The 115,343-nt window shown below is 53.1% G+C and carries 106 protein-coding genes, 1 tRNA gene and 1 pseudogene (1 of these 108 cut by a window edge); 40 read left to right on the plus strand and 68 right to left on the minus strand.

What is annotated here, in order from left to right; genetic code table 11:
- Positions 1 to 41: 41 nt before the first annotated feature.
- The 18 genes from ACQE3E_RS19860 to ACQE3E_RS19945 all read right to left on the minus strand — a co-directional run bounded on the left by ACQE3E_RS19860 (position 42) and on the right by ACQE3E_RS19945 (position 20,101).
- Positions 42 to 1,121 (minus strand): nucleotidyltransferase domain-containing protein, encoded by a 1,080-nt coding sequence (locus tag ACQE3E_RS19860; RefSeq protein WP_313730566.1) that lies wholly within the window; start codon positions 1,119 to 1,121, stop codon positions 42 to 44.
- The gene (locus ACQE3E_RS19865; RefSeq protein ID WP_313730565.1) at positions 1,118 to 1,972 is read right to left on the minus strand and encodes an HprK-related kinase A; all 855 of its coding nucleotides are present in this window, start codon (positions 1,970 to 1,972) and stop codon (positions 1,118 to 1,120) included. The genes ACQE3E_RS19860 and ACQE3E_RS19865 overlap by 4 nt, the downstream gene beginning before the upstream one ends.
- 53 nt (positions 1,973 to 2,025) lie before the next feature.
- A complete protein-coding gene (locus tag ACQE3E_RS19870; protein ID WP_064024887.1) occupies positions 2,026 to 2,298 on the minus strand; it encodes a hypothetical protein in 273 nt (90 codons plus the stop codon).
- Positions 2,299 to 2,318: 20 nt separating this feature from the next.
- Positions 2,319 to 3,155, minus strand: coding sequence for a hypothetical protein (locus ACQE3E_RS19875; protein ID WP_313730564.1), 837 nt, complete (start codon positions 3,153 to 3,155; stop codon positions 2,319 to 2,321).
- Between the two features lie 93 nt (positions 3,156 to 3,248).
- Positions 3,249 to 5,138, minus strand: a complete 1,890-nt coding sequence (locus ACQE3E_RS19880; protein ID WP_427500990.1) for an XrtA/PEP-CTERM system amidotransferase — start codon at positions 5,136 to 5,138, stop codon at positions 3,249 to 3,251.
- A gap of 21 nt (positions 5,139 to 5,159) precedes the next feature.
- Positions 5,160 to 6,293 (minus strand): TIGR03088 family PEP-CTERM/XrtA system glycosyltransferase, encoded by a 1,134-nt coding sequence (locus ACQE3E_RS19885; protein WP_313730562.1) that lies wholly within the window; start codon positions 6,291 to 6,293, stop codon positions 5,160 to 5,162.
- An 8-nt stretch (positions 6,294 to 6,301) separates the two neighbouring features.
- Positions 6,302 to 7,492, minus strand: a complete 1,191-nt coding sequence (locus ACQE3E_RS19890) for a TIGR03087 family PEP-CTERM/XrtA system glycosyltransferase (RefSeq protein WP_313730561.1) — start codon at positions 7,490 to 7,492, stop codon at positions 6,302 to 6,304.
- A 3-nt stretch (positions 7,493 to 7,495) separates the two neighbouring features.
- The gene (locus tag ACQE3E_RS19895; RefSeq protein ID WP_313730560.1) at positions 7,496 to 8,572 is read right to left on the minus strand and encodes a FemAB family XrtA/PEP-CTERM system-associated protein; all 1,077 of its coding nucleotides are present in this window, start codon (positions 8,570 to 8,572) and stop codon (positions 7,496 to 7,498) included.
- Positions 8,512 to 9,381 carry an XrtA system polysaccharide deacetylase gene (locus ACQE3E_RS19900; RefSeq protein WP_313730559.1) on the minus strand — a complete coding sequence of 290 codons (870 nt, stop codon included), beginning with the start codon at positions 9,379 to 9,381 and terminating at the stop codon, positions 8,512 to 8,514. The genes ACQE3E_RS19895 and ACQE3E_RS19900 overlap by 61 nt, the downstream gene beginning before the upstream one ends.
- A gap of 8 nt (positions 9,382 to 9,389) precedes the next feature.
- On the minus strand, positions 9,390 to 10,508 hold the full coding sequence (wecB, locus tag ACQE3E_RS19905; protein ID WP_313730558.1) for a non-hydrolyzing UDP-N-acetylglucosamine 2-epimerase: 1,119 nt from the start codon (positions 10,506 to 10,508) through the stop codon (positions 9,390 to 9,392).
- A 3-nt stretch (positions 10,509 to 10,511) separates the two neighbouring features.
- A complete protein-coding gene (locus tag ACQE3E_RS19910; RefSeq protein WP_313730557.1) occupies positions 10,512 to 11,546 on the minus strand; it encodes an XrtA/PEP-CTERM system-associated ATPase in 1,035 nt (344 codons plus the stop codon).
- Between the two features lie 14 nt (positions 11,547 to 11,560).
- Positions 11,561 to 13,213: a TIGR03016 family PEP-CTERM system-associated outer membrane protein gene (locus tag ACQE3E_RS19915; protein ID WP_313730556.1), complete on the minus strand. Its 1,653-nt coding sequence runs from the start codon at positions 13,211 to 13,213 to the stop codon at positions 11,561 to 11,563.
- On the minus strand, positions 13,200 to 14,093 hold the full coding sequence (locus ACQE3E_RS19920) for an XrtA-associated tyrosine autokinase (RefSeq protein WP_168032894.1): 894 nt from the start codon (positions 14,091 to 14,093) through the stop codon (positions 13,200 to 13,202). Before ACQE3E_RS19920 ends, ACQE3E_RS19915 begins: the two co-directional genes overlap by 14 nt.
- A gap of 24 nt (positions 14,094 to 14,117) precedes the next feature.
- A complete protein-coding gene (locus ACQE3E_RS19925; RefSeq protein ID WP_427500991.1) occupies positions 14,118 to 15,659 on the minus strand; it encodes an XrtA system polysaccharide chain length determinant in 1,542 nt (513 codons plus the stop codon).
- A 47-nt stretch (positions 15,660 to 15,706) separates the two neighbouring features.
- Positions 15,707 to 16,375: a polysaccharide biosynthesis/export family protein gene (locus tag ACQE3E_RS19930; RefSeq protein ID WP_064023853.1), complete on the minus strand. Its 669-nt coding sequence runs from the start codon at positions 16,373 to 16,375 to the stop codon at positions 15,707 to 15,709.
- Positions 16,376 to 16,396: 21 nt separating this feature from the next.
- Positions 16,397 to 18,766 (minus strand): tetratricopeptide repeat protein, encoded by a 2,370-nt coding sequence (locus ACQE3E_RS19935; RefSeq protein WP_313730555.1) that lies wholly within the window; start codon positions 18,764 to 18,766, stop codon positions 16,397 to 16,399.
- Between the two features lie 88 nt (positions 18,767 to 18,854).
- A complete protein-coding gene (locus ACQE3E_RS19940) occupies positions 18,855 to 19,595 on the minus strand; it encodes a PEP-CTERM/exosortase system-associated acyltransferase (RefSeq protein ID WP_254786680.1) in 741 nt (246 codons plus the stop codon).
- Between the two features lie 32 nt (positions 19,596 to 19,627).
- Complete coding sequence (locus ACQE3E_RS19945) at positions 19,628 to 20,101, minus strand: Crp/Fnr family transcriptional regulator (protein WP_071155761.1); 474 nt, start codon at positions 20,099 to 20,101, stop codon at positions 19,628 to 19,630.
- 95 nt (positions 20,102 to 20,196) lie between these two features.
- On the opposite strand from ACQE3E_RS19945, the gene prsK reads away from it, so the two are divergent.
- Both prsK and prsR read left to right on the plus strand, forming a co-directional pair.
- Positions 20,197 to 22,287 carry an XrtA/PEP-CTERM system histidine kinase PrsK gene (prsK, locus tag ACQE3E_RS19950; protein WP_313730553.1) on the plus strand — a complete coding sequence of 697 codons (2,091 nt, stop codon included), beginning with the start codon at positions 20,197 to 20,199 and terminating at the stop codon, positions 22,285 to 22,287.
- Positions 22,280 to 23,647 carry a PEP-CTERM-box response regulator transcription factor gene (gene prsR, locus ACQE3E_RS19955; RefSeq protein WP_064026795.1) on the plus strand — a complete coding sequence of 456 codons (1,368 nt, stop codon included), beginning with the start codon at positions 22,280 to 22,282 and terminating at the stop codon, positions 23,645 to 23,647. The genes prsK and prsR overlap by 8 nt, the downstream gene beginning before the upstream one ends.
- A gap of 60 nt (positions 23,648 to 23,707) precedes the next feature.
- On the opposite strand, the gene fae is transcribed toward prsR, so the two are convergent.
- From fae to ACQE3E_RS19980, 5 genes are all read right to left on the minus strand, one after another.
- Complete coding sequence (gene fae, locus ACQE3E_RS19960; protein ID WP_064026793.1) at positions 23,708 to 24,259, minus strand: formaldehyde-activating enzyme; 552 nt, start codon at positions 24,257 to 24,259, stop codon at positions 23,708 to 23,710.
- A gap of 88 nt (positions 24,260 to 24,347) precedes the next feature.
- On the minus strand, positions 24,348 to 24,788 hold the full coding sequence (locus ACQE3E_RS19965; protein ID WP_313730552.1) for an ankyrin repeat domain-containing protein: 441 nt from the start codon (positions 24,786 to 24,788) through the stop codon (positions 24,348 to 24,350).
- Positions 24,789 to 24,799: 11 nt separating this feature from the next.
- The gene (locus tag ACQE3E_RS19970; RefSeq protein ID WP_168032886.1) at positions 24,800 to 25,477 is read right to left on the minus strand and encodes a hypothetical protein; all 678 of its coding nucleotides are present in this window, start codon (positions 25,475 to 25,477) and stop codon (positions 24,800 to 24,802) included.
- Complete coding sequence (locus tag ACQE3E_RS19975; RefSeq protein WP_071155769.1) at positions 25,467 to 26,246, minus strand: 4Fe4S-binding leucine-rich repeat protein; 780 nt, start codon at positions 26,244 to 26,246, stop codon at positions 25,467 to 25,469. Before ACQE3E_RS19975 ends, ACQE3E_RS19970 begins: the two co-directional genes overlap by 11 nt.
- 3 nt (positions 26,247 to 26,249) lie before the next feature.
- Positions 26,250 to 26,804, minus strand: a complete 555-nt coding sequence (locus tag ACQE3E_RS19980; RefSeq protein ID WP_064026785.1) for a flavodoxin — start codon at positions 26,802 to 26,804, stop codon at positions 26,250 to 26,252.
- A 338-nt stretch (positions 26,805 to 27,142) separates the two neighbouring features.
- Between ACQE3E_RS19980 and ACQE3E_RS19985 the strand changes: the two genes are divergently transcribed.
- A complete protein-coding gene (locus ACQE3E_RS19985) occupies positions 27,143 to 28,132 on the plus strand; it encodes a hypothetical protein (protein WP_313730548.1) in 990 nt (329 codons plus the stop codon).
- A 2-nt stretch (positions 28,133 to 28,134) separates the two neighbouring features.
- On the opposite strand, the gene ACQE3E_RS19990 is transcribed toward ACQE3E_RS19985, so the two are convergent.
- From ACQE3E_RS19990 to ACQE3E_RS20020, 7 genes are all read right to left on the minus strand, one after another.
- The gene (locus tag ACQE3E_RS19990) at positions 28,135 to 30,024 is read right to left on the minus strand and encodes a cytochrome c peroxidase (RefSeq protein ID WP_313730547.1); all 1,890 of its coding nucleotides are present in this window, start codon (positions 30,022 to 30,024) and stop codon (positions 28,135 to 28,137) included.
- Positions 30,025 to 30,163: 139 nt separating this feature from the next.
- Positions 30,164 to 31,477, minus strand: coding sequence for a selenium-binding protein SBP56-related protein (locus tag ACQE3E_RS19995; protein ID WP_313730546.1), 1,314 nt, complete (start codon positions 31,475 to 31,477; stop codon positions 30,164 to 30,166).
- Positions 31,478 to 31,663: 186 nt separating this feature from the next.
- On the minus strand, positions 31,664 to 31,936 hold the full coding sequence (locus tag ACQE3E_RS20000; RefSeq protein WP_064027354.1) for a DUF4242 domain-containing protein: 273 nt from the start codon (positions 31,934 to 31,936) through the stop codon (positions 31,664 to 31,666).
- Between the two features lie 203 nt (positions 31,937 to 32,139).
- Positions 32,140 to 32,673 carry a DUF4145 domain-containing protein gene (locus ACQE3E_RS20005; protein ID WP_313730545.1) on the minus strand — a complete coding sequence of 178 codons (534 nt, stop codon included), beginning with the start codon at positions 32,671 to 32,673 and terminating at the stop codon, positions 32,140 to 32,142.
- Between the two features lie 184 nt (positions 32,674 to 32,857).
- Positions 32,858 to 33,148 (minus strand): type II toxin-antitoxin system RelE/ParE family toxin, encoded by a 291-nt coding sequence (locus ACQE3E_RS20010; protein ID WP_071155776.1) that lies wholly within the window; start codon positions 33,146 to 33,148, stop codon positions 32,858 to 32,860.
- Positions 33,145 to 33,369 (minus strand): addiction module protein, encoded by a 225-nt coding sequence (locus ACQE3E_RS20015; RefSeq protein WP_313730544.1) that lies wholly within the window; start codon positions 33,367 to 33,369, stop codon positions 33,145 to 33,147. The genes ACQE3E_RS20010 and ACQE3E_RS20015 overlap by 4 nt, the downstream gene beginning before the upstream one ends.
- A 47-nt stretch (positions 33,370 to 33,416) precedes the next feature.
- On the minus strand, positions 33,417 to 34,013 hold the full coding sequence (locus ACQE3E_RS20020) for a TetR/AcrR family transcriptional regulator (RefSeq protein ID WP_071155780.1): 597 nt from the start codon (positions 34,011 to 34,013) through the stop codon (positions 33,417 to 33,419).
- A gap of 169 nt (positions 34,014 to 34,182) precedes the next feature.
- Between ACQE3E_RS20020 and dcd the strand changes: the two genes are divergently transcribed.
- The 4 genes from dcd (at position 34,183) to ACQE3E_RS20040 (ending at position 41,705) form a co-directional block, all read left to right on the plus strand.
- On the plus strand, positions 34,183 to 34,749 hold the full coding sequence (dcd, locus tag ACQE3E_RS20025) for a dCTP deaminase (RefSeq protein WP_064031738.1): 567 nt from the start codon (positions 34,183 to 34,185) through the stop codon (positions 34,747 to 34,749).
- Between the two features lie 36 nt (positions 34,750 to 34,785).
- The gene (locus ACQE3E_RS20030; protein ID WP_313730541.1) at positions 34,786 to 37,983 is read left to right on the plus strand and encodes a glycoside hydrolase family 15 protein; all 3,198 of its coding nucleotides are present in this window, start codon (positions 34,786 to 34,788) and stop codon (positions 37,981 to 37,983) included.
- An 8-nt stretch (positions 37,984 to 37,991) separates the two neighbouring features.
- A complete protein-coding gene (gene glk, locus ACQE3E_RS20035) occupies positions 37,992 to 38,987 on the plus strand; it encodes a glucokinase (protein ID WP_064031700.1) in 996 nt (331 codons plus the stop codon).
- A 306-nt stretch (positions 38,988 to 39,293) separates the two neighbouring features.
- Entirely contained in the window at positions 39,294 to 41,705 is a 2,412-nt protein-coding gene (locus ACQE3E_RS20040) for a sensor domain-containing protein (RefSeq protein ID WP_313730540.1), read from the plus strand.
- 67 nt (positions 41,706 to 41,772) lie between these two features.
- Here the strand turns inward: ACQE3E_RS20040 and ACQE3E_RS20045 are convergent, their stop codons facing one another.
- Both ACQE3E_RS20045 and ACQE3E_RS20050 read right to left on the minus strand, forming a co-directional pair.
- Positions 41,773 to 42,153, minus strand: coding sequence for a hypothetical protein (locus tag ACQE3E_RS20045; RefSeq protein WP_064031702.1), 381 nt, complete (start codon positions 42,151 to 42,153; stop codon positions 41,773 to 41,775).
- A 553-nt stretch (positions 42,154 to 42,706) separates the two neighbouring features.
- Positions 42,707 to 43,528 (minus strand): lytic transglycosylase domain-containing protein, encoded by an 822-nt coding sequence (locus ACQE3E_RS20050; RefSeq protein ID WP_313730538.1) that lies wholly within the window; start codon positions 43,526 to 43,528, stop codon positions 42,707 to 42,709.
- A gap of 694 nt (positions 43,529 to 44,222) precedes the next feature.
- On the opposite strand from ACQE3E_RS20050, the gene ACQE3E_RS20055 reads away from it, so the two are divergent.
- Positions 44,223 to 44,441, plus strand: coding sequence for a hypothetical protein (locus tag ACQE3E_RS20055; RefSeq protein WP_139306125.1), 219 nt, complete (start codon positions 44,223 to 44,225; stop codon positions 44,439 to 44,441).
- Between the two features lie 22 nt (positions 44,442 to 44,463).
- Here ACQE3E_RS20055 and ACQE3E_RS20060 read toward each other — a convergent pair whose 3' ends face one another.
- The 4 genes from ACQE3E_RS20060 to ACQE3E_RS20075 form a co-directional block, all read right to left on the minus strand.
- Positions 44,464 to 44,772: a hypothetical protein gene (locus ACQE3E_RS20060; RefSeq protein WP_313730537.1), complete on the minus strand. Its 309-nt coding sequence runs from the start codon at positions 44,770 to 44,772 to the stop codon at positions 44,464 to 44,466.
- A gap of 76 nt (positions 44,773 to 44,848) precedes the next feature.
- Positions 44,849 to 45,742, minus strand: a complete 894-nt coding sequence (locus ACQE3E_RS20065; RefSeq protein WP_313730536.1) for a CPBP family intramembrane glutamic endopeptidase — start codon at positions 45,740 to 45,742, stop codon at positions 44,849 to 44,851.
- Positions 45,742 to 46,470 (minus strand): 16S rRNA (uracil(1498)-N(3))-methyltransferase, encoded by a 729-nt coding sequence (locus ACQE3E_RS20070; RefSeq protein WP_313730535.1) that lies wholly within the window; start codon positions 46,468 to 46,470, stop codon positions 45,742 to 45,744. Before ACQE3E_RS20070 ends, ACQE3E_RS20065 begins: the two co-directional genes overlap by 1 nt.
- Complete coding sequence (locus ACQE3E_RS20075) at positions 46,470 to 47,774, minus strand: adenosylmethionine--8-amino-7-oxononanoate transaminase (protein WP_409521126.1); 1,305 nt, start codon at positions 47,772 to 47,774, stop codon at positions 46,470 to 46,472. Before ACQE3E_RS20075 ends, ACQE3E_RS20070 begins: the two co-directional genes overlap by 1 nt.
- A 374-nt stretch (positions 47,775 to 48,148) precedes the next feature.
- Between ACQE3E_RS20075 and ACQE3E_RS20080 the strand changes: the two genes are divergently transcribed.
- On the plus strand, positions 48,149 to 50,134 hold the full coding sequence (locus ACQE3E_RS20080; protein ID WP_313730533.1) for a TonB-dependent receptor plug domain-containing protein: 1,986 nt from the start codon (positions 48,149 to 48,151) through the stop codon (positions 50,132 to 50,134).
- Between the two features lie 80 nt (positions 50,135 to 50,214).
- Here ACQE3E_RS20080 and ahcY read toward each other — a convergent pair whose 3' ends face one another.
- The 7 genes from ahcY to rpsU all read right to left on the minus strand — a co-directional run bounded on the left by ahcY (position 50,215) and on the right by rpsU (position 57,218).
- Entirely contained in the window at positions 50,215 to 51,507 is a 1,293-nt protein-coding gene (gene ahcY, locus ACQE3E_RS20085; protein WP_313730532.1) for an adenosylhomocysteinase, read from the minus strand.
- A 14-nt stretch (positions 51,508 to 51,521) separates the two neighbouring features.
- Positions 51,522 to 52,715, minus strand: a complete 1,194-nt coding sequence (metK, locus tag ACQE3E_RS20090; protein WP_427500992.1) for a methionine adenosyltransferase — start codon at positions 52,713 to 52,715, stop codon at positions 51,522 to 51,524.
- Between the two features lie 33 nt (positions 52,716 to 52,748).
- A tRNA-Ile gene (locus ACQE3E_RS20095) sits at positions 52,749 to 52,825 on the minus strand.
- Positions 52,826 to 52,830: 5 nt separating this feature from the next.
- On the minus strand, positions 52,831 to 54,642 hold the full coding sequence (rpoD, locus tag ACQE3E_RS20100; protein WP_168032863.1) for an RNA polymerase sigma factor RpoD: 1,812 nt from the start codon (positions 54,640 to 54,642) through the stop codon (positions 52,831 to 52,833).
- A 148-nt stretch (positions 54,643 to 54,790) separates the two neighbouring features.
- Positions 54,791 to 56,509 (minus strand): DNA primase, encoded by a 1,719-nt coding sequence (dnaG, locus tag ACQE3E_RS20105; protein ID WP_313730529.1) that lies wholly within the window; start codon positions 56,507 to 56,509, stop codon positions 54,791 to 54,793.
- 17 nt (positions 56,510 to 56,526) lie between these two features.
- Positions 56,527 to 56,976, minus strand: a complete 450-nt coding sequence (locus tag ACQE3E_RS20110) for a GatB/YqeY domain-containing protein (RefSeq protein ID WP_313730527.1) — start codon at positions 56,974 to 56,976, stop codon at positions 56,527 to 56,529.
- 8 nt (positions 56,977 to 56,984) lie between these two features.
- On the minus strand, positions 56,985 to 57,218 hold the full coding sequence (rpsU, locus tag ACQE3E_RS20115; protein ID WP_020483611.1) for a 30S ribosomal protein S21: 234 nt from the start codon (positions 57,216 to 57,218) through the stop codon (positions 56,985 to 56,987).
- Between the two features lie 102 nt (positions 57,219 to 57,320).
- On the opposite strand from rpsU, the gene tsaD reads away from it, so the two are divergent.
- Complete coding sequence (tsaD, locus tag ACQE3E_RS20120; RefSeq protein WP_313730526.1) at positions 57,321 to 58,331, plus strand: tRNA (adenosine(37)-N6)-threonylcarbamoyltransferase complex transferase subunit TsaD; 1,011 nt, start codon at positions 57,321 to 57,323, stop codon at positions 58,329 to 58,331.
- 10 nt (positions 58,332 to 58,341) lie between these two features.
- Here tsaD and plsY read toward each other — a convergent pair whose 3' ends face one another.
- Positions 58,342 to 58,914 carry a glycerol-3-phosphate 1-O-acyltransferase PlsY gene (gene plsY, locus ACQE3E_RS20125; RefSeq protein ID WP_313730524.1) on the minus strand — a complete coding sequence of 191 codons (573 nt, stop codon included), beginning with the start codon at positions 58,912 to 58,914 and terminating at the stop codon, positions 58,342 to 58,344.
- Positions 58,915 to 59,003: 89 nt separating this feature from the next.
- Between plsY and folB the strand changes: the two genes are divergently transcribed.
- Positions 59,004 to 59,357, plus strand: coding sequence for a dihydroneopterin aldolase (gene folB / locus ACQE3E_RS20130; protein WP_064031714.1), 354 nt, complete (start codon positions 59,004 to 59,006; stop codon positions 59,355 to 59,357).
- Between the two features lie 3 nt (positions 59,358 to 59,360).
- Entirely contained in the window at positions 59,361 to 59,852 is a 492-nt protein-coding gene (gene folK / locus ACQE3E_RS20135; RefSeq protein ID WP_313730523.1) for a 2-amino-4-hydroxy-6-hydroxymethyldihydropteridine diphosphokinase, read from the plus strand.
- 2 nt (positions 59,853 to 59,854) lie between these two features.
- Here folK and ACQE3E_RS20140 read toward each other — a convergent pair whose 3' ends face one another.
- The gene (locus tag ACQE3E_RS20140) at positions 59,855 to 60,580 is read right to left on the minus strand and encodes a pteridine reductase (RefSeq protein ID WP_313730522.1); all 726 of its coding nucleotides are present in this window, start codon (positions 60,578 to 60,580) and stop codon (positions 59,855 to 59,857) included.
- 8 nt (positions 60,581 to 60,588) lie between these two features.
- Complete coding sequence (locus ACQE3E_RS20145) at positions 60,589 to 60,876, minus strand: hypothetical protein (RefSeq protein ID WP_313730521.1); 288 nt, start codon at positions 60,874 to 60,876, stop codon at positions 60,589 to 60,591.
- A 178-nt stretch (positions 60,877 to 61,054) separates the two neighbouring features.
- Here ACQE3E_RS20145 and ACQE3E_RS20150 point away from each other — a divergent pair, with 178 nt between their 5' ends.
- A complete protein-coding gene (locus tag ACQE3E_RS20150; protein WP_064031718.1) occupies positions 61,055 to 61,471 on the plus strand; it encodes a hypothetical protein in 417 nt (138 codons plus the stop codon).
- A 59-nt stretch (positions 61,472 to 61,530) separates the two neighbouring features.
- Here the strand turns inward: ACQE3E_RS20150 and ACQE3E_RS20155 are convergent, their stop codons facing one another.
- Positions 61,531 to 61,875, minus strand: a complete 345-nt coding sequence (locus ACQE3E_RS20155; RefSeq protein ID WP_064031719.1) for a DUF2782 domain-containing protein — start codon at positions 61,873 to 61,875, stop codon at positions 61,531 to 61,533.
- Between the two features lie 484 nt (positions 61,876 to 62,359).
- Between ACQE3E_RS20155 and ACQE3E_RS20160 the strand changes: the two genes are divergently transcribed.
- The 14 genes from ACQE3E_RS20160 (at position 62,360) to ACQE3E_RS20225 (ending at position 80,010) form a co-directional block, all read left to right on the plus strand.
- A complete protein-coding gene (locus ACQE3E_RS20160) occupies positions 62,360 to 63,478 on the plus strand; it encodes a calcium-binding protein (protein WP_313730519.1) in 1,119 nt (372 codons plus the stop codon).
- Positions 63,479 to 63,615: 137 nt separating this feature from the next.
- Entirely contained in the window at positions 63,616 to 66,285 is a 2,670-nt protein-coding gene (locus tag ACQE3E_RS20165; protein ID WP_427500993.1) for a glycosyltransferase family 2 protein, read from the plus strand.
- A gap of 10 nt (positions 66,286 to 66,295) precedes the next feature.
- The gene (locus ACQE3E_RS20170) at positions 66,296 to 68,605 is read left to right on the plus strand and encodes a glycosyltransferase family 2 protein (protein ID WP_427500994.1); all 2,310 of its coding nucleotides are present in this window, start codon (positions 66,296 to 66,298) and stop codon (positions 68,603 to 68,605) included.
- Between the two features lie 18 nt (positions 68,606 to 68,623).
- A complete protein-coding gene (locus ACQE3E_RS20175) occupies positions 68,624 to 69,844 on the plus strand; it encodes a glycosyltransferase (protein WP_427500995.1) in 1,221 nt (406 codons plus the stop codon).
- Between the two features lie 203 nt (positions 69,845 to 70,047).
- Positions 70,048 to 70,806 (plus strand): phytanoyl-CoA dioxygenase family protein, encoded by a 759-nt coding sequence (locus ACQE3E_RS20180; RefSeq protein WP_168032843.1) that lies wholly within the window; start codon positions 70,048 to 70,050, stop codon positions 70,804 to 70,806.
- A gap of 37 nt (positions 70,807 to 70,843) precedes the next feature.
- Complete coding sequence (locus tag ACQE3E_RS20185; protein ID WP_313730513.1) at positions 70,844 to 72,706, plus strand: glycosyltransferase family 61 protein; 1,863 nt, start codon at positions 70,844 to 70,846, stop codon at positions 72,704 to 72,706.
- 60 nt (positions 72,707 to 72,766) lie between these two features.
- Positions 72,767 to 73,693, plus strand: a complete 927-nt coding sequence (locus ACQE3E_RS20190; protein ID WP_313730512.1) for a sulfotransferase family protein — start codon at positions 72,767 to 72,769, stop codon at positions 73,691 to 73,693.
- A gap of 55 nt (positions 73,694 to 73,748) precedes the next feature.
- Positions 73,749 to 75,116, plus strand: coding sequence for a hypothetical protein (locus tag ACQE3E_RS20195; protein ID WP_427500996.1), 1,368 nt, complete (start codon positions 73,749 to 73,751; stop codon positions 75,114 to 75,116).
- Between the two features lie 36 nt (positions 75,117 to 75,152).
- Positions 75,153 to 75,902 carry a hypothetical protein gene (locus ACQE3E_RS20200; RefSeq protein WP_064031728.1) on the plus strand — a complete coding sequence of 250 codons (750 nt, stop codon included), beginning with the start codon at positions 75,153 to 75,155 and terminating at the stop codon, positions 75,900 to 75,902.
- A gap of 21 nt (positions 75,903 to 75,923) precedes the next feature.
- Positions 75,924 to 76,598: an acetyltransferase gene (locus ACQE3E_RS20205; protein WP_313730510.1), complete on the plus strand. Its 675-nt coding sequence runs from the start codon at positions 75,924 to 75,926 to the stop codon at positions 76,596 to 76,598.
- On the plus strand, positions 76,595 to 77,527 hold the full coding sequence (locus tag ACQE3E_RS20210) for a hypothetical protein (RefSeq protein WP_313730509.1): 933 nt from the start codon (positions 76,595 to 76,597) through the stop codon (positions 77,525 to 77,527). The genes ACQE3E_RS20205 and ACQE3E_RS20210 overlap by 4 nt, the downstream gene beginning before the upstream one ends.
- A complete protein-coding gene (locus ACQE3E_RS20215; RefSeq protein WP_313730508.1) occupies positions 77,524 to 78,501 on the plus strand; it encodes a GNAT family N-acetyltransferase in 978 nt (325 codons plus the stop codon). Before ACQE3E_RS20210 ends, ACQE3E_RS20215 begins: the two co-directional genes overlap by 4 nt.
- A complete protein-coding gene (locus ACQE3E_RS20220; RefSeq protein ID WP_064031731.1) occupies positions 78,491 to 78,907 on the plus strand; it encodes a sugar 3,4-ketoisomerase in 417 nt (138 codons plus the stop codon). Before ACQE3E_RS20215 ends, ACQE3E_RS20220 begins: the two co-directional genes overlap by 11 nt.
- On the plus strand, positions 78,904 to 80,010 hold the full coding sequence (locus ACQE3E_RS20225; protein ID WP_313730507.1) for a DegT/DnrJ/EryC1/StrS family aminotransferase: 1,107 nt from the start codon (positions 78,904 to 78,906) through the stop codon (positions 80,008 to 80,010). Before ACQE3E_RS20220 ends, ACQE3E_RS20225 begins: the two co-directional genes overlap by 4 nt.
- Positions 80,011 to 80,102: 92 nt before the next feature.
- Here ACQE3E_RS20225 and ACQE3E_RS20230 read toward each other — a convergent pair whose 3' ends face one another.
- From ACQE3E_RS20230 to pip, 9 genes are all read right to left on the minus strand, one after another.
- Positions 80,103 to 81,440: a TolC family outer membrane protein gene (locus ACQE3E_RS20230; protein WP_313730506.1), complete on the minus strand. Its 1,338-nt coding sequence runs from the start codon at positions 81,438 to 81,440 to the stop codon at positions 80,103 to 80,105.
- 3 nt (positions 81,441 to 81,443) lie between these two features.
- Complete coding sequence (locus ACQE3E_RS20235) at positions 81,444 to 82,733, minus strand: HlyD family type I secretion periplasmic adaptor subunit (RefSeq protein ID WP_313730505.1); 1,290 nt, start codon at positions 82,731 to 82,733, stop codon at positions 81,444 to 81,446.
- Positions 82,734 to 82,803: 70 nt separating this feature from the next.
- Positions 82,804 to 84,501 (minus strand): type I secretion system permease/ATPase, encoded by a 1,698-nt coding sequence (locus tag ACQE3E_RS20240; protein WP_313730504.1) that lies wholly within the window; start codon positions 84,499 to 84,501, stop codon positions 82,804 to 82,806.
- 195 nt (positions 84,502 to 84,696) lie between these two features.
- The gene (locus tag ACQE3E_RS20245) at positions 84,697 to 86,034 is read right to left on the minus strand and encodes a hypothetical protein (RefSeq protein WP_313730503.1); all 1,338 of its coding nucleotides are present in this window, start codon (positions 86,032 to 86,034) and stop codon (positions 84,697 to 84,699) included.
- Between the two features lie 111 nt (positions 86,035 to 86,145).
- Positions 86,146 to 86,424, minus strand: coding sequence for a hypothetical protein (locus ACQE3E_RS20250; RefSeq protein WP_064031736.1), 279 nt, complete (start codon positions 86,422 to 86,424; stop codon positions 86,146 to 86,148).
- A 72-nt stretch (positions 86,425 to 86,496) separates the two neighbouring features.
- Positions 86,497 to 88,509, minus strand: a complete 2,013-nt coding sequence (tkt, locus tag ACQE3E_RS20255; protein ID WP_313730502.1) for a transketolase — start codon at positions 88,507 to 88,509, stop codon at positions 86,497 to 86,499.
- A 151-nt stretch (positions 88,510 to 88,660) separates the two neighbouring features.
- Positions 88,661 to 89,308, minus strand: a complete 648-nt coding sequence (gene hxlA / locus ACQE3E_RS20260) for a 3-hexulose-6-phosphate synthase (protein ID WP_064024493.1) — start codon at positions 89,306 to 89,308, stop codon at positions 88,661 to 88,663.
- 220 nt (positions 89,309 to 89,528) lie between these two features.
- Complete coding sequence (locus tag ACQE3E_RS20265) at positions 89,529 to 90,113, minus strand: UbiX family flavin prenyltransferase (protein ID WP_313730501.1); 585 nt, start codon at positions 90,111 to 90,113, stop codon at positions 89,529 to 89,531.
- 3 nt (positions 90,114 to 90,116) lie between these two features.
- Positions 90,117 to 91,061 (minus strand): prolyl aminopeptidase, encoded by a 945-nt coding sequence (pip, locus tag ACQE3E_RS20270; protein WP_409521132.1) that lies wholly within the window; start codon positions 91,059 to 91,061, stop codon positions 90,117 to 90,119.
- Positions 91,062 to 91,381: 320 nt separating this feature from the next.
- On the opposite strand from pip, the gene ACQE3E_RS20275 reads away from it, so the two are divergent.
- Positions 91,382 to 92,104 (plus strand): glutathione S-transferase family protein, encoded by a 723-nt coding sequence (locus ACQE3E_RS20275; protein WP_313730499.1) that lies wholly within the window; start codon positions 91,382 to 91,384, stop codon positions 92,102 to 92,104.
- Here ACQE3E_RS20275 and ACQE3E_RS20280 read toward each other — a convergent pair.
- The gene (locus tag ACQE3E_RS20280; RefSeq protein WP_313730498.1) at positions 92,101 to 93,021 is read right to left on the minus strand and encodes a LysR family transcriptional regulator; all 921 of its coding nucleotides are present in this window, start codon (positions 93,019 to 93,021) and stop codon (positions 92,101 to 92,103) included. The genes ACQE3E_RS20275 and ACQE3E_RS20280 overlap by 4 nt on opposite strands.
- Before the next feature lie 284 nt (positions 93,022 to 93,305).
- Here ACQE3E_RS20280 and ACQE3E_RS20285 point away from each other — a divergent pair, with 284 nt between their 5' ends.
- Entirely contained in the window at positions 93,306 to 93,788 is a 483-nt protein-coding gene (locus ACQE3E_RS20285) for a tautomerase family protein (RefSeq protein WP_313730497.1), read from the plus strand.
- A 217-nt stretch (positions 93,789 to 94,005) separates the two neighbouring features.
- Positions 94,006 to 94,521: pseudogene (locus ACQE3E_RS20290) on the plus strand (aldehyde dehydrogenase family protein).
- 67 nt (positions 94,522 to 94,588) lie between these two features.
- Here ACQE3E_RS20290 and ACQE3E_RS20295 read toward each other — a convergent pair.
- On the minus strand, positions 94,589 to 95,467 hold the full coding sequence (locus tag ACQE3E_RS20295; protein ID WP_064024507.1) for a hypothetical protein: 879 nt from the start codon (positions 95,465 to 95,467) through the stop codon (positions 94,589 to 94,591).
- 311 nt (positions 95,468 to 95,778) lie between these two features.
- Here ACQE3E_RS20295 and thiO point away from each other — a divergent pair, with 311 nt between their 5' ends.
- Together thiO and ACQE3E_RS20305 are read left to right on the plus strand one after the other, a co-directional pair.
- On the plus strand, positions 95,779 to 96,882 hold the full coding sequence (gene thiO / locus ACQE3E_RS20300; RefSeq protein ID WP_313730496.1) for a glycine oxidase ThiO: 1,104 nt from the start codon (positions 95,779 to 95,781) through the stop codon (positions 96,880 to 96,882).
- Entirely contained in the window at positions 96,879 to 97,892 is a 1,014-nt protein-coding gene (locus ACQE3E_RS20305) for a quinone-dependent dihydroorotate dehydrogenase (protein WP_313730495.1), read from the plus strand. The genes thiO and ACQE3E_RS20305 overlap by 4 nt, the downstream gene beginning before the upstream one ends.
- Positions 97,893 to 98,009: 117 nt before the next feature.
- Here ACQE3E_RS20305 and ACQE3E_RS20310 read toward each other — a convergent pair whose 3' ends face one another.
- From ACQE3E_RS20310 to ACQE3E_RS20325, 4 genes are all read right to left on the minus strand, one after another.
- A complete protein-coding gene (locus ACQE3E_RS20310) occupies positions 98,010 to 99,473 on the minus strand; it encodes a TolC family protein (protein ID WP_313730494.1) in 1,464 nt (487 codons plus the stop codon).
- An 80-nt stretch (positions 99,474 to 99,553) separates the two neighbouring features.
- Positions 99,554 to 102,679 (minus strand): efflux RND transporter permease subunit, encoded by a 3,126-nt coding sequence (locus ACQE3E_RS20315; RefSeq protein WP_427500997.1) that lies wholly within the window; start codon positions 102,677 to 102,679, stop codon positions 99,554 to 99,556.
- On the minus strand, positions 102,676 to 103,815 hold the full coding sequence (locus ACQE3E_RS20320; RefSeq protein WP_427500998.1) for an efflux RND transporter periplasmic adaptor subunit: 1,140 nt from the start codon (positions 103,813 to 103,815) through the stop codon (positions 102,676 to 102,678). The genes ACQE3E_RS20315 and ACQE3E_RS20320 overlap by 4 nt, the downstream gene beginning before the upstream one ends.
- Positions 103,816 to 103,858: 43 nt before the next feature.
- Positions 103,859 to 104,674 carry an oxidoreductase gene (locus ACQE3E_RS20325; RefSeq protein ID WP_313730491.1) on the minus strand — a complete coding sequence of 272 codons (816 nt, stop codon included), beginning with the start codon at positions 104,672 to 104,674 and terminating at the stop codon, positions 103,859 to 103,861.
- 101 nt (positions 104,675 to 104,775) lie between these two features.
- Here ACQE3E_RS20325 and ACQE3E_RS20330 point away from each other — a divergent pair, with 101 nt between their 5' ends.
- Positions 104,776 to 105,219, plus strand: coding sequence for a winged helix-turn-helix transcriptional regulator (locus ACQE3E_RS20330; RefSeq protein WP_064024519.1), 444 nt, complete (start codon positions 104,776 to 104,778; stop codon positions 105,217 to 105,219).
- Between the two features lie 643 nt (positions 105,220 to 105,862).
- Here the strand turns inward: ACQE3E_RS20330 and pmbA are convergent.
- The 6 genes from pmbA to ACQE3E_RS20360 are packed head-to-tail and all read right to left on the minus strand — an operon-like array spanning position 105,863 to position 111,711.
- Complete coding sequence (pmbA, locus tag ACQE3E_RS20335; protein ID WP_427500999.1) at positions 105,863 to 107,194, minus strand: metalloprotease PmbA; 1,332 nt, start codon at positions 107,192 to 107,194, stop codon at positions 105,863 to 105,865.
- Between the two features lie 51 nt (positions 107,195 to 107,245).
- Positions 107,246 to 108,685: a metalloprotease TldD gene (gene tldD, locus ACQE3E_RS20340; RefSeq protein ID WP_071158753.1), complete on the minus strand. Its 1,440-nt coding sequence runs from the start codon at positions 108,683 to 108,685 to the stop codon at positions 107,246 to 107,248.
- A 39-nt stretch (positions 108,686 to 108,724) separates the two neighbouring features.
- Positions 108,725 to 109,189, minus strand: a complete 465-nt coding sequence (locus ACQE3E_RS20345) for a hypothetical protein (protein ID WP_064031489.1) — start codon at positions 109,187 to 109,189, stop codon at positions 108,725 to 108,727.
- Between the two features lie 4 nt (positions 109,190 to 109,193).
- Positions 109,194 to 110,060, minus strand: coding sequence for a 23S rRNA (adenine(2030)-N(6))-methyltransferase RlmJ (locus ACQE3E_RS20350; RefSeq protein ID WP_064031488.1), 867 nt, complete (start codon positions 110,058 to 110,060; stop codon positions 109,194 to 109,196).
- A gap of 53 nt (positions 110,061 to 110,113) precedes the next feature.
- Positions 110,114 to 110,464 (minus strand): DMT family protein, encoded by a 351-nt coding sequence (locus ACQE3E_RS20355; protein ID WP_071158755.1) that lies wholly within the window; start codon positions 110,462 to 110,464, stop codon positions 110,114 to 110,116.
- A complete protein-coding gene (locus tag ACQE3E_RS20360; RefSeq protein WP_427501000.1) occupies positions 110,461 to 111,711 on the minus strand; it encodes a multifunctional CCA addition/repair protein in 1,251 nt (416 codons plus the stop codon). Before ACQE3E_RS20360 ends, ACQE3E_RS20355 begins: the two co-directional genes overlap by 4 nt.
- Before the next feature lie 242 nt (positions 111,712 to 111,953).
- On the opposite strand from ACQE3E_RS20360, the gene pqqA reads away from it, so the two are divergent.
- The 7 genes from pqqA to pqqE form a co-directional block, all read left to right on the plus strand.
- Positions 111,954 to 112,028 carry a pyrroloquinoline quinone precursor peptide PqqA gene (gene pqqA, locus ACQE3E_RS20365; protein WP_054760176.1) on the plus strand — a complete coding sequence of 25 codons (75 nt, stop codon included), beginning with the start codon at positions 111,954 to 111,956 and terminating at the stop codon, positions 112,026 to 112,028.
- A 106-nt stretch (positions 112,029 to 112,134) separates the two neighbouring features.
- Positions 112,135 to 113,046 (plus strand): pyrroloquinoline quinone biosynthesis protein PqqB, encoded by a 912-nt coding sequence (gene pqqB, locus ACQE3E_RS20370; protein ID WP_427501001.1) that lies wholly within the window; start codon positions 112,135 to 112,137, stop codon positions 113,044 to 113,046.
- A gap of 13 nt (positions 113,047 to 113,059) precedes the next feature.
- Entirely contained in the window at positions 113,060 to 113,788 is a 729-nt protein-coding gene (gene pqqC / locus ACQE3E_RS20375; RefSeq protein ID WP_071158761.1) for a pyrroloquinoline-quinone synthase PqqC, read from the plus strand.
- On the plus strand, positions 113,788 to 114,345 hold the full coding sequence (locus ACQE3E_RS20380; RefSeq protein ID WP_427501002.1) for a Uma2 family endonuclease: 558 nt from the start codon (positions 113,788 to 113,790) through the stop codon (positions 114,343 to 114,345). Before pqqC ends, ACQE3E_RS20380 begins: the two co-directional genes overlap by 1 nt.
- Before the next feature lie 9 nt (positions 114,346 to 114,354).
- Positions 114,355 to 114,831: a Uma2 family endonuclease gene (locus ACQE3E_RS20385; RefSeq protein WP_427501003.1), complete on the plus strand. Its 477-nt coding sequence runs from the start codon at positions 114,355 to 114,357 to the stop codon at positions 114,829 to 114,831.
- A 9-nt stretch (positions 114,832 to 114,840) separates the two neighbouring features.
- Entirely contained in the window at positions 114,841 to 115,113 is a 273-nt protein-coding gene (gene pqqD, locus ACQE3E_RS20390) for a pyrroloquinoline quinone biosynthesis peptide chaperone PqqD (protein ID WP_426992260.1), read from the plus strand.
- On the plus strand, positions 115,091 to 115,343 hold the beginning of the coding sequence (gene pqqE / locus ACQE3E_RS20395; RefSeq protein WP_426992259.1) for a pyrroloquinoline quinone biosynthesis protein PqqE. 878 nt of this gene lie beyond the right edge of the window; only the first 253 of its 1,131 coding nucleotides appear in the window; it begins with the start codon at positions 115,091 to 115,093; its stop codon lies beyond the right edge, outside the window. The genes pqqD and pqqE overlap by 23 nt, the downstream gene beginning before the upstream one ends.

Raw genomic sequence — 115,343 nt, forward strand, 5'->3', positions numbered from 1 at the left:
AAGACTGTCAAGTCGGCTCGCCATGAAGTGAGCACCCGGAATTAGTGCTTCTCTTTGCCGGTCAGACGCATCCAGGCCTTGATAGTCAGATGGGGCAATAGCAAATACCACGGCATTTTTAACCAATGCGCCCGCAAAAATAATACGTTACGGGCCAAACCTGTCCAGCGGTCGGTGCAACTTGGATGGACCGGCATCAGCGCGCGAATGAACAAAAAATCCATCACCGCGAGAATTGCCTTGGCGGGCGTCACTTGTTGAAGTTGCCGGGCCAATTCGTCCGACAGCGGTGTACCGAGTATTGTAGTCGAGTAACGCAATGCGTAAAGGACTGGCCTTGCCAGACCCAATTCGGATGAACGTGAAATCAATCTGACCTGCTGTTCGCCCAAACCGCGAATCAGCGCATCTAAATCGACCAAGTCCCGCAAGCCGTGCTCCAATTCACCGTCGTAAAACAAATGAACCGCGCTGTGTATCACTTGATCGACAGGAGATAATACCGCTAGTCCATCGAATTTATCCAATGCGCGCGCATCGGCTAGTAGTAATCCGGCATCGGGACAATCCTTACACGTTATCGGCAGGATGTTATGGTGTAGATCGATGACGCTGCCCCTGGACAGGTGTCTGATTGGTGGAATTTCATGCATCCAGCGCCGGTAATAACGTTCGTTGTAAACGCCGTTTTGCCCGCCCATCCAACCATGAATCATCAAACGCTTCTCGGCGGAGCCTATTTTTTCGCGGGGAACCAGTAAATCAATATCTGAAAAGACCCTACCTCTCGCGGCGAGGTGTTCAGTCACTGCATACGCCGCGCCCTTCAACAAGACAAAAGGAAACTCTAACTGTCGAGCCACTTTTTGCAACTGGCGAATTTCCCAAAATAGGTCGTTGCTTTGTTTTTCGGAAAAACATTTTGCGGAGATTAAATGCCGACGCGCGGCTTCCGGAATACCATCTAGCCCGCCACGGCTTTCCACCTGATGAACCAACTTCGCCAGTAACATCGATGCACGCGCCTGCCTGACTAATAATCCCCATTCGGGTAAGGACAACTCGGCATGAGACACCTGATCGTTGATCACCTTGACCAACAAGGGCCATTCAAAACTCATTCGGCGCTCTTAAGTTGGTCGAAAATTTGAACGGCATCGTCTAGGCAGCTGTAACGCAACTGGTAACAGCTTGCCCGGTCCAATACATTACGCAAGGCGTAAAATCCCGCGTAGCCTAACCGACTAAAATTAAACGCGTTATCCGCTACATCAATAAACGTTAACGATTTTGCCTTTGGCGCAAACTCGGTCGCGGAGCCAGCTTCATATTTTGGAAATATGACCCAAGCAATCGGACAAGACTCGCTCTGCCGACTGACGCTGGTTTCGGGTGGCTTAAGATGGCAAACAGTGCCCTTCGATGTATCCGTTGACAATGGCCCGAACACAAGGCCAGGATAGCGCTTGGCGACGATGTCAATGGATTGATTCTTCAAGCTGACGGGACGGGGAAAGGGGTGTACTCGGAATGTCACTGGATCAACCAGAGTCAATTCGTCCGATAGTAATCGCCAACCTTCTTGAATCAACGTGGCGGTCAAAGTACTTTTTCCGGATCCCGGCGGCGCCGGTAACACAGCCGCCCAGCCATTTTTCTCTATGACAGCAGCATGGATTATCAAAAAAGTATTAATTTGACTAGATACACACCAATTCATCCCCCATTCGATCAAAGCCGGGGCATGTTGTAGCGGTAAAGGATTGAAGGGCGCGTAGCCATCAAAACGAAATTCAGCGCTTTTACTTATCGAGCTGAACCAATTATGTCCAGAAGCAACCGATACGGGGAAATCGACGAACACACTACTATCAAAAACTTCAAAATCGGCATACAAAATCGAAAGACTCTGCGCCACTGAAGCCAATTTAGTCGTGATAGCAAAGCAAAACTGACCAAGTTGCAAATTCAAACCGCTATTTCGCAGTCGGCTATTAACCTCCTGGAAAGGCAAATGCTGTAATCTCAATTTACCGGCTCAATTAATTCTTTTTGCAACAAAACCTGTATCAGACTTTCTAAATACCCAGCTTTGTCGCGCGATTTATCCGATAAGTCGAAATTTCCGATGATGTCTTCAAGCATCGTTTGATCAAATGGCGTAGGCTGAAAACATCGCTGAATCAGCTCTAACGGCATCGCCTCAAACAAAAACGTAGTACCGGAGTTGCGATGATAAATCACGACCCCATCACCCCAATCCACGCAATAGACTTCTCCAACTACTCGCCAGAGCATAAAACCAGAAGACTGTTGTCTTACGCCGTGCAACCGTCAGCGATCAAGTGATGGCAAAAGTCAATAATATCCTGGGCTGAACAATCTACTGCACCAACTTTATACTTACCTCCGGTCTTTACCGCCTGAAAACAAGCTTGGACATCCGACAGCGAGCTTCCAACCACATGTTTGCCATCACAAGCGTTAACAAACAACCAAGCCATACAGTTATCCAACCCTATATCAGTCCCTTGATCCAGCTCTTTTATACAATCGTTTAACGTTTTGTTGGCATTGGTGGTAGGCCCTAACGCAGTATCACTGAAGATATAATATCCGTAGGTGGCCTCGTTACGCTTAAGAGTCGCATAGTCATTCTGGCCGTTGGATCGCAATTCACTCTTCGTTTTCGGCGCTTGAGTGCTTTTAGTCCACACCGCATTTAAGTTCCATTGCCCCTTTTGAGTGTCGTTCCGGTTTGAGGTCCAAGAGTTTGGCGCCGTTCTATCTCGTCGACACCCAGATCCCCCTTCCAAAGTTCCACCCGTGTCGTGTTTACTCGAGTGAGGCTTACATTTGCTTAAAGGCCACTGACTCGGGTTGTCGCAATAATGCTTCGGGGGACGCGGCCCCGGATTAGTCACAATATTACCGGAGTACGCAGTTCTATTCGGACCTATTGAATGAAACCCAGAAATGGTACATTCGTCAACGCCACCAGTACCCCCTCCCCATGCAGGACGATTAGCCAAAGTTAGGATGACAGGAACCGCAACGCCAGCTTTAGCAAACTTTCTTCTGGATTTATCAATGACTTGCTTGCCCTCTTGCAGTTGACCGTTCTCGATCAGGCTATCATCTTCTTCGAATCGCATATTACACCGCCACTTAGAAAAACTTGAATTGGTTCACACTCTAGCAAATCAATTAATTAATGTCTATTGCCCGCTCGTACAAGTTAACCAGCGTCAAAACCCGGCATTTCTAAGAAACGCCTCGAACATTAACAGCGACCAAATTGCAGCGCTGTAATCTCGCAAACCTGCCTGGTGTTGGGTGACCATATGCTCCAAGTAAGTGCGATTAAACCAACCCGTTTGACCAAGCGTATTACCCAACAAGGCCTCCCGTACGCGTTCTTTCAAAGGCCCTCGGAACCAACTGCTCAAAGGCACGGCAAACCCCATTTTAGGTCGATACAGAATATCGTTCGGAAGATAAGACTCCAGTGACTTTTTAAACAAATATTTGCCTTCACGACCATTGAGCTTATAAGACGGCGGCAATGTCGCCATCCATTCCACCAGTTTGTAGTCCAACAACGGAACCCTGACTTCCAAGGCGTGAGCCATGCTTGCCCTGTCGACTTTAGTCAGGATGTCACCAGCTAAGTAAGTCTTCAGATCCAGATATTGAACCATAGACAGAGGATCGCTCGGTGCTTTTTCCCGATATCGATGAAATACCTCGATTGCGCCGTAACCTTGCAATTCCGCCCTTAGCTGCTCGCTAAATAATTGCTGACGCATGCCATTAGACAGCACCGACACGCTATGAAAATAGCCCGCCATAGAATCTCGGCCTATCGACTCCAACGTGGTTTTTGCTCTAAATACCTTCGGTGCCCAGTCGAGTTTTGGGTAGACCCGACCTAAGGTCGAAAACAAAGGCATCCGCAAACCGTCCGGCAATAAAGAACGCATTCTCTCCTCGTAGGTATGCCAGCGATAGCGCCGATAACCCGCTAAATTTTCGTCGCCGCCATCCCCGGACAACACCACGGTCACTTGTTTTTTGGCTAACTCGCAAACTCGATAAGTGGGTAATGCGGAACTGTCGGCATAGGGTTCGTCATACAAACCGGATAAGCAATCAATCAGACTGAAATCATCGGGATCGACTTGTTCGACCCGATGAGCAGTGTGATATCGACCGGCAACTTGAGCCGCGAATTGCGATTCGTTGAATTTTGGATCGCCGAACGAAATCGAGCAAGTATTAACCGGATCGTCGGACAAACCGGCCATTAAAGCCACGACCGCGCTGGAATCAACGCCGCCCGACAGGAAGGCTCCCAAAGGCACGTCAGCCATCATCCGGATTTTAACAGCCTCCCGTAAGCGTTCGATCAACTCTTCACCGACAGCATCCATGCTGGAGAAATTACCGGGGTCGAAAGTCACATCCCAATATTGACGAGGCTTAATCCGTTCGCCTCCGCGCCGAATCGCCAAACAATGCCCCGGCTCCAGCTTATAGACATCCCGATAAATTGTTTTAGGGTCTGGCACGTAACCGAAACCGAAATAGTCCTCGACCGCCGTCGGATCAATCCGAGTTGGCAGCAGCGGATGCTGCTTAAGCGCCTTCAACTCGGAACCGAATATGAAATGTCCGTTAGCCAATAGTGAGTAGTACAACGGCTTGACACCCAATCGATCACGCGCGAGGAACAAGGTTTGTTGTGGTCTGTCCCACAACGCAAACGCAAACATACCCCGTAGTCGCTCCACGCAAGCTTCTCCCCACGCTTGCCAAGCGTAGAGTATTACCTCGGTATCGCAGTGAGTTCTGAAGCTGTAGCCCAAGGCTTCCAACTCGCCGCGCAACTCGGGAAAGTTGTATACCTCGCCATTGTAGGTTAGGACGACATTTCTATCCGCGCTGTGCATCGGTTGCTGACCGCTAGACAAGTCGATGATCGACAAACGACGATGCCCAAAGCCCAAGCCGGGCTCGCTATGCAGACCGCCCTCGTCCGGTCCACGATGAAACTGGGATTCGTTCATTTTCGACAACAATTCGCGGTCAATTTCCCCGCTGCCTTGCATATCGAATATCCCCACGATGCCACACATATTATTATTCTCCGGCGCTATTTATCGCTCGTCATAAACCTGTTGGTAGCGAGACACCATATTATCGATCGAAAACTCCTGGCGGATGCGCTCCAATCCGGCCGCCCCAAAACGGCGACGCTTGTCGGAATCGGCAACCCACTCCGCTAGCACCCTTGCCATAGCCTCCGGATTTTCCTTTTCGACCAGCATCCCTGTCTCTCCGTCCAAGATCAGCTCGGGATTGCCTCCAACCCTCGTCGCCAACACTGGAAGCCCCGTTGCCATCGCTTCCAGTATAGTATTGGATATACCTTCGGCCTTGGATGGCAACACAAAAATATCCAGGCAACGCAAAATATCGGGGATGTCGTCACGATCACCAGACATCCAAGCTTGGTCTAACAATCCGGCATCCGTCAGTAGGCCCGCACTCTCTGCACGCAAAGGCCCGTCCCCTATCAACCAAAGTCGAGCCACTCCAGCAAAGCCCGGATACATTTGGCAAGCATGAATGTATGCCCTAACCAGTGTCAATTGATCCTTTACTCCATGCATACGACCCACCGTGCCTATGACGACTTTCCCGGACAAAGGCATATCGCAATGCATTGGAGCCGCCCGATCGCAATCGCGAGGATAAAACCGGTTTGTGTCAACACCGTTACAAATGCGAGTGATTTTAGCTGCCGGAATTTTGACCTTTTCCTGCAAATAATCCTGCAAATGTTTGGACAATGGAATGAATCGATGAATGATTAGCCCCAACGCTCGACGCAAGCGCTGATACTTTAGGTTATTGCCGTCAGGATCAAACACGTCCCAGCCGTGTTCCCCGTGAACCCGGTAGGGTATTCGAGCCAACCACGCGCAAACCTGATATTCGATAGCCCCTAGATTTCGGGTATGCACAACCGCAGGCTTCCAAGCCTTAAACAACTTATAAACCTTATAAAACGACGCCCAGTCCTGCCCCGGTTTCTTATGCAACTGGTGGACGACGACATCGGACCGGTCGATACGCTGGGTAAAATCTGTCGCATCGGCCAAACAAATGATGGCATGCCGATAACGTTCTTTCGGCATTTTGTTAATGATATTAACTAAGCCATTTTCCAAACCGCCGATGCCGAGGCGGTAAATGATATGCACAACCAAAGGCACCGCTTCGTCCATCGTCGACCTTAACCTCCGAGCAAAGTCAAAAGCTTATCGGCATTCGCGGACCAGCCAAACGCACGTTCGACAAACCGACGGTTGTCTTCGGCGTAAACAGTAGGTTGTTGCAGGTAAGACACAACCCTTTCGGCAAACTCATTTGGTTCATCGGCGAGGGCGACCTGCAACTCTTGACCAGCAGATATCCCTTCCATCGCCGCCGACGTTGCGACCACGGGCTTAGCCATCGCCATAGCTTCCAAAACCTTGTTCTGTATGCCTCGAGCAATACGTAACGGTGCCACGATCAAACGGGCGTGAACAATATACGGTCGCACATCGTCGACTTTGCCGGTAACGATCACCGCCGAGTCGTTTTCCGATAACTGCAGCACTTCCTTGGCAGGCTTGGAACCGACTATGTAAAACTTAGCATGCGGGCATTGTCGCTTGATCTCCGGGAACACAGTCTCGGCAAACCACTTGACCGCATCGACGTTTGCCCAATAATCCATGGCACCTGTAAATACGATGGGGGATTGTCCGCTCGGAAACGGCGAATCATCAGCCACTTTAGGATCAAAACGATCAGTATCGACACCGTTATTTACGAAATCAATCTTGTCTTTCGCGATCGGCGCCAGGGTCTTAAACAACGCGGATTCCTGTTCCGAAACAAATATCGTCTTCGCCGCCCGACTGGCAATTTGTGTCTCATAACGTAACAAAGTCCGAGCTTCGCGCCGATAGATCCAAGCGGCCGGCCAGCTTTTACTGCGAGCATATTGACTCCACTTATCGGAGTCGACATCGACGAAATCCGCGACGACCCTTAACTCGGGGTAACGCTCGACGTACTGAGCCATAGGCGACGAGAAAATCAGCGCGCGGTCTATACCCTCGGTACTTATGACCTGATCAACCCAACGAAGCAATGTAATATTTCGATAATACAGCAGACTCAACGCCTCGCCGCTGAATAGGCCGCGCGCGCTTTTAAGCTTATTGAGGCCGGGCGACAATTCCACACAACATACATCCCTGCAATAAGGCTTGAGCGCTTCAATATATTGGCGGTCTTCAGGATCATCCACAAAAGTGCCGAGGAATATCTCGTACCGTTTGGCTAGCGCTCGCAGAAAATGAAACGAGCGAATTTTGTCACCCTTGTTGGGGGGAAACGGAATCCGATGAACCAGGTATAGCAGCTTAGGCACGAATTATCCCAAATCCTTGGCCAGCCATGGTCCCACAACCTGACTGACTGGCAGCGGCAGCCTCTTCCAGGCTGCAATAAATAATCGATACTTGGGATTCAACGGATTGATGTCCGGAATCTGCTTCGCCTTCACCAAATCGATTTCGTAGTACAGCGGCTCGGGCTCAAAGCCCCAGTGCTTCTTGAAGCGATAAGAGCCAGTATCGATCTTGCTGCGCCCGTAATCAAACAAGCGACAGCCTCTATCCACCGCCCGCCGCATGACCTCCCAATACATGAAATCGTTAGCTTTTAAGTCTCGAGCAGCCTCGGTGCCGCCGCCGTAATAAGGCAAAACTTCATCCTTGAAATAAAAATTCATCACGCTAGCCACTAAACGACCTTCGTGCTCGATCGATAATATCTCGCAATCGTTACCGAAAGCCTCTTTTAGTACTTTAAAATAATGCCTCGGAAACACGGGAGTCCCCAAGTTTCTGACGCTTTCGGAATACGCTTGAAACAATCGATCCACATCATTATCTACTACACCGACCAAACCCGCTTTGATGCCCGCTCTCACCATCGCTCGCTGTTTTCTGGGAATCGCGTTCAGGTTTTTTTCGTGGTCGGAATCGAGCGTTTTGCGAAATGTTACGTACAACGCTTTATGCGGCCAATCGCGATGCGTTTGAACGCGATTTCTCATTTCAAGGCAATCAACGTTCAAAGTTCTGGCCAATTGTTTGCCTTGCGCCTGTAACGCACGGAACGCCTCGTCGTTACTGGCAACAATGCCGCCGTATACGCAAAAGGCATTCGAAACCAGCGTGTTTCCAAACAGTAAACTGTTGATGTGCGTCAGCGGTAGAATGCCGGTAATTTCGCCGTCCTGCTCGGCATAATAGTAATAAGTATCGTGACCGAAGGCAGCGGCAATAACGCGTTGCCACGCGGACAAGTGGAAAAAGGTGGAGTCGGCCGCAGCCATCACGTAAGCATCCCAACGCGGGGCTTGCGATGGTTCGAGTAATTTGATCATGGCGGTGTTGTGGATTTCACGGATTCCGATAAAAATACCTTTTGCATGGTATTCCATTCAAAGTCGCTCAACAGCCTTTCCAAGCGGCCAGCGACTTTATCAAGATTCAAATAGTGGCGAAACCGAGCTTTCGCAGGCAGATTGGCCTGCCGAGGCTGCTCCGGATCGATTTCCCAAGGATGGAAATAAAAAACTCCCGACTGCATTTCGATATCGTTGAGACGCTGATAGGCCCATTTCGACACAGCATAGGGGTACAAGCGGAAAAAGCCGCCGCCACCGCAGGGCCAATTACGGTCGAATATGCGCAATGTGGTTATCGGTATTTCCAACAAGCCTGGTGCATTGTCGGGCCGATAGGCAAATCGCGGCGCACCGGGCATTCCATACAAATCGTGCTTGACTGGATAAATACTGGAACTGTAAATAAAACCTTCAGCCTCCAATATTTCCAAGGCCCAAAGATTATTTGCGCCTATCGAATAACTCGCCGCCCGATAACCGATGACCGCTTGTCCGGCTAAGTCTTCCAGAATTTGCTTGCTAACCCGAATGTCTTCCCGAAATTGCTCCGGAGACTGCTGGGTGACTCTAATGTGTCGATAGCCGTGACAAGCCAGTTCGTGACCATCCTGCACAACGCGGCGTATTAAATTGGGATAGCGTTCCGCGACCCATCCCAATGTAAAAAAGGTAGCTTTTACTTTATACGCATCGAATAAATCCAGAATCCGTTGGGTATTGGCTTCGACCCGATGCGGCAGATCATCCCAATCGGAACTAGAAATATAGGGTTCAAACGCGGATACTTGGAAGTAATCTTCCACATCCACCGTCATGGCGTTAACGATGCGTTGAGGCTTCATATACCCACTTAGAAATAACGCTGCAACAAACGCTCGACAATCCGTGTCGCCGCGTTACCATCCCAATACTCTGGAATCCGCCCCCTTTTACCGCCGCTGTCTAATATCTCGTGGACGCAGGCCTTAATTTTTTCCGCATCGGTACCGACAATCGTATTTGTACCGTCGGTAACCGTTATCGGCCTCTCTGTATTTTCTCGCAACGTGACGCACGGAACCCCCAGGGCGGTAGTTTCCTCCTGTAGCCCCCCCGAATCTGTCAGAACCACTCGCGCTGCTCGCATCAGTCCCAGCATTTCCAAATAGCTAACTGGCGGCAATAGAGAAACACGTTCAGTTGAGAATTCGTCGAGCAAACCCTCGTGGGCAATTTTTTGCTGTGTCCTAGGGTGCACAGGGAAAATTACGGGAAGCCTCTTACTAATTTCACCGACGGTTTTGATCAAACGCACCAGTGTATCAGGATCGTCAACATTGGACGGACGGTGCAAGGTAAGCAACGCGTAGCCTTCTTCCTTTATCGCTAGAGAACTCCCATAGGTCGCTAGCGTCAGATCGGGCGTCACAGCTTGCTGACAATTCGCTAACAGCGTATCGATCATCACGTTGCCAACAAAGCACACCCGCCCTTCATCGATACCTTCTCGCTCCAAGTTATGGAGAGCGCCGCGCTCGGTCGTAAACAGCAGATCTGAAATTTGATCAGTTAAAACTCGGTTGATTTCTTCCGGCATATCCCGATCGAAACTTCTCAGCCCGGCCTCAACATGTATCAAAGGGATGCTTTTCTTAACCGCAACCAGCCCACATGCGATTGTCGAGTTGACGTCGCCGACCACCAATACCGCGAAAGGCGACACCTCATCCAACACCGGCTCGAATCGCAGCATCGTGTTAGCGGTTTGAACAGCATGACTGCCAGATCCAACCCCAAGATCTCGATCAGGCTCCGGGATCCCTAATTGTTGGAAAAACGTGTCTTTCATCGCTTGATCGTAGTGCTGCCCGGTGTGCACCAGATAGGGAACTATCGGCTGACCTACCGCTTTCAAAGCTTTAATAATTGGCGCCATCTTCATAAAGTTTGGGCGCGCGCCGACGACGCAAACAAGCACATTCGATTTCATGAACTATTCCGAACTAGAGGTGTCGTCGTAGACCGGATCCATGTCCAGTTGTAGCAAAATCGCTTTCCTAAGTAGCGCTCTTTCCTTATTGATGGTGCTGCGAAGATTAGTAACCAAATCTTCCAACCGCCCTATTCGCGTTTCCAAATCCATATCTTCACTGTTACGAGAATGGGCCGAGTGTAACGGCAAATCCTCTGGACGCGATTCATCTCCGCCTTCCAATAACATTTCTTCCTTAACCTCAACGATAACCCGGTTAACCGACTGCTCATCAATAAGACCGAGTTCTTCCAAATAACCGAAAAGCATCAATCGATCACACAAAGTGTTAATCCGACGCGGAATACCTCCGGTAAATTGGTGGATAGCCTCGAAAACACCGACGCCGAACTCTGGCTTGCCTTGCCAACCAGCGGTTTGTAATCTAAACAAAATATATTCTCTAGTTTCCTCGACATCTAAGGGATCAAGTTGAAACGTAGAAACAATGCGCTGCTTAAGTTGCTCCATATCGGCCGAATATATGGTGCGCTTCAACTCAGTTTGGCCTATCAAAAACACCTGAAAAACAGGGTGACCATTCACATCTAAATTTGTCAACATCCTAAGCTCTTCAAGGGACTGCTTAGGCAAATTCTGCGCCTCATCAACGATCAACAAAAGACGTCGACCTTCACGCGCCTTTTCGACGATAAAACGTTCAAAACCAGTCAATAAACTAGCTTTATCACTTAACGTAAATTTAAATCCAAACGTGGATGCGGCCATCCGCAAGGTATCTTCAGGCCCAACCTGAGAGGTCATCATTACCCCAATGAGCAATTTGTCCTTGTTCAGATTCTTAATTAAACTTTTAACCAGCATTGTCTTGCCAGTACCAGGCGATCCAATCACTAGAACAAAACCCTCTCCCTGAGTTAGCCCGTAGTGCATGTATGCCAAAGCCCGCTTATGAACTGTACTTTGAAAAAAGAAGTCCGGATCCGCGCTTAATTGAAAAGGCTTTTGGTTAAGGTTATAAAATCCGTCGTACATATCGAGTAGGCAAATTAAAATCGCACAGCAAAATTGGCGGTTGCCCTATTTTCGGTATAATCGAATCCGAAAGAGCTATCTGAATTCTGTTCTATGTGCCTAAACTCCAACTTTGTGTTCATCAATAATGGCCGCCCCAAATTTATGGGAACGGAGCGAGTTAAACCCAATGCTACATCGTAACGTGTATTACTTGCTGCGGAACCAACCGAATGTTGCCAGGAGGGCTGAAGATAAAAACTTAATCGAGGCACAAAACTCCATTGCCACCCCCCGGAGATTCCATAAGCCGAATCTTCTCCCACTCTCAGCTCATAGCTTCTTCTTTCATTAAAAGCAGTGGCATTGAAGCGGCTTTTACCGGTCTGATACGCCAAATTTACGCTAGCACGCTTTCTAACAATTACGTCATCAACCAAATCAAAAGGATTTAATACTAATTGAGAGTTATTATAATTAGGACCTTTTATTACGTTACCCGACCCATCCAACGCTAAAAAACCCTGACTAATAAGGTCTTGAAGATCCGCCACATCCGTCAAATTGCCAGAAGCATCTCGCAAGAAGAAGCCTTGCTCTACTAGAAGCTGTTGAAGAGTGGTCGTATCTTGAGAATAACTAAAACCCAAGCTAAATCTCTGCACTCGATAGTTTAAATTAGCATCCCACGAGCTTCCTGTATTTAGCCCGATATCCTTATTACGGTAAGTAATTGCCGAACCAAAATTAGAAGACGGATTAAAAGTCATAGTGACATGCTTATTGTTACCGACTCCGACTTCCAATGAATACCATAAACTCGGACTCCACCGCCCGCCAATGGTATAAAAAAAACCATTGTTAATACTGTTCGCCGCTAGAGTTCGGTAGCTATTATCCGAAAAGCCTGCCTGACCAAACACATTAAACTTCCGGTTAAAATAATACCGAGCATTACCACTATACTCCTCAAATCGAACATCTTGTCCAGAATTTCTATTTTGCTCGCGCGAAGAATAGTTCATTCCCCAAGTAACCGAGCTGAACTCGCTACCACTGGTCAATCTCGCTTCTTTAAAAAAACTATCGGAATCTGATATCAGATTTTGAACGAGCGGAGAAACCAATGCCGAGTCACCATTATCGAATGAAGAACGACTGTAACCGACTTTAAATAAACCGTTGGCAAATCGCCCGAACCGTGGTGTCCAATATGGGGAAATATTGAAATTTTTTGCCTCGGTTCGACTACCGTTACCTGAGATATTATCAGTCGCAACAAAAGCATTACTAATATTTTGCTGACTGATAGAACTGCTGGTTTCAACAAACAATCTGTTTCTAATAATCTGATAACGAGAACTCATCTGTAACTGATGATTAAAGTCTACGCTATCCGAACCTTGAGCATTATACAAACCCTGCAACCGGTAGTTCAGATTAAAACTGCTGAGCGCGGAAGACCCAAATAGCGATATTCCAGGACTAATATCGGTAACAAAACCACTTTTCTTTGCATTTTCAGACAAATTCAAATTATCTGAAAATATTTCGCTGACCGACATGCTAGGTGTAGCACGCCACTCCAAAGCGACCACATAGCGCGAGTGAAATATACTGATACAAACCAAAAACGCAATGTACCGAAGCCTTAACCTATTAAAACAATGGGCTTTACTGCTGTCCATACTTACCGTAACTGTAATTATGGCCGTATATATCTATCTCACGCCTAGTCTTATTCAGAAGAGTCATTACAACATCACAATTACTCAGCTTTGAAACCGCTTCGTTAACGACACTTTGTGGGGTAATTTCGGCAGCAATCACCAAAACAACCTGTCCCACCAGCTCAGCCAAAATCTGAGCTTGCGTAGCCACTAGCAAGGGCGGGGAATCGAAAATCACAATCCTGTCTTTATATCTACGACTGATTTCCTCCGCAAAAAGATACATCCTTTGACTTGACAGTAGCTCCGTAGAGTATTTATGGCGTTTGCCAGCAGTAATCAAGCTAAGATTTGGCAGATCTGTTTTTAACAGAATATCAGAAAATGTTATTCTATCGTCCTCCAAGTATTCAATCAGCCCCAATGGGCTTTGAACACCCAATTCCTTGGCAATACTGGGCTTTTCCACATCAGCATCAATCAACAGAACCTTTTTATCTCGTTCATTCGCCAAACTAAGAGCCAGATTAATTGATATAAAAGTCTTTCCCTCACTCGGTAAACTACTACATATGAGAATCAAATTTGGACGACTAATGCCGTTACCATCTCCTCCTTGTACATTATTTACCAAAGGACGTTTAATAACACGAAACTCCTCGGCCAATTGTGACTTAGCATCATTATTATCAATATAACCTTTCTCCGCCAATCCCTTCCAATCAAGATTAACCTGCCGCTCGGAAAATTGACCACTGACTGACTCGGCCAATGCTAATTCTTCGGAGTTTATTACAATAGCAGGGCTGGAAGCACTCCCTTTTGGCAAAACTTGATCATCATCTAAAACCAAGCCCTGCTTTCCGGCTTTCTTGAGCGCATTTTCGATAATGCTCATAAAGTTACCTATAAATTATTCGCACTATTTTAATAGCTCGAATATCATTATTCCAAGATAGCTTGAAATAAAAATCAAAAACGTAGCAATCAACACCCAGTCGACGTTATTGGACTGATTTATACCTTGAGAAGTTAAGGAAACACTCCCCAAAGAAGGCAACCCCGTCACCAAACGAACCTGTCTGGCTGACATAAATACCGGCCGAATAAAATATATCAAAAAGGCCACTCCGAAGCCCACCACCACAGACACTACTAAAACCAAAGAGTAAAACAATTTCCTATTAGGGAAGCTAGGCTTGTCAGGCTTGCTAGGAGGATTGGCGATTTTAAATTTGAGCCTAGAAGTCTGATCATCAACACGCTCTGTAATATGAGCTTGCTCACGCCGCTCTAATAACTCGGAGTACTTATGACTGATAGTCTCATAATCACGATTCAAATTTTTCATTTCAGTTTCAATTGTAAGACGCTCATTTAGACCCTCTTGCAACTTATTAATTCTAGACTGAATCGAGTCTACAAGCGACTGGTTGGAAGCAACCTCGGCAGCTGCGTTATCCAAACCCATTTTTAAAGCTTGAACATAGGGGTTTGCCATCTTATCAGCCCCTAAAGCAACTCCTCCCACCGCCGGTTCCTCAACTGGAGCTTTTGCTGCCTTTGCCTCTTCCTCCTGTTTCTTAAGTTGTTCAACTAGCTTATCGATTTCAAGTATCTCTGGATGCCTTTCAGTGTATTTCAGGAGCAGTTCTGTTCGTTTATCTTTTAAGGATTCGATTCTCGCATTATCAGCGGAAACCTCTTGACTAGCCGTAGGCATACCCCAATCCTCATCCGAGTCTTGAACATCAACCACCTGTTCCGCTAGTACGCTTTTTCGTGAAAGCGCCTGTTGTAAAGCCGTATTCGCTTCTTGCAATTGCTCCTTCAACTTTTGCAGCATTTGGAATTGATCGGACTCATTTAGCAAATCTAAATTTACTCTCTTGAATTCCTCCTTAGCCTTTTCAGCGTCTTGCAACCGTATTTCGTAATCACGAATTTGTTGTTCAATAAACCGCTGAGCATCACTTGCATCAGCCATCGCCTTACCTTCAGTTTGCTCTGAAAAGACGGTCAAAACAGCCTGAACGACACTTTTAGCAACCTCGGGATCCTGAGAAGTGTATGCGATATCGAAGATATCCCCTCGCCCACCAGTTATCGTTATATCTTTTTTAAGATTTTCAATGAGCTCGGTAGCAGCTGCAGATTCGTTTTCAGAGCGCGACAATTGAGACAACTCTATGATTTTCTCTAAATTTGGCCGAGTAAACATAAGTTGCTGAATAATGCGAATTAACGCCGAGATGTCCGGCTCTACCACCATCCCTCGCATTAAAGGGCGAATTACCGTAGCCGAATCGATATGGACTTTCGCCTTTGACTCGAATTTATCCGGCATAAAAAAAACGTATGCCCAAGCGACTAAAGAAACAAACAAAGCAAGTATGATTGCCAGACGCTTATACTTCAATGTCCCTTTCAAATAAAAATATACTTCTGAAAGTTCTTGTTGCATATCAAACAGCCATGACTAAGTAATAAAAATCAAACGTTTCTAGGGACTTAAAAATAAGCATCCGGGATTATTAATATGTCACCAGGCATCATCAAAACATTAGCGGATAAATCTGCATCATCAATCAAGTCGTCAATTCTAACCCCGTAAGATTTCAACTCTCCATTGAAGTTACGAATGACAGTAGATCTATTGCCATCGGCATATTGGTTAAGTCCGATTTGGATAACAACATCCAGTAAACTCATTCCTCGCTCATAGGGAATTGTTTTCCCTTGGTATCGCCCAATACCCCCACCTGTTCCGCCGCCCCCTCCACCAGATCCACTGCCGCCAGAAGAACCTCCACCGATTCTGCCGATCACTCGAATTTGTTGGGTATTGACTCCCTTAAAACCCGAAACCATGACGACTACTTGCGGGCTTTTCACATAGGTCGCTAGAACTTTCTCAATTTCTCTTGCAAGTTCGAACGGAGTTTTACCGTTAGCCAACAACTCCTCAACTAAAGGAACTGTGATTTTACCATCTGGCCTGACAACCGCAGAAGTCGACAACTCAGGGTTACCCCAAACAAAAATATTAACGCTATCCCCAGGTCCAACTTGATATGTATAATCAGACGCTTGCTGAACGTCCTCCAACATTGGCTGAGAACATCCAGCATTGAGAAATAGCAAAACAGCAAATCCAACAGTATTGAAAAACCTATTCATTTCAGCGCCCGATAATTTCCATTATTTATGTTCTAGTTCACTCAAAATCTTTCTCGCGTCGCTTTGCCCAGCAAACTCACGCCCTAATTTCTCGGACAGAGCAATAGCTTGCTTCAATTCGGATATTGCTGTCGCTTTGTTTCCAACTTTTGCGTGAGCAACCCCTAGATGATATCTTAGCTCTGGCATCTTGGGTTCCTTCAACACCAATTGTCCGAGCAGTTGCAATCCGAGATCGGTTTTTCCGATTTTAACCAAAGACCACGCGTACGTATCTTTAAAATAAGTATTTTCAACATCTTTTAACCTTTCAGCGAGTTGAGCCCCCTTATCCACTTCCTCAGAGTTAGGTGATTCAATCAGAAGAGCCGCCAGATTATTCACTACCATCATAGAATCGGGAAATTTCTCCAATAACTTACTATAAAGTCGCTTAGCGCTTGCAAAATCCCTGAGCTGCTCATAAACAGCCCCTAGCGACATCGACAACTGAATGCTATCCGGATTGGCTTCCAACCCTCTTAAGAGAATATCTTTGGCAATTGCAATGTCCTTGTGTAACGAGGCTTCGATTCTTGCCAAGGATTGATACAATGGCACAGCATTCGGAAATCGCTTCAGTTGTTCGTTTATAAAATTTTTAGCTTTAGCCGAGTCGTTGTTCGCAACATAAAAGTCAGACAAAACACTCGCAATAGCAATATTACCTAAATGTTTCGAATAGTGATCCTCTAAAAAATCTTGCGCTTTTCTAGGTTCGTTTATTGCAGCATAGACCTTAACCAAGTTTATCATCGAGTTGAGATGATCGGGAGACTCAATCAACACAGACTTATATAACTCAGCCGCGGATTGAAATTGTTTTTTCCCCTGCATTACCGTTGCCTGTAAATAGAGCGGAATTGCTTTATTTTTAGAAAGCAGTGCAACACGCTGAACGACCTCTTGCGCTTCGTCTAATCGCCCTTCCGACACATCTGCTTCTACCATGGCAATCAGAAATAGGATTTGGTTTGGTTTGGCTTTAATCGCTTTTTCTAAATAGTGCCTAGCAGTATCTCTCTGCCCCGCTTTCATATAGTCTTCATACACCGGAAAAAATGCTGCAGCATTGGCTGGATTAATATCAAGAGCCAATTTTAAATTCCGATCCGCCTGCTTTCGATCATTTTTCATCGCGTATGCTTGACCAAGCAATTGATACGCGGAGTCAGCATCCTTTTTTTCCCAAACCAATTTATTTAAAAACTCCAAGGCATCATCAACTTTATTTTCAGAAAGCAATAACCTACCGCGTAATAACTTCGCTTCGTAGAAATCTGGTTTTACGGTTAATACTTCGGTCAAGGCTTTATCTACCTCGTCATAGCGCTTATCTCCTAGCGCCATCTCAGCTATCACAGTTTTTGCAGCTAACCCTAGATCGCTATTTTTTTCCACTGACAGCACGTCTTTCAATCCATTTACACCGGCGTCCCTAAACCCGGAAGCGATCATCCATTTGGATAACTCAAAGACTGTGTTTTGGTCGTTTTTTGCTGCGCTGGACAATGCAGAGTATTCGGAAACAACTCTGTCTTTTGCTTTTGCATTTAAAAATTCTAGCAAAACGACTTTAGGTTCTATTTTATCTTTAGAAGCCTCAACAATCTGCCTAAGAACATTTTCAGCCTTATCAAGCTTTCCTGTCATAGAATACATTGATGCCAGGGTTACCTTGAAATTATCGACATCTGGGTACAACGTCACTAAGGACTCATATTCGGCAACCACTTTCTCAATATCATTGCGAGCGGAGTAAGCTTTAATTCGTAACAACCTGAGCGGCAAATTTTCAGGCTTTATGGCTAGGGCTTTTTCAATTAATGACAATACTGAATCAACTTCCCCTCGTTCGAATGCTAGGGCAGCGCTCAGGGAGATTGCCTCCGGATTTTCCGGCGCGGATTTTAATACAGAGTCGACAATATCGCTTGCTTCCTTATATTTCCCCTCGCGGATGAACGAAGAGGCAAGCAAAATCTGCCCATCAATCTCTGCCGGCTCTTTTTGTAATACATAATTCGCTTGCTCTCTCGCCTTATCCACCTCACCAAATATTAAACTTATTTTCCCAAGCTTTAATCTCGCTGGAATCATATCCGGAGCCAGCTCAATAGCTTTGGACAAATTTTGCCTCATCGATTTTAAGTTATTTTTCTTTTCATCTACGAGAGCCATATAATAATAAGTATCAGCATTACCTGCCTGACTCTGATTAGCGCTTTTAAACTCTAAGAAAGCGGTGTCTATCTCTCCTTTATCAAACAACTCCTTGCCTTTTTGAAAATGCTCTTTCGCGGCTTCTTCCGGGGATTGACACCCTACTGAAACTAAAATGAGAGTGGCCAAACATAACGATCTAATTGTTAGCACTCTTGCCGACGGAAAACCCACTTTTATCTCCAAAAATTTCAACATTATCTAGAAGATTAAAAAATCACTTGTAAATATTTGCTCTTATCCATTGGTACAGCTCCTTTAATTCGGGATGCATATTTTCCAACGCTGACTGAGTCGTTATAAAATAAGGAGCGCGAATACCGTGATAGTCAATGTCTTTGCCGACTCTTTGAAAATGAATACCGGACTTCCCCATCATTCTTGGCAAGAACGGCTCCATCATCGCGAATACGTTGGTCTTTTCGACCATCTCAGTCAATACCGTGGCGGCAAAAAAACACGCCACCGCAATTGAGGAAAATGTTCGTTGTTCCTGCGGCGAAAACTGGAAGCCATTTATTTCACCAAATCGTGTCAAGGTTTCACCACTCCGACGTCTGAACGCGCCATCTACAGCCAATCTTGAAATTTCGCAGACAGAGTGTCGATCTAACTTCATAGCGTCAATCATTTCAACATTGAGGCTTTCACTACAATAGCGTTCGAACGGCAACGGAGACGTCATTCTATCGCCATCCGCAGGCACCAACCTTACACATCCGGCCGGCATGCCGCTCTCCTTGTGAGTAATTAGACAATGTAACGAAGACTTATCGTAATCGTCCATTTCCATCTGATCCGGGAAATGATCAGTCGATTCATATTTGAACTCTTCACAATAAACACGATATCTAATTCTGTAGACCAAATCCTTTTGCTCTGCCTGATCCGCAAGCGCAACCGAAAAAAATCGACTGAAACTTTCTGCAACAGATACCTTGTTTCCAGGCTCCATCATTTCCTCTCGTTTAAAAGCGCGATCCGTCACGCTTAAAGATACTTGTCGATGTCATGCGCCTTAATTCCCCATACCAAAAGATGTTCTATTCTTTCATTTGCTAAGGTTAAACGATTGGACATACTTTGAAACAATGCCTTGAGAAAAAGGTACCCCTGAACAGGGTGGTCATCCAAATAGACGCTTAGCATATCGCTACGCACTTCCAGCAAGGAAATATCGGTCAACGCGACGACCGATGCCGTGCGCTCCCTCGGCCCATACAAACAAACATCCCCGAAAACCGCGCCTTCAGGCAAATCGCACAAACCAGGCGAAATGCGGCGATTTTCGTCAAGCTCCGCCCCGCCTAGCACTCGAACTGTCCCACTCTCGAGATAAAAAAGGGAGTTACCCTCGTCACCTTTTCGAATGATCGTTTCACCGGCTTTCTCGTCAAACCTACGCCAAGCGATGCCTTCTTGAAATTTGGAATCCGCTAGCAAGTCGTGGATTATTTGTTTCATGTCGCCGTCTGTCTAAGCCTAGCTACCTATGCACAAGCATAAGACCCATTCAATGCAAAACATACCACCAAAATATCGACGTATAATCATATAATATGGAAAACTACATCTATGTCAGCTACCTGAGCGCCACCGTCGCTTACGCACTACTGCTCGGCTACTCTATTCTGAGGAAACCAAAGCACCTTCCCTTTATGTTTGCGGCACTTTCATCCTTATTATGGTGCGCACGAACCACTATAACAACATCGAATAGCTATTATTTTTATGCCGATACCCTTAGCTATGAAACGGTCCGCAATTTCGCGTGGTTCGTCCTCTTAGGTTCTCTACTATTCCAACAACGACACCAACGCACCTTATCTCTATTGAGGTCTAAAACAGCGCGGCTTGCGTCGCTTTTGACCCTCTTCATCCTTAGTATAGAGAGTTTTCCAGATTACCAGGACTTCCTGAGAGAGTCTTTCGATTTCGATCCCAGATTTGTAGCGCATGTAGTGTTCGCGGTATTCGGTCTGATCCTAGTGGAGCAACTGTATCGTAGCACACCGCTGAAGCAACGCTGGAACATAAAGTTCTTGTGTGTCAGCTTAGGTGCATTGTTTGCGGTTGACCTCCTTCTTTTTAGCAAATCATTGCTGTTCAAGCAGTTAGATTTTTCACTTTGGCAGTCCAGAGGCATCATTAACGCGATTTTGACGCCCTTCTTAGCCATTACGTTGCCTCGTCTTCAATTTCCGGACTCGAACACCGAGCTTACCGTTCCCAGAAAATCGGTTTTTCACTCCACCATTCTGTTTGGATGCGGTATCTACCTGATTTTAATGTCATTTGCTGGATTTTATATTAAGCACGCCAACGAAAAATGGGGAGAAACCGCTCAAACACTGTTCATTTTTCTTGCCATTATTCTTCTGATTATTCCATTTACTTCAGGAAAAATGCGCGCGCTGTTCAAGATCTACTTCAGCAAGCATTTTTTTCACTACAGCTACGACTATCGTGAAGAATGGTTGAAAATTTCCAAATCCCTGGCGAAACTGGAATCCATAGAGGAACTAAAGCTTTTTATTATCAACACCTTAACCGACCTTGTTGAAAGCGCTGGCGGCGGGTTGTGGCTAAAAAACGACCAAGGCCAATTTTTTCTTGCTGCGGAACAAAATTTGAAGCTAACGCCACAGGAATTGGAATATTTGCACCATTTGGAAGATCTGCCCGAGTACCTTACCAACAAACAATGGGTCATTGATTTTTTTGAACTGGCTCACGCCCCTGAAGTATACGATGATATCGATCTGTCGCCCTGGTGCTACGAGGACAGTCAGGTCTGGCTGATCGTTCCGCTGTTTCACATGAACAAATTGGAGGCATTCGCGGTTTTAACGCAAGCCCGCGTGCCAAGAAAGCTCGATTGGGAAGACCATGACCTACTGAAGACCGTTGGCATGCAACTAGCCAACGCTCTGGCGTTGAGTCGCGCTAGCGAAGAGCTGGTTAGCAGTCGCCAATTTGAAACCTATCACCGTTTGTCGGCTTATCTAGTTCACGATCTTAAGAATGTCGGCGCTCAGATTGGTTTGATTGTAAAAAATGCAGCCAAACACAAACATAATCCGGCGTTTTTTGACGACACTATCGACACCCTCAACAATGTTTCCGACAAAATTCAGCACATCGTCGAGCAACTTAAACAAGGCGAAAACCAAGTCAGCTCAGTCGTTTTGGTAGATTTGGTCGACGTTATTCGCCGGATAATCGCCAGTAACATAAACCCAATTCCGGTGATTCTAAGTACGACTCTGACCGAGTGCCTGGTAAAAACCGACCAAATCAAGGTCTCTAACGTGTTAGCGAATCTGATTCAAAATGCTCAAGATGCTTCTAACGGCAAGGGCGACAAAGTAGAGCTTGAATTAACCAAAGACCCTGACTATGCTGTGATAAAAATTATTGATAACGGTAGCGGAATGGATCAGCGATTTATCGCTGAACGACTCTTCAAACCATTCGACACCACCAAAGGGAATGCCGGCATGGGCATTGGGGCGTACGAAGCGCGCGATTATGTTTTAAAAAGCGGAGGCCAGCTTCAAGTTGACAGCACGCCCGGAGTCGGCACCACGTTTACGATTTACCTACCATTAGCAAAGCGGGTTTCCGCTCAACCAGGGCATAATGACTGAATCCAAACTTCTACTGATCGTCGAAGACGATCCAGGCCTGCAAAAACAACTGAAATGGAGTCTAGAACAGTACGAAATAGTACTGGCAAGCAACCGCGACGAAGCGATCGCGGCTTTGCGCCGCCATACCCCTAGCGTCGTTACTCTAGACCTTGGTTTGCCACCAGACCCCACCAATGCGAGCGAAGGCATCGCCACGCTACAGGAAATGTTGGCACTAGCGCCCTCGACCAAAATCATCGTCGTGACCGGAAACGACGATCGAAACAACGCGATTCAAGCCGTTGCGTTAGGCGCTTACGATTTTTATCAAAAACCGATAGACCCCGACGTGCTCGGACTGATAATCGAACGAGCTTTTCAACTAGACGCGCTGGAGCGCGGTTATCAGGAACTGAAACAACAAAAACCACTGCACGGAATCATCGCCACTAGCCCGCAAATGCAATCGGTGTTGCGGATGGTGGAAAAAGTGGCACCGACGCAAGCAACCGTACTCTTGCTGGGCGAAAGCGGCACCGGTAAGGAAGTCTTGGCGAGGACGGTGCATAGACTCAGCGCGCGCGCCGACCAACCGTTCGTCGCAGTGAATTGTGCCGCGATTCCGGAAACGCTGTTGGAAAGCGAATTGTTCGGGTACGAAAAAGGCGCATTCACCGGCGCGGTCGCTCAAACCAAGGGTAAAATTGAATACGCACAGGGCGGGACTTTTTTTCTCGACGAAATCGGCGACCTGCCGTTCGCTTTGCAGGCCAAACTTTTGCGGTTCATACAGGAGCGGGTCATTGAACGACTCGGCGGCCGGAAGGAAATCCCGGTAGACGTCCGCATTATCTGCGCCACCCACCGTCATCTACCCGATTTAATCGAACAAGGTCAGTTCCGTAGCGATTTGTATTACCGCCTTAGCGAAATTGCAGTCGACATTCCGCCGTTGCGTAAGCGAGAAGGCGACATCATCGCTATCGCCACCGCCTTGCTGCAACGCTACTGTCGCGAAAACAGCCGGAAGGAAAAGCATTTCTCGCAGGACGCGGCACAAGCGCTCGAAGCCTACCTTTGGCCGGGAAATATTCGGGAGATGGAAAACAAAATCAAACGCGCGGTGATTTTGTCGGACAGCAATTTCGTCACCGCCGAGGAACTACAACTCGGATCGACAACCGACAAGTCCATGCCCCTAAATCTGAAAGCGGTCAGAGAGGCGGCTGAAACCGTCGCGATCAACCGTGCACTGTCCTATACCGACCATAACGTTTCCGAGGCAGCCAAACTGTTGGGCGTCACTCGGCCCACGCTGTACGGATTGTTCGAAAAATACGGAATTCCTATCTCGGCCCGCAACCAGAGCGACGACTAGCCGCCTCAGGCAAGCGATTCCGAGCAGCATTTTGCGGCGCGGAATCATTCTATAGATCCATTACCACTGCGATTCGCCGGTCTCCGGATCGTACATTTCATGAAACACCTTATGCCGGTTAGCTATCAGCTCATCAATGCTGGGAGAATTACTCATCGCGCGCTGAATAGCCAATTTCATCGCCTCGTAATTCGTACGGTACAAATCCTTACGGTCCAGATTGGGGTTGGTTGCGCAAGAGGGATCTATCCAAATCATCGCGACGATACACAGTTCATTGGCTTGTAACCGAGGAATGACGCCATCCGCGACACTATCGATCACAGCGTCGGCCACTGCGGACTGCACCGGTCCGCCAAATAAATTAACGTAAGCGGAAGACTTGATCGTCACCTTAGGTACCATAATCGTCGCCGGCCGCACTTGCTGGTTTGTCGCCCTGATGGCGAACATCCGGGTATGGCCTTCGGTCTGGCCCATCAAATTGGCGAAAGCATGGCCGGCCGGACCTTTGACGTCGCCGAGCAGTATTTCCGGCATTGCGTCGGTACCTTGGCCTTCGCTCGAAAATACGGTGGCTTCGCCGGTTCTAAACCAATATGAATCTGACATGGTGAGTCCTTGATCGTAATTGCGAAAGCCGGCATTCTATGCCGCTCGCAACCACCCGGCAATAGCCGACAGCAAGGAATCAGGAGTCCTAGCGCTTACGTAACAATTGCAGACACTGACGGTTGGCCGCCAAATCCAATGCGCTAAAGTCGTCGTCGGTGGTCAGACGCGGATTGGCGCCGGCGTCGAGCAATTGAGCAACCACGGCGTGTTTGCCGGCCGATGCCGCGTAAATCAATGCGCTGGAACCGCTAGGATTTTGATAATCGATGGCGATACCGGCTTGCAACAGCAACGCAATACACTCCGCCGATTCAGCAAAACAGGCAGCCCACAACGCGTTATTGCCGTAGGCATCCAAAACAGTCAAATCAGCGCCGCTTTCAAGCAAATACACCAACACATCCGCTCGACCGTGTCGAGCCGCCAAGATCAAAGCCTGTTCTCCCCGCCCGTTAACCGGTGCGGCAGGCGGAATCGCAAAGCCGTTTTGAGCCAGCCATTCAGTGATTTCGGTATTCGGACTCATCCTAACCCCACTTATACCAATGACGGCCTGGACAACAGCGACACATGCCCAACCCCATGTTGGCGCAAGGCCTCCAACAATTCCAAACGTGCAGCCTCGCCCTTGCCGCGCAGATAGCGTAACTCCGCGACCGTTAGCAATGTAATCGCCACTAGCGCCACCGGTCCTCCCGGCAACATGGCCACGGCATCAAGGCCAGCCGGTAGCGACAACAGCGCCCCAACGCGACCGCGACCGTCCTTGATGTGTTCGATATTAAACTCGATCGACAAAGGCTCGCCCGCCAATAATTTCTCGCAAAGTACCGGGTAGCCGGCCAGGGTATGGCTGACCTCGGCAGTCAACGGAAACAGCCAGGTATCCGCCAACGCAGTGAGCGGGCGATCCTCGGTGAGTCCGGCATCCGGACTTTCGATAAAGACCTCCAGACCCAAGCCGGTTTCCGGTCGATCGCGTTCGACCCAAGGGTCGGACAGACCGTCGGAAATGACACAGGCGTTAGCGCCATGCCGAGCCGCCAACCAAGCGGCGCCGGCCGGCCATTCCGGCCCATCGCTCATAGGCCCCATCAACGACGTCAACGACGCAACTTCCGATTCGAACACGCGACCGATCAAAGCCTGCCGCGCCTCGCTCGCCAACCGCAAACGGTCGGCATAGGTTAAACCTACGACAAATTCAGCGCTCATTCGCTACCTGCTCGGCGCACCGCGCCTGCCATCGTTCCCGGGCCATCAGCGCGACTTCCTCGTCGGGGTCTTCCATCATCCGCTGCAATAATTCGCCATCGGCCCGCAAGACCACCTCGTAACGCACGGTCCAGTCCGGATCGTCGGCCATCATCACCAAATCGTCGATCTCCATACGCTGCGCCACGATGCGGCGAATACCCACTTCATGGTCTTCAGCCATTAAACCCAGACTGACGGCGGGAATGCGCTCGGCAACGGTACGCCGAACCTCGGTGTCGGCATCGGCCACCAAGCGAAACAGCCGCCCCTCGGGCAGGCGTTTGGCAACATAAGCTCGCACCAGATAATCGGTGTCGCCCGCCATCAACTCCAACTGCGCCTCCGGCAAACGGTCGGCAACCGTCACTCGCACCTCTCGATCGCTGTCGTTGATTAGTTCCAGCAACCACTCCAGCGGGACTCGGTAGGCCAATACCCGTCGCACCGCTTCGTCGGGATCGGCCAACAGCGGCCGCAACAAATTCGTCGGCAGATAGCGGGCGGCTATCGCCCGTCGTTCCCAAAATGCATCTTGCATGTACTCGCGAGCCAAAGCGGGATGCAGCTTGAAAAACCGGTCTATTTGCCGACCGCTCTCCGCCATGATGCAAATATCGCCGGGCTTACAAGCCCCCTGCGCCAACAAACTGCTCCGATACGCGCAAGCGTTACAGTCGGCCAACGGCGTCAGATCAGGTTCCCGAACTTCCGGTGATTGGGCGGCCATCGCTTAAGCCGCCTCGGCCCTGACGGGCAACAGTTCCGGCGTTACTTGCGATAGCCAAACCCGTATACGCTCGTCGGTCAAATGCGGTTGAGTCCGCTGATCCAGTACCAAACCGACAAATTGACCGTCGATGATCGAATCGGAATGTTCGAATTGATAACCGTCTGTGCTCCAGCGCCCAATCACGTCGGCGCCATAGCCGCAAAACACGCGGTACAGTTGAATCAGCGAACTGGCAAACCGCGAAGCGTAGCGCTCTTGATGTCCGAGACCAAACAACGCAATGCGCTTGCCGGTCAGATCGCAATGTTCCAACTGCGGTACAAACTCCTGCCAACTGCGCTCCTGGCAACCGACGGCCATGCCGGGCAAATCGCCGATACCGTAACTGGGTGTCCCCAGGATCAGCGCATCGTATTGCAGCAAATCGTCCAGACTGGCCCGATTGACATTTTTCGGTTTGTCCGCCAACTCTTCACCCAGCAGACTGTAGATCTTCTTTGCCACCAACCGGGTACTGCCGGTATCGGTACCGAAAAAAATGCCGATTTTGCCCATAAATCACCTGTAGACGAGTTTGCGAGGAATGGCCTTAAGCCTTTTCGCAATTCTCAGCAAATTTCGATCCAAAACAGAATCCTTGCTCGCCAACATTTTTTAATCACAAATTCAATAACATAAAACACCCGGCATGCCCCGACGGTTGAGCTCTTTGAAGGTATGGCTACAATTGCCGGGAAACTGGCGAGATTGCCACACAGCCGAACAGCCCGCCGGTTAGCGACTCATATCGCCCGCCCGCGAACACAAGAAGTCAGAACCGCTATTGTTCGCCAATCCAGACTAGGCCTCCGAACCAACAACACCGTTTTCAAGACCAAAAGGGAGATTGATCCATGGCAATTTTGCGTTGCAGCGCTTGCGCCTATCTGCGCGAGGTACCTTCCGAGCATGCCGGGAAGACCGTCAAATGCCCGGTGTGCGAAAAACCCGCCGCGATTCACGACACAGTCGGCTTCGTGACCGGTTTGATCGACAAGTACAGTGCGCTTTTGAGCAAATACCGGACTCTGGAAGCGTTGCAACCCGCCCCGCCGTCCACGGGCCAACCGCCGCAAAAAATCGAGGATCTGGATTTGCACAATACGGCGGTGATGAGCCAAAGCACCCAATACCAACCGATAGTCCGTTGGTTCGAGCGCAAAGGCGTGCAAGTCGAAGTCAATCACGACGCACTCGATACCCAGGGCTTTTTCGACGAGGTCGCGGTGGAGCTTGGAGATCAGCTGGCGACGCTGAGAGAGCTGCTCGACAAAATCCGCAAGGCGCAGCGCAATGACTACGGTTCGGTGACGATGAATTTAAGCAATCACAGTCAAAACCAAATCAAAATCATCACCGGTTTTTGCAAATCGCTTTACGACTACTCGTTCGTCGCCAAATATTTCTACAACAAAAACGAAAAGCGCGTCCATCTGACGCTGCAAACTGCGCCGGCCATCGTCAACTTTTTCAACGGCGAATGGTTGGAATGGTATGTGTTCATGAAATTGCTAAAGCATTGCTACGACAGCAACGGCCTGTTTTCCTGTCTCCGCAATTTTACGATCCGCTTCGCCAACGAGGACCAATACGAAATCGACGTGTTTTTCCTGATTAATAGTCGTATTCCCTTGTTCATCGAATGCAAATCCGGCGAATTCAGACCCTTTATCGACAAGTACGGCAAAATGCGCCGCCGCCTCGACATCGACAAAAACCATTTTTTACTGCTGGCCTTGGGAACCAGCGACGAACAAGTCGCCGGATTGACCAAAATGTACGACATTACCTTCGTCAACGAAACCAACTTTATCAAACACATCCGTGCTTTGATGGCGCCATAGCTTCAACGCGCCAACGCATCGCCGACCGGCGCTGCAAACGCGTCGGAAACCAATCGACCGACATTGGCGCCGGTCAGCGCCTTTAAAAACGCCACCAATTCGTTCACTTCGCCGTCAGTTAAGGCCAACGGCCGCATCGCGGGCGCCAGATTGTCGTTGGCAACGCCACCCCGATTGTAAAAACGTACGACCTCTTCCAAGGTCGCCAGCAAACCGTCGTGCATGTAAGGCGCGCTCAACGCCACATTGCGTAGCGACGGCGTTTTATAAGCCCAGCGGTCGGCCGGATTCTGGCTGATTTCGTAATAGCCTAGATCGTTAGGTTTTTTGCCACGCACCCCCGACAAATGCCGGATATCGGCATCGACGAACACTCCCGGCGCCACTTGCACGTGTTGCGTATCCGGCATCTTTTGCATGGATTCTGCATAGCCGATGCCGGTGTTGTGGCGTTTTTGATCGGTGAACAGCGCCGACTTTTCCCCCACGCTATGACAGTTGCTACAACCCGCCTTGCCGGTAAACAGCGCGAAACCCCGCTTGGCGGATTCGTCGAGCGCATCCGAGCGCTTGCCGAAATACCAGCGATCGAACGGCGAATCCGCCGAATTCAAGGTGCGTTGATAGCTGGCCAACGCCTGACCTATCGTCTCCATCGTCGGCGCTTTGCCGAAAGCGGCTTCGAACAGGCCACTGTAGTCGGCGGCGGTTTTGATTTTGTCGATTACATAGCCGATGGACGGATTAGCCATCTCGTTATGCGCCAACAATGGCCCCCAGGCTTGTTGTTCCAGCGTATTTTCGCGGCCGTCGTGGAACAACAATTGAGCATAACCAACGTTGTACAGCGAGGGCGCATTGCGGCGCACGCTCCGTCCCTCGACGCCGACCGCCGTCGCCATCTCGTTGTTGGCGAAACCCTGTTCCGGGATGTGGCAAATCGCGCAGGAAAAGGTATTGTTCAGCGACAGCCGCCGGTCGAAAAACAACTTGCGGCCCAGCGCGATTTTGGCTGGCGTGAGCGGGTTGTCTTTGGGCACGGGCAACTTCGGCAAACCCAGCGGCGGCTTTAGGGCAAAAGCCAGCAAATCGGCGGACTTACCTCGCCGCTGTTCGAGTGCTAGAGAGTCGGTCCGATAATCGGCTTGCCGATAACCTTGTTTATCGTCACCGGCCCGGTACAAACGTTCGTCATTAACCGTTTGCGCCGATCTCATCGGTTTGGCAAGCGTCAATAGCGTTTTGACGTCGTTGAGCAAGGTATCGGCATGCAAGGAATCGACGTTATAAATGTTGCGTACGTTCTTGTCCTTATCGATCAGATACACCCGCAACAGATGTGAATACGTGCCGCTAAAGCGGCCTTGCTCGTCGAGGATTTTTTGCACGCTCTGCTGGTAGCCGTCCAAAATCGGCTGTAAGGCCGCTTCGTCGCGCGTGGTCAAAAACCGCCAATCGAATTGACCGGCGTTAAAGCCGGCGCCGTAGTGGCGCATCATATCCGGCGTATCTTGAGTCGGATTAAAGCTCAGGGTTATCAATCTGAGTTTGTCGGCCAATTCCGGTTGTTTCTGTAACTGACGACCGATCTTCTGCAGCACTTGGGTGGCCAGCGGGCAGCCGTTGCTATCGCTACAAGCCGCATAAATAAAGCTGAGCAAGACCAGCTTATCGCCCATCAGATCGTGAAGACGCTTGGGCCGATTATCGCTGGTCAACACCTCGCCGTCGGCCGCCGCCTGTATGACCTGCAACTGGTAAGAGCCGGGGGCCGCAAGTTGAAAAACGAGACCGGCATGACCGGGAGCGAGCGTTTGCCGATCCAACGGATCGGCAAAGCCTGGTGCGGTCGCGAGAACGGCGACCAAGCCCAATAGAAAGCTGAATTTCATTGCGGTGGATTCCGTTGGCGAAATTGAACGATCCTTTCGCCACGACCAGCGAATCCCGGCGGTCCGCGCCTAAGCAACGGAACCGGCGGTTACGCTGGCGTAGCGACGACCTTTTCGGTGTTTTAAACGCCCGCGCGAGCTACTTCGGCGCCTTGCCGTACAAAGCATACGCCCCAAACCGCATTTGATGCGCCCTACCCAGCTTCTCTTTATTGAAATCAATCGAGAACTGCTCGGTCAATTTGCTGCCATCCCAGCTGTAGGCTTTGAAGAATTGCTCGTTATCCGCGCCTTTCTTATCCCAATTGGCCAGCAGTGACGAGGTGTAATACAAACGTTTACCGTCCCAACTTGACGACACCATATTCACTTGCGCGCCGATTTTTTGTTCGAACACTTGTTTGGGGTGGAAAGGGTCGCTGATGTCGAAGCGGCGGGTCATACCGTCCATGAAGGTGTTAACCCACAGGGTTTTATCGTCGCTGGAGATGGAGATGTCCACCGGCAACGGGATTTTCGCCGGCTCGCCGATGTCCGCGACGTCCTTGGCTTGCCATTCGCCTTTGTCGTCCTGATGAATCAGCCAGATTTTCGAGGTCAGCGCGGTGCTGGTGAAGCAGTAGTTATGCGCTTCGTCCCAGGCACAGCGGATTTCCAACGGCGCGCCGGGTACGTCGAAGACTTTTTTCGGCTGGCGGCTGTGTAAATCCCACTGCACCACGGTATTGCCGAAGCGCTTCATCGCTTCCGGGTCGGCCAGCATTTTGCCGAAGTCCATCATGTAGTTGGACCAGCCGGTGAACGACGAAGTCAGCATCAGGTTACGACGTGGCAATACCCGTACGTCGTAGTTATAACCGTCGGCGTATTTGCCGGATTTGATCGCACCTTCCAGATTGCTGTCGGTCGGCAGCCAGTAGGTAGCGATGTAGTCGCCAGTATTTGTGTATTCGACCAGCGCGGTACGGCCGCCATGATCTTTGTTATTGGACAGGCCGGTGATGATCATCCGGCCCGGCAAGGCATACAAGCTGTGCGGACCGACCACGCCGCCGCTCTTGGCGACGAAATCGGTGATGGTTTTGCTGAGCTTGGGTTTGGCGGGGTCTGTGGCCACATCGAAGATGAAAATCTTATTGGTATCCAGGCCCCCGGCCCACAAAAAGCGGCGATCGTCGGTGAAGTCGGAGTGATGGGCCTCGTTGCGGCCACCGACAGACAAGCTAGCAACCACCTTGCCGTATTGCTTGGATTTTGGGTTGACGTCGACGGTGACCAGTTTGTCTTGTTCGTCGCCAACGCCTTCCGCGCCTAAAGTCCAAATGTAGACAAAATCTTCCTGGCCGGTAATTTTCGCCATGTACGGCGAGGCGCAGGTTTCGTCCGCGCTGGCCGACAGGCTGGCGGTGCCGAGCAATAGCGCGGCGGTAAAGGTGCTGAGTTTAAAAGTCATGAGTGTTATCCCCGTAAATTATCGTTTTAATGGTGTCCTATCTTCCGCGCTCGAACGCTCCACCCTGGCACGCGCAAACGCTGATGAACCGCTCCAGCGGTTCAGCGTTGTAGGGTGAGCACTGCGTAGCTTTTGCCCGGCAATCGCGACCTCCGACGAGGTACGCGGCGCTCACCCTACCCAAGCTCAGTCCCCCGTGGTCGGATCGATCACGGTCTTGATTTCTTCTATCCGATTGGCCGGAAAACCGCCTTGCTCGGCGTGTTCGCGTATCGCTTGTTCGTTGTCGGCGATATAAATGCAGTACACCTTGTCGCCGGTCACATAGCTGTGCAGCCACTGGATGCGCGGCCCCATATCGCGCAACACGCCGCAGGATTTTTGGGAAATGCCTTGCAACTCGGCTTGCGTGAACTGGCCGGCGCCGGGAATGTCGCGTTCGATGATGTATTTGGGCATGATAATCTCCTAATAAATGACCGGTCGTCTAATTTGCCGGCGTTAAAAAATGCTGCCGTGTGGGCAGCGGTTATTTCGATTCGTAAGCTGGGTAGAGCGAAAGCGAGCCGAAGACAACGTTGAAACCCGGCTAGGCGTCTGCCAATGCTGGATTTCCTTTCATTCAACCCAGACTACGCACTTCAGTCTAATATTGGGGCATCCTACGATCCTTGCGCCGGTATTTTGTTTGGAAATTCATATATGAATTTCATAAGCATTTCTGAAAAAGCTATTAGATCTTCGCAGTCTGATTTATCCATAAGAGCAATTTCGTGAGTTGCCTCATTACCCTTTTTACGAATATGATCCACCCAGCCTCGGCCATTCGGCGGGATATATCCTTGATCTGCTAAATAATTAACGTAATAAATGAATGGTTTACCTTCTTCGGCACCCTGTTTTACACCAATATTCATTAAGAGTTTTCTACAAAGTAATACCGAACCGGTATACGCCGACGCCGCAACAGAATTTCTTGCTTCTTTGTATAGTAACGCTAACTCTTCAGGTAGATGATTGACATCATTTCTAGGTGCCACATCAGGGTACTGTGCTCCATAAGCGAAATGAGTAGGTCGTTCGCAATGAGGACATATATAAATTCGTTGCCCTAAATTTGAGAAATATCCTTGATTAGATGCAACAACATTACCGCAATGTCCACACTTATACTGAACTGACTGCAAGCTATTCAAGCTATTCCACGACATACCAAATATTCTCCAATTTCAAATCTTGTGTCCTAGGCGTACCAATAAAGGTTAACTTGATGTTTATTTAAGCCCTAAAATCCTGACAAACCGCCTGCAACAGCTCCACCCTCGACCTTCATTTTTGGCAACGCACCCTGCCAGGTCATCCAACACCAAATCCACGACATCATTTTCTAGAATTCCAATAATTAGGCTGTTTTCGCAAATGCATCACCGCCAAAATCTCCAATTTTCCGGCTTTTTCCCGAAACACTAACGCATATGGAAAACGCAATATCCGGCACTTGCGAGTTTCATCATCTACCTTTCGATACAACATGGGATTGTTACAAACCCGGTGGGTGGCATCGTCCACCGCATCGATAAGGCGCTTTTCCAAACCCGCTTGTTGTTTTTGATAAAACAATATTGCTTGTTCCAACTCCTCGCGGGCCTGAGGATGCAGGAAATATTTCATAAAAAGCGCTGTCTTAGCTCCGCCATGACTTGTTCGCCATCCAGCAGCAGCGCCGAATTGGCGTCTATTTCCTTGCAACGCTTTTGGATTTCCTGCCGCCACTCCTCGGAAACCGGAAAGTCTTCTTCATAATCCAGGCTTTCGATCAAGATTTCCGCAATATATGCTCTTGCTGCCGGAGCCAGTTTTAATGCCTGTTCGGTTATCGTTTGTGCATCCATCAATCACCTCCAATTTAGCGCTAGCATGCGATAAGGCAGGAACTCAATCAAGCCCTAAAATAATCATCCAACAAATCCCGGCAAACCGCCTGCAAGGGTTCAACCGACTGCTCGACTTTCATCCGCAACAACGCGCCCTGCCAGCCGTTTAACATCAAATCCGCCATACTTTTCGCGGTCTTATCGGTGCGTACTGTACCGTCTTTCTGGCCGCGCTCCAGCGCGGTTTTCTGCAAATCGGCGTAGCGACCGACCGCGTCCAGCAAGGCGTCGCGGCATAGCGGACTGGTATCGCCGATTTCCCCCATCAAATTGCCCAGCAGACAACCGCCCTTGAAACCGGTTTTGGCCACTTCCGCTATCAATTCCGCGTAATACGCTTTCAATGCGCCCAGTCCGTCCAATTCCGGGTTTTGCAAATGCCCGGTCAAGCGGACGATAAAAGGCTCGATGTAATGATGGATCGCTTCGGCGGCGAAGCGTTCCTTGCTTTCGAAATAGGCGTAAAACGAGCCCTTGGGAATTTGCACGGTGTCCAAGATCTCTTTCAGGCCGGTGGCGTGATAGCCTTTTTCCAGCAGCAAACTGACGCCCTGCTCGAGCAATCGATCTTTTTTGACTTGTTTCGGCTTTAGCGATGACATGGATTAATTATGCGACCGGTCGTCTAATTTGTAAATCAGTTTTTCCTAATATTTTTAAACGCGACCCACGGGCCGATAAAACCGGCCGAACGCGGCCGGAGTAGCGATTTTTCAGCCTTGATATGCTATGTTGGCAGTCTGTTCCTTTTTTAATGGTAAGCCCAGCAACATGAGCATCAAATCAGACCAGTGGATACGCAAAATGTCCGAGCAACACGGCATGATAGAGCCGTTTCAGGCCGGCCAAGTTCGCGAATCCGCTCAAGGCCGGATCATCTCTTACGGGACGTCGAGCTATGGTTACGACGTGCGCTGTTCCAACGAATTCAAAATTTTCACCAACATCAACTCGACTATCGTCGATCCAAAAGATTTCGACGAGGCCAGCTTTGTCGATGTCAAGTCCGACGTCTGCATCATTCCGCCCAACTCGTTCGCGTTGGCCCGTACCGTTGAGTATTTCCGAATTCCGCGTGACGTGCTGGTGGTCTGCCTGGGCAAATCGACTTACGCCCGCTGCGGCATCATCGTCAACGTCACGCCGCTGGAACCGGAATGGGAAGGCCACGTGACCTTGGAATTCTCGAATACCACGCCGCTGCCGGCCAAAATCTACGCCAACGAAGGCGTTGCCCAAATGCTATTTTTCGGCGGCGACGAAGTCTGCGAAACCTCCTACAGGGACAGAGGCGGCAAATACCAGGGACAAACCGGCGTCACTTTACCCAAGGCCTGAACCCGACCATTCCGTCCCACCCAGCCCGGCACCGATATGACCCAACCCAGTAGCGACGCGTTAGACCAATATTACCGCCAAGTCCACGACATCATTCTCAGCCGGCAAAACTGGATTAGTGGCTTGCTGCCGGCCAGCACCGCCGTCACCGTACACGGCAACTATACCGACGCTTGGGTTAGGGACAACGTATATAGCATTCTGGCGGCTTGGGGGCTAGCGTTGGCTTACCGGAAGAACGGCGAAAACCCGGAACGCGCTTATTTGCTGGAGCAAAGCGTCGTCAGGCTAATGCGCGGCCTGCTGACCGCAATGATGCGCCAAGCGCCTAAAGTCGAGAAATTCAAGCACAGTCAGGACCCGCTCGACGCGCTGCACGCCAAATACAACACCCAGACCGGCGAAATCGTGGTTGCCGACAACGAATGGGGCCATTTGCAACTAGATGCCACCTCGTTGTTTTTGTTGATGCTGGCGCAAATGATCGCATCGGGGCTCCGCATCGTGTTCAGCGTGGACGAAGTCAATTTCGTGCAGAATCTGGTGCACTATGTCAGCCGCGCCTACCGCACGCCGGATTACGGCATTTGGGAACGCGGCAATAAAATGAACCACGGCATCGCCGAATTGAACGCCAGTTCGATCGGTATGGCCAAGGCGGCGCTGGAAGCGATGTCTGGCTTCAACCTGTTCGGCAAGGATGGCGGCCAGACCGCGATCATCCATGTCGTCGCCGACGACATCGCCCGTACCCGAATTACGCTGGAATCGCTGCTGCCGCGCGAATCGATTTCCAAGGAAGTCGATTCGGCGGTACTCAGCATCACCGGCTTTCCAGCCTTCGCGGTCGACAATGCCGCTCTCCGCGAAAAAACCGAGACATTGATCGTCGAGAAACTGCAAGGCCGATACGGTTGCAAGCGCTTTCTGCTGGACGGCCACCAAACCGTCATCGAAGACCACCAGCGCCTGCATTACGAACCCAGCGAGCTGAAGCAGTTCATGGACATCGAGTGCGAATGGCCGCTGTTTTTTTCGTACTTGCTGCTCAATCGCTTGTTTGCCCGCGACGCCGACGGCGTGGGCGACTATCGGCGCCGTTTGGAACACTTATTGGTGGAACGTAACGGTCAATGGTTGTTGCCCGAGCTGTATTTGGTGCCGGAACCGGCGATCGCGGCCGAGAAGCGCCACCCCCACAGCCAAGAACGGGTGCCCAACGAAAACGTGCCGCTAGTCTGGGCACAAAGTCTGTTTATCCTAGGCTGTCTGCTGCAGGACGGCTTGATCGCGCTAGACGACATCGATCCGCTGGGCCGTTACAAATCCACCCGCCTGTATAACCGAACGCCTTTACAGGTGGCGCTGCTGGCCGACAGCGAGGCGGTACAAGCAGACTTACACGCTACCGGCATCGTCTCGCAAACACTCGGTGAAATCGCGCCGATACAGGTGCGCGAAGCCAGCGAACTCGCTGCGGCCTACACCCAAGTAGGACGCAACGATCGAATCGGCCTGACCGGACGCCCCTTGCGCCAAATTCGCAGCTTGGCGACCTCCCGCCTTTATCTGCTGGCCGGCGAACCGCTGCTGTTCCTGCCGCAATTCATGAACCAACAAGGATTCTATATTGCGATGGACAATCGCTTGTTGATTCAACGCCTGCGCATGGAATTGACGTATTTGGCACACCACTGGGACAGCCCTAAGCCGCCAATCTTCGTCATCAACGTCAAGGACAACATGCTGCACGGCGCCGATCGCGAAATGTTGCTGGATTTCATCCAGCAAATCGGCTCCGGCAAATTGGCCGACATCGAGGTTAGGCTCGGCCTGTTAACCGAATTCGCGGCCGACTCCTGTCGTGAGAAAATCGGTTATCTGCACGATTTTCGCTTTTCGGAGCCGCGGCGTGACGACGCCGAGCGCCCCTGCGCGCACGCCATGCCGCACGAGGCCGCCACCCCACAACCTTTGGACAGCTATACGCTGACCGCCTGGGAAATCGGCGACGATGCGTTGTTACTAGAGCAATTGCGCGGCAACGGCAATCTGTATGCGCAACTGGAAGCCTTAAGTCTGCTCGGCGGCCGCCACGGCTTGGACCATCCTGTGCGCTTGGCCGGCCAGGAGTATTCGGTGCGCGACCTGCTGGAAGAGGTTTACGCCCGCGCCGGCGACCGCCACGTCTGGTACATCGTGCGTCGCGCAGCCGGCATTCTAGGCAAGTACGATATCAATCTGGAACAGGCGGCGACCGACATCCTGGTCCGCCAACACGGCTTGACCGTCGGCCGCGCCTACAGCGGCAAAGCCACGTTACGGCGGCCGACCGACTCCTGGGAAATACTGCAAACCATCCGTAGCTTTAACAATCAGGATAGCAATCAGCACATTGTCATCCAGGAATTGATCATTTATTTGGGCATGCTGATCAAACTCAAGCCAGAATTGTTTGCCGACATGCATACGATACGGGTCGGCCATATTCTGCAGCTGATCGTGGCCCGGCAAAAACGCGCCAGCCAAGTTTCGCTGGACCAAGCATTTACCGAGGTATTAGGTCTGCCGCCGCACCGACTGGTGGAACTGCTCAGAGAAACTTTAGAGGATTACGGCAATAGCCAAACCCAACTAGGCTTGGTGGAAACCCTGCATTACGACGGCGCGCAACGCGACTTGAGTTCGGCTCGCTTCCCGGCAACGATGAACCCGAATCGCGGCGACTCCGAGGACTGGTACGACTGGCGCGAACGCCAAGGCAGCGTCGGCCGTGAAAACGACGCTTTTTTCACCGGCGTTTGGACGGTACTGGAGCGTTGCCAGGGCCTGATGATAGGCGAAAAAATCAACGGTATGCGCCGGCTCGACAGCGAGACCACGCTGTCGCAGATGACGCCGGGCGAGCAAACCTTTAAATTGCACGTCAATCACGTACTCAATAAAATTCAGGCGCCGGTCTACCGGCAATTGACCGCCGAGGCATTGCGAGCGCTGGGTTCTATTTTCCGGGACAACCCGGCCTTACGGGTGGACGATACGATAGTCACCGACATTCTGATCGGCCACGCCGTCAGAATCTGCTGGCTGCACGATCACCCTGACCACCGCGACCAATACGAAAATTACGTGTCGCTGGCTTGGCAGGCCTTTTATCAACTGCCGCCCCACGCCGTTGCCAACGGCATTCTCGACGCCCTGATGCATTTACTCGACACGCCCAACGCCCAGTGAGGACCGATATGATTTTAGCCGGCGACATCGGCGGTACCAAAACGGTGCTGGCCTTAATTGAACCATTAGCCGACGGCACGCTGCACAGCGTGCGCGAACAAACGTTTGCCAGCCGTGAATTCCTGGACTTCGAGGAGATTTTGGACTTATTCCTCGCCGATCAGCCCCCGCCAACGTCAGCCTGTTTCGGCGTCGCCGGACCGGTGGTCGAACAACGCTGCCAAACCACGAATCTACCCTGGTTGCTGGATGGTCGACGGTTGCAACAGAAGCTGGGTACCGACCAAGTCAAACTGCTTAACGATTTGGAAGCGATGGCTTTGGGCATGCTGCACCTGCCACCGGAAGATTTCGTCGAACTGAATCCCGCCGCCGAACCCCAAACCGGCAATATCGCCGTGATCGCGGCCGGCACCGGACTCGGCGAGGCTGCTTTGTATTGGGACGGCCAACGCTATCATCCCATCGCCACCGAAGGCGGACATAGCGACTTGGCGCCGCAAACCGAACAACAGGATCGGTTGTTGGTCTATTTGCGCCAACTGTTTCCAGACCACGTCAGTTGCGAGCGGGTGCTGTCCGGAAACGGCTTCAGTCATTTATACGATTTTCTGTTAGCCGACCGTTTCGCGCCGGCCTGCCCTGCAATTCCCGCCGCGCACGCCGAATCCGAAGTGGACCGCAACGCACTGATTTCGCGTTTGGGTGTGGGCGGCGAAGACCCGCTCTGTGAAGAAGCAACCCGTTTATTCGCCGAATTGTACGGTGCGGAAGCCGGCAATCTGGCCTTGAAGCTGCTTGCGACGGGCGGCGTGTTTATCGGCGGCGGGATAGGCCCGAAGATTCGTAAGGTTCTGGAGTCGGGTGAGTTTTTACGCTCATTCGCAGCCAAAGGCCGCTTTCAACCGCTGTTAGCGAAAATACCGGTAAAACTCGCGTTGAATCCACGCGCACCGTTGATTGGCGCCATGCATTATTTTGCCGATTTGCTTGGCAAGCACTAACTATTCGGCGAATGCTCAGCGATCTGTCACCCCCCTCTTTCAAAAAAGGGGGAGCGGCGATATCCGCCTCGAGCTCCCTTTTTCGACGGGAAACTTGGATTTAGGCCGGTTGTGAAGCCTATGCTGAACAGCTACCGCACGCCTTAATCGAGCCCGCCTTGCACGATACTTGGTCTGCGAGTCCCCCATGCGATGCGGCTTTGGCAATCGACACTATCAGCCCGCGAGGTTTATTGTTAAGATCGATACGTAGCAGTCTCTCACAGGGCTCGGCTAGCCGAAATCGACCTATACCAAAGCGCTGACATGGCCCACACCAGATCCAAGCTCGAACACTCCCTATCGCTGCTGAAAGCGACGTTGGACGCCACCACCGATGCCATTCTGGTTGTCGACGCGGCCGGTCGCGTCATGCAATACAACACCGAGTTCGCCCGTATGTGGCAGATTGACCGGGAGTTGCTCAACGCGGACACCCAATCCGCGCCGCTCCGCCGGATCCTGAACGGCACGGATTTGCAAGACGATGCGGAAACCCGCTGGTTTGAGGTACGCCGCGATCCGGAACGACACGCTTACGACGAACTATTGTTAAGCGACGGTCGGATCATCGAACGCCACCAGACGACCGAATATCGCGATGGCATCGCGGTTGGGCAAATTTGGCATTTTCGCGACATTACCGAACGCAAGGCCTCGGAAACGCCGTTGGCGCAATTGAGCTTCGGCATGGATCAGATGCGCGACGCTGCTTATTTGATCGACAATGATGCCAGGATTATCTACGCCAACCGCCACGCTTGCTTGGAATTAGGCTACAGTCGCGAACAATTGCGAGGCATGCGGGTTGAAGACATCGACCCCGCGCATACCGACACGATTTGGCGAACTCATTGGCAAGCGCTCAAGGCATCGGGTTCGCTAACTTTAGAGACCCTACATCAAACCAAGGATGGCCGACTGTTTCCGGTCGAAGTCGTGGCCAACTTCTTCGAATACGCCAACACCGGTTACAACCTGGCGATAGCCCGGAATATCAGCGAACGCAAGCGTATCGAAGAAGTCTTGCAGCAAGCCGCGTTAATTTACCAAAACAGTAGCGAAGCCATGCTACTGGCTGACGCAGAGGGACGTATTATCGCGGTCAACCCGGCTTTTACCCAGATTACCGGCCATTGCCGCGAGGAGATCGAGGGCCAATCCATCGATCTTATCAATACCGAAGATCACCGCAAAGCGATGTGGCAGAGCGTTCGCAAATCCGGTTTTTGGCAAGGCGAAGTTTGGGATAGGACCCAATCCGGGGACAGATACGCAAAATGGCTGACGGTCAACGCCATCAAGGATTCGGCGGGGCAGATATTTCGATTAGTAGCACTGTTCGCGGACATCACTGAAAAAAAACAGGCCGAGAACCTGATCTGGCAGCAGGCCAATATCGACCCGCTGACCCAATTGCCAAACCGGCGCATGTTTCACGACCGCTTGGAGCAGGAAATCAAAAAAGCCGGCCGGGATAAAACCCGGCTGGCTTTGTTCTTCATCGATCTGGATCTGTTCAAGGAAGTCAACGACACGCTGGGACACGACATGGGCGACAAACTTCTGCAAACCGCCGCCCAGCGTATACGTCTGTGCGTCCGAGACTCCGACACGGTTGCCAGATTGGGTGGCGACGAGTTCACGGTGATCCTAAGAGAAGTCGGCGAACCTTGTAACGTGGAACGGATTGCGGGTGCGATATTGGAAAAAATGGCGGAGCGCTTCGAGTTAGGCGCGGACGTTGCCCACATTTCCACCAGCATCGGTATCGCCTTCTACCCGGATGACGCTAGAGATATCAAATCGCTGCTAAAACACGCCGACCAAGCCATGTATGTGGCCAAAAATCGCGGTCGCAATCAATATTGTTTTTTCATCCCTGCCATGCAGGAAGCCGCGCGGCATCGACTTGGCCTGAGCAAGGACTTGCGCTCGGCGCTGTCCACCCGGCAATTGACTGTTTACTACCAACCCATTGTCGAACTGAGCAGCAATCGGGTATGCAAGGCCGAAGCGCTGATTCGCTGGCACCATCCCCAACGCGGCCTGATCGGCCCGGCCGAGTTCATTCCCATAGCCGAAGAAACCGGTCTGATCAACACAATAGGCAACTGGCTCTTCGAACAAGCCGCGCAACAAGCTCGCAAATGGCGACTCTCGATACACGACGACTTTCAAATCAGTATCAACAAATCCTCGGTGCAATTTCGCAACGAACGCGAAAACCACCAAGCGTGGCTCGAAAAGTTGACTCAACTGCAATTGTCCGGCCAACACATCGTCGTCGAAATCACCGAAGGCGTGCTACTGGAAAGTGGCAACCGCTTTCAGGACCAGTTGTCCTCATTTCGCGACGCCGGCATTCAAATCTCGTTGGACGATTTCGGTACCGGGTATTCGTCGTTGTCTTATTTAAAAAAATACGATATTGATTATTTAAAAATCGATCAGGAATGCGTTAACAATCTTTCCGCCGATCCCGCGAACTTGGCACTATGCGAAGCCATCATCCTGATGGCCCACAAGCTTGGCATTCGCGTCATCGCGGAAGGCATAGAATCGGAAGCCCAGCGGCAATTGCTCAAAAACGCAGACTGCGACTTCGGCCAAGGCTTTTTCTTTGCGAAACCGTTACCGGCGGATTTGTTCGAAAGCCGATTTTCCGAACAAACCTAAAAAGGTTGAGAACAAGAACCGGAGCGGCCGACTAGCGCATGGGCCAGCCGGCTAAACCGTGACGAACTTAGTGCGCGGCGTTATAGACTTTCAACATTTCCTTATAGATTTCCAGCGTGGCTTTCAAGCTCGCAGGACCTTCCGCGTCGCCGTTTTCCAATTGCTCGCGAGCGGTTTTCAGACGATCACCGGCTTTTTGGCGCAAGCGTTCGGTCTGCTCGTAGCGGAATTCCTTTTGCAATTGACGCACATCGCTCAGCGCTTTCAGGACTTCGGCTTTATCGGCGCCCTTTTCCACCAAACTAACGGCTTCTTCGACTTTCGCTACCGTGCCTTCAGCGGCGGCACGAACTTTGGCATCGCCCGCGCTGTTTGCAAATGCCGGAACGGAAATTGTCGCAGCCATCAAGCACAAAGCCGCCAAAGTTTTTTTAATCGGATTAATCATTAGGTTTCCTGTCTTAATTGTTTAAATTTCCCTAATAAATCTATGTTATTACCACCCATTTATTAGTGCATATTCAAATGCACCGGCATGCTATCACAGATCAAAGCAACACCGTTAAAACAGAAAAATGACAAGCAATAACCTTATTAATACAGGGTTTAATAATCAGAAAATCCCCCTCGAATAGCCATTCAAATTGCAAGAAATTTCACTTAGAAATTAAATCGGAATGACCAATAGAAAGCGACTCGATATTAATAGACGAGGTCATCGATATTTGGAGCGGACACCCAAGACATACCTACCTTGGGCGATACCAAGAACAACCTGCAAAATACATCACGGGAATGCAACTGCCCAGCGAAAATCGACGCTGATCTTTTAATGTTCACGATTGCAACGATAGTTCCGACGGTCCGCTCGCGCCGACACTTCAAGAGCGACGCGAGCTCCCCCACCATCCACCAGTCAAACTCACGCTAAAACGGCAAGCGACAAATCGGCTCCGACGAATATTGAGAAATAAGCCGCCAGTTTTCCTGATTGTTAGCTCTTATTCGGCCGCCACGTATTGTCCGGGCAATGCTGGGCTTTCGTATTGAATGCCTTCCGGAAAATACGCTAACGAATTGTTGGCAATTTCACGAGCCGCCAGAAACTGTGCATAATAGTTTCTGGACGCGAAACCGAACGCAGGACCGTCATAGCTTTCCACTATCCGAACGAAATCACGACCCGCCTGATTTTGAGCGCGTTTCATACCGCCGATACCGTGATTGTACGAGGTAACCGCAGCCGGCCAATCGCCGAGCTTAGCGTAGGCGTAACTCAGGTAACGCGCCGCACCGGCCGCAGAGGCAAAAGGATCCAGACGTTGGTCGAAACGGTCGCCACCTGGCATAAAGGTTTTTGCGGCAGCCTTGGTAAACTGCCACATGCCGACCGCTCCGGCGGAGGACTTCGCCGCCGGCTGAAACGACGATTCAACATGCGGTAAATAAGCCAGATCCTCGGGCAAACCAGCATCGCGAAACACTTTGCGGAATTGCAAATCGTAGCGACCGCTGATTTCCATCCCTCTTTTGAAGCGCTCCCGAGTTCCGCGCTGCGAGCGCAAACGCTCGGATGAGCCGGCCAATATCGTAGTCAGCGGCTTCCCGGTACTTTCCAAGCGAGCGATCAAATCCCTGTCGTGATTACTTAATGCCGCGTTATAGCGCAGTTTGGTTTCCAGACCTGACAGCTGAGATTTCCAATATTCGCGGCGTTGGCTGATCAAGTCTTTTTGCTCGCTGGTTAAACCTTCACCGACATAGCCGGGCAAAGTCATCACTTCATAGACAATGTCCAGATACCTATCATCATGAAACGCCACCTGCGATCGCGACCATACCGCATAGGTATTTCGCCAAAAGCCGACTGCCGGCTCCAACTCCGCAGGCTTTGGGAAAATCCCAACATAAAATTCTGGTTGAAGCGACGGGCGTTGCGGCAAGTGCCGCTGCGACTGCGGTTGTTGCTGTACACTGTAAGGCTTAAAGCCGGCCAATTTTTCTTTTTTGACCGAAGGACTGCTGCACGCACTTAACAGTGCGAACATCATCAACATTGAGACTAGATGTGACTGAAATCGGCTCATGGAAATTTCGAAATTGACAATTGCGCAACCGAGGCACTCCAGCCAAAAATGGCCGCACCCTGGGATTCTTGGAATTTCAAGGAATAATAGCGCTTATTTCGAAAGTTCGTGAAGATTGGATTAAAAAGTGGTCAATTTTTTTATGCAAAATTCGATAAACGTTTTCGCGTCAGCTATACCGATATTAAAAACCGGTCGATATTCAAGCGCGCCACGGATAGGCATGCGTATCGCACGCCGCGAGCGTAACAAATATCGCGCATGACCAAGACTCGACCCTTTTTCAAATTGCGGAAAATTTGTGCAATACTTTGAGAACTTCTGGATAATTCACAATACCGAAGAAAAGACTACGAGAAAATGTTGAATTAGCAACAGATATTATTCGTTATCCGCAGTATCCTCAAACGCTTGTCGGCAAGGAGGATCTATGAAAAAAACCGCAATGCACCCTATGTTGTGCTCCCGCTGTGGAGACGAGATCAGTATTTCGGATCTACCGTTTTTGGAAAATAGCCGCTTATGCGCACTATGTAACAGCATACATTTTGAGTTTACTGATTTTGGCGCTAAAACCGATCAAAAACTTAAACAATTTTTGAAACCAGTCCCGCCATTCCACTCTCAAAGCAAAGAAGCGACCGGTTGACCAGTGTCGGGGTGCTCGGTTATCACTGCTTCAAATTTTTGTAACCCTCTTCGCTTTCGCGCATGATTTTCTGGCCCTCTTCCATCATGCGACGCGCCTCTTCCAGCTTGCCCTGAGCATCGCGTTGAATGATCTCGGCACGCTCGACCATTTGCTTACCCTCCTGCCAACGGCTACCCAACTGTGCAATTCCTTGACTATCACGTAGCATTTGATCGCCCGATAGAATTTTTTCCCGGGCTGGCTTCGCAGGTTCGCCAGCGCACCCGCTCAACGTAGCGGCCGTCAGGAAAATAGCAGGAGTTACGAATAACGGTGCGAATTTGCGCATCTGAATTTCCTCTTTTTTACCTAAGAACAACTTAATAAAAATTATCGCCACCAGAAAACGACCGCTGCAAAGGCGACTACACCTCTAGTGGGCTCGACTTACCCCAACTAAGCCAAAATCGGATACCAGCCAGCGCCAACAACAACCAAACGCTAACCAAAGGCCCGATGACTCCGTCATAATAGGTATTCACTAAATACAGTAGCTTCGACTGCAAATTAACGTTAAAAAAATCCCTAAAGACTTTTATCTGCCAAACCCAAGCCGCATGGCAACCAACACAAAGCCCCAGCGATTCCGTCCAACGCAACCTGATGGTCGCCATAAAACAACCGACAACCAATAGAGCGATGAGCGCGGTCAAGATGTCGGGGTTCAACCAACTGCCGAACGCTTCTCCAAGCAGTTTCATACCTGAAAAAGGTGTTAGTTCGGCATACGGAATCAGAGATGTACTTTTTAAGAAATGCAGGGCGGCGTAATACAGCGAACTCAGTACGACCGCAATCGAGAGTGGCAAGACGCGCCGCAACGCCGTCAGTAACAACCCGCGGAATAATAACTCCTCACCGACACCAATCAATAACGAGAAAAACAACCCCAAACCGAGTTTTTCAGCAACTTTGTTGACACTCCAAACCCGACTGTCGTCCCAGACATGCACCCCTAGTCCGTAAAGTACGATTAACACGGGCAATAGGCTCGCCAAACCCAGTAAGAACCCCCAACCCATCTGCCGAAAAAACACTTCGCGCGATGCGAAGCCAAAATTCGACCAATCCAGCCGCAAATAGTGCTTCAACGGCCATACACTTAGCAACAGCAGCACCAATGTAATCTTACTAACTAACTTCGCGAGCGGCAGGACATCACCCACCAGCAGCAGAACGCCGTAACCGATAAACCCGGCGACAACGGCCAATAATAGTAACAAAGCTAGCGGCGCCAGCAACGCAATCGCGGTCCGCATTAACGAAAATCCCCCCACAAGGCCTGCACTGCGGCCAATGCCGCTAGGACCGCGGTTTCGGTACGCAAGATCCGCCCTCCCAACTTGACAGGGATAAAGCCAGCCGATTTGGCAGATTCCCGCTCCGCCTCGGAAAACCCACCCTCCGGACCGGATAGCAAGGTCACGGTTTCACCCTCCGGCCTCAAATCGGCCAAACTGAAATCAGCATACGGATCGAGAAATAGGCGCAACCCGGTTTGTTCCGACGCCCACTTAGGCAAGTCGGCTAAGTCCGCCAATTCCGGCAGAATGGTTCGGCCCGACTGTTCGGCCGCATGTTGAATGATGCCCCGCCAGTGAGCTTGACGCTGTTGCTTTTTATCCTCGTCAAATTTAATTACGCAACGCTCGGTGACCAACGGGGTCAGCCTTGCAACACCCAGCTCTACCGCCTTCTGCATCGCCCAATCCATGCGATCGCCCCTCGACACCCCAATGCCAAGTATTACCTTTAGCGGCGTTTCGACATTACGCTCGATACGGCTTTCTACTCTTGCACTAACCGTTTTACGACTAACTTCGTCCAAACGACAAAAATATTCATCGCCCAAGCCGTTGAATAATATAACTTCGTGATCCTGCTTTAGTCTCAGCACGCTACGCAAATAGTGAGCGCGCGTCTCGTCAAGTTGGACGCTGCCCCCAACCTGTAGCGGCTGGGGAATATAGAGACGAGAAACCCTCATTAGTCCTGCACCGCCAGCTGCACACCCTGCCAGGCCACCTCAACCATCAACTCAATCTCCGCTTCGTTGATCACGTATGGCGGCATGAAATAAATAACGTTTCCAAGCGGTCTCAGCAACACCCCTTGGGCCAGCGCATGCCGGTAAACCCGTAACCCTCGCCTTTGTTGCCAAGGGTACGGCTCTCGCGTCCGCTTATCCTTCACTAATTCTATCGCCGCGATCAGACCTGTTTGACGTACTTCTCCGACCTGGGGATGCTCGCGAAAGCGTTCCAGCGCCCCCGCCAATACCGCCGCCAAGTGCCTATTGCGCGCCAAAACGTCTTGTTGTTGAAAAATACCGATGGTCGCGAGGGCGGCCCTACAACCCAAGGCATTACCGGTATAACTATGCGAATGTAGGAATGCGTTCAGATTTCGATACTCGTCGTAAAATGCCCGATACACATTATCGGTGGTCAATACGGCCGAGAGCGGCAGATAGCCGCCGGTCAATCCTTTAGAAAGACAAAGAAAATCCGGACTAATACCGGCCTGCTCGCAGGCGAAGAGAGTACCGGTACGTCCGAAACCGACCGCAATTTCGTCGGCGATCAAATGCACCTCGTAACGATCACAAGCGTCGCGCAGCAATTTCAAATACACCGGATCGTACATACGCATATTGCCGGCACATTGCACCAAAGGTTCGACGATCACCGCGCTCACGGATTCGGCGTGTTCAGCCAAGGCTTCTTCCATCGCCTTGAAGCGGCGACTTGAGTAATCCCGCCAACTTTCGCCAGGCTCGCGAAAATAGCAATCGGGCCCCGGCACGCTGATTACATCCATCAATAGCGGCGCATAGGTTGACTTGTACAAGGCAACATTGCCTACCGCTAAAGCACCAAGCGTTTCGCCGTGGTAACTGTTCTCCAACGTGATGAAGCGGTTTTTTTCAGTCTTACCCAGATTACGCCAGTAGTGAAAACTCATTTTAAGCGCAATTTCTACAGCTGCCGAACCACTGTCGGCGTAGAAACACTTATTCAAGCCAGCCGGCGTAATTTCCACTAATTTTTCGGCAAGCTCGATCGCGGCTTGATGGCTAAATCCACCAAGTATCACGTGTTCAAGAGTATCGAGCTGGTCTTTAATGGCTTGGTTTATCGTTGGATTAGCGTGACCGAACAGATTGACCCACCAGGAACTGATCGCGTCCAAATAGCGGTTGCCGTTGAAATCCTCCAGCCAGACGCCGCTACCAGACTTGATCGGGATCATCGGCAATGCCTCATCCCCGCTTAATTCATAGTCTTTCATCTGGCTACACGGATGCCAAAGCACAGCCAGATCGCGTTCGATTAAAGCACGGTTGTTCAACAATATCTCGCAATGGAAGAGTGGTGACTTGACGACAATATTGTGCCATTTTTCTCAGTCCGGAGATCATCTTCGCCACCCGGAAGGAACGCTGGTCGCACCAGCAACTCGGCAAATTGGAAACACTTCAATTCAAAATGGCCAGTTGCACTAAAATTCCATCAGACTCCAGCTGCAAGACGAACATTCGAGCCCATCTTAACAAAACATGATAGATCGCCTGAAAGTGGGAATTTTACACAAGTATCGGTCAGCCGCGCATTCTGCTACGACCGACGACGCGTTTGTTTTCGCCTTTTGCTGCGGACGCTCAAATGCTTAGAACTTTGGCGGGAATAATACTGATCCTGCCGAGCCTCGCCGTAGCGGCTCCCGATCCTGGATCGGTGGATCTAACCGATCTGTCAGTAGAACAATTGCTGAATGTTCACGTTATCAAGGCATCCAGACTTGGCTCATCCGTCGCCCATGCCCCAACGTCCATTTCGATACTCACCGGAGAAGATATCCGGACGTTCGGGTGGAGAACCTTAGCCGACGCCTTAAATAGCTTACGCGGCATCTTTCTCAGCAACGACCGCAATTACACCTATCTAGGAGTTCGCGGATTTGCCCGAAGCGGAGATTATAATTCCAGGGTCTTGTTGATGATCGACGGCCAACGCATGAACGAAAATGTCTACGATGGCGGTTACATCGCCCAGGAATTCATGCTCGACATGGAGCTGATCGACCGCATCGAATACGTGCCCGGCTCAGGTTCGTCTATCTATGGCGCAAACGCCTTTCTAGGCATGATCAATGTCATTACCAAGACAGGCAAAGGGATAGACGGTGCGCTAGCATCCGGCCAAATAGAAAGTTTCGACACTTACAAGGGCAGAATTAGCTACGGCAAAACCTTGGAGAACGGTGCGGATTTGGTATTTTCCGCTTCGCATTATGATCGCGCCGGGGTCGATAATCTGTATTTTCCGGGATACGATACGCCAGAAACGAATAACGGCATCGCCCAAAACCTCGACACCGAAAAAGCCGACCGGCTATTCGGCAAAATCGCCTACCAAAATTGGACCTTGAGCGGCGGCTATGTGAGCCGCGGCAAGCAAGTGCCGACCGCCTCTTACGACGCCATTTTCAACGATCCCCAGTACTTCACTAACGACAAGCAATTCTTCACGAATCTTAAATATCTAAAAACGCTCGATACCAATAGTTCTGTTTCCGCGAAAGGTTTTTTCCAGGGCTACGACTACTACGCGGATCAACCTACCGGAACGGAAAACGCCCGCGTCATCAATTACGACGAAGCCAGCGGTCGTTGGTTTGGCGGCGAAATACAGTTGACAACGACTGCATTTGATATCCACAAACTGATTGCCGGTCTGGAATATCAGTACGACCAACGCCAACGACTAATCAACTACGACAAAGATCCTTATTTCAGCTATGTAGCCGGCCATCGTAACGGTCATCGGCTGGAGCTGTTCGTTCAAGATGACATAAAGCTGGATACGAATTGGATATTCAGCGCCGGCCTACGCTTGGACTATCATCACATGTTGAAAAACTTGCAGCTCAATCCTCGGCTCGGTCTGATTTGGACCGCAAGCGACAACCTCTCGGCCAAACTCTTGTATAGCTCGACATTTCGAGCTCCCAACGCCTGGGAGCGCGACTACAATGCCTTTGGCATCATCCCGAATCCCAAGATGCACGAAGAACAAATCAAGAGTTACGAAGCAACTGTTGAATGGCATTCCAATGACAATCTTCGCCTGTTGGGCTCGCTTTTTTTCAACGACATCTCCAACCTGCTACAGGCTGCTCCAACTGGCGATATTGACGGAAATTACGCCGTTATGAATGTGGGCAAGTATCATGCCTATGGCGCCGAATTCGAATCCGAAAAGCGTTGGCGGAACGGCCGTTTGTTTAAAGCCTCCTACACCTATAGCTGGTTAGAGGACCACAACGCCGACGAAACCTGGAGCAACGATTCGCCGCAAAATCTGCTCAAACTGCATTTCGCCGAGCCTCTCTTCGATGATCGATTGCGCCTGGGGATTGAAAGCATATTCGTCGATCAACGTAAAACTTACTGGGGAACCAGCGCCCGTGCTTATGAATTGATCAATCTAAATCTGAGCTCGGATAAGTTGGTCCCAAAAACGGATATTTCTTTCGGCGTATACAATGTATTCGACTCCCATTACGAAATGCTCGGCCCCGATCAACGGGCGAACGTGTTGAAAATGAATGGCCGAGAGTTTCGCCTAAAAGCCGAAATTCGGTTTTGAGCTACGCCGCCGGGAATCTACCGAATAATCAGACCACAAAAAAGGGGGCCTACGCCCCCTTTTTTATTACTATCCCGCTATTAATAACGGTAATGGTCCTGCTTGTAGGGTCCATCCACCTTGACGTTAATATAAGCTGCCTGCTCTGCGGTCAACTTGGTCAATTTCACGCCGATTTGCGCCAAATGCAGGCTGGCGACCTTCTCGTCCAACTTTTTAGGCAGCACATAGACTTTGTTTTCATAGGCCGAGGCGTTGTTCCAGAGCTCGATTTGCGCCAAAACCTGGTTGCAGAACGAATTGGACATCACGAAACTCGGGTGGCCGGTTGCGCAACCCAAATTTACCAATCGGCCTTCCGCTAACACAATGATGCGCTTACCGTCCGGGAAGATGACGTGATCGACTTGCGGCTTGATGTTTTCCCAGGGATATTGGCGCAACGAGGCAATATCGATCTCGGAATCGAAGTGGCCGATATTGCAGACGATGGCTTGGTCGCGCATCGCCTTCATGTGTTCATGGGTAATCACGTGAACGTTGCCGGTCGCGGTGACGAAGATATTGGCCAGGGCGGCAGCCTCATCCATCGTCACCACCCGGTAGCCTTCCATCGCGGCTTGCAACGCGCAAATCGGGTCGATTTCGGTAATCAAGACAGTGGCACCCAAGCCGCGCAAGGATTGCGCGCAACCCTTACCGACATCGCCATAACCGCAAACCACCGCGATTTTACCCGCCACCATGACGTCGGTCGCGCGCTTGATGCCGTCAACCAGCGATTCGCGGCAGCCGTACAGATTGTCGAATTTGGATTTGGTCACCGAATCGTTGACGTTGAACGCCGGCACCTTTAATGAACCCTTGGCGACCCGTTCGGTCAGCCGCAATACCCCGGTCGTGGTTTCTTCCGACAAACCTTTAACATCGGCCATCAGCTCGGGAAACTTGTCGTGCATCATATTGGTGAGGTCGCCGCCGTCGTCCAATATCATGTTCGGCCGCCAGCCGTTGGGTCCCAGAATCGTTTGTTCGATGCACCATTCGGCTTCGGCTTCGGTTTCGCCTTTCCAAGCAAACACCGGAATGCCGGCCGCCGCGATCGCCGCCGCCGCGTGGTCCTGGGTCGAAAAGATGTTGCACGACGACCAGCGAATTTCGGCACCCAGCGCGGTCAAGGTTTCGATCAGCACCGCCGTTTGGATGGTCATGTGCAAACAACCGGCGATACGCGCACCTTTCAACGGTTGCGACGCGCCATATTCGGCGCGCAGGGCCATCAAACCCGGCATTTCGGTTTCGGCGATTTGAATTTCCTTCCGGCCCCAGTCCGCCAGAGCCATATCGGCGACTTTGTAATCGTTTTGCGTCATTTCAATCTCCTTGATTAAACGCCGGCCGCATCTTTCAATGCTTCGGCCTTGTCGGTTTTTTCCCAACTGAAGCTGGCTTCGTTGCGGCCGAAATGACCGTAAGACGCCGTGGGACGATAAATCGGTTTCAACAACCCCAATTGGGCGATCAAACCTTTCGGACGCAAGTCGAAGTGTTCGCGAACGATTTGGACCAAACGCGATTCTTCAATTTTACCGGTACCGAAGGTTTCGACCGTAATCGAAGTTGGCTCGGCAACGCCGATCGCATAGGAAACCTGAATCTCGCAACGCTCGGCAAGACCGGCCGCGACGATGTTTTTTGCGACGTAACGCGCCATATAGGCCGCGGATCGGTCGACTTTCGACGGGTCCTTTCCGGAAAACGCGCCGCCACCGTGACGAGCCATACCGCCATAGGTATCGACGATAATTTTCCGACCGGTCAAACCGCAGTCGCCGACCGGGCCGCCGATGATGAATTGACCTGTCGGGTTAATGAAGTATTTGGTGTCTTTATGCAGCCATTCTTTCGGCAAGGTTGGCAGGATGATTTCATCCATCACCGCTTCTTCCAACAATTTCCCACCGACCTCCGGCGAATGCTGAGTCGACAGCACTACGGCATCAATCGCCACCGGCTTATTGTTTTCGTAGCGGAATGTGACCTGGCTTTTCGCGTCCGGACGCAGCCAAGGCAAGGTCTTGTTTTTGCGAACTTGCGCTTGGCGTTCCACCAACCGGTGCGCATAAGTAATTGGCGCGGGCATCAGCACATCGGTTTCGTTACTGGCATAACCAAACATTAAACCTTGGTCGCCGGCACCCTGTTCATGATTTTCGGATTCGTCGACGCCCAAGGCAATATCGGCGGACTGCTTGCCAATGGCATTCAATACCGCGCAGCTGTTACCGTCGAAACCGATATCGCCGTGGTCGTAACCGATTTCGCAAACCACCTTTCTGACCAACTCTTCGGTGTCGACCCAAGCGCTGGTAGTCACCTCGCCGGCCAACACAACCATTCCGGTCTTAACGAGTGTTTCGCAGGCCACCCGTGCCCTAGGATCTTGGGCCAGAATCGCGTCGACAATGGCATCGGATATTTGGTCGGCGACTTTGTCGGGATGACCTTCCGATACCGATTCAGAGGTAAAGAGATAGCTTTTGTTCACGGTGATGGACCTCGCAATAAACGTGGCGGACATAGAAAAGGCCGCGAGAACGGCCTAGGATATCAATGGTGGGCCCTGTAGGACTTGAACCTACGACCTGCCGATTATGAGTCGGAAGCTCTGACCAACTGAGCTAAGGGCCCCGGTATTATTCATCAAGGAAACAGCGAAGTTGTTCCGAACGGGATGGGTGACGCAGTTTTCTCAGCGCTTTAGCTTCGATCTGCCGGATTCGTTCGCGGGTAACGTCAAATTGCTTACCGACTTCTTCCAATGTATGGTCGGTATTCATATTAATACCGAAGCGCATACGCAACACTTTCGCTTCCCTTGCCGTCAATCCAGCCAATACGTTTTGAGTGGACTCGCGAAGGCCAGCGATTGTAGCAGATTCTATCGGAGATAACATCTTCGAATCCTCGATAAAATCCCCCAAATGCGAATCCTCGTCGTCGCCGATCGGCGTTTCCATCGAAATCGGCTCCTTGGCTATTTTCAGAACCTTGCGAATTTTATCTTCCGGCATCTCCATCCGCTCCGCCAACTCCTCCGGAGTAGCCTCCCTGCCAAGCTCTTGCAGGATTTGTCTCGAAACCCGATTCAGCTTATTGATGGTCTCGATCATATGCACCGGAATTCGAATCGTTCTGGCCTGATCGGCGATAGAACGAGTAATCGCTTGGCGTATCCACCAAGTCGCATACGTTGAAAACTTATACCCGCGGCGATATTCGAATTTGTCGACGGCCTTCATCAGACCAATATTGCCTTCTTGAATCAAATCAAGAAATTGCAAGCCACGATTGGTATATTTTTTAGCTATCGAAATCACCAACCGCAAGTTCGCTTCGATCATTTCCTTTTTTGCGCGCCGAGCTTTAGCCTCGCCGAGCGAGATATTCCGACAAATATTTTTCAACACCGAGATGCTCAAGCCATACCGAGCCTCGATATCGGCCAGTTTTTGTTGCACGGCGACAACATACTCGCGATGCTCGTTTAAAACCCCAGCATAGGCAGGATGTTGCTGGACATAATGATCTAACCAAGCGATATTGGCTTCATTTTCAGCAAACGCATTGATAAAGTCTTTGCGTGGCACCTTCGCCTTTTTAACGAAGACTTCCAGCACCGCTTTCTCTTCCTCCCGAATTTGAGCGATCAGCTCTTCGGAAATAGAAACCATTCTTTTCAAATATTGCGGAGTCCATTTGAACTCGCTAAAAATCTCGTCCAATGCGTCGAACAGTTTCTCGGTTTTGTCATGCCCGTAACCATGCTTCTTAATCGAAGCGGTTACTGATTTAAGCGCTTTTCTGAGCTGATCGACTTTTTCCTTGACTTCATCGTAATCGACGACCTTAGATTCCTCTTCCGCTTCCTCCGTCGGCGCGTCAATATCGACAGCCTCGACTTCGATCTCCGCCTCGATTTCCGACAAATCAACGAAACCGGTTACTAAATCACCCAATCGCACACCAGACTCTTCGTCCTTGACCGAATCGAACGTCTCGATAAACGATTCAACGATAAAGCCGGAGCGGGAGATAGCCCCTACAACTTGCCGCTGACCCTCTTCTATTCGCTTGGCGATTTTTAATTCTTCTTCGCGGGTTAAGAGCTCAACAGACCCCATTTCGCGCATGTACAGGCGTACCGGATCAGTGGTTCTACCAAATTCACTATCCACCGACGCCAATGCCGCAACCTCGGCCACTTCCTCGTCGTCGTCCGCGGTGACAACCGCGTCCGAGGCAATCAACGAATCATCATCGTCTGGCGCAACCTCATAAACTTGAATGCCCATGTCGTTGATCATGCCGATAATATCGTCGATCTGCTCGGGATCGATGATATCGCTCGGCAGGTGGTCATTGACCTCCGCATAGGTCAAATAACCTTGCGCCTTGCCTTTCGCTATCAGCTGTTTAAGTTGAGATTGCTGTTGTTCTTGATTCATTCTTCACTCACAATACGTTTTCAGCACCAAGCGCCGCAGAACCGGTAATTATATCTCGAAAGCCTGCCACGGTCACCCCCTATAAAACCACTCCCCGATCCGTTTTTAAGCGCTACAGCGCATCATACGATTAGGCTTCCAGAGAGAATCAACCTTCCCGCAACAAACCGCGCAGCTGCTCTCTCTCCGCGTCACTCAAGCCCTCTTTGGCCTCCTTTTCGATCAGCCGATTCAACAACAGAGTCCGTCCTTGTTTCACAAGCTGATGCAGCGCCCCCTCGAACTCGGCAACTTCACCGCCCTCCGGCAAACCCAAATCGACAACTCCGAGAGCACCGACGATTTTTTCCTGATCAGTATTCCGGTACCGTTCAATTAAAATGGCGCTGCTTCCGGGTTTTTCAAGCGCAATCGTCGTCAACAGATCACGCAGCAACTCGGCACCAGGAAAATCCAACCCATTCAACGATTCATCCGGAATCTCAGCAGCCTTGGCAACATTTGGATATTGCAACAATAAAGCAATCACCTTGCGCGCCAAGCTCATTTGCTTGCCACCACCCCGCCTTACGGGATTGGGCATCGTCGTTTTAAGTGTAGCCGCGTTTTCAACAAGCTCCACCGCGGACAACTGGTACAACCGAGCCAACATCATGTCTTTGAAAAATCCCGGCTGCACCTTGTCGATCAAAGGCTTCGCCTTGCTCGCCAACCCCGAACGACCTTCGACGGTCGCCAAATCGAGCCCATCGGTGACATTCTCGAACAAGTAGTCGGAAAGGACTCGCGCCGTTGCAATTCGTTCCATGAATTTGGATAAATTTTCAGCCCTGATCAACGAATCGGGATCATGTCCTTGAGGCAATAACATAATTTTAATCTGCCTTCCGTCCCGCAAGCACGGTAAGGCCGCCTCAACCCCCTTCCAAGCCGCCTGACGGCCAGCATTGTCGCCGTCGAAACAAAAGACCAATTCGGAGGTATATCGAAATAATAAATCGACATGCGCCTTGGATAGCGCCGTACCCAACGCGGCCACGGAATTCACCACACCGAATTGAGTGAGCGCGATCACATCCATGTAGCCCTCGACCACAAGAATCCGCTCGGGTTTGCCGTTCTCGCTTAACAGTTCGCAGAGCCCATACAACTCTCTGCCCTTTGAGAACACCGACGTTTCCGGCGAATTCAAATATTTAGGCAGACTGTCATCCAAAACTCGTCCGCCGAATCCGATCACGCGCTTACGCTTGTCGCGAATAGGAAACATCAACCGCCCCCGGAAACGATCATAAGCCTTGCCATCGTCCTTAACGACCAACATACCCGCTTCGATCAAGGCTTCGCGAGGGAGCCGCCCGAGCAACGCATCCCAGCGATCCGGCGCATAACCGAGCATGAATGTCCTGGCCACATCGTCACCAACCCCGCGAGCACGCAGGTACTCGACAGCCCGACCCGCCTCCGGACTATTGCACAACTGCTCGACGTAAAACCCGGCGACTTTTTCCAGCACCTCGTAAACGGAAGTAAGATTGCGAGACTGCGTCGCATCGGACGACTGAAACTCCCTCGGCACCTCGACACCGGCAAATGCCGCCAAATCCTCGACTGCCTCGACAAAACCGAGATGACTGAAATCCATCAAAAAACTAATGGCGTTGCCGCTGGCACCACAACCGAAGCAGTGATAAATCTGCCGATTGCGGTTAACTGAAAAACTGGGAGTCTTCTCGGTGTGAAACGGACAACGGGCTACAAAATTCGAGCCCGTTTTCTTGAGGGGAACATGGGAGTCTATCAGGTCGACAATATCGACCCTGACCAACAAATCGTCGATAAACTGGCGGGGTATCCTGCCGGACATATTACCGCCGCAAAGGATTACGCAGTCAGCCGAGCCTTGATTCTCGCACTGACTTGAGCCATGTCGGCACGTCCTTGCATTTTGGGCTTGAGCACATTCATAACAGCGCCCATGTCCTTTATCGTTGCCGCACCGGTTTCGGCTATCGCACCGGCGACCAACGCATCGATTTCGTCATCGCTTAAAGGCTGCGGCAAGAAATCCTGGATAACCAGCACTTCGGCCTCCTCTATTTCCGCCAAGTCGGTGCGCCCGGCATCGCGAAATTGCCGAATCGACTCGCGCCTCTGCTTGAGCATTTTATCGAGCACGATCAACACCCGATCATCGCCCAGCTCAACCCGCTCGTCGACTTCGACTTGCTTGATGGCGGCCATAATCAGACGAATCACGCCCAACCTGGCTTTATCGCCGCCTTTCATCGCGGCTTTCATCTCTTCCTTGATACGCTCCTTTAAAGCATCCATGGCCAGACTTAAATTTGCGGACGACCGCGACGCAGATTTTTCAGCGCATAACGCTCGCGAGCCAGCTTTTTCAAATGACGTTTTACAGCGGCGGCGCCTTTGCGTTTACGCTCGGTGGTCGGTTTTTCGTAGAACTCGCGACGACGAACCTCGGCCAATACACCGGCTTTTTCACAAGCGCGCTTGAAGCGACGAATCGCGATATCGAAGTGTTCGTTCTCTTTAACTTTTACTGAAGGCATTAGCAATAATCCGAATTGTGTTAGTATCTGGTTGAAGCCTAGGGCATGCTACCCATGTGAAACGTTCGATTATACCGACAATTTCCATTTCTTCAAAAACTAATGTATGTCTTAGGGATAGAAACCTCGTGCGACGAAACAGCTGTCGCCGTTTATCACTCGAATCGAGGCTTGATTGCCCACACTTTGCACAGCCAGATTCCCACGCACCGCGAATACGGCGGCGTGGTTCCGGAACTGGCATCCAGAGATCACATCCGCAAGCTGGTGCCGCTGATCAAGTGCGTATTGGCAGAAGCCAATTTATCAGCTGACTCGATTAACGGGATTGCCTATACAGCCGGCCCCGGCCTGATGGGCGCTTTGCTGGTGGGTGCCGCCGCAGCCCGCGGCCTGGCCTGGAGCTGGCAAATCCCTGCAATCGCCGTTCATCACATGGAAGGCCACCTGCTGGCGCCAATGCTGGAGGCGGAACCGCCGGAGTTTCCGTTCGTCGCTCTGTTGATTTCCGGCGGCCACACGCTGTTAATCGAGGTGGAAGGGATAGGCCGCTACCGGCTGCTGGGCGAGTCACTGGACGATGCCGCCGGCGAAGCCTTCGACAAAACCGCTAAAATGCTGGGCCTAGCTTATCCGGGCGGACCCAAGTTGGCCGAACTGGCGACTTTTGGCCGGGAGCGCTTCAAGTTTCCAAGACCGATGACGGATCGCCCCGGACTGGACTTCAGTTTTAGCGGCCTAAAAACTTTCACGATGAACGCGTTGGCCGCTACCGAGCAAACCCAGCAAGATAAAGCCGACATCGCCTACGCCTTTCAACAAGCGGTCGCCGACACCTTGCAGATCAAATGCCGGCGCGCATTGCAGCAAACCGGGCTAAAAACCCTGGTCGTCGCCGGCGGCGTCAGCGCGAACCAAGCGATTCGAGCTCAATTGCAAACGCTAACCGACCGAACCGGCTGCCGCATTTATTTTCCAAGGCCGGAGTTTTGCACCGACAACGGCGCCATGATCGCTTACGCGGGTTGCCAGCGCCTATTGGCTGGCCAGCACCAAAACCTGGAGATTTTCGCCAGGCCGCGCTGGCCGATGGAAGAATTGCTAACGATCTAAGCGTTTGCGATCAGAATTCCCGACCCGCCAGCAAACGCTGAATATTGCTGCGATGCCGCCAAAGCAACACAGAGGAAATCAGCGCGAAAGTGGCAATCAAGTATACGTCGCCAACGATCAACCAGACGTAGAATGGTGTCAATATGGCGGCGACCAGCGCCGACAACGACGAAATCTTACCGATTTTATAAACCAACAACCAAGTACCTGAAACCGCCAACCCCAATAACCACGCAACACCCAAGGTCACGCCCAGCGACGTGGCCACCCCTTTTCCACCCTTGAATCCGAAAAAGACCGGATACAAGTGACCGAGAAACGCCGCGAACACCACAGCCGACAGCACCATCGTGTCTACGCCGAGCGCCTTGGCGATCAGCACCGGAATCAAGCCTTTCAAGGCGTCGCCGGCCAACGTAATCGCCGCGGCCTTCTTACCGCCTATCCGCATCACATTGGTCGCACCGGGATTGCCTGATCCGTTCTCCCTCGGGTCCGCCAGCCCCATCAATTTGCAAACTATAATCGCGCTGGATACCGACCCGGTCAGATAAGCAAAAGGCACCAGCAACCATTCCATCATTCAAACAACCTCGTTTCGATACTTGTGTAGGCCGGCCGGATACTCGATACTGGCCGCTTTGAAGAAAATATCATAACCGGAAAGCAACGATGGACATCATCTTTTTAGGCGGTCTTGAGATCGATACATTGATCGGCATTTACGAATGGGAGCGAAAAATCAAGCAAAAAGTGGTGCTCGATATCGAGATGGGCTTCGACATCCGCCCCGCCGCCGCCAGCGACGATATCGCCCATGCCCTGGACTATAAAACCGTTTCCGACCGGGTTGTCGCCTTCGTCGAAGACAGCGAGTTCTTTCTGGTGGAAACTCTGATCGAAGAAATCGCCAAACTACTGCGCAGCGAATTCCCCATTCCCTGGGTACGCATTACTCTTAACAAAAAAGGCGCGATCAGCCGAGCCCGCGACGTCGGCATCGTAATAGAACGAGGCCAGAGATAGACCATGCCGACCGGATACATTAGCATCGGCAGCAACATCGACAAGGAAGTCCACATCCCGTCCAGCTTAAGGGCGCTGCAAGCCCAGTTTGGCGATCTGACGGTCTCGAGCATTTACGAATCGGAACCGGTCGGCTTCAGCGGCGATAGCTTTTACAATCTGGTCGCCAGCTTCGACTCCGACCTTCCGGCTAAAGCGGTGGCAAAACTGCTCCGCCAAATCGAACTGGATCACGGCCGCAGCCGCGACAGCCAAAAGTTCTCGGCCCGAACCTTGGATCTGGATTTGATTTTGTACGGCAGCGACATAATTAGCGACGGCCGCCTGCGAATTCCCCGAGACGAAATCGAACGCTACGCCTTCGTGCTGGAGCCACTGGCCGAAATCGCGCCTAACGAAACCCACCCGGTCTGCGGCCGCCGTTTCGGCGAACTGTGGGAGGCTTTCGACAAGACGCTAGCCAGCCAAACCAAACTAGGCCCGGCGGAATACTGAACTCAACGATTCAAACCGCGACCGCCGTCCACCGTCAGAACCTGACCGGTCACGTAGTCCGCGGTCAGCAAATACCGGACCGCCCCGGCAATATCGTCCGGGTCGCCACGCCGACCTAACGCCACCCGCTGAAGAATTTCGGCTTGGGCCGCTTCGGATCCGGTTTGTTCCGGCCACAAAATCGCCCCTGGCGCGACCGCGTTCACCCTGACCTCCGGCGCCAACTCCTTGGCCAGACAGCGCGTCATCGCTACCAGACCTGCTTTGGCGATACTGTAAACCGAATAGCCCGGCAAACCCGTTTCGGCATGTATATCGGCAATATTGACGATGCTGCCGCGCCGGCGCCTCAAACCCGCCGCCAGCGACTGGCACAAAAAATACGGCGCTTTCAGGTTAGCCGCCATCAAATCGTCCCAATCGCTTTCCGCGACCCTTCCGAACGGCGTCGGTAAAAACGCCGAAGCATTGTTCACCAACGCATCGACACCACCCAAATCAGCGACAAACTCGATCAGGTTGCCGCGCTGATCCGCCTCCGCCAAATCGGCCTTTACGGTGAAGGCCGAATCGGGTCGAACGTCGTTTAACGCCCCGGCGAGCTCCAACGCGGCGGCTTCCGACCGGTAATAATGCAGCACGACATTCCAACCGGCTTCGTGCAAGGAACTGGCGCAAGCAGCACCGATGCGGCGGGCCGCACCGGTGATTAAAACAGTTTTCGACACCGAAACAGTTATTTATCGACCGCGGACAAACTGGCGATCAGCTTGCCTCGAATCAAATAGCAGACCGCCAACGAGCACAACACCGGCAATTGGGTGAGCAGGAATTCGACCACCGAATGCTTAGGCACCATGCCGGCCAAAGGCACGACAATCAGCATTTTGGATAGCCACCACGTCAGCCAATAACCAATCAAGCCGATAATCGGCCAGTTCAACAAAGGACCGCCGTGATTTTTCGCGGTCATGTAAAACCAAATCAACGTCAAAATGCCGCACAACTTCGCCAAAAACAACATACCCCCTCCCCTTACTATTGTTATAAATTCGCAAATCAACCGACTCGCGCCCAATGTAATCAAAAGCACCCGGGACTTCAATGCCAAGCCCATCGGCGCCATAGGCCCGAATTTCAATCTTCCGGGCTTCGGACTTATAATCTGGACACTTTGACAATAAGAACATGAGGAAACACCCATGCGCATCCCCAAGTTACTCACCATTCTTGCGCTGACCGGCATCACTCAGCAGGCTTGGTCGCAATCCACTGAAAGCCACGGCGGGCACGGCGGCGGCTCGGCCGGCGGCGGTGGCGGAGACAACTGCATCAAGGCAAAAATCACTCGTTACCACCCCGAACATTTGGCAACGGTCGCGCCTGGCGCGGAATTTTCGTTCGCGGTATCGGGAAGCAACGGCCCTGGCCACATCCATGTCAGCATCCGGCAACAACCGGTCGACGTCGAAATCGAGGACAAAGACACCTTTTATTGGGTCAAAGGTCATCTTCCCGTAGATCTGAAAAATGCGGCGGTCCGGATTTCGGTCACCGCCAAGGCTAAGGCCGGCAAATGCGATGCGGAAGGCGGCTGGCTGCTAAAAGTGAGCGAATAACACCGCGTTCAGCGATTGTCGATGGCAGCCACCCTAATCGCCATCGACCACCCCGGCCGTCAATCCCATTCGAATAAGATCCACTGGTTGACATTGGTGTTCTTATCCAAATCGTTTTTCTTCACGTCCATTTCCCCGTCGCCGTTGGTGTCCAGCATGTAGTAGGGCGGCCCAACATCGGGTTGCACCTTAACCATGACCAATTTGCCGTTACGGCGATACTCGTGAATGATGTCCCGGCCCTTGCGGGTGATCGTAATATCCGGCGCCATTTCTTCACCCGACTGAATCGGCATCGGCAAATCGGGTGGCTCCGGCACAGGCGCCAATTCATCCGGCGCTGGTTCGGCCAGAACGAGTCCGGACGCGAACAAAATAAGGATCAAGCGAAATAGCTGGCGCATTGGAGCCTCTGAAATTTTCGGTGAGTTATCATGATAAACCATTTCGCCGTGCCTTATCGCGGAGCACTTTGATCAAAAAAATCATCAACGGACCGGCGTAGCCCGACGCGCCAATCACCTCGGCGCGCCTAAACGGACGCAAAGCAATATAATCTGCGAAACCACCCAAGCCGGGGTGCCTAACCAAACCACCGCTTCGTATGCGCACCAAACGATTCAGCCCTTTGACACCGGCTTTCGCGCTAACGCCAGCCTAAATTCGGCTAACCAGATTCGACACCGAATTTGCGATGGCCGTTAAAAAAATTTGGCATCGCCTTGCAAAAAAAAAAAGCGAATCTATACTGCCTGCACAGTTGTTTCGCTAGGAATGTTAGACAGTGCACTCCCGGAACCACGGCCCAGCCAAGCCGTTAACGGTAGTAGCGATTTAATGCACGCCATGCGACAGCCTAATTATTAAGAAAATACAAGGGGCTAACGAATGTCTTCAAATTACGATAACGACCAGAGCACCAGTGCATTGACCGAATTGCAAGATTCCGGTCTTGTCGACGGAGCGTTTTTATCCGCGCTGGACAGAGAGCGTGGCGACACCTTGAGTGTCATTGTCGATCCGGAAACCAGTCTCGTAGACCAAATTCCATCCGGCTCGGACGTGGTCTGGATTCAAGGCGGCGGCGACTTCAGCTTGGACGGCTTAAGCCGCTCGGTGATTCGAGACATGAACGCGCTGATTTTCTCGACCCAAACCAACGTCACCCTTGACCTGTCCAGCCTGTTCAGAGGCTCGGTGATATTCGGCGCGGGCGACGACTTCCTGACGTATTCCGGCCGCATTGCTCAAAACGTTCAAGGCGGCGACGGTAACGACTCCGTCATTGGCGGCACCGGCAGCGACACCGTTAAAGGCGGCGCCGGCGAGGACAGCGTCGTCAGCGGCAACGGCAAGGACATCGTCGACGCCGGCGACGGCGACGATACCGTCGATAGCGGCACCGGTAACGACAGCATCCTCTGCGGCGCCGGAAACGACAGTATCACCGCCGGCACCGGCAACGATACCATCGTCACGGGCCTTGGCGACGACACGATCGTCTCCGGCACCGGTAAAGACAGCATAATCGGCAGCTCAGGCAACAATTATCTGGATGGCGGCAGCGGCAACGACAAAATTACCGGCGGCGGCGGCAACGACGTATTGATCGGCGGCGACGGCAACGACAGCATCATCAGCGGCACCGGCAACGATACGATCTTTGGCGGCGCCGGCACAGACACGATCACGGTCGGAGACGGCAGCGATATCGTCGACGCAGGTACCGGCAACGATAAAATCGTCGTCCAATCCAGCGAAATCAACGACGACTCGACCACGATTACCATCGACGGCGGCGCCGGTAGAGACGTACTCGATTTGTTCGGCGTACACATCACCAGCGGCTCGGTCGACACCGCGGCCAATACCGCTACCGTGGTTCTGGCCGATGGCACGACCTTGGACATCAGCAATGTCGAGCGCTTTATTGGTAATTTCGATAGCGATGCGCACGCCGAAAATATCAGTCTGACCGGCCTGGGAAATTTCTTGGATAGCCTGTAATGACGCTTCCGACTAATTAAAACCCCATTGAAAGGTGCCGAACATTCGGCACCTTTTTTTTGCCTGACGAATTTTTTGCCTACATTGGCGCAGGTCGGATTGCGTCGGCCTTGCCCCCAAAAAAGTCCCGGCCTGTTTTGACGAGATCAACCCCACTGCCCCTGCTTTCCGCCGAAGCGATAGGCCTCGATGACCGCGACCGAACCGTCGGCGGCGAACCGTCGCATACCCTCGATTTTGTCGATACCGCCGCCCGATTGTTGCGCAGCGGCCACCCCTACCACGCATGGCGACTGATCGACAGAGTAACGCGCGTCTACCAACTTAAGTCGGTCGATTTGACGCTTTTGCAAGCCAAGGCGCTCGAGCACTGCCGACAACCCAATGCCGCGGTGGAATTATTGTTCAACGCGAGAAGGCGGTTTCCGGACAATGACACGTTGATCGCGTATTTGCTGGAACTGCTGGAAGCGCATCCCCTGCCGCCCAACCCCGCTTCGCGGCAGCTGGCCTGGGCGGCCTTGGCCAGACACGATCAACCGGTGGATGTATTACGGGCGGCGCGGATTCTGACCCGATTCAAGGATGCACCGGTCGGCGCTTGCCGCTTCGACGGCGAAACCCTCAGCGGTTGGCTGTTGAACGCCGAGCGGCAACCGCCGCTCAGCGTGGTTCTCGACGGCATCGATTACACGCTGAAACCGTTTCTGGCGACCCCGCTGTTAAACCGGAACGGCTTGGGCGGCGAACGCGACGGATTTTCCTTTAAACTCCCCAATCGCCCCCGACACATCCGGGTCCATTTGGCGAATAAAGATCTGGCCGGGTCGCCGCTGGTTTTCAGCGGCGCGTCCGATGTCGCGTCCAGCGGCGATGCCGCTTTGACAATAGCGGAGCAAGACGGCGCCGTTGACGTGATCGTGCCGGTCTATAAAGGTTACGCGGAAACCAAGGCTTGTCTGAAGTCGGTTTTAACCGCCGCCAATCGCACCGCCTACCGCTTGATTGTCGTCGACGACGCAAGCCCCGATCCTTTGTTGGCAACTTATTTGCGCAAACTGGCGGACCAAGGCCGTATCACACTAGTAAAACAAGCCGTCAACGCCGGCTTCGTCCAATCCGTCGATCGCGGCCTACGGCTCGGCCCGCATCGCGATGCGATACTGCTCAACGCCGACACCGTGGTACACGGCGATTGGCTGGACCGCTTGCGCGACGCCGCATATCTGGCCAACGATATCGGCACCGTCACGCCATTCAGCAACAACGGCGAACTGGTCAGCTACCCGACGCCGATGCGCGCTTGGGCCTTGCCCAAGCCGGCGGTGTTGCAACGTTTGGATCGTCTCTTCGCCGAACTGCCCGCCGACAGCATTGTGGATATTCCGGTTGGCGTCGGTTTTTGTTTATACATCAAACGCCAATGTCTAACCGAAGCCGGCGGATTCGATAGCCGCATGATCGAACGCGGTTACGGGGAAGACACCGAGTTTTGCCTACGCGCCGAACGGCGGGGTTGGCGTAACGTTTGCACGCCGCGAGTGTTCGTCGGTCACGCCGGTAGCGTGTCTTTCGGGACTGAAAAAGCCGATCTGGCGGCCAAGAATGTCGCCAAGATCTACGCTAGATACCCGGACCATTCGGATCAATACGACCGCTTCCTATCGGAAGATCCGTTGCGGCCGATACGGCTAGCCTTGCAGCGGCAATTTTTACCAATGCGGTCCGGCAAACGCGCGGAGTTGGCCCTACTGCCCACCGCCCAGCCCGACGATTTGCGAGGAGAATGGTTGGCGCAAGGCCTAAGCCAAACCGCCACGTTTACCCTGCAGGCGTCGCGCGCGGCGGACGGCGCACTGTCCCTCTCCTTGCAAAGCACTCGAACCGAAACGCCGCTGTCGTTGCACTACCGCTGGCCGGATGATGAGCAGCCACTGTGGCAAGACCTGTCCCGGCTGAACCTCGCCCGCATCGATATTTACAATTTGGCCGATTGGCCTTTTCAAATAGGGCCGGGGCTGATCGAACTCGCTATTCCCTACCGGATCTTTTTAAGCGATTATGCCGCGTATTGTCCCCGCATCACGCTGACTCGACCGAACGCGGCGTTTTGCGGCGATCCTCCGAACATCACCGCTTGCGTCGAATGTATCGATCGTTACGGCAGCCGACTGCCCGACCTGAATAGTCCAGCGGATTTGCGCCAGGGTTCGCGGCAATTGCTGGCAAACGCCAGCGGCGTTTATTTGGCGTCGAGGGACGGGTTAAACCGTTTTCGGCGGCGTTTTCCGGAAGTGCGGTTTCGCTACCGAGCCCCAAACAGGGCAAGCGATCGCGACACCGCCGAAAACATCCCTCCATTGCCTCGGGACCGACACCTGCGCATCGCCGTCATACAGGCCGCGCCCGGTGGCGACGATTTCGAAGCGCTTTTGAAGATGTCCCGATGGCTGGCGGCTCGGCGGCTGAATGCGGAATTGATCGTATTCGGCGAAAGCGTGGATGACGGCGCGCTACTGGCAACCGGCCGGGCGTGGGTGGTCGGCGCGCTCGCTTACCAGGAAATTCCGAGGATGCTCGCGCTGCATCGGTGCTCGTTAATACTCGACGCCAGCCGCTGGCCGCAAATCGAACCCATAGCGTGGCGGCTGGCAAAAACCTGCGGTCTGCCAATCGCCGCGCCCGCCATCGGGACTTATGCCGATTTACTGGACCCAACGGCTGGCGACATACCGTTGGCTCCCGACGCGACGGCCGAAAATTGGCTGAACGCCATACTCTCCGCCCATCCCGTTATTTCGCAATGAACGACCCGACATGAGTTTCCAAGGCGAATTAACCGATTTCAGCGACGGCTATTTGTCGGGCTGGGTCTGCGACGCCACGCGGTTACAGGAACGCGTCGTCGTCGAAATCCATGGCGACGACTATCCGTTGGCGCTAATCCACGCTCATTTTTGGATACCGCAATCGCAGACCATCGGGGATGGTTGCTACGGCTTTCGCGTCGCATTACCGGTCTCGAAATTGCGCGGCATTAGTCGCTTGCGCGCCAAAGTCGCCAATAGCGAATTCTGGCTGAACGGCACTATTTATCTGAACCGAACCCAAAATCGACAGACCTCGACACTGCTCGGCAGCGTCGCTAATACACGAGGATTGAAACTCACCGGCTGGGCCTGGAATTCCGCCAGACCGGATCAAGCGGTACGCCTGAGTGTTTTCGTGGACGATAAATTGATCGGGGAGGTCCACGCCGATCAGCGGCGGACGGATTTGATCGAGATGGGTTTAGGCAACGGCCGGCACGGTTTTAGTTACACCCTGCCGTTTGCCTATGCCGACGGCGACAGCCACGAAGTCCGGGTATTGAACGAACAAGGCCAAAACCTGCCTGGCAGCCCATTCACGGTGGCCACGGCCCCGCAATTACTGGAGCAACTCGTCGAGGCGGACCCCGTGTTGTTGCCTGATCAACGACGCCTGCTCGCGAAACAGTTCTTAAAATACCGAGATTATTTGCCGATGTCGGTGGATTTTTCGGCGTATCCGGATTGGGCCGCATGCTATCAGCCTGAAGCGATCCGGACGCCGATCGACTGCCAACAAGACTTATTGATCGTGGTGTTTGGCGACGGTGATTTGCAAAAAACCTTGGATAGTTTGTCTGCGCAAAGCTGGCAGGGTTTCGAGGTATTGGCACAGGGCCAAGGCAACTCCACCGATTCCCGTCTGACCGTGGTCGATAGCCGAGCGTGGCCCGAAGCCATCAGACATAAATTAAGCCAACACGACGGCTTGTTGAGCTTTATCGAGGCGGGCGACACTTTGCCGGAATCGGCGCTAGCCCGAATCGGCAGCACGTTCGCCGATCCGGCGGTTCGGATAGCCTACAGCGATTGCCTGCTGCATCGTCAGCCGCCGACCATCGAACCCTGGTTCAAGCCGGACTGGGACCTGAATTTGTTCCTGAGCCAAGACCTACTTCAGCATCTATTCGCGGTGCGAAGCGGGCTACTGCCGCTGGATTCGGTGTGGCTGGATCACCCAGAGTGCTGGCCGTGGCTGGCGGTCCGCGCGCTTCCCGACCGGGAGCGAACCGCGTCGGCGATCAAACACCTGCCGGAAGTGTTATACCACCGTCATCAAGCCAGTCTCTCCCCAGCATTGGACGAGGCGGTCGCCGAGTGCCTGCCCGCAATCGCGCCAGGCAGCCGCATCGAAACCCGGATCGCCGAGAACGCGTTCAGAGTAATGCGCTGGCGGCAACCGGAAATCTGGCCGACGGCCAGCCTAATCATTCCGACGCGCGATCATCGAATCCTGCTGGAAAAATGTATCGAGAGCTTAAAGAAAACCGACTACCCCTATCTGGAAATCATCGTCGTCGACAACGACTCGCAAGATAAGGCGACGCTCAAGTATTTATCCCAACTTAAAAAAGCCGGCATTCGCATCATTCCCTACCCGCATCGCTTCAATTACTCAGCGATTAATAACCATGCGGTTACCCTAGCAACAGGCGAAATAATCGGCTTAATCAACGACGATATCGAGGCGATCCATGCTGACTGGTTAAAAAACATGGTTACCCAGTTGCTAAGGCCGGACATCGGCGCGGTCGGCGCAAAGTTGTTATGGCCCAACGGCATGGTCCAACATGGCGGCGTTTTGCTGGGATTACACGGTTTAGCCGGCCATATCGGCAACTTGTGGGACGAATCCGATTTGGGATATTTCGGCTATAATCAGTTAATCCGCGAAGTTAGCGCGGTTACCGCCGCCTGTTTAATCTGCCGAAAATCGGATTATTTGGCATTGGGCGGCCTGGATGCCCAGGCGTTCCCCGTAGCGTTCAATGACGTGGATTTTTGTTTGCGGCTTGGAGACTCGGGCAAAAAAATCGTCTGGACGCCTGAAGCCAAATTATGGCATGCGGAATCGGCCAGTCGAGGACGGGACGATACGCCGGAAAAACGCGCCCGACTGGAGAAGGAAAAATCGGCATTGCGCGGACGCTGGGCGAACCGACTGTTTTTCGACCCCTACTATAATAACAATCTTAACTTGGACCGCTATTCGCACGATGGCTTGGCATTTCCGCCTCGAACTCGCCGGCATCGCTAGCCCCAACTGTCCTTTCCTATGAAAATCCTATTTATTCATCAAAATTTTCCAGCCCAATTCCTGCAAATCGCCACGCATTTAGCCAACGACACAAAAAATCAAGTCATGGCGATTCGCCAAGCGCCGAATGTCGAAATCGCGAACATCAGTACTATCGCATACACTCCGTCTCGCAGTAGCAACCCGGATATTCATCCATTGATGAGCGAATGGGAAGCCAAAATTCTGCGAGCGGAAGCCACCGCCAAGGCCGCCGACCTGCTAAAAAGCCAAGGTTTCCAGCCCGATATCGTGATGGTGCATCCCGGCTGGGGCGAGGCGCTGTTGTTGCGCGATATCTGGCCCCATGCAAAATACTTGGGATATTTAGAATATTTTTACGCGGCGACCGGCCAGGACTTTAATTTCGATCCTGAATTCAAAACCGACGATGTCGAAAAGCTCGCTAAGTTGCGCTTGAAAAATACCGTCAATCTGCACGCGCTGCACGACATCGATGCCGGGATTTCTCCGACCCATTGGCAGCGGAGCACCTACCCCGCTTGGGCTCAATCCAAAATCGACGTGATTCATGAGGGTATCGACACGAACTACTTTAGCCCAGATGCCACTCGAACCCTGACGATTCCAAACAAGGGCATAACGCTTGGCGGACAAGACGAGATCATCACGTTTGTCGCCCGCTATCTTGAGCCCACGCGCGGATTTCATGTCTTTATGCGTGCCCTCCCGGAACTATTGAAGCGTCGACCCGACGCGCACGTCATCATCATAGGTAGTGAAACCGGCGGCTACGGTCCCGGTCCCCACGGCCACGACTCCTGGCTGGCCATGCTGATGCGGGAAGTCGGTTCCCACTTGGACCCGAACCGGGTTCACATCCTCGGCCGCCTCGCCAAGGCGGATTACCGTAACGTTTTACAACTCTCGAAAGTACATGTGTACTTAACCTATCCGTTTTTATTGTCGTGGTCGCTGCTGGAAGTCATGGCGACGGGCCCCATCATCGTTGCCTCCGATACCGCACCGGTAAGAGAACTGATTCAGGATGGCAAAAACGGCTTGTTGTTCGATTTCTTTGATCAAGAGGGCTTGGTCAACCGAGTGGTCGAAGCGTTAAGCCTACCCAAACGAAAAGCCAACTCGCTTTCCAAAGCCGCCAGAAAAACTATCGTGACTCAGTATGATCTTGAGCAATGTTTGCACAAGTGGACCACCAAAATCATGGCGTCAATTTAAAAGCGCTTGAATCTATCGTGGATTATCGCACCACCAACTCAACTCTAGAGCGGACTTAAACTTGGAAGCAAGCACAACCGTTTGTTTCCGAAGAACTTGAATCCCCATTAATCGAGGACAATATAATGAGAGCCGAAGCAGAAAAACTCAATTTGGCCGTTCACGGCGTATACGAACGCCATAAAAACGAGACCGATATCGAAATGCACTTGGAAGAAGTCTCTAGAAACGGCTTCTCGGTAATAAAATCCGCTCTAACGGTAGAAGAAGTCGATTATACCCGGCAAAAGCTGGACGAAATCTATCAGCAGCAAGTCGACGAATTCGGGCTAGACAATCTGATTGCTCTAAAAGATCGGTATATCGTACGCTCCATGCTGGCCTACGACGATTTTTTTCTGCATAAAATTGCCTGTAATGAAAAAATCTTACCGGTGATTAAAAAGGCGCTAGGCAACAATATTAGCCTTTCCTCCCAAGTCGGTATATTAAACCCACCCGACGATACTCTTTATCAAACTGCTTGGCATCGCGAACTGCAATATCAACACTTTACGATTTCTCGTCCGATTGCGTTGCAATCGCTATTCTGTATCGATCCATTTAACGCGACGACCGGCGGCACGTTTTTCCTGCCCGGCTCCCATCTCCATGAGCCTTTTCCTTCGGACGAGTACGCTAAAAAGCATGAAATTCAAATCATAGCGGACCCAGGCGATGCCGTAATATTCGACGCGCTCGCTTACCACCGCGCCGGGGTTAACGTATCGCCTAATGTTAGAAGAGCCATTAACAATCTCTACACCCTGCCCATTATTCAACAGCAAATTAATTTCTCGCGCATGATGAACGGCCGCTTCAAAGACGACCCTTTTCTCGCGGGCTTATTAGGCTACCGCTGGGAAACCGCCGACTCGGTTCTTGCTTGGCGGCAAAGTCATTTAAACAATAAAAAAGCCTAACTCAAGAATTAGTATTCGATAAACACCATCCAATACCATGTATAAAAATTTTTTTGACATAAGCGCATACACCGATGAAGAGTTAGCTGTCATTGAGAAATTATTGGTATTCGATAAAAAAGCTTATTTAGAGAAGTTCCCCGATGTCGCCAATACGAAAACCGATCCTCTGATCCACTTTCTTACCCAAGGCATGTACGAAGGCCGTTTCCCTTGGTCGATAAATACTCAAACAGCTCAAGAACAGCAAGCGCGATTACTGTCGTCGCAAACGAGCCTTCGGGACATTTTGGGCTTTGACGAGGAATTCTACAAAAAGCAATACCCCGATGTAACGCAAAACCATTTCCGACACTTCATATTGAACGGCATCCGCGAAAATCGTTTGCCGTTCAATTTCAACGACAACGTGGATAGCGAAACCCTCACTTGGAATATCTTGTCGAGGTTCAATATTGCATGCGACAACTCGCTCGACCGGCAACTGCGTTTCGAGGTTAAAAACGGCCCCGCGCTATTGCAAGCCCTGTTCGACGAAGCCAGTAAAAAAGGCCTTGTACCGAAAACCTATCGCAATAATTATTGGTTGGCTCTAGCAATTGCCTTCTCCGCCTGCGGATATTTTGGAGCATCCGCACTTTGCTATAACTATTTTTTCAACTATTTCTTACCCATGCCGCACCTGAATAACTGGCGCGAAGGTGTATACGTCGTTGGAAAAATACACAAAATAGTTCAATTTTCTCAAAATCGTCGCTGGTTTGTTAAAAAGCTTTCCGCGGCATCCAGCATTTCGGTCCCAGACCCGCATTTTCTGAATCGGCCTAACAACACCATTGGCGAAGTTGAAATTCACCCGCTACCGACACCGTATTACTGTATATTGGAAAACGTGGTACTAATTGGCGGTAGCGCCATGATCATCGCTAATAGCCACGATTTACTTTACGACCATCTTGACGATACTACCGACAACACTTCCGAAATTAAATGCCATTACATACTTCATGCCGTCAATAATGTTTGCGCGGTAAAATATACTTACACGGACTTGTATGTACCCGAAGCGTTTTCGCTCATGCACGATCATGGTCACAATTACTTCCATTGGATAATTGAGGTTCTACCCCGATACTTATTAGCCAGAAAGAATGGACTCGCTTGTAATGCTACTTTTTTAATCGATGAAAAAATTGGCAAACTTCAGGAAGCCGTCATCCGTCTAATTTTAGGAAACGACGCCATAGTCATCAAGGTTGCGCGAAATGCCTCGGTGAAGGTTGGAAAACTCCATTGGGTATCGGACCTATCGATCAATACGGTTCGCACCCTGCAGCTACCTAAAAAAAGTGACATTTTAATTTCGCCCACAGCCGTCGAGTTATTAAAGGAACTCGCGGCCGATCATGCCATGCAAGGCATTGCTAAATATGAGCGGATATTAATTACTCGCACTAACGTCGAATTTCGCCGTTTAGTGAACCGCGAACTCTGCCGTGAAATGCTTATCCGCGAGGGTTTTTGGGATTTCGACCCTGGCCGCGCTTCGTTCGAAGAACAAATCCGCGTATTTTCTAATGCTAAAATCATTGTCTCGGAAGCAGGGGCCGCTCAAGCGAATCTGGTATTTTGCCGCCCTGGAACGATAGTCGTGGTTTTAGTGAATGGTTATAAGAACAGCAACTATTTCTATCTTGCCGAAATGGCCCAAATAGCGAAATTAAAACTGGTCTTCTTTGAATGCTTTAGACTGGACGGCTCCCACGAATTAGGCGTGCATGACGACATGATCGTGAATATCAGCGATCTAAGAAACCATATAAACAATTTAACCAACTCCGCAAACTCGTCTGGAAAACGTGAAAAACGTCAGTCCAAGCAGCCGACTATCCTTAATTGATAGAATTCACTCTGATCTATCAATTACTGGCTTTACAATCAATTCCATTTAAACTACCAAATGAAACGTGTTTTTATTGGCGGCATGGGTCGCTCGGGCACTACCATTACACTAAATGCACTGTATCGACATGGCGCCCTCTATGCCGTACCGATTGAAACCAAATTTCTGGTTGAAAACGACGGTTTTTACGACCTAATACAGGCGATTACCGATGATTTTTCGACCGCGGGCACGCCCATGGCTGTTAAACGCTTTGAACATTTGATGCGTAATCTAGTAACTGGCGTCGAACCCTCGGAGAGCTTCACAGCTCAAGCGAGGTTTTCATCGGATATTTTCGAGCACTACGAAGGAGCCGTCGATTGTTTGCTGGAAATGGTGTTATGCCGAAACTTTTATCCGCAAAGAGAGCCGGTACTCAACGCGATGCGGCATTTTATTGCCTATACTTTCGACCATGCCACCACCATTTCCGATAAGGCTGGCTGGGTGGAAAAAACGCCGGCAAACTTTTGGCGATTGGAGTTTCTGCGAGAGCTTTATCCGGATTGTTATTTTGTCCACCTGATTCGAGACCCGCGCATGATTATGTGGAGCCTGATGGAAAAGGGCTGGATATCCACCGAAGTTGCCAGAGCTGCGATACGCTTCGAGAACATGATTGCCGCGCTAGTGCTTAAACGGAGAGAGTTGCTTAAATCCCCCCGATTTATCGAGGTCAGACTGGAAGATTTAGCGAACCCGGAAACGCTCGGCGGCACGCTGAATCAATTGGCGAATCAGCTGGATCTTGAACCGTTTCCCTCTCCGGCAATCGCATCGGTCGCCGAAACCATTTCAACCTACGAAAAATCTCGGGATGCGCGCGGTCATAGCATTAGCTACTCGAAAGACGAGGCACTGACGATTAATCAACTACTCATGCCGTGGATTTTAGAATTGGGATATTCTCCGGTATTCCCGGCGAATTTGATTTCCGGATAATATACACCCAGCTAAGACAATAACTTTCCAATTTTCAAAACAGCAGGAATGATCAATGGTTGAGGATATTCAACAGTTTATCCGGTCACAGCAAGCGGCAATAAGAAAAAACGATCTCGAACAATTTCTGCAATCGATGACCCAGTTTTTCATCGAACTAGGAAGCTCTCAACCAATGCAAGGCCTACACTTGGTCTCTTCGAAATTCGACCAAATGTGTCAAGATGTCGGCCGCTTGTCAGCTTTCGAGCTGCTAACCAAAGCCGAGGAACTACCCAACGAGCCTCATCATATAATATTGGTTACCGAACTGTACTGCCTAGGCGGGCATCTGGAAATAGTTCGCGATATTATACGGACAAGCCAACTGCCAATATTACTAGTTGCCAGTAATATTAATAACCGCAAGAAGCCCGTGATGGCGACTATCTTGGACGAGTCCAATCTAATTGGGTTCATTAATGCCGACAACCAAAGTTTTCTGGATAAATTGCGCACGGTGCAGACCGCGTTAGCCAACCCTCACACCAATTCCGTTTACATGCTGTCGCACGGTTACGACGCGGTAGCCACGGCGGCAATCGCTTCGGATACCGATAAAACAGTGCTTTTTATGCACCACTGCGACCATTATCCAGCCTTAGGTTGTTACTTGGAGGGTGCGCACCATATCGATTTGCATAATGTCGGCTTTTTACGCTGCAGAAATGAATTCGACATCCAGCAAAACCGTTATTTATGCCTGAGTTCCGCAGGCTTTGCCTATCATCTAAACGCTCAAAGGAATTTTGCATCCCCCCGACTGAAAACCGCTTCTTGCGGCGGCTTGCATAAACTCAAAAGCCTACCTTATCATCTCGATTACCTGGAAGTCATTCTGCATGTATTGTTACACCACGACGCCATTCATTTTCATATCGGCCATTTGAGTGACGAGTATTTACAGAATATTTATAATACACTGAGTCGGAATGGGCTAGCCGATTCAAGATTTATTTACTTAGGCCCCGCGCCGAATCTACCGGAGATATTGACTCAACTGGAAGTCGATATTTATCTCCCAACATTACCGTTGTCGGGCGGCAAGGCGATTATCGACGCGATGGCGGCGGGAATCCCGATAGTGGCTCACCAAAATGCGCGCGACCGGCTATGGGGCAGCACCGACTTAATTTATCCGGGGGCACCCACCTGGGATTCTCTGGACAAATTGGACGACATCATTCAACGCATGGACGAGTCATTCTGGCTGGATCAATCTCGACAGAGCCGAGCGTATTTCGAACGCTACCACAGTGAAAGCCTATTCGTTTCGCAATTGGCGCAAGGTGGCGCGCAGATGGGTAGCCAGGATATTCCATCATTAAATCCCTACCGTCCGGAAATAGCCTATAGCTTGCTTTATTCGGGATTCCGGCAATGATTTTCCCGGCGGTTTGCTTTATTTTTCAGGATAGCCATGTCGGACAATAATCTGTTTGAAAACTTGAATTTCGATAAATTCCGCGAATTGGCGAAATCCGACCAATTAAGCCGACACGAGAAAGTCGGCTTTCCGGACAGTTACCGCGAAGGCAAGGAACCGCTGATTTTTTCCGACGTATGCAACAAGCTGCTCAATCTGCGGCAGCGCGGCAAAACAGTATTGGAGATCGGTCCGGGCTGCAGTCAACTGCCAGTGCTTCTGGAAAAACTGTGCGCGGACCAAGACCATCGGCTATTGCTGGCCGATAGCCAGGAAATGCTGGATTTGCTGCCGGATGCTCCAAATACGGTTAAATACCCCGGCTGCTATCCGAATTTACCGGCTTTATTTACGCAATATACCGGGCGCATCGATGTCATCATCTGTTATAGCGTCATCCAATATATTTTCCTCGAAGGCAATTTGTGGAATTTTGTTGACCTATCCTTATCGCTATTATCGGAAGGCGGAGAAATACTGTTAGGCGATATTCCCAATTCAACCATGCGCAAGCGTTTTTTCTCGAGCAGTGCCGGTATCGCTTGCCATAAAGCCTATGTCGGAAAGGACGAAACGCCCACGGTGACGTTCAATACTTTGGATCCCGGCGCGATGGACGATTCGGTGGTTCTGGCAATACTAGCGCGAGTTCGAGCCCAAGGTTTTCACGGCTGGGTGGTGCCTCAGGCGGCGGATTTGCCAATGGCCAATCGCCGCGAAGACATTTTGATCAAAAGACCTTAATTTGCCGAGATGAATACCGCCATGAAACAACGAAAACTGATTATTGTCGGCGCATCCGGATTCGCCGACATCGCCCAAGAATATTTCGAAGCCGATAGCCCATATAGCGTGGTCGGCTTTGCGGTGGAAAGCGCCTTTTTAACGGGCGACACCAAGAACGGTTTGCCGCTGATGCCGTTCGAATCCATGACGGAGCATTTTTCGCCAGCCGATCACGATGTATTCGTGGCGGTCACCTATACCCAGCTAAACCGTCTGCGCGCTCGCCTGACGCAGCAGGCAAAAGCCGCCGGATATCGATTGGCGTCTTACATCAGTACTCGCGCGTTCGTTTGGCCCAATGCCCGGATCGGCGAGCATTGTTTTATTTTCGAAGACAATACCGTGCAACCTTTTGTCAGCATCGGTAACGACGTTATTTTATGGAGCGGCAACCATATCGGCCATCATTCCTCGCTCGGCGATCATTGTTTTATCTCCTCTCACGTCGTCATCTCCGGTTTCTGCCACATTGGTGAAAACAGCTTTTTAGGCGTGAACTCCACGCTCGCGAACAATTTGACGATAGGCAAGGACAACTGGATCGGGCCGGGTATCGTGCTAACGCAAAACACCGAAGACGGCGCTTTGTACGGAGCGGCAATGCCTGCACCATCCAAAGTCAGCTCGCTCCGTTTTTTCAAGGTTAAAGCATGACGATGCACTGGCGAAAACTCGGCATCGTTTATGCGCCTCCCGGCGACCAGGATTGGGCAACCAGCCATGCGATGGTACCGACTCCATTGCAAATATCGCCCGAGGTGATCCGGGTTTTCGTGACTTTCTGCGACGCCAACGGTTTGGGTAGACCGGGTTTCGTCGATGTGGATGCCAACGATCCCACCCGAGTATTGCGGGTCTCCGAACGCCCGCTACTAGACCTGGGTACCCCAGGAAGCTTCGACGAGAACGGTTTGCTGACGTGCTCGGTGCTACCGATGGGCGGCCAACGCCTGTTTCTGTATTACGCCGGTTTCGAATTGGGTACCAAAATCCGCTACCGCCTGTTAACCGGGCTAGCCATCAGCGACGACGGCGGCGAAACTTTCCACCGCCATTCCAGCGTTCCGGTGTTGGAACGCTCCGACCAAGAGCGGCATATTCGCGGCGGCCCCTGGGCCTTGCTCGATCAAGGCGTCGTCCGGTTGTGGTACGTGGCGGGTAGCGACTGGATCGAGTTGAACGGTAAAAGCATGCCGGTTTACGATTTGCGTTATGTCGAATCCAAGGACGGCGTGCATTTCCCCAGCCACGGCCAGGTGCAGCTTCGTGTCGAGGAAGCCGACGAGCACGGCTTCGGCCGCCCCTGCGTGATCAGAAAACCCGGCGGCGGGTTTCGGCTATTTTACTCGGTGCGCCGGCGGTCTTTCGCCGCCTACCGATTAGGTTATGCGGAGTCGGCGGACGGGATACATTGGCGGCGCATGGATGCGCATCTGAACCTGGACGTTTCGCCCGGCGAATTCGATTCGGATGCGATTATGTACGCGGCGCCTATCCAGATTGGCGAGCAGCTCTACGTGTTTTATAACGGCAACCACTTTGGACGCGATGGCTTTGCCTGCGCGCGGCTGGAGCGGGAATGACGTTACAAGTGCGTGCTTACGGCGAAGCGGACGCCGAGGATTGGGATAGCTTTTGCGACGATTCGCTGCAATCCACGCTACTGCATACCCGGCGGTTTTTATCCTATCACGGTAGTCGTTTCGTCGACCAATCGCTGATCATCTACGACGAACATGGCTGGCTGGGCCTGTTGCCGGCTGCCTTGCAACCGGACGATGAAGCTTGCGTGGTCAGCCATCCCGGCGCGACTTACGGGGGCATCGTGCAGCAGGGCCAACTACGTGGGGAGCGGATGATAGAAGCCCTGCGGACCTGTTGCCGCTATTATCGAAGCCAATGCAAACAACGCCTATTGTACAAGGCGGTACCGGCCTTTTATCACCGCCAACCGGCGCAAGACGATCTATACGCGCTGTTCCGACTCAACGCGCACCGCTACCGCTGCGATCTCTCGAGCTCGATTGACCTGACGACGCCGCGCGGGCGGATCAGCGAACGGCGGCGGCGCAGTTTGAATAAAGCGCGGAAAAATCAGATAGGCTTATCCGGAGACATGGCCCTACTGGGCGAATTTTGGCAGGTATTAACCGAGAATTTGGCGCGAAAACATGGCACCGGGCCGGTTCATAGCTTGAGCGAAATCACGATGCTCGCCGAGCGTTTTCCCGATCAAATTCAAATCGTTTGCGGCACCCACCAAGACCAAGTCGTCGCCGGCGTTTTATTGTTTATCACCGCGACCTGTATTCATACCCAATATATCGCCGCGAATGACATCGGCTATCAATTTTCCGCACTGGACGCGGTGTTCGACTTCTGCATTACCAAGGCCGTCAGCGACGGAAAGCGTTGGCTCGATTTCGGTATCTGCAACGAACAGGCCGGCAAAGTGCTGAATGAGGGACTTTATAAATTCAAAACGGAATTTGGCGGAGGAGGAACCGTACATGAGTTCTTCGAGATCCCATTAACCGGAGAAGAAAATGTCGATTAACGATTGCAAAATCATCGAATTACCCCGCATCCCGGATGCCCGCGGCAACTTGACCTTTATCGAGGCGGGGCGCCATGTTCCGTTCGAGATCAAGCGTACTTATTACTTGTATGATGTTCCCGGCGGCGCGACGCGCGCCGCGCATGGTCATAAGACATTACAGCAACTGATGATCGCGATGTCGGGCAGCTTTGACGTAACCTTGGACGACGGCTTCGAAAAGAAACTGTTTCATTTAAATCGCTCCTATTACGGCTTATATATCGCCCCAGGCATGTGGCGCGACTTGGACAATTTTTCATCCGGCGCGGTCTGCTTGGTCCTGGCTTCGGAGTTTTACACCGAAGAAGATTATTACCGCGACTACGACGTCTTCCTGAAGGCCGCTAGAGAAAAGCGCCGATGATTCCGTTTCTGGATTTAAAAACGCCCAATCTGGCATTGCAAAACGAGTTGGAGCAAAGCTTTAAACGCGTCTTGGCCTCCGGTTGGTTCATTCTCGGCGAAGAAGTCGAGCGGTTCGAAGCGGAATTCGCCAGCTATTGCGAAGCCGAACATTGCGTGGGCGTCGGTAACGGACTCGATGCATTAGCGTTGGCACTTTCCGCCCAAGGAATAGGCGTCGGCGATGAGGTTATCGTGCCGTCCAACACGTTTATTGCAACCTGGTTGGCGGTTACCCGCACCGGAGCAACCATCATCCCGGTCGAGCCCGATGCTCGCACTTACAATTTGGACCCGTCGCGTATCGAAGCGGCGGTGACCTCGCGCACTCGAGCCATCATTCCGGTCCATCTGTACGGCCAGGTCGCCGATATGGATGCCGTTATGCGCATCGCCGATAAGCACCAGCTGTTCGTTCTGGAGGATGCCGCGCAAGCGCAAGGCGCGTTATATTACGGCAAAAAAGCCGGTAGCCTGGGCCATGCGGCCGCCACCAGCTTCTATCCCGGCAAGAATTTGGGCGCGCTCGGCGATGCCGGCGCCGTGGTCACCAACGATAGAGAATTGGCCGAAAAAATTCGGCGACTTCGCAATTACGGCTCCACGATCAAATACCAACACGACACACTGGGTCAAAACAGCCGCCTGGATGAATTACAAGCCGCTTTCTTACGTGTCAAACTCAAGGTATTGGATGAAAACAATCGGCAACGGCGGGAAATCGCACGCCGCTACCACGTCGGATTCGACAGCCTGATTCAGCGAGATTCAAATCTAATCCGGCCGTTTGTCCCGGACTGGGCGGATCCGGTTTGGCACTTGTACGTCGTATTAAGTCCCCAACGCGACGCCTTACAGCAGCATTTGCAGGCCGCCGGAATTGGCACGATGATTCACTACCCTATTCCTCCGCATCGCCAGGCTTGTTATCCTGAGTTTGCCGAATTTTCATTGCCGATTGCCGAGAAACTTGCTCAAGAGTGCCTGAGCCTACCCATGTGGCCAGGCATGCTCGACACCGAAGTGGACACGGTTATCGATGCCATCGCCGGCTTTCACCGCTAACACACGTCCGGTTCGAAGCTCTCGGTGCGGCTAGCCGAGAGTTCGCCGGAATTACCGGGATATACCCAAGCGTGATAACCAAAATCGCGCGGCTATTTTTCAGGGTTCGGGACTGAAGAAGCTTGCACCGGCTTCTCCAACCAAGTATTGACTTCCTGCAAGTTTTCCTCGCTGATAGCGCCGATGGCCTGTAAAAATCTGAAGCGATTTTTAATATACGCGTATTTGCTCTGCAACAAATCGCGCCTGGCTCGAAACTCGGTTTGCTGGGCGACTAAAACGTCACCGATGGTGGCAACACCGTATTTATAGGCACTCTGCATCGCATCGTGGGACTTTTGAGCGGATTCCAACGCCTTGATCGAAGCCTTAATCCGCCTGACGTTGGCGTTCGACGTCAAAAACGCATCGCTGGTTTCCTTGACCACGGTCCGTAACTTTTCTTCCTCGGCGTGGCGATTCAGTGCCAAGCGGCTTTCCGCTTCGCGAACCTGATGCATGGTCGTACCGCCGCTAAAGATCGGCACGTTGACGTTAATCGCCGCGACTTGAGTTTGGGTTTGATTGGACAGCAGGGTACTTTGATAACCGGTGTTGGTATCGTAGTAGTTAAGCTGTAGGTCGACCACCGGTAGGTGGCGGGATTTCTGGGCGACGAGGTCGTTGTCGGCCGCCTCGATGGCTTTCTGCTGCGCGGCCAGGGCCGGATTATCGTTTGTTGCCACGGCGATCCAGTCGTCCAACTTACCTTCCAATTCCTTGTATTCAATGTTTTCGCGCAAGGTTAGTAGACTGTCCGGCTCCTGGTTGGTCAACTCCCTCAAGTTTTGCTTAGCCGAGGAAACCAAGCTTTCGGCTTCGATTTGGTCCGCCTCGATTTTATCCAGTTGCGCTTCGACCTCGTAAACATCGGTGATTTTGACTAACTGCTTGGCAAACCGCTTTTGCACCTGCTGCAATTGCTGTTGAATCGCAAGCTTCTCGGTTTGAATGAAGCGAAGTTGATCCTCCGCTTCCAAAACGCCAAAGTAGCGTTCAACGACACTGAACATTAAAAGATTGCTCACATCGGTGCGCTCGAGTTCGTATTGCGATTCGGCTACCCGCGCCCGCCGCCAGGTCCAGAATTTGGCAAAATCGATCAGTGTCTGATTCAGCGACAGATAATAACGAGTGCCCGAATAACTCAAATCGCTATTTCGCACGTTCAACCGATTTTCCGACCAATTCGCGGTTCCGGTAACTTGCGGCAGCATTTGGCCCAAGGCTTGGCCGGTTTGCGCAGCGCCGATATCGACTTTGACGTCGGCCGACTTAAGCGACGGTGCCGCCTGCAATGCTTGCTGATACACCGTCAGCAAGTCGTCGGCGCATGCCCGACCCGCCAACGTAACAGCCAAGCCCAACAAGATCAACTTAGTCGAGCGCATCGCTCAATCCTCTCGGAAAGCCCGCGCGAACGCGTCGGTGATGGGTTGCATCAGATACTCCACGACGGTGCGCTCGCCGGTCCGGATCATCACCTCCACCGGCATGCCGGGTACCAATTCCAGGTTTTTCAGTTTTTGCAAGCTCTCCGGCGTCAATTCCACCTCGGCCTGATAATAAGCTGCGTCGGCCTTTTCATCGACGAAACGATCGGCCGAAATATGAATAACCTTACCTTCGGTAGTCGGCGTCAACGCTTGCTTAAACGCACTGAACCTGACCTCGGCGACCAAGCCCAAACGTATCCGATCGATGTCCAACGGCGATACCCGCGCATCGATGATCAAATCTTCTTGTTGCGGCACGATGTCGAGTATTGGACTGCCAGCCATCACCACGCCGCCCTGGGTATGTATCGCCAAACCCATCACCCGCCCGCCAACCGGAGCCTTGATCTCGATCCGGCTAACCTTGTCGGCGGTCGCCGCCAAGCGTTGATTAACGTCGAATAGCTGGGATTGAACTTCGCTCAATTTCTCGGACACCTCTTCTTGAAACTTCTTTTCGAGCTGCAGTATCTCCAGCTTGGTTTCGCCGATCTGAATTTCGGCGGCCGCGATCTGCGACGTTAACGAAGCGATGTCGCCCGAGTTACTGGCATGATTGCGTTCGGTGTCACGCAAGCGTTGTTTGTCGGCAAACCCCTCGGCCAACAACTCTTTTAAATCCTTCGCCTCTTCGCCGTAAGACTCGGACAATGCTTGCTTGCTCTGGCGCTGACCTTTAATCCCGACGATTTGCGTACTGAGCTGGTTGATCTTTTGTTTCAGAACCGAAATTTGCCCTTCGAAGGCCACACGCCTGGCTGAAAATAGCTCGGTCTCGCTAGTTCTGGCTTCCGCGACGCGGCTATCGTCCAAGCGGCTCAAATTGTCGGGGAATTCAATGCGGGCTTTCCGATCGCGCTCGGCTTCCAATCGGGCCAATTGCGCGGACAGCGTGATCGATTGGCCTCGAAGTACTTCCAATTGCGAGCGGGCTTCGGTACCGTCCAGCGTCAGCAAAATATCGCCTTCCCGGACGATGTCGCCGTCCTTGACGAAGATTTGATGCACGATGCCGCCGTCCAGGTGCTGCACGGTTTTACGGTGAGATTTGACGGTGATGACGCCGGAGGCCAACGCCGCCCCGTCGATCGGCGCCCAATAACTCCACAGCGCGAATAAACTAAACGCCACTAACAAAATGATGACGCCGATCAGGCGTATCGGCCTATCGTCGACGACCGGCGTCATTACGGCGCTCGGTTTGACGGACGGGGACAAATTCTTCACATCCATGGGCGGGCAAAGCGATCGATACCGGTCACGACGCTTGCGACTGGGCTTGTTGTTGCAAATGGGCGAGCACTTGGTCTCGCGGCCCGTAAACCGCCAACTTGCCTTCATTCAAGATCATTAACTTATCCACGTTGGACAAAACGCTGTTTCGATGGGTAATCAGAATCACGGTAGCCCCCTTTTGTTTCAGCAAAACCAGCGCTTGAGCCAGCGCCTGCTCGCCTTGTTCGTCCAAATTCGAATTGGGTTCGTCGAGCACGACGACGACGGGCTCGCCGTAAAGAGCCCGCGCCAGCCCGATACGTTGACGCTGACCGCCCGACAAAGCGCCGCCGTTTGCGCCGATGACGGTGTCGTAGCCGTTGGGCAAATGCAATATCAGGTCATGCACGCCGGCCATTTTCGCCGCCTCGACGACTTTAACTGCATCGACTTCGCCAAACCGGGCGATATTTTCGCCGATCGTGCCTTCGAACAATTCTATATCCTGCGGCAAATAACCTAGGTAAGGCCCCAATTCATTGCGATTCCAGGCATGGACATCGGCCTGATCCAGGCGGATCTTCCCGCCGGAGGTGGGCCAGATGCCGAGCAAGGCGCGAGCCAACGTCGATTTACCGGCGCCGCTAGCGCCGAGAACGCCGACGATGTCGCCGGCATTGATCGCTAAGCTTATCCCTTTGATCACCGGCGCGTTAGCGCCGGGCGGCGTTACGACGGCGCCCTCCAACTGAAAACTGCCGCGCGGTGTAGGTAAGGTCATTCGCGTGGGTTCGGCGGGAATCCGCTGCAAGATTTCATTCAACCGCCGATATTGACCGCGCGCATTGACAAATCCCTTCCAGTTGGCGATCAACATGTCGATAGGCGCGATCGAGCGCCCCAACAATATCGAACCGGCGATCATCAATCCTGGGGTGATTTCTTTTTGTATCACCAGATAAGCTCCCAAGCCCAAAATGAGCGACTGCGACGCCAGCCTGATTACCTTGGAAAACGCCCCGACCAAGCCGGCGCGCGAACTCGCGAGTCCTTGCAAAATCAAGACGTGGTTAGCGGCCGCCAGCCAGCGCTGTTTGATATTCTCAGCCATGCCCATCGATTCGATTACTTCGGCATTGCGGAGGTTTTTATTCACCAAGGCCCGTCCGGCTATCGCCACCTTGTTGGCCTCGTCCAAAGTCGCGGCGGTGACTTTTTCGTTGACGACGGCAATCAAGACCATCAAAACTGCCGTCGCGACTGCAAACCAACCATATAGCGGGTGAAAAATGAACATCACGCCGAGATAGATCGGCATCCACGGCGCATCGAAAAATGCGAACAAGCCATTGCCGGTCAAAAATTGACGCAACGCGGTCAGATCGTCTAGCGGCTGCGATGTCGCCCTCTGTCCGCCGGAATACAGCGCTTGTTTGTAAGCGACCTGAAACAATCGTTCGTTTAACAGCAGCTCCAAACGGCTACTGACCCTTACCAGTATCTGGGAACGGACCCATTCCAAACCGCTCATCGTCGCGAACAAAATCAACATGATCAAGCTCAACATCAGCAAGGTCGACAGATTTCCGGTCGCCACCACTCGGTCATATACTTGCAGCATATACAACGGCGAGGTCAACATCAACATATTGATAATCAAGCTAAAACCGGCGGCGGATAAAAAAGCCCCTTTACAGAGTTTAAGAGCAATTTGAATGTCGGTGGGTTGGGAAATGCTCACGACGCGTTGAAAGAATACTGGCCAAAGTTAGCCCTCCAAGAGTAGCATGATTTTGGCTGTTACCTAGGGAATGTTGTTTTTTACCTACGCAACGGGACGTCTCCGCCACTTGACGATAAAAAGCCGCCGAATTTCGGCGAAAAAAAACCGGCGTCCCGAAAAGAGTACGCCGGCTTTGGGTGCCGTCAAGCGGGATTAGCCCTGCTTGCGCAAGTACTTCTCGACACCGGTCGTTCTGGTATAGCTAACTTCGTCGGATTGTAACGCCTGTCTGGCTACGTATTTTGACACGCCTGACACGCTAGGCACCTCTCTATCCGCCACTTCCTGCTTGGCCATGTATTTGGCGACCCCAGTCACTTCGCCGGCGGCCTTTTCTTCGACGGCGTGTTTCGCAAGATATTTGGAAACCGTACTGACCACCACCTCGGGCTTGACTTCCAGCCGCTGCTTGGCGACATACTTGGCAACACCGGTCAATGTCGGCAATTGTTTAGCTAAGACGGATTGCTTGGCTAAATAACGCGCCACGCCGGTAACCGGCGCGGCCTGGCTTTGCAGTTGCAATTGTCTGGCCAAATATTTAGCGACACCGGTTGGCTTCGGCGCCAGTTCGGCCGCCGCGGATTGACGGGCCAGATAGCGATCCACCGCCGAACCTTCGACAATGACTTCGGCGGCAAATGCGATTTCCTCGGCTTGTTCCTGCTTCATCAATGCCTCCGCTTTTTCAGCTTGCAATTTGGCTTCCGCTTCGGCGTAGCGAGCCACCAAAGCCAACGCCGCGGCTTTACGCGCAGCCAACTCCTGTTCGGCAACGAATTTGGCGACCCCGGTTAACGGCGCCTGCTCTTTCAATAACTTGTCTTGCCGAGCCAGATATTTTTCGACGCCGCTCAAAACAGGTACATCCTTGGAAACCAGCGCCTGCTTAGCCAAGTACTTGCTAACGGAGGTTGCCGCCGGCACATCCTTAGCCGCCAAGTCTTTTTTTAGCACGTATTTAGCGACGCCAGTCACCGCTGGAGATTCGGCCATATTTTGCCGAATAACATATTTGGCAACCCCGGTTACCGAATGGTCTTCCCTATCGTGCATGGTGACGTATTTGGATACGCCGGTAATCGGCGCGGCCTTGGACTGGATTGATTCCTTGATCAGATACTTAGCGACTCGGGTAACCGGATGTTCAGCTTGCAGACTCAAATACTTTTCGACACCGGTCGGTACCGGCTCGGGCTCGACAACCTCGACGGCTTCGACGACCTCCTCCTCAATCACTTCTGCTTCGGCCTCCGCTTCCGGCTCGACCGCCGCCGGCTCAAGAGCCGCCAGATAGCGAGCCACGCCGGTCAATGCCGGTTCGTCGTCGGCCGTTTGCGGCTCCAGCCGTTGTAGGTAACGCGCCACGCCGGTCAATTGCGTGCCTCCGTCTTCGCTATTACCCTCGGAGGTACCGCCACCGCCGGGCTTATCGAAGAAAAAGCTCGGCAACAAGCCGAATAAGCTATTCATCAAACTATTATTTGCCATTTGAGAATACTCCTGAATGTTATCGTTGTTATTTTAATCGACCGGTCAACCTGAACTGGCCGGTTGGATTAACCCGAACCGCGCCGCAAGCCTGGCCCGCCGAACTGAGTATTACGACCCGGTGCCGCTAAACACGACTTTGGGTTGAAAGCTGGAGGCCGGATATTTGGGATCGGCTTCCGATTGCGTCTGCGCCTGCTGATTGACGCACGGCACCGCTGCGGCGCTTGTCGGAGCCGAGCTCGCGGTCGGCGCGGCTTCGGCAAGCGCCGGATCGCGGTAAACCACCTTGGGCTGAAAATCGGCCGCCGGATAGTCCTGGGCCTGCGCGGCCGCGGCGGTCAACAGTAACGCAACGAAAAATCCTCGTTTCAATTCCACGCTTTTCATAGTGCTCACCTTCCTCTTCCGTATGAATCGCCCCTGCCCGGCGGACAGGGACGTTTGACAAGTTACCGGCTATTAAAGCACGGCGTCCACATTAGCGACGACATTATCCACGGTAAAGCCGAACTCTTTGAAGAGTTGGCCGGCCGGGGCCGATTCGCCGAAGCGGTCCAGGCCAACCACTCGGCCTTGGCTGCCCGCGTATTTCCACCAGCTATCGGTCACGCCGGCTTCGACTACCACTCGCGCGGTCACGCTCGGCGGCAGTACGCTGTCTTTGTACGCCTGATCTTGCGCTTCGAACACGTTGGTCGACGGCATGGACACCACGCGGATGTTTTTGCCTTTGGCGCTCAACGCTTCGGCCGCTTTCGCCGCCAGTTCGACTTCGGAGCCGGTGGCGATGATGATGGCGTCCGGATTGCCTTCGCCGCTCAGGATGTAGCCGCCTTTGGCGATCGCGTCGATCTGGGCTTGGCTGCGCGGCATGTGCGGCAGGTTTTGCCGGGAGAAGATCAGGGTGCTCGGGCCGTCGGTGCGTTCGATCGCGGCTTTCCAGCTGACCGCCGATTCCACCGCGTCGCACGGACGCCAGACTTGCATGTTGGGGATCATGCGCAACGTGGCGGTTTGTTCGATCGGTTGGTGGGTCGGGCCGTCTTCGCCCAGACCGATGGAGTCGTGGGTGTAGACGAAGATGGTCGGCGCTTTCATCAGCGCGGCCATCCGCAACGCGTTACGGGCGTATTCCGAGAACATCAGGAAGGTGGCGCCGTAGGGTTTGAAGCCGCCGTGCAGGGCGATGCCGTTCATGATGGCGCTCATGCCGAACTCGCGCACGCCGTAGTAGGCGTAGTTGCCGTCGTGGCCCGCAGCGTTGATGTCTTTGCAGCCTTTCCACAGGGTCAGGTTGGAACCGGCCAGGTCGGCGGAGCCGCCCAAGAGTTCGGGCAACAGTGGGCCGAAGCCGTTCAGGGTGTTTTGCGAGGCTTTGCGGCTGGCGATGGTTTCGGCTTTGGCGTTGACGTCGGCGATGAAGGCGTTGGCTTTTTCGCTCCAGTCGCCGGGCAGTTGGCCTTTGACGACGCGGCGTTCGAATTCGGCGGCCAGGGCCGGATGCGCGGCTTGGTAGGCGGCGAATTGGGCGTTCCAGGCGGCTTCGCGTTCGGCGCCCTTGGCTTTGGCGTCCCATCCGGCGTAGATGTCGGCGGGGATTTCGAATGGGGCGTGCGACCATCCGAGTTTTTCACGGGTGGCGGCGACTTCGGCTTCACCGAGGGCGGCTCCGTGGCATTCTTCCTTGCCTTGTTTGTTCGGCGAGCCGAAACCGATGATGGTTTGGCAGCAGATGATGGATGGTTTGTCGGTGACGGCTTTAGCGGCTTCGATGGCTTTTTTCACGGCTTCGGGGTCGTGGCCGTCGACTTTGGGGATGACGTGCCAGCCGTAGGCTTCGAAGCGTTTCGGGGTGTCGTCCAGGAACCAGCCGTGGACGTCGCCGTGACCGCGGACTTCGCCGTCGATGGAGATGTTGTTGTCGTCGTAGATGGCGATCAGTTTACCCAGGCCCATGGAGCCGGCCAGCGAGCAGGCTTCGTGGGAGATGCCTTCCATCAGGCAGCCGTCGCCCAGGAACACGTAGGTGTGGTGGTCGACGATGTCGTGGCCGGGACGGTTGAATTGACCGGCCAGCGCGCGTTCGGCGATGGCGAAACCGACGGCATTGGTGATGCCTTGGCCCAAAGGACCGGTGGTGGTTTCGACGCCGTCGGTGTAGCCGTATTCGGGGTGACCCGGGGTTTTGGAGTGCAGTTGACGGAACTGTTTCAACTGGTCGATCGGCAGGTTATAGCCGCTCAGGTGCAACAGCGAGTAAATCAGCATGGAGCCGTGACCGTTGGACAGCACGAAGCGGTCGCGATTCGGCCATTTGGGATTGGTGGGGTTGTGGCTCAGAAAATCGTTCCACAATACTTCAGCGATGTCGGCCATGCCCATTGGCGCACCAGGGTGGCCGGAGTTGGCTTTTTGGACGGCGTCCATGCTGAGTGCGCGTATGGCGTTCGCTAAGTCTCGGCGCGAAGGCATTGGTGTATCTCCTTTAAATATCGATAATGACAGCGGGTGCTCTTGGCACCGCTTTTCAAAAACTGGGGTTTAAAACGTAAGAAAGGACGAGTGGCGTTAGCCACCCGTCCTTGCTACTTACTGTTAACGCTTAGGTCTTGCCAAGACAGTCTTATGCAGACGCGGCGTCAACCAGTTCGCGGATTTCTTTTGCCGCGGTCGCAGGGCATGCGGCACCGTAGATTGCCGCGCCGACCACGATGATGTTAGCACCGGCTTTAACGGTTTGATCGATAGTGGCTGGTTTGATACCGCCGGCAACGGAAACGCGAACGTTCAGGCCCAGGTTGGCAACTTCAGCCAAGTCTGTGAAAGGCGTTTGGCCGGCCGCTTGTGCGTCCAAACCGGTGTGAACACCCATGATTTGCGCGCCCAATTTCGCGGATTCGCGAGCGCATTCGCCTTTGTTAGGTACGTTGATCAGGTCGACTTGAACTTCGGCGCTATATTTTTTAGCCGCTTTGATCACGCCACCAATGGTAGCCAGACCGGAAACGCCCAATACGGTGCAGATGTCCGCGCCGGCAGCGTAGAAAGCACCGGCTTCGTATTCGCCGGCATCCATGGTTTTCAGGTCAACCAGCAGCAGTTGGTTAGGGAAACGTTGTCTCAATTCCTTGACCAGATTGATACCGTTGTATTTGATGCAAGGGGTACCGATTTCGAAGATATCGACGTAAGGTGCGACTTTGTCGGCCAACGCAACGGTTTGGTCGAAATCCAGTGAGTCCAACGCCATTTGAATTAATGGTCTTGCCATACTTATGTGCTCCGATTGTTATAGTTACAGTTATTGTTTTTAAGGCGACCCTTACAACAAAGCTCCCGTTTCCCAGCAAGATTCGAGAGCCTAGCAAGCCTTTGTTGACGGGCAAAATAATCGAGTGCGGCAACTCTAAATCAGAACCGGCACCCTGTCAATTCGCGACGGGCCAAATAAACGCAAAAAACTCCGGGAATCGATTGGATTTGATCGCGACTCAGCCTTCCAGGCCGATCCAGGGCTTATACAGACCGGCGGCATCGACGCCGAACATATCCAATATGCGGCCGACCCCCTCGTCAACCATTGCCCGCAGCGAATCGGATTTATTGTAAAACGCCGGCATCGGCGGAAATATGATGCCGCCCATCTCGGTAACCGCCGCCATGTTGCGGATGTGCGCCAAATTTAACGGGGTTTCGCGGGGCACCAGCACTGTTTTACGGCGTTCCTTCAGTGCCACGTCGGCCGCCCGCGAAATCAGATTGTCGCCAAAACCGTGCGCCACCGCCGCCAGGGTTTTCATCGAACACGGCGCAATGACAACTCCCTCGGTCTTGAAGGAGCCGCTTGCAATACTGGAGGCAATATCGTTGATGCCGTGCGTCACGTCGGCGAGCGCATACAGCGCCGCCCTATCCATGTCCAATTCGTATTTCAGATTGACCAGCCCCGCCGAGGAAATCACCAGGTGCGTTTCCCATTCCGGCCGTTCTCGGAGTATCTCCAGCATCCTGATACCGTAGATAGCGCCGGTTGCGCCGGTCATTGCGATCACCAAGCGTTTTTTCGTATCCGCCATGTTTTAGCCCAACAGCCCAGCCATCCGATCGGCCGCCGCCACCAAGGCGCCGATCATTTCCTCGCCGCGAGCAACGTGTCCGGCGTTGGGCAGCACGATATATTCGGCATGAGGCAATGCGCGATGTAAGGCCCAACCCGCCTCCAACGGACAGGTTAAATCGTTCTGCCCGTGGATGATCGAACAGGGAATCTCGCTCAAGAGTCCGCAATTCGCCAATAGCTGATTTTCAGAGAGAAAATAGCGATTTCGGGCGTAATGCAGCTCCATCCTGACTTGCAACACCTCACGTTCACCGGCCGGCTCTGCACTCGCGATGAACTCATTACCCAAAGCGACCTGGCCGCCCCAGTCCTGCCAACCTTTCGCCGCGCGCCGGGCAAGGCTCCCGTCGCCACCGAATACCGAGCTCAACAGATTAGGCAGAACCTCCTGTTTCTCCTTGGCATCGACACTATCCAGCAAACCTTGCCAAGCTTGCGGATAAATCCGATTGGCGCCATTGCCGAGAAACCAATCCATATCGGCCGCACGCGCCAAAAACACGCCCCGCAGCACCATGCCCGAGACCTTTTCGGGGAAACGCTGCGCATAAAGCAAAGCCAAGGTAGCCCCCCACGAACCGCCAAACAGCAACCACCGTTCCACGCGCAAGCGAATTCTGATCCGCTCGATGTCGTCGACCAAATCCAGCGCTGTATTCGCCGCCAACTCGCCAAACGGCAGAGACTGGCCGCAGCCGCGTTGGTCGAGCAAGACGATGTGATAGCGCTCCGGATCGAAGTAGCGCCGATGTTCCGGCTTGGTACCGGAACACGGTCCACCGTGCAGAAAGATCACCGGGATACCAGCGGGATTGCCGGATTGTTCGACATACACCCGATGCATCGAATCCGTGTCGAGAAAGAAGCTGTGAAAGGGCGATATTTCAGGGTAAAGCGTTCTCATCATTTAATTCAACGCTGTTAAACGAACCGAGTTAAGCGCTTGGCACTCGGCATGTGAAGGAATCGGCGCGCGCTCGGTTTTTGATTTCGTTGGCCGGGAAGTCATTTTTCGGGCATCGGCAGGATAAAAAGGCACCGACAGCGGCGACGGATTTTTGAGACAACCGATTGACAAGTGCCGCCATCTCAATCAAATCGAATCTGTGTAGTATAACATCAGAGAAACTCGCATCAGGCCTGTAAAACCGACTACTCCCAATGGCCCGCTACCCTCGGAAATGACCGACTACGAAATGCCCCAAAACCTAGACGAAACAACAAATGATTGTTCTTCATCAATTTCCCAGAGCCTGGCATATCCCCAACCCCGGCCAGTTTTGCACGAAGCTGGAAACCTATCTGCGGATGGCCGAAATCGAGTACCGGATCGTGGAAACGCTACCGATATACGCGCCGCTAGGCAAATTGCCCTACATCGACCACGACGGCCGCAAAATCGCCGATAGCCGGATCATCATCGCCCATCTGCAACAGAATTTCGGCAACCGGCCGGACCAAACCCTTTCCGACCGGCAAAAAGCCCAAGCCCTTGCCTGGCAACGGCTGCTGGAAGAGCATTTGTATTGGGTCTGCATGTACAGCCGCTGGCAAACCGGGGCGGAGAATTGGCGCATCAACAAACAGGCAATTTTTCGAAGCCTGCCGCCGCTCCTTGCCGACGGGGTCGCCAGCCTTTACCGCCTGCGGATCAAAAGCCAGATTCGCGGCCACGGCATCGGTCGCTTACCGGCCGCACAAATATTCGAGTTGGGCCGGCAGGACGTGGCCGCGTTGGCCGCTGCCTTAGCGGACCAACCCTATTTGCTCGGCGAGCAACCCGCCAGCGTCGACGCGTCCGCCTACGGCATCTTGATCAACCTACTGGCCTGCCCTGTTGCCTCGCCGGTCAAGGACTATGCGCTGGCGCAACCGGCCTTGACCGATTACTGCCGGCGCATGCAGTCGCGCTACTTTCCGGAACTGGGCGAGCCGCGATTCGTTTAAGCCGTCAACTCGACGCAAGCGGCGCGGATCTCGCTGCGCAACCAACGGTTGGCCGGCTCCTGGTCTTGCAACGGATGCCAGACCATGACCGTGGCGTAATCCGGCAAATCCAACGGTAACGGCACCCATTGCAGAGGCTGGTTTTGCGCGATTTGCAAGGCGGTACGCTTAGGAAAGGCCATGACCATATCGGTTTGGGCCACAATCAACGGCGCCGACAGAAAATGCGAAACCGTCAATGCCACCCGCCGCTCCAGACCGCGCTCGGCCAGCCAACTATCAACTTGGCCGCTACCGGAGCCGGCGCCAGACAGCATGATGTGCGGCAAGCCGATGTATTGCTCCAGCGTCAATTCCCGATTCACGACCGGATGACCGACCCGCGCCACGCAAACCATGCAATCGTCGAACAAGGCCAGACAATGCAGATGCTTCGGCGGATTCAGCATCACCTCGAAACCCAACACCAGATCGATTTCGCCTTGTTCCAACGCATCGAGCGGAAACCGGCTACTGGTACGTTTGAAACGAATGTCCACGCCCGGCGCCTGACGGGCGATGCGCGGTGCCAGTTTAGGCAAGAGCAAGGCTTCCACGTAATCGGTGGCGGCAATCGCGAACGCGCGCCGGCTGCCAGCCGGATCGAACGGGGCCGGCGCCCTGATCAAACCTTCCACCTCTTTCAGCACCACGGAGACCGGATCGACCAGTGCCAAGGCCCGCGCGGTAGGCACCATGCCGGCCGGGGTTTTCACCAGCAACGGGTCTTCCAACTGTTGCCGTAAGCGCTGCAGTACATGGCTCATCGCCGACTGACTGATGAACATTTTCTCCGCTGCCCGCGACACGCTACGTTCTCGCATCAGCCAATCGAAAGCGACCAGTAAATTCAAATCGAAGCTGCGTAAATCGGCCATGGTCGGAATACCCAAAACCGCGGAATGTTAACGACGCGCCGGGAAGACCGGCATCGAAAATATTCATCCGCGTATGAATATTCGCCATTTTACGCTTGGCTCCAGCCGGCCTAAAGTAATCCCCGACGCCGCCATTCGGCTTGCATCCCCCCAAGGATTTCGCAAACCTGGACTAACGACGCGTCGCCCGAGTTCGGATCGCCGCCGGCGCCAGGCGACCGAATTCGGATTTTAGCGGCCCCCAAACCGGCCCGTCCCAATACTTCAAATTCAGGAGAATCACCATGCCTTTGTGGAAAGTCTACCATCCGACCGGCGCCTTCAGTGCCGAAGACAAACAAGAACTCGCCGAGCGCATCACCGGCATCTACGCCGGCGTGCCCATCCCCAAGTTTTACGTCGTAATCCTGTTCGAGGCCATCGATAAGGGCAATTGCTACGTCGGCGGCAAACCGCATAACCAATTCGTTCGCTTCAAGGTGGACCAGATCGCCAGAACCATTCCCGGGCCTATCCTACGCGAATGGTGGATCCGCACCCTGGACGCCGTAGTCGCCCCGTATGTGAAGGAGCGCGGTTACGACTGGGAAATTTCGATCGACGAAACGCCGTTCGATTTGTGGTCGCTGCAAGGCGAATTGCCGCCGCCGTTCGAATCGGTCGCCGAAAAGCGCTGGGTGGCCGAGAACAAGGCCAGTCCTTACACGCTACAGGAGAAACTGCCGGTCAACCTGATGCTGACGCCGGGCCTGACCGATCGCGCCTAAACCGAATGCGGCCGGCTCCGCGCGGGCCGGCCTTTCGCCATCTTGAATCGGGACTCCACCTTGAGTTACCAATCCATCAACCTCGCCAGCGGTGAACTCATCGCCAGCTATCCCGCAATATCAGACGCGGAACGGGAGAGCGCCGTCGCCGGTGCCGAGCGAGCATGCCGAAGCACCGCTGGCTTCGGAAAAAACCTCGAACCTGCTGCTGGAGTAAATCGATCGGGCCCGCCAAGCCGGAGCGGCGATCGGATTGGGCGGCGACCGCCTCGACCGGCCCGGCTATTTTATGGAACCCACGGTGATTACGGGGATAGACGAACGCAATCCGGTGTTTAACCGGGAATTGTTCGATCCGGCCGCAGCTTTCCACGTCGTCGACAGCACGGCAAGCGCGATTGCGTTAGCGAATGCTACACCCTTCGGCCTCGGCACTTAGGTATTCATGGCCGGTATCGAGCGTGGGCGCGCCGTTGCCGCGCAAATCGACTGCGGCATAGTGTTCGTCAACCAACCGGCGCGGACCGCGCCGGAACTGCCGTTCGGCAGACTCAACAACTCCGGTTTCGGCCGCGAGCTAAGCGAACGCGGATTTTACGAATTCGTCAACGAGAAACCGGTCAATTTGGCACAGGCGGGCGCCCGCCTTTGGGGCCCGGTGGCTGACTCAGCGGAATATCAAGATGCCACCACGAACAAGTTGCAAGCCAAAGCCATCCTAATGCGCCGATAACCAATTGAGCATAAAAAAAGGGAAGGCTTTGACACCTTCCCTTTTTGGGTAACGCGGGGTTTACAAATTAAAATTTGAAACCAACGTAACCGCCAGTACTGAAACCGTCGGTTGGCGTACCATCAACTTTGCTCGTTGAATAATGGTAACGAACATCGGTACCCAGAGTGATACCTCTGAAAATATCGTATTCCACACCACCGCCGAATTGCATGCCGGCGTTCAACACGGAAACCGCGTTGGAAGGAACACCCAGAATATTGATATCAAGACCGACGGGGATGATCCATGGACGCAATTTGCTGTCGTGCATGAATTTGATTTTTGGTGAAGCGTTGATCCGCAAGCGAGAATCGGTGGACTGATGCGGACTTACAGTCGCATTTACCGCAGTCACGGTACCCAGTGTATTCAAGCCTTTACCAAACTCAGAGTACTCAACACCAATCTCAACGCCGAATGAAGTGTCATCCATCAAGCCGAATAAATCGTTGTTGACATTAAAGTCAAACGCACCGCCAAAGTAAAAGCCATCTGAATTCATATTGTTAGACAGCAATGCGCCATCGTTCAGAACGCTGTCGTTGTCTCCACGGGCGTGATCCAGTTTTTGCCAACCACCACGGACTGCAACCAAATTATCTTTGGCATGCGAGGTTTCGGGAGCTGATTTAACAGACGCCATCCAATGATCTAACTCTTGGATTTTGGCGGTTTCGGTAGAGGATTTAGCGGAAGAAGCCGTTTTAACCCGGTTCAACTCGGCTTGCATGGCTTGCATTTGTTCAGCCATTTGTTGCATTTGAGCTTCCAACGCTTCGGTTTTTCTAGCGGCGGCATCGGCCACGCGCTCGGCGCTGGCGCCCGCTGCTTGGGCTTGCGCGCCAACCAGTGTCAAAGTCGCCGCAGCAACGCCTAGCGCTAATTTGGTTTTGGTAAAACTCATAGTCGTTCCCCCCAAGGGTTGTTATTGTTAAGACTGCATTGGCTGGAATGCAACACAGGATTTCTTCACGCGGGCAATAATAGCAGCAAAAAACCAGCCGTACAAGTTTTACGTCTTTTTTTTGCGAATTAAAATTTAATTAGAATTCATTGATTTACATCAAAATCATAATCTATATTCAATGTTTGTCTATTTTTCACAACAGCCGTTTGTTTTTTTACACTCCGCGAAAGCCAACCCACCTATTCCGCGACGGGCCGGCTTCGTGATAACTTAAAAAAGATTCGCCCTTGCCAATCTTCCGCACCCGCATGACGCAAAATCTGGACATACTCATCATCGGCGGCGGCATCAGCGGCCTGCTGGCCGCGCGCGAACTCCGCCTGGCCGGACGCGATGTCGCCATCATCGACAAATCCCTCGCGGGTCGGGAAGCGTCCTGGGCCGGCGGCGGCATTTTGCTGCCGATTTACCCTTGGCGACAAGCCGACGCCATTTCCAAACTGGCGACAGCCAGTATCGAAACCTATCCGCAGCTGTGCCGCGAGCTGCACCAAGCGACCGGCATCGATCCGGAATGGCGGGATTGCGGCATGCTGATCAGCCAAAACCCCGACCATGCAGCCGCCACGGCGTGGTGCGAGCGCTACGCCATTCGCCATCAAACACCGCCGACAGACTTCGCCGCAGGGCTGCATGCCGACTGGCAGGAACCGTTATGGCTACCGGACATTGCCCAAGCCCGCAATCCTCGGTTGCTGAAATCGCTGCAAGCTTGGCTACGCCAACAAGGCGTCGAGTTTATCGAGAATGCCGACATTACTTCGCTGACGATACGCGGCCGCCGAGCCGCAAAAGTGCAAACCGCCGACCGCACACTGGCTATGCGGGAGCTCGTGGTCAGCGCCGGCGCCTGGACGGCCAACTTACTAAATGCTTTGCTACCCGAGCAAGCGCTGGATTTGCGCATTCAGCCGGTACGCGGGCAAATGCTGCTGTTCGAGGCCGAACCGGAAACCCTACCCTGCATGGTGCTCGACGGCGATCACTACCTGATTCCGCGCGGTGACGGCCGCATCCTGGCCGGCAGCACCGTGGAGCAAGCCGGCTTTGAGAAAGCGACGACCGAATCGGCCGGCCGGGCGCTTTTCGAATTCGCGACACGATTGCTGCCGGCTTTGAAAGACTTCCCGGTCGCTCATCATTGGGCCGGCTTGCGTCCCGGCAGCCCCGACGGAGTCCCGTATATCGGCCCCCATCCCGATATCGACAATCTGTACGTCAACGCCGGACATTTTCGCAACGGCTTGGTGATGGGCCCCGCGGCCGCCCGCTTGTTGAGCGATCTCATGCTGAACCGACCAACCGCGCTGAATCCCAGCCCCTACTTACCCAAACGCCTGCCGCCACCATGAACCTGTATCCCTTGCTACGTCCCTTGCTGTTTTCGCTGCCGCCGGAAACCGCCCACCATGCCACCCTGCAACTGCTGCAAGTTGCCCATGCCAGCGGCGTCAGCACCCTGACCCGGCCGGCCGCGCCGGACAAACCGGTCGATGTGATGGGCTTGCATTTCAAGAATCCGCTGGGACTGGCCGCCGGCCTGGATAAAAACGGTGATTACATCGATGCGCTGGCCGAGCTAGGTTTTGGCTTTATCGAAATCGGCACCGTCACCCCACGCCCGCAACCCGGCAACCCCAAGCCACGCCTATTCCGTCTGCCTGAACATCAAGCCATCATCAATCGGATGGGCTTTAATAATCTGGGTATCGACCATTTACTGGCACAAGTCGGCAAATGCCAGTATCGCGGCATTTTGGGCATCAATATCGGCAAAAACGCCGACACTCCTTTAGAGAAAGCTACCGAAGACTATCTGATCGGCTTGCGGAAAAGCTACACCGCGGCAAGCTACATCACCATTAATATTTCCTCGCCCAACACCAAGAACTTACGCCAATTGCAACAAGGCGACGAGATCAAGCAATTGTTAAGCGCGTTGAAGGAAGAACAACTGAAACTTCAGGCGGCGCAGGGCAAATACACACCCATCGCGGTGAAAATCGCCCCGGATTTAAGTGATGAGGAAATCAGCCACATCGCGGCATTGCTGTTGGAATTTGCTATCGACGGTGTGATTGCCACCAACACCACCATCGCCCGCGATAAAATTCAAGGCCATATTCACGCCGACGAAGCAGGCGGCTTGAGTGGTGCGCCGGTCAAGGATAGTTCGACTCGCGTCGTAAACGGTTTGGCGGCGGAATTACAAGGCAAACTACCGATTATTGCAGCCGGCGGCATATTGAGCGGCGCGGACGCCCAGGAGAAATTAGCCGCCGGCGCCAGCTTGGTGCAGATTTATAGCGGCTTAATCTATCGAGGTCCCGAATTGATTGATGAGATATTAAACGCCATCTAATTTGGTCGGACGCCCGATCTGACCTTATCGAATTTAACGGTTGGTAAGGTCATCTTATCCTTGTTTATCTTCCGCGCCTTCCCAAGTACCGCCCCCGCATGCCCTAACCGACGTCGATTAGCGTGCCGAGGCATTTTCGATGGCGTTTACCGGCGAATCAAGCACCCAACCGCCGCCGAAAGCCCGGTATAGCGACACCATCGCTACGCTGACCGCTGTTTCGGCTTTGGCACGTTCATCGCTGAGTTCCAGCTTGCTGCGCTGCGCATCCAGAACGGCGAGATAGGTAGCTGCACCGCGCTGATACAGCGCATCGACCAGCCGGTAAGCTTTTTCCGCCGAGGCTTCCGCTTCGGTCAATCGGCCTGAGCTATCCGCGGCGGAACGATGGGCGACGAAAGCGTTTTCCACATCTTCCAACGCCAGCAAAAAGGTTTTCTCGTAATTGGCCGCGACTTGTTCCAGCCGGGCATCGGCGGCGGTGATATAGGCGCGGATGCGACCGGCGTTGAAGATCGGCGCGGAAAGGCCCGAGCCCAGCGCATAAACGCTATCGGCCAGACTCGGAAAACCGCCGACCGCCAGCGCGCCGAGACCGCCGCTGGCCGACAGCACCAGCTTCGGATAAAGATCGGCCCGCGCCGAACCCAGGCTGGCCGCCGCCGCGCTGACTTCGGTTTGCGCCAGGCGCAGATCCGGCCGCTGTGTCAACAAATCGGCCGGCAGCAGGTTCGGCATGGCCGGCGCTTGCTTGGGTAACGGGCCAACAGCGGCCAAGCGGTTTCCTAGGCTCTCCGGCTGCTCGCCCAATAACACGCCCAAACGATGGATCAGGTTTTGCTCGGCGTTAACCAAACCCGGCAGCATCGCCTCGGTACCCTGCAACAAGGTTTGCTGACGGGCAAGGTCTGCCTCGTTAGCCAGTCCGGCTTTAACAAATGCCTGCAATGTCCGCAAGCGTTCGCGTTGCAAGGCAATATTGTTTTGCAGAATGCCTATGCGTTGCTGCACACCGCGCAGTTCCAGATAATTGGTCGCCACCTGCGCCAACAGACCGACTTGCGCCGCATGCAAGCCTTCCTGGCTGCCTTCGGCTTGCGCGGCGGCGGCTTCCGCTTCGAGATGCCGGCCGCCGAACACGTCGATTTCCCAGCGCGCCGCCAAGCCGCCGCTGACCGCATCTGCGGTCGGCGTAATCAATTTGATACCTTGCCCGCTAGGCACGCCGACGATTCGGTCGATGCGTTTTTCCCGGCTGCCGGACAGTGAGAAATCCAGGCTGGGATACAACGCCGCTTCGGCAACGGTGACCATCGCGCTGGCTTCGCGGACGCGAGCGGTGGCGATTTTCAGATCGTGGTTGGCGGCCAAGGCTTGGTCTATCAACTCGTTCAGCAAGGGATCGTTGAAACCTTGCCACCAAGTCTTTAGGTCAACTGCTTCGGTGGATTGGACTATAGGCGCGTGTTGCCAGATTGCCGGGCTATTGAGCGCTACTTGATCGCCGACGCGAGTCGGCGTACAGGCAATTAGACTAGCCAGGGACAGAATGGTTAGTGGTGTTAAATATCGATTATTCATTGCAAGACTCCGAGGTCTTATACGCCAAAATGTAGGTTGGGTTAGCGAAGCGTAACCCAACAAAATCAAAATGTTGGATTTCATTTTCCCCTCACCCCCAACCCCTCTCCCGCGAGGAGAGGGGCTTTTATGCCCCCGTCGGGAGAGGGCGCTTTGGCATCTCCACGCTCCACCCTAAACCAAGCCGCATACAGCGCCGGCAGGAAGAAAACCGTCAACACAGTCGCTACCGTCAGCCCTCCCATGATGGCGATGGCCTGCGGGCCAAAGAAGTCGTTGCGCGACAATGGGATCATCGCCAGGATCGCCGCCGCCGCAGTCAGCATGATCGGCCTGAATCGCCGCACCGTCGATTCGACGATGGCCGACCAGGTATCGAGCCCGGATTTTTCATCCTGATCGATTTGATCCACCAAAATCACCGAGTTGCGCATGATCATGCCGGCCAGGGCCAGGATGCCGAGCAAGGCCACGAAACCGAACGGCGCCCGGAACAACAGCAAGGCGAAGGCCGCGCCGATCACGCCCAGCGGCGCGGTGCTGAACACCATGAAAGTCCTGGACAGATTCTGCAACTGCATCATTAACAAGATCAGCGTGACGATCAGCACCAGCGGAATCCAGATCAGAATCGACTTCTGCGCGTTCACCGCGTCTTCCTTGGAACCGCCGGTTTCAATGAAATATCCGACCGGCAGGCTATCCTGAATCGGTTTAAGTTTCGGGACGATTTCCGCCGCCACATCCGGGGCCATCTTGCCGTCGGCCACGTCGGCGCGTACCGAGATAGTCGGGAAGCGGTTGCGCCGCCAGCGCACGCCGTCCTCGAACACGGTCTCGAATTTGACGAACTGCGACAGCGATACCGACTTGCCATTGGCCGTGCGCACTGCAACGTCCGGCAATTCGTCAGCGGCGGTGCGCAATTCGGGACTGGCCCGCCAGACGATGTCGATCAATTTATCCTGCTCGCGCAATTGCCCGACCGGGATGCCGGTGTAATGTGCCTGCAAGGCTTGCGACAGGCTGGCCGTCGATACGCCCAGGGCGCGGGCCTTGTCCTGATCTAGCATCAGTCGGAACGACGGCATACGGTCATGCCAATCGTCGTTGACATCCACGGTGCCGGGATGGTTACGCACGACTTCGGCCACCCGGTCGGCGATGTCGCGCACTATGTTAGGGCTTTCGCCAAGCACCCGGAACGCCAACGGATAATCCATCGGCGGCCCGACATTGAGGCGCTTCACCCGGCCCCTGACATTCGGAAAATCCGTCTCAAGAATCTGCCGGACGCGCTGCATCACCCGTTCGCGTGCCTGGTTATCCTTGGTCATCACCACCAATTCGGCCAGATTGGTATTCGCCAGTTGCTGCACGATTAACATAAAAAACCTCGGCGTGCCGCTGCCAACATAGCTGGCGACGTGTTCCACATCCTCGTCCTTGGCTAACAGCGCTTCCATGCGTTTGGCGGCGGCTTCGGTTTGCTCGAAGGCACTGCCCTCCGGCAGCCACAGGTTGACGATGACTTCCGGGCGGTTGGACAGCGGGAAGAACTGTTCGGGGACGTGGGTTAAAGCCACAACCCCTAGACCGAACAAGGCCAGCGTGGCGATAATGACTTTTTTGCGGTGCGCGACGCAGGCATCCACCCAGCGCCGCAAGCGGTTGTAGAACGGCGTATCGAACAAGTCGTGGATAGGGCCATCGGCGCTGGCATGCACCTTGAGGATCAAAAATCCCAAATACGGGGTGAACACCACCGCGCCGATCCAGGACAGAATCAGGGAAATGCCGACCACCTGAAAAATCGCCACGGTATATTCGCCGGCCGAGGATTGCGCCAAACCCACCGGCAGGAAGCCGGCGATGGTGATCAAGGTGCCGGTCAGCATCGGAAAGGCGGTGGCAGTGTACGCGTAAGTAGCGGCGCGCATCCGGTCCCAACCTTCTTCCAGCTTGCGGGCCATCATCTCGACGGCAATCATCGCGTCGTCCACCAACAGGCCCAACGCCAGAATCAAAGCCCCCAAGGAAATCCGTTGCAGATCGATGCCGCACAGCAGCATGACCAGCAAGGTAGCGGCCAGTACCAGCGGCACGGTCAGCGCCACCACGGACCCGGTGCGCCAACCCAAGCTTAAGAAACTGACCACCAACACGGTAGCCAGGGCTTCGAAAAAGGTTTGGCCGAATTCCGCCATCTGGTTTTTCACCACATGCGCTTGATTGGCGACCGGCTCCACGTCCATGCCCAACGGCAATTCGTTTTTGATGCCGGCCAGTGTGTCTTCCAAGGTTTTTCCCAGGTCGATCACGTTGCCTTTTTTGTTCATCGTCACGCCGAGGCCGAGGGCCGGTTTGCCGTTGAAACGCATCTTGAATTCCGCGGGATCGATATAGCCGCGCGTCACCTTGGCAAAATCGCCGACCTTGAAGGTGCGATTAGCGATACGTACCGCCATATTAGCGACGCTGTCCGCCGAGTCGAACGAGCCGGTCAGGCGTATCGGCAGATTGCGCTGCGCGGAAAATACCGTGCCGGCCGGCGCCATGCCGTTCTGGGCCTGCAAGGCTTGAGCAACCACCGCCGTATCCAGGCCCAGTTCGGCCAGCTTTTTGTCGGAAAACTCGACGAAAATCTTTTCGTCCTGTACGCCGATCAGGTCGACCTTCTCGACATCCTTGACCCGCAACAATTGTTGGCGGACCGAATCGGCCGCCAATTTCAGGTCGGCATAACTGAAACCTTCGCCGGAAAAGGCGTAAATCAGACTATAGGTATCGCCGAATTCGTCGTTGAAAAACGGCCCTATGCTGCCGGGCGGCAGCGTCATACGGATATCATCGACTTTCTTGCGCACTTGATACCAAAGCTCGGGAATTTCCTTGGGCGGCGTATCTTCGCGCGGGGTGACGAAAATCACCGATTCGCCGGGTTTGGAATAGCTGCGCAGATAATCCAGATTAGGCAGTTCCTGGATTTTCTTTTCCAGTCTGTCGGTCAACTGTTGCTCGACTTCCAGCGCAGTGGCGCCGGGGTAGAGGGTTTTGACCACCATGATTCGAAACGTGAACGGCGGATCTTCCTGCTGGCCCAGCTTGAAATACGCGAATAGCCCGCCGAGCACCACCAATGCCAGCATGAAGCCGGTGAAGGGGCGATGTTTTAGCACCCACTCGCTGAGGTTGAATGCTTTCATAGCTGTGCCTTATTTAGATTTTCCTGGCCACCGTGATTCTTAGGCAATCCCGATCCTTCCGGCAAGCGAACAGCTTGCCCCTCGGCCAGACGTTGCACGCCGGCGCTGACCAGCAACTGGCCGGCGGCGAGGCCCTCGACGGCAACGCGTTCGCCGGTCAGTGTTTCTCCCAGCCGCACCGGCACGGAATTGACGGTGGCCGCCTGCTCGTCGACCAACCAGACTAAGCGATGATCGGGCTGATTTTGCGGGGTATAGACGGCGGAAAGCGGGATGGCGATACCCGACGCAGTATTAGCCGCGATATGAACGGTCGCGGTCATGCCCAATTGTGCGGCGTCCAGCCCTTCCAGCAAGCTTGCCTTGACGCGATAGGTGCGACTGGCAGGGTCGGCGGCCGAGGCGATTTCGCGGATTCTGGCCTTCAGCAGCCGTTCGTCGTCTAACCACAACGACACATTAACGACTTGTTGGCGCTTGATTTCCGCCAGCCTGTGCTCGGGCACGTCGAAATGGATTTCCTTTTCGTCGAGCTGGGCCAGCGTCACCACGGCCTGGCCGGCCGCCAGCACTTGCCCGGCCTCGACAGCCAACGCCGTGACCACGCCATCGCGGTCGGCATGCAATTCGGTATAGCTCAGCTGGTTGTTCGCCTCAGCCAATTGCGCTTCCAGAGCCGCCGTCCGCTCCCGCGCCGTGGTATAAGCGGTTTCGTGCCGCTCGAACTCCGGCGGACTGATGACTTGCTGAACCAACAGTTCGCGGTATCTCACCAGATCGTCGCGCAAGAACGTGCTGTCGGCCTGCGCGGAAGCCAGCTGAGCTTTAAGGCTCTGCACGGCGAGGCGGTAATCGTTGCCGTCCAGTATCGCTAGCAACTGACCCTTACCCACTGGGTCGCCAACATCAACTTTGCGCTCCAGCAGTTTACCGGCCACCCGGAAGGATAAGGGCGTCTCGATTCTGGCCCGGACTTCCCCGGCAAAACTTCTGGCACCGGCGACGGTGTTCTGCTCGATTCGAAACACCTTTACCGGGCGGACAACCGCTGACGTTGGTTTGTCCTGGTCGCTGCATCCGGCGCTTATCATCAGCGGCAGTAACAATCCGGCTAGAAGCCTGTGCTTAGTCGTCATGGAATTCTTCGATAAATGAATCATGTCGTTATCCTTCAATGATTCAGACTATCGGCAGCTGGTTAAACTGGCGCAAGCTCTTGTCTACCAAGGCTTCCGGGAGGAAACGGCGCAGAAAACGCACTTGGGTTGCCTGTTTTCCGGCGGTATAGCGCCTTTTGGGAGCCGCGGCAGTCGCGGCTTTCAACACCGTATCGGCGACCACCTCCGGAGCATCGCCCGCGTTCACGCCCTTGCGCATCAGCGCTTCCATGCCGGTACGCACCGAGTCGTAGACGGCCAGCGGTTGATCGGGCTTGGTTAAGCTGGATTCGAACGCGGTGCGGGTATATCCCGGTTCAACCAAAACAACCCGGATGCCGAAGCTGCGCAGTTCGTGGTCCAGCGATTCGGAATAGCCTTCGACCGCATGCTTGGTCGCGGCATACAGTGCGTTGTAAGGCGCTGGGATAAAACCAAGGGCTGAGCTGATATTGACGATTCTGCCTTTTCCTTGGTTGCGCATGGTCGGCAACACGGCATTGGTCACGCGGGTAATGCCGAACAGGTTGACGTCGAACAAGGCCTGAGCCTGAGCGGTTGACGACTCTTCCGCCCCTCCGAGCAAGCCGACGCCGGCATTATTGACCAACAGGTCGATGCGGCCGGCCTGCTTCAATACCTCGGCTACCGTGTTGTTTACCGAAGCTTCGTCGGTCACGTCGCAACTCAGCATGGTGATGCCGTCGACGCTTGCAGCTGCCTTGCGGCTGGTGCCGAATACCCGGTAACCCGCTTTTTGCATGGCCTTGGCCGTTACCAGTCCAATGCCCGAGGATGCACCGGTGATCAAGGCTACGGCATGGTGTTTAGTGTTCATATCGAATCTCCCGTGGTGTGGATTGTCTGTCGCTTAAGTGTTACTATCATTTCGATAGCAATGTTACTATCATTTTGAAATTAAGTCACTACTAAAAACGTATGAACGACAAAAATATTTGCGCGGACCCTTGTCCGATCGCTCGCTGCCTGGCTTTTCTGGGTGACGCCTGGAGCTTGTTGATTCTGCGGGACGCCCATTTCGGCCTGACCCGCTTCGACCAATTTCGAAAAAGTCTCGGCATCGCACCGACGATGCTGACCCGGCGCTTGGCGACGCTAACTGAGGAAGGCATGCTGGAAAAGCGGCTGTATTCGGAGCGGCCGCCGCGTGAAGAGTATGTGTTGACCGATGCCGGCCGGGATTTTCTGCCGGTGCTTGTCATGATCGGGGCTTGGGGGCACCAGTATCGCGGCGGCGGACCGCTGGTGCGGATTCAGGATGTCGAAACGGGGGAAGATATTAAGCCGGTGACCATCGACGCGGTCACGGGGGCAAGGATAGGAACTCGCCCGCTACGCTTTGTGTTGCCTGATGTCGACTGATCGATTAAAGCGTCAAATGGGTAGCGTCACTATTTGCTTGATGTCGCCGGTTTTATTAACCCAACCCAATTTATCGCGGGTATACCGTTCGAGCTGAGCTCGGCTAAGCCCAGGCTGGCTAGCCCTTCGACGGGTTCGGGGCGAACGGTATTTTAAGGGCCGGGTTAATAACGCTAACGCAGCGCATCAACCGCCACCTCGAATGCAGACAACGATGCCGGCGATGGGGACAATACCTGCAACGGCGGCGACACTCTGGGCATCATTTCTGAAGAGCCGGCACGATCCGCCCGTCGGCGACATGCTGTTCGGCCATATCCGCGGGCAGGTAGGCCCAAGTCGGCTCCGAATATAGCGGTGGCGTGATTCAACGTCCACTGCTCGGACGCTAAGCACCCCGGACTGCCGGCTTGACGCAGCCATCGTCGCGAAATTATCGTCACGGTTCATCGGTGCCTCTTGCTACAGGCCACGAATAACGAAACAAATGAGTTAACGGCATGACTGAAATTGCGCTCAATAACGTCTTAGCCCCGCCAAACCGTCTTGATAGCGTTTCCGGTTAAAAGAGCCTACAAGCTCTTCCGCCCAATTTCATATTCGCCAGGGACGAACGTCACCCTAAAGCCATTGGCATTAAGATTTATTCACCCGCTATGGCCATCTGCTCCAACAGGATAGAGCCGACTCGCAGATTGCCGCGCAGATCCACGTCGTTGCCGATCGCAACGACGTTGCGCAACATGTTTTTCAGGTTCCCGGCGATCGTGATTTCCTGCACCGGATATTGAATTTGGCCATTTTCGACCCAGAAACCCGACGCACCCCGCGAGTAGTCGCCCGTCACCCGGTTGATGCCCTGCCCCATCAACTCGGTGACCAGCAAACCGGTATCCAGCAAAGCCAACATACCGGCGAAATCGCGTTCGCCCGGTTCGACGATCAGATTATGCACGCCGCCGGCATTGCCGGTGGTGCGCATACCCAGTTTGCGCGCCGAATAAGTACTCAGTACATAGGATTCCAGGACGCCGCCACGCACAATGTCTCGGGCCTGAGTGGTCACACCTTCGGCATCGTAACTGGCACTGCCCAACGCGCCTGGCAGCAAGGGTTCTTCATGAATGCGGACGAAATCCGGCATTACTTGAGTGTGCAGGGAGTCGAGCAAAAACGACGACTTACGGTATAAATTGCCGCCGCTGACCGCGCCGATCAAGGCACCTATCAAACCCGACGCCATTTCCGCCGCGAACAATACCGGACATTGCCGCGTGCTCAGGCTGCGGGCGCCCAATCGGGCCACCGTCCGTTGCGCCGCCTTGCGTCCCACCAACTCCGGCGCGTCCAAGAATTGCGGATTGCGCGCCACGCTATACCAATAATCGCGCTGCATGCCGTCGTTGGCACCGGCCAGCACCGAACAGCTCAACGAGTGCCGGCTGGATTGATAACCTTGCAAAAAACCCTGCGAATTACCGAACACCCGCGTTCCGGAATGACTGTTGACGGTGGCGCCTTCCGAATTGCTGATCGCCGCATCGTACTCGCGCGCCGCGTTCTCGCACGCCACCGCCAACTCGATGGCTTGCGAGGCTTCGATTGCCCAAGGATGGTAAATATCCAGATCGACCGCCGATTGCGCCAAGTCCTCCGGGTCAGGCAGGCCGGCGAAATCGTCGGCACTGGCGTAGCGGGCGATGCTGCAGGCCGCCTTAACCGTTTCGGTCAACGACGCGGCGGAAATATCGTTGGTGCTGGCCGAACCTTTTTGCTTGCCAAAGTAAACCGTGACACCGATTCCCTGGTCGCAGTGATACTCGATGGTTTCGACTTCGCCCAAGCGGGCCGATACCGATAAACCGTTGTCGATGCTGAAGCCCGCCTCCGCGGCATCGGCGCCTTGGCGCTTGGCTTCGTCCAACAGTTGCTGAACGACGTCTTTTAAGCGATTGATTTCTTGTTGATTTTGCAAGTTGAGTTTCCTTGAAAGCTGGTTTCGGCCGAAGATCGGTTCGGGATCGGCTTAAACGCCGGTCCCGCCGACGGTCAAACCGTCAATTTTCAGGGTCGGCTGACCAACGCCGACCGGCACGCTCTGCCCGTCCTTACCGCAGGTGCCGACGCCGCTATCGAGTTGCATGTCGTTACCGACCATGGAAACCTTGGTCAGCACGTCGGGACCGTTGCCGATCAAGGTTGCGCCCTTGACCGGCCGGGTAATTTTGCCGTTTTCTATTAAGTAGGCTTCGCTAGCCGAGAACACAAATTTGCCGGAGGTAATGTCAACCTGTCCGCCGCCGAAATTGCGGGCATACAAACCCTTGGACACCGAGCGGATGATTTCTTCCGGATCGCTTTGCCCCGGCAGCATGTAGGTATTGGTCATCCGCGGCATCGGCAAGTGGGCGTAGGATTCGCGGCGGCCGTTACCGGTCGGCTTGACCCCCATCAAATGGGCGTTCAACCGGTCCTGCATGTAACCGCGCAGGATGCCGTTTTCGATCAATACCGTATTCTCGGTCGGCGTGCCTTCGTCGTCGATACTGAGCGAACCGCGCCGCCCCGGCAGCGTGCCGTCGTCGACGACCGTGCATAAGTCCGATGCCACCCTTTCGCCGACCCGCCCACTGAAAGCGGAGGTGCCCTTACGGTTAAAGTCGCCTTCCAGACCGTGTCCGATCGCTTCGTGCAGCAAAATGCCCGGCCAGCCGGCCCCCAACACCACCGTCATGTTGCCGGCCGGCGCCTCGCCGGCTTGCAAATTGACCTGAGCCTGGCGCACCGCCTCCCGGCCGTAATCGAAGGCGCGATCGCCCTCCAGAAAATAGCTGTAATCGCTGCGACCGCCGCCGCCCATGCTGCCTTGTTCGCGACGGCCGTCTTCGACCATGATCACCGATACGTTCATCCTGACCAGCGGCCTGACGTCGGCAACCAAGCCGCCATCCTGATCCGCGATCAACACCGTGTCGTAGGCCGCCACCAGACTAACCATGACTTCCTCGATCCGGCTGTCCAGTTTACGGGTTTCGCTATCCACCCGCTTCAGCAGATCGATCTTGGCCTGGTCGTCGAGCGATTTCAACGGATTCATCGGCTGGTACAAACTCGGCCAACTGGCCGCGGTATCGATACGGTGCCGGGTATTTTGGCCTTGTCGGACGATGGCTTTAACGTTGTTGGCCGCTTCCAGCAAGATCGGCAGTTCGATACGGTCGCTATAGGCAAAACCGGTTTTATCGCCGCTGACCACCCGCACGCCGGCGCCGTGCTCGATCGAATGACTGCCTTCCTTGACGATGCCGCCCTCGAGCGACCAGGATTCGAAATGGCTGGATTGAAAATAAATATCGGCGGCATCGACCGGCGCGCCCAGCAGAGCGGCCATCACCCGGTCTACGTCTTGAACTTGCAGGCCGTTTGCGGCCAGGATGGAGTCGGTAACTTGATCGAGTAGGGACATGAATGAGTTAAAGTTTATAGGTTCCGGCGGCCGGGCTGCTCAGATGACGAAAAAAGAAGCAATATAACCGACCGCGACCACGACCACCAGCAACGCGGCTTTATGAGTCAGCGTCAACGATTGCCAATACAACTCGTATTCGGTTTTCCGGCGAACCCAGCATTCGCTCAGCCACAGTTTGAACGTCAGCCAAATCCTCGGCATGATTTTCCACAAACGGTACAAGGCGTAACCGATCATGGACATCAAAATGTAAAAAGTCACGACTTGACTGCCGTGACGACCGGTATCGAACAGAAACTCGACCACCTCGCCGATATTCAGGATGTGAAACGCCACCTCGACCGCTTCTTCGATACCCAGTTCTATCCATTCGAACGCGCCGTGCAGTAATTCGAACAACAAATGAAACAACTCGCCCAACAACTCCAGCGTGATGTCGTACATGACGATCGCCAGCACGATGAAACCGACGATGATTAAGTCGAGATGTCTTCTAAGCATTGATTCAGTTCCTGTCCGCCGCCGATGCGACCGTTTCCGGCACCTGCCAATCCACCCGCCACTGGCCTCGCCCGGCCGCCAGCACGCCATCCAGCCAAGGCAACAATTCCTCGGCCTGCCGATCGAGTTGCCAGGGCGGATTAAAGAAGACCATTCCGGCCCCGGTCATCCCTCTGCCCGCCGTATCGGCTGCGACACAATGCTCGATGCGCAATTGCTTGGGAATGCCGGTCGCGACCAAAAGCCGCATAAAGCGCTCGGTTGCGTCTCTATCGATCACCGGATACCAAAGCGCGTAAACGCCGCCGGCAAACCGGTGGTAAGCGGCCGCCAGCGCTTGAACCACGGCTTGATATTCGCTCTTCAGTTCGTAACTCGGATCGATCAGAATCAGGGCGCGCTTCTGAATCGGCGGCAATTTTTTGCCCAACATTCGCAAACCGTCTTCTTTTGCCACCGTCACCTGATTGTCTCCGGCATATAGTTGTTGTAAGACCTGAAAGTCGCTGGTATGCAATTCCGACAATGATAACCGATCTTGCGACCTGACCAAGCGTCTTACCAGCTGCGGCGAGCCGGGATAGCGCGCCAGACGGTTTCCGGTATTTTCGGCTCTGACCGCCGCCAAATAATCGCGCAGCAAGGGTAACGGTTGTTTTTCGTCCCAAAGTCGGGCGATGCCCTCGCGGTATTCACCGGTTTTCTGGGCAAACTCCGATTTAAGCGCATATTTGCCGGCCCCGGCGTGCGTGTCGATGTACACGAAGGGCTTGACCTTTTGCTTGAGCGCGGCGATCGCCAGACTAAGCAAACTGTGCTTTAAAACATCCGCGAAATTGCCGGCGTGAAACCCGTGGCGATAGCTGAGCATGCGCTAACCTAAAAAGAGAACGGAAAGGGACTCCGGCAAACCGCAACCATCGCCTATCCCAATTTGGAACGAAACATGAAATACACCGCGCCCAGCAGACACAGACCGGCCCAGAGGTAATCGAGTTTCAGCGGTTCTTTCAGGTAATAAACGGAGAACGGCACGAACACACTCAACGCGATCACTTCCTGAACGATTTTCAACTGGCCGACGCTCAAGGCGGTGTAGCCGATGCGATTGGCCGGCACTTGAAACAAATACTCGAACAGCGCGACGCCCCAACTGACCAGGGCCGCCAGCAACCAATGCCGACCGTTCAATTCCTTCAAATGGGCGTACCAAGCGAAAGTCATGAATACATTGCTGCAAACCAGCAACCCGGCGGACGTTAAAATCGCGTTCATGCGCTTAGCGGCTGCTCCGCGGCCAAGCGCCGCTGTTTGAATTGCTGGATTCCGGCAATGCGCAGCTGCCGGATCGCCGCGCCGATTTGCGGGCCGGATACGCCGTTTTGAGTAGCCGACGTCGTATCGACCGCCATCGCGGCGACGGCGGCCTCGCGCAGATAGGCGGCTTGGGGATAGTCGCGCTGTTCGAAACCGGTTCGGCCGCGCGCGTCGGCTTCGCAAGCCAGAATAAAATCCTCCAGGCAGCTGTCCGGCTTGAACGCGCCGATCGCCTGCAACATGTCGACCAGCGTGTCGGGCCGCAACTCCAAAACCCGGTGGCAGTGGGTATGGTAGGCCATCACGTGAGCCGCCAGCGTTTTGTGGACCTTAGGCACCCGCAAACGTTCGCAAAAACGCTCCAGCACCGGCAAACCTTTTTGTTCGTGGCCGTGATGGCTAGGCCAGAAATGGCTGGGCGTCAGCGCCTTACCCAAATCGTGCAGCAAGGCCGCCAAACGAACCTCGGCGCTGGCGGACAATTTAGCCGCTTGTTCCAACACCATCAGAGCATGGATGCCGGTATCGATTTCCGGATGATGTTTTTCCGGCTGAGGCACGCCAAACAAGGCGTCGATTTCCGGAAAAATCGCCTTCAATGCGCCGCAATCGCGCAACACTTGAAAAAACGCCGCCGGACGCGGTTCCACTAAAGCCTTGGACAATTCCGCCCAAACCCGCTCGGCTACCAAATAATCGGCCTCGCCGGCCGCGACCATGTCCGCCATCAAGGCCATCGTCTCGTCGGCCACGACAAAGCCCAAGTGAGCGTAACGTGCCGAGAACCGCGCCACCCGCAGAATCCGCACCGGATCTTCGCAAAACGCCGGCGAAACGTGCCGCAACAAACGATTTTGCAAGTCGCGTTGGCCGTTGTAGGGATCGATCAACCGGCCGTCGGCGTCGAGCGCCATCGCATTGACCGTCAAATCGCGGCGTAATAAATCTTCGTCCAGCGTCACTTCGGGCGAAGCGTCGATGGCAAATCCCTTGTAACCCGGCGCGGTTTTGCGCTCGGTGCGAGCCAAGGCGTATTCCTCGTGAGTCTCGGGATGCAAAAACACCGGAAAATCCTTACCGACCGGTCGAAATCCTCGCGACAACATGGCCTCGGCGGTTTCGCCAACCACCAGCCAATCGCGCTCCGTCACCGGAAGATCCAGCAAACGATCACGCACCGCGCCGCCGACCAGATAGGTTTTCATGCACTTGAAACTCACCGCTTAATGACCAGTGCAACAGTATAAAGGACTCCCGCCGAGAGCGCCTGGCTTATTCCACCGCAAACACCCCGGCGCCGGGAACTTACGCGGGGTAGCGCGCTCGAAAAGCCCGCTACCCGAGGACGATTTGCGTCAGTTGCGGAATAAAACGCTTCATCGTATACTTCGGGCAGCTTTCTTGATCAAGCTAGCACACTACAACAAAGCCTCTGGAGGGTATACAAATGAAATGGGAAACACCTGCTTACAATGACATGCGTTTCGGCTTCGAAGTCACCATGTACATCTACAACCGTTAATCGCAACGGTTGTTCCTAAAAAGGGGCAATTTTCCTGCCCCTTTTTTTTGCCTGGCGTTTTTGAATCCCGTATCATGCGGCGCTCTTTCATTCACGCGAATCACTCATGAAAATCAGAGTTCTCGGCGCCGGCGCCGGCGGCGGTTTCCCGCAATGGAATTGCAATTGCGACAATTGCGGCCGTTACCGCAGAGGCGAATTCAACGGCAAGGCCCGCACCCAATCGTCGATTGCCGTCAGCAGCGACGGACGCAACTGGTTGCTGTTCAACACCTCGCCCGATATTCGGGCCCAACTGGAAGCCTTTCCGGCCATCCAGCCCAAAACCGGTATCCGCGACACCGGCATCAAGGCCGTTTTGTTGATCGACAGTCAAATCGACCACACCACCGGCATGCTGATGCTGCGCGAAGGCAAGCCTTTGGAAGTGTATTGCACCGAGATGGTCAAGCAAGATCTGACCAGCGGTTTCCCGCTGTTCACGATGCTGAAAGACTATTGCACGATCAACCATCATCCGATTGCCTGCGACGAAACGCCGTTCGAGATTCCCGGCATAGACGACATTCGCATTTACGCCCATGCCTTGAATAGCAAAGCGCCGCCGTATTCGCCGCACCGCCACGATCCGCATGACGGCGACAACATCGGCGTCGTCGTCGAACAAATTTCCACCGGCAAGAAGCTGTATTACGCACCGGGCCTCGGCGAAATCGAACCACAGGTCATGGCGGCGATGCAAAACGTCGATTGCCTGATGGTGGACGGCACTTTCTGGACCGACGATGAAATGGTGGTGCGCAACATCAGCCACAAACACGCCCGCGAAATCGGCCACTTGCCGCAATCCGGCGCCGGCGGGATGATCGATGTGTTGAACGGCGTGCCGAACGCCCGCAAGATTTTGATACATATCAATAACACCAACCCGATTCTCGACGAAGATTCGCCGGAGCGTAAAACCCTGGATGCCAACGGCATCGAAGTGGCTTACGACGGACTGGAAATTGACTTATAACCCAAGGTGTTACATGACTGCAGATAATCAACCCTGGAGCCGCGAAGAATTCGAAGCCAAACTGCGCGGCATGGAAAAGTTCTACCACATTCATCATCCGATGCACACGCTGATGAATGAAGGCAAGCTGACCAAGCAACAATTGCAAGGCTGGGTCGCCAACCGCTTTTATTACCAGGTGATGATCCCGATCAAGGACGCCAACATCATGGCCAATTGCCCGGACCGCGAAACCCGCGCCAAATGGGTACAGCGCATTCTGGACCACGACGGCCATCCCGGCGACCCCGGCGGCATCGAGGCCTGGATACGTTTAGGCATCGCAGTCGGCTTGACTCGGGAAGAGATTACGTCGCTGGAACACGTGCTACCCGGCGTGCGCTTTGCCGTGGACGCCTACGTGAATTTCGCTCGCCGCGCCGAATGGCACGAAGCCGCCAGCTCCTCCCTGACGGAACTATTCGCCCCGAAAATTCATCAACAACGCTTGGACAACTGGCCGGACGTGTATCCTTGGGTCGAACAAGAGGGTTACACTTACTTCCGCAAGCGCCTGACCGAAGCCCGCCGCGACGTCGAGCATGGACTGGAATTGACGCTGGACTGGTACAAAACCCGCGAACAGCAAGAACGCATGGTGCAAATTCTGAAATTTAAACTGGATGTGTTGTGGAGCATGGCCGATGCGATGTATCTGGCTTATGTCGCCGACATGCCGCCGTATTTCAATATCGAGCAATAATGCAAACAGCATTGCAGCAGCACCTCACCGCCGAAGACTACCTAGCCTGGGAGGAAACCCAAGTCGAGAAGCATGAATTCGTGGCGGGAGAAGTGTTTGCGATGGTTGGAGCGCGGCAGGACCATGTGGTCGTCTGCGGCAATATCTTTGCAGGCTTGAAGCAACGCTTGCGCGGCACGCCTTGCCGGCCTTATGTCGCAGACCTGAAACTACGGGTTGATGCTGCCGACGCCTTTTTCTACCCCGATGTGATGGTATCCTGCCATCCCGGCGACTTGAGCAACCAGCAATTTATTTCTAACCCATCGCTGGTCGTAGAAGTGCTGTCGGACTCTACCGCCGCTTACGACCGCGGCGGCAAATTCGCCGCCTACCGTAAGCTCGATTCGCTGAAGGAATATTTGATTGTCGACATCGAAGCCCGCCGGGTCGAGTGCTTCCGCCGCACCGCCGACAACGATTGGTTGCTGCATGATTACGTCGGTGAAGTCGATTGCCTACTAAGCAGCCTCGGCATTCGCATACCGACGAGCGAAATTTTTGAAGATATTGCATAGGAGGCAATCATGCGCTGGCAAGATGTACTCGCAGATCCATCGCTACAAAATCTGCCTTATAAAATCGAATTGAACGAAAAGGGGGTCATCGAAATGTCACCCGCATCATTCAGTCATAGCCGGTTGCAAGCCAAAATCGCCGTGCAATTATCGCTACAATTGGGCGGCGAGGTATTTACCGAATTGGCGATCCAAACCAGCCAAGGCGTCCGGGTTCCCGATGTCGCCTGGGGATCGGAAAGCTATACCCTGATGCATCAAGCCGAATTGTGGGCGTCTTCCGCCCCCGAACTGTGTGTCGAAATCCTGTCGTCCTCAAACACCTCCAAAGACATGCTGGAGCGGGTCGAGCTATTCCTGCAAGCGGGGGCCATCGAAGTCTGGTTGGTCGAAGAAAACGGCACCGTCAGCCAGTACGACAGCACCGGCCAGATCACGACATCCCGATTTGCGGCCAATTTACATCATTGCTTTGCCAGCCATTGACATTAACCCATGAGCCTTAACCCCGACCAAATCCTGCAATTCTCGCCGCTGCACCGCCTGCAATGGGAAGAAGCCCAACAAAAATACGTGATTCTGTACCCCGAAGGCATGGTCGAACTCAACCAAAGCTCGGCGGAAATCCTCAAGCTGTGCGACGGCGCGCACAATCCAGCGCAAATCGTCGAAGAATTGGAAACCCAATTCGAAACGACCGGCTTGAGCAACGACATCCACAATTTCCTGAACATCGCTTTGCAAAATGGCTGGATCAAACAAGGCTAACATTACCCCGCCGCGCTGGCTGCTGGCGGAGCTGAGCTACAAATGTCCGCTGCAATGTCCGTATTGCTCGAATCCGCTGGATTACGCCAAATATCCGGACGAACTTAGCACCGACGACTGGAAGCGGGTGCTCAGCCAAGCCCGTAAAATGGGCGCGGTGCAACTGGGTTTTTCCGGCGGCGAGCCGCTCACCCGCCAAGACTTGGTGGAACTGGTAGGCCACGCCCGCG

It is taken from the genome of Methylomonas sp. MED-D (assembly GCF_050276835.1).
Lineage (GTDB): Bacteria > Pseudomonadota > Gammaproteobacteria > Methylococcales > Methylomonadaceae > Methylomonas > Methylomonas koyamae_A.

What these genes read in the sequence shown, in the direction of transcription:
- ACQE3E_RS19860 (WP_313730566.1), bottom strand. Translation starts at nt 1,121, where the DNA reads ATGAGTTTTGAATGGCCCTTGTTGGTCAAGGTGATCAACGATCAGGTG.
- ACQE3E_RS19870 (WP_064024887.1), bottom strand. Translation starts at nt 2,298, where the DNA reads ATGCTCTGGCGAGTAGTTGGAGAAGTCTATTGCGTGGATTGGGGTGAT.
- ACQE3E_RS19875 (WP_313730564.1), bottom strand. Translation starts at nt 3,155, where the DNA reads ATGCGATTCGAAGAAGATGATAGCCTGATCGAGAACGGTCAACTGCAA.
- ACQE3E_RS19880 (WP_427500990.1), bottom strand. Translation starts at nt 5,138, where the DNA reads ATGTGTGGCATCGTGGGGATATTCGATATGCAAGGCAGCGGGGAAATT.
- ACQE3E_RS19885 (WP_313730562.1), bottom strand. Translation starts at nt 6,293, where the DNA reads ATGGACGAAGCGGTGCCTTTGGTTGTGCATATCATTTACCGCCTCGGC.
- ACQE3E_RS19895 (WP_313730560.1), bottom strand. Translation starts at nt 8,572, where the DNA reads ATGGAATACCATGCAAAAGGTATTTTTATCGGAATCCGTGAAATCCAC.
- ACQE3E_RS19900 (WP_313730559.1), bottom strand. Translation starts at nt 9,381, where the DNA reads ATGAAGCCTCAACGCATCGTTAACGCCATGACGGTGGATGTGGAAGAT.
- wecB (WP_313730558.1), bottom strand. Translation starts at nt 10,508, where the DNA reads ATGAAATCGAATGTGCTTGTTTGCGTCGTCGGCGCGCGCCCAAACTTT.
- ACQE3E_RS19910 (WP_313730557.1), bottom strand. Translation starts at nt 11,546, where the DNA reads ATGTACGACGGATTTTATAACCTTAACCAAAAGCCTTTTCAATTAAGC.
- ACQE3E_RS19915 (WP_313730556.1), bottom strand. Translation starts at nt 13,213, where the DNA reads ATGGACAGCAGTAAAGCCCATTGTTTTAATAGGTTAAGGCTTCGGTAC.
- ACQE3E_RS19920 (WP_168032894.1), bottom strand. Translation starts at nt 14,093, where the DNA reads ATGAGCATTATCGAAAATGCGCTCAAGAAAGCCGGAAAGCAGGGCTTG.
- ACQE3E_RS19925 (WP_427500991.1), bottom strand. Translation starts at nt 15,659, where the DNA reads ATGCAACAAGAACTTTCAGAAGTATATTTTTATTTGAAAGGGACATTG.
- ACQE3E_RS19930 (WP_064023853.1), bottom strand. Translation starts at nt 16,375, where the DNA reads ATGAATAGGTTTTTCAATACTGTTGGATTTGCTGTTTTGCTATTTCTC.
- ACQE3E_RS19940 (WP_254786680.1), bottom strand. Translation starts at nt 19,595, where the DNA reads ATGATGGAGCCTGGAAACAAGGTATCTGTTGCAGAAAGTTTCAGTCGA.
- ACQE3E_RS19945 (WP_071155761.1), bottom strand. Translation starts at nt 20,101, where the DNA reads ATGAAACAAATAATCCACGACTTGCTAGCGGATTCCAAATTTCAAGAA.
- prsK (WP_313730553.1), top strand. Translation starts at nt 20,197, where the DNA reads ATGGAAAACTACATCTATGTCAGCTACCTGAGCGCCACCGTCGCTTAC.
- prsR (WP_064026795.1), top strand. Translation starts at nt 22,280, where the DNA reads ATGACTGAATCCAAACTTCTACTGATCGTCGAAGACGATCCAGGCCTG.
- fae (WP_064026793.1), bottom strand. Translation starts at nt 24,259, where the DNA reads ATGTCAGATTCATATTGGTTTAGAACCGGCGAAGCCACCGTATTTTCG.
- ACQE3E_RS19965 (WP_313730552.1), bottom strand. Translation starts at nt 24,788, where the DNA reads ATGAGTCCGAATACCGAAATCACTGAATGGCTGGCTCAAAACGGCTTT.
- ACQE3E_RS19970 (WP_168032886.1), bottom strand. Translation starts at nt 25,477, where the DNA reads ATGAGCGCTGAATTTGTCGTAGGTTTAACCTATGCCGACCGTTTGCGG.
- ACQE3E_RS19975 (WP_071155769.1), bottom strand. Translation starts at nt 26,246, where the DNA reads ATGGCCGCCCAATCACCGGAAGTTCGGGAACCTGATCTGACGCCGTTG.
- ACQE3E_RS19980 (WP_064026785.1), bottom strand. Translation starts at nt 26,804, where the DNA reads ATGGGCAAAATCGGCATTTTTTTCGGTACCGATACCGGCAGTACCCGG.
- ACQE3E_RS19985 (WP_313730548.1), top strand. Translation starts at nt 27,143, where the DNA reads ATGGCAATTTTGCGTTGCAGCGCTTGCGCCTATCTGCGCGAGGTACCT.
- ACQE3E_RS19990 (WP_313730547.1), bottom strand. Translation starts at nt 30,024, where the DNA reads ATGAAATTCAGCTTTCTATTGGGCTTGGTCGCCGTTCTCGCGACCGCA.
- ACQE3E_RS19995 (WP_313730546.1), bottom strand. Translation starts at nt 31,477, where the DNA reads ATGACTTTTAAACTCAGCACCTTTACCGCCGCGCTATTGCTCGGCACC.
- ACQE3E_RS20000 (WP_064027354.1), bottom strand. Translation starts at nt 31,936, where the DNA reads ATGCCCAAATACATCATCGAACGCGACATTCCCGGCGCCGGCCAGTTC.
- ACQE3E_RS20010 (WP_071155776.1), bottom strand. Translation starts at nt 33,148, where the DNA reads ATGAAATATTTCCTGCATCCTCAGGCCCGCGAGGAGTTGGAACAAGCA.
- ACQE3E_RS20015 (WP_313730544.1), bottom strand. Translation starts at nt 33,369, where the DNA reads ATGGATGCACAAACGATAACCGAACAGGCATTAAAACTGGCTCCGGCA.
- ACQE3E_RS20020 (WP_071155780.1), bottom strand. Translation starts at nt 34,013, where the DNA reads ATGTCATCGCTAAAGCCGAAACAAGTCAAAAAAGATCGATTGCTCGAG.
- dcd (WP_064031738.1), top strand. Translation starts at nt 34,183, where the DNA reads ATGAGCATCAAATCAGACCAGTGGATACGCAAAATGTCCGAGCAACAC.
- ACQE3E_RS20030 (WP_313730541.1), top strand. Translation starts at nt 34,786, where the DNA reads ATGACCCAACCCAGTAGCGACGCGTTAGACCAATATTACCGCCAAGTC.
- glk (WP_064031700.1), top strand. Translation starts at nt 37,992, where the DNA reads ATGATTTTAGCCGGCGACATCGGCGGTACCAAAACGGTGCTGGCCTTA.
- ACQE3E_RS20040 (WP_313730540.1), top strand. Translation starts at nt 39,294, where the DNA reads ATGGCCCACACCAGATCCAAGCTCGAACACTCCCTATCGCTGCTGAAA.
- ACQE3E_RS20045 (WP_064031702.1), bottom strand. Translation starts at nt 42,153, where the DNA reads ATGATTAATCCGATTAAAAAAACTTTGGCGGCTTTGTGCTTGATGGCT.
- ACQE3E_RS20055 (WP_139306125.1), top strand. Translation starts at nt 44,223, where the DNA reads ATGAAAAAAACCGCAATGCACCCTATGTTGTGCTCCCGCTGTGGAGAC.
- ACQE3E_RS20060 (WP_313730537.1), bottom strand. Translation starts at nt 44,772, where the DNA reads ATGCGCAAATTCGCACCGTTATTCGTAACTCCTGCTATTTTCCTGACG.
- ACQE3E_RS20065 (WP_313730536.1), bottom strand. Translation starts at nt 45,742, where the DNA reads ATGCGGACCGCGATTGCGTTGCTGGCGCCGCTAGCTTTGTTACTATTA.
- ACQE3E_RS20070 (WP_313730535.1), bottom strand. Translation starts at nt 46,470, where the DNA reads ATGAGGGTTTCTCGTCTCTATATTCCCCAGCCGCTACAGGTTGGGGGC.
- ACQE3E_RS20075 (WP_409521126.1), bottom strand. Translation starts at nt 47,774, where the DNA reads ATGAAAGACTATGAATTAAGCGGGGATGAGGCATTGCCGATGATCCCG.
- ACQE3E_RS20080 (WP_313730533.1), top strand. Translation starts at nt 48,149, where the DNA reads ATGCTTAGAACTTTGGCGGGAATAATACTGATCCTGCCGAGCCTCGCC.
- ahcY (WP_313730532.1), bottom strand. Translation starts at nt 51,507, where the DNA reads ATGACGCAAAACGATTACAAAGTCGCCGATATGGCTCTGGCGGACTGG.
- metK (WP_427500992.1), bottom strand. Translation starts at nt 52,715, where the DNA reads ATGTCCGCCACGTTTATTGCGAGGTCCATCACCGTGAACAAAAGCTAT.
- rpoD (WP_168032863.1), bottom strand. Translation starts at nt 54,642, where the DNA reads ATGAATCAAGAACAACAGCAATCTCAACTTAAACAGCTGATAGCGAAA.
- dnaG (WP_313730529.1), bottom strand. Translation starts at nt 56,509, where the DNA reads ATGTCCGGCAGGATACCCCGCCAGTTTATCGACGATTTGTTGGTCAGG.
- ACQE3E_RS20110 (WP_313730527.1), bottom strand. Translation starts at nt 56,976, where the DNA reads ATGGATGCTTTAAAGGAGCGTATCAAGGAAGAGATGAAAGCCGCGATG.
- rpsU (WP_020483611.1), bottom strand. Translation starts at nt 57,218, where the DNA reads ATGCCTTCAGTAAAAGTTAAAGAGAACGAACACTTCGATATCGCGATT.
- tsaD (WP_313730526.1), top strand. Translation starts at nt 57,321, where the DNA reads ATGTATGTCTTAGGGATAGAAACCTCGTGCGACGAAACAGCTGTCGCC.
- plsY (WP_313730524.1), bottom strand. Translation starts at nt 58,914, where the DNA reads ATGATGGAATGGTTGCTGGTGCCTTTTGCTTATCTGACCGGGTCGGTA.
- folB (WP_064031714.1), top strand. Translation starts at nt 59,004, where the DNA reads ATGGACATCATCTTTTTAGGCGGTCTTGAGATCGATACATTGATCGGC.
- folK (WP_313730523.1), top strand. Translation starts at nt 59,361, where the DNA reads ATGCCGACCGGATACATTAGCATCGGCAGCAACATCGACAAGGAAGTC.
- ACQE3E_RS20145 (WP_313730521.1), bottom strand. Translation starts at nt 60,876, where the DNA reads ATGTTGTTTTTGGCGAAGTTGTGCGGCATTTTGACGTTGATTTGGTTT.
- ACQE3E_RS20150 (WP_064031718.1), top strand. Translation starts at nt 61,055, where the DNA reads ATGCGCATCCCCAAGTTACTCACCATTCTTGCGCTGACCGGCATCACT.
- ACQE3E_RS20155 (WP_064031719.1), bottom strand. Translation starts at nt 61,875, where the DNA reads ATGCGCCAGCTATTTCGCTTGATCCTTATTTTGTTCGCGTCCGGACTC.
- ACQE3E_RS20160 (WP_313730519.1), top strand. Translation starts at nt 62,360, where the DNA reads ATGTCTTCAAATTACGATAACGACCAGAGCACCAGTGCATTGACCGAA.
- ACQE3E_RS20170 (WP_427500994.1), top strand. Translation starts at nt 66,296, where the DNA reads ATGAGTTTCCAAGGCGAATTAACCGATTTCAGCGACGGCTATTTGTCG.
- ACQE3E_RS20175 (WP_427500995.1), top strand. Translation starts at nt 68,624, where the DNA reads ATGAAAATCCTATTTATTCATCAAAATTTTCCAGCCCAATTCCTGCAA.
- ACQE3E_RS20180 (WP_168032843.1), top strand. Translation starts at nt 70,048, where the DNA reads ATGCACTTGGAAGAAGTCTCTAGAAACGGCTTCTCGGTAATAAAATCC.
- ACQE3E_RS20185 (WP_313730513.1), top strand. Translation starts at nt 70,844, where the DNA reads ATGTATAAAAATTTTTTTGACATAAGCGCATACACCGATGAAGAGTTA.
- ACQE3E_RS20190 (WP_313730512.1), top strand. Translation starts at nt 72,767, where the DNA reads ATGAAACGTGTTTTTATTGGCGGCATGGGTCGCTCGGGCACTACCATT.
- ACQE3E_RS20195 (WP_427500996.1), top strand. Translation starts at nt 73,749, where the DNA reads ATGGTTGAGGATATTCAACAGTTTATCCGGTCACAGCAAGCGGCAATA.
- ACQE3E_RS20200 (WP_064031728.1), top strand. Translation starts at nt 75,153, where the DNA reads ATGTCGGACAATAATCTGTTTGAAAACTTGAATTTCGATAAATTCCGC.
- ACQE3E_RS20205 (WP_313730510.1), top strand. Translation starts at nt 75,924, where the DNA reads ATGAAACAACGAAAACTGATTATTGTCGGCGCATCCGGATTCGCCGAC.
- ACQE3E_RS20210 (WP_313730509.1), top strand. Translation starts at nt 76,595, where the DNA reads ATGACGATGCACTGGCGAAAACTCGGCATCGTTTATGCGCCTCCCGGC.
- ACQE3E_RS20215 (WP_313730508.1), top strand. Translation starts at nt 77,524, where the DNA reads ATGACGTTACAAGTGCGTGCTTACGGCGAAGCGGACGCCGAGGATTGG.
- ACQE3E_RS20220 (WP_064031731.1), top strand. Translation starts at nt 78,491, where the DNA reads ATGTCGATTAACGATTGCAAAATCATCGAATTACCCCGCATCCCGGAT.
- ACQE3E_RS20225 (WP_313730507.1), top strand. Translation starts at nt 78,904, where the DNA reads ATGATTCCGTTTCTGGATTTAAAAACGCCCAATCTGGCATTGCAAAAC.
- ACQE3E_RS20230 (WP_313730506.1), bottom strand. Translation starts at nt 81,440, where the DNA reads ATGCGCTCGACTAAGTTGATCTTGTTGGGCTTGGCTGTTACGTTGGCG.
- ACQE3E_RS20235 (WP_313730505.1), bottom strand. Translation starts at nt 82,733, where the DNA reads ATGACGCCGGTCGTCGACGATAGGCCGATACGCCTGATCGGCGTCATC.
- ACQE3E_RS20245 (WP_313730503.1), bottom strand. Translation starts at nt 86,034, where the DNA reads ATGGCAAATAATAGTTTGATGAATAGCTTATTCGGCTTGTTGCCGAGC.
- ACQE3E_RS20250 (WP_064031736.1), bottom strand. Translation starts at nt 86,424, where the DNA reads ATGAAAAGCGTGGAATTGAAACGAGGATTTTTCGTTGCGTTACTGTTG.
- tkt (WP_313730502.1), bottom strand. Translation starts at nt 88,509, where the DNA reads ATGCCTTCGCGCCGAGACTTAGCGAACGCCATACGCGCACTCAGCATG.
- hxlA (WP_064024493.1), bottom strand. Translation starts at nt 89,308, where the DNA reads ATGGCAAGACCATTAATTCAAATGGCGTTGGACTCACTGGATTTCGAC.
- ACQE3E_RS20265 (WP_313730501.1), bottom strand. Translation starts at nt 90,113, where the DNA reads ATGGCGGATACGAAAAAACGCTTGGTGATCGCAATGACCGGCGCAACC.
- pip (WP_409521132.1), bottom strand. Translation starts at nt 91,061, where the DNA reads ATGAGAACGCTTTACCCTGAAATATCGCCCTTTCACAGCTTCTTTCTC.
- ACQE3E_RS20275 (WP_313730499.1), top strand. Translation starts at nt 91,382, where the DNA reads ATGATTGTTCTTCATCAATTTCCCAGAGCCTGGCATATCCCCAACCCC.
- ACQE3E_RS20280 (WP_313730498.1), bottom strand. Translation starts at nt 93,021, where the DNA reads ATGGCCGATTTACGCAGCTTCGATTTGAATTTACTGGTCGCTTTCGAT.
- ACQE3E_RS20285 (WP_313730497.1), top strand. Translation starts at nt 93,306, where the DNA reads ATGCCTTTGTGGAAAGTCTACCATCCGACCGGCGCCTTCAGTGCCGAA.
- ACQE3E_RS20295 (WP_064024507.1), bottom strand. Translation starts at nt 95,467, where the DNA reads ATGAGTTTTACCAAAACCAAATTAGCGCTAGGCGTTGCTGCGGCGACT.
- thiO (WP_313730496.1), top strand. Translation starts at nt 95,779, where the DNA reads ATGACGCAAAATCTGGACATACTCATCATCGGCGGCGGCATCAGCGGC.
- ACQE3E_RS20305 (WP_313730495.1), top strand. Translation starts at nt 96,879, where the DNA reads ATGAACCTGTATCCCTTGCTACGTCCCTTGCTGTTTTCGCTGCCGCCG.
- ACQE3E_RS20310 (WP_313730494.1), bottom strand. Translation starts at nt 99,473, where the DNA reads ATGAATAATCGATATTTAACACCACTAACCATTCTGTCCCTGGCTAGT.
- ACQE3E_RS20315 (WP_427500997.1), bottom strand. Translation starts at nt 102,679, where the DNA reads ATGAAAGCATTCAACCTCAGCGAGTGGGTGCTAAAACATCGCCCCTTC.
- ACQE3E_RS20320 (WP_427500998.1), bottom strand. Translation starts at nt 103,815, where the DNA reads ATGACGACTAAGCACAGGCTTCTAGCCGGATTGTTACTGCCGCTGATG.
- ACQE3E_RS20325 (WP_313730491.1), bottom strand. Translation starts at nt 104,674, where the DNA reads ATGAACACTAAACACCATGCCGTAGCCTTGATCACCGGTGCATCCTCG.
- ACQE3E_RS20330 (WP_064024519.1), top strand. Translation starts at nt 104,776, where the DNA reads ATGAACGACAAAAATATTTGCGCGGACCCTTGTCCGATCGCTCGCTGC.
- tldD (WP_071158753.1), bottom strand. Translation starts at nt 108,685, where the DNA reads ATGTCCCTACTCGATCAAGTTACCGACTCCATCCTGGCCGCAAACGGC.
- ACQE3E_RS20345 (WP_064031489.1), bottom strand. Translation starts at nt 109,189, where the DNA reads ATGCTTAGAAGACATCTCGACTTAATCATCGTCGGTTTCATCGTGCTG.
- ACQE3E_RS20350 (WP_064031488.1), bottom strand. Translation starts at nt 110,060, where the DNA reads ATGCTCAGCTATCGCCACGGGTTTCACGCCGGCAATTTCGCGGATGTT.
- ACQE3E_RS20355 (WP_071158755.1), bottom strand. Translation starts at nt 110,464, where the DNA reads ATGAACGCGATTTTAACGTCCGCCGGGTTGCTGGTTTGCAGCAATGTA.
- ACQE3E_RS20360 (WP_427501000.1), bottom strand. Translation starts at nt 111,711, where the DNA reads ATGAAAACCTATCTGGTCGGCGGCGCGGTGCGTGATCGTTTGCTGGAT.
- pqqB (WP_427501001.1), top strand. Translation starts at nt 112,135, where the DNA reads ATGAAAATCAGAGTTCTCGGCGCCGGCGCCGGCGGCGGTTTCCCGCAA.
- pqqC (WP_071158761.1), top strand. Translation starts at nt 113,060, where the DNA reads ATGACTGCAGATAATCAACCCTGGAGCCGCGAAGAATTCGAAGCCAAA.
- ACQE3E_RS20380 (WP_427501002.1), top strand. Translation starts at nt 113,788, where the DNA reads ATGCAAACAGCATTGCAGCAGCACCTCACCGCCGAAGACTACCTAGCC.
- ACQE3E_RS20385 (WP_427501003.1), top strand. Translation starts at nt 114,355, where the DNA reads ATGCGCTGGCAAGATGTACTCGCAGATCCATCGCTACAAAATCTGCCT.
- pqqD (WP_426992260.1), top strand. Translation starts at nt 114,841, where the DNA reads ATGAGCCTTAACCCCGACCAAATCCTGCAATTCTCGCCGCTGCACCGC.